General features: G+C 71.4%; 108 protein-coding genes and 6 tRNA genes (2 of these 114 cut by a window edge). 45 read left to right on the top strand and 69 right to left on the bottom strand.

Annotated elements, in window-relative coordinates:
• Nucleotides 1–864 carry the 5' portion of an ABC1 kinase family protein gene (locus SPOPO_RS28885; protein WP_019874710.1) on the bottom strand. It extends 747 nt beyond the left edge of the window, so the window shows 864 of its 1,611 coding nt (coding positions 1–864); it begins with the start codon at nucleotides 862–864; its stop codon lies off the left edge, out of view.
• The gene (locus tag SPOPO_RS34805) at nucleotides 861–1,646 is read right to left on the bottom strand and encodes a TetR family transcriptional regulator (protein WP_019874709.1); all 786 of its coding nucleotides are present in this window, start codon (nucleotides 1,644–1,646) and stop codon (nucleotides 861–863) included. Before SPOPO_RS34805 ends, SPOPO_RS28885 begins: the two co-directional genes overlap by 4 nt.
• Before the next feature lie 358 nt (nucleotides 1,647–2,004).
• Here SPOPO_RS34805 and SPOPO_RS0110390 point away from each other — a divergent pair, with 358 nt between their 5' ends.
• Nucleotides 2,005–2,373, top strand: coding sequence for a hypothetical protein (locus SPOPO_RS0110390; RefSeq protein WP_169577187.1), 369 nt, complete (start codon nucleotides 2,005–2,007; stop codon nucleotides 2,371–2,373).
• 206 nt (nucleotides 2,374–2,579) lie between these two features.
• Nucleotides 2,580–3,329 (top strand): hypothetical protein, encoded by a 750-nt coding sequence (locus SPOPO_RS0110385; protein ID WP_019874707.1) that lies wholly within the window; start codon nucleotides 2,580–2,582, stop codon nucleotides 3,327–3,329.
• A gap of 13 nt (nucleotides 3,330–3,342) precedes the next feature.
• Here the strand turns inward: SPOPO_RS0110385 and SPOPO_RS0110380 are convergent, their stop codons facing one another.
• Entirely contained in the window at nucleotides 3,343–5,178 is a 1,836-nt protein-coding gene (locus SPOPO_RS0110380; RefSeq protein WP_019874706.1) for an AMP-dependent synthetase/ligase, read from the bottom strand.
• Nucleotides 5,179–5,254: 76 nt separating this feature from the next.
• Between SPOPO_RS0110380 and SPOPO_RS0110375 the strand changes: the two genes are divergently transcribed.
• Genes SPOPO_RS0110375 through SPOPO_RS0110365 form a run of 3 tightly spaced genes read left to right on the top strand, consistent with a single transcriptional unit; the run spans nucleotide 5,255 to nucleotide 6,352 of the window.
• Entirely contained in the window at nucleotides 5,255–5,674 is a 420-nt protein-coding gene (locus SPOPO_RS0110375; protein ID WP_019874705.1) for a phage holin family protein, read from the top strand.
• The gene (locus SPOPO_RS28875; RefSeq protein WP_019874704.1) at nucleotides 5,671–6,051 is read left to right on the top strand and encodes a DUF3618 domain-containing protein; all 381 of its coding nucleotides are present in this window, start codon (nucleotides 5,671–5,673) and stop codon (nucleotides 6,049–6,051) included. The genes SPOPO_RS0110375 and SPOPO_RS28875 overlap by 4 nt, the downstream gene beginning before the upstream one ends.
• 10 nt (nucleotides 6,052–6,061) lie before the next feature.
• On the top strand, nucleotides 6,062–6,352 hold the full coding sequence (locus SPOPO_RS0110365) for a DUF4235 domain-containing protein (protein WP_019874703.1): 291 nt from the start codon (nucleotides 6,062–6,064) through the stop codon (nucleotides 6,350–6,352).
• A gap of 112 nt (nucleotides 6,353–6,464) precedes the next feature.
• Here the strand turns inward: SPOPO_RS0110365 and SPOPO_RS0110360 are convergent, their stop codons facing one another.
• From SPOPO_RS0110360 to SPOPO_RS28870, 6 genes are all read right to left on the bottom strand, one after another.
• A complete protein-coding gene (locus tag SPOPO_RS0110360; protein ID WP_019874702.1) occupies nucleotides 6,465–6,917 on the bottom strand; it encodes a PRC-barrel domain-containing protein in 453 nt (150 codons plus the stop codon).
• Nucleotides 6,904–7,395 (bottom strand): PRC-barrel domain-containing protein, encoded by a 492-nt coding sequence (locus SPOPO_RS0110355; RefSeq protein ID WP_019874701.1) that lies wholly within the window; start codon nucleotides 7,393–7,395, stop codon nucleotides 6,904–6,906. The genes SPOPO_RS0110360 and SPOPO_RS0110355 overlap by 14 nt, the downstream gene beginning before the upstream one ends.
• On the bottom strand, nucleotides 7,392–7,550 hold the full coding sequence (locus tag SPOPO_RS34335) for a hypothetical protein (RefSeq protein ID WP_019874700.1): 159 nt from the start codon (nucleotides 7,548–7,550) through the stop codon (nucleotides 7,392–7,394). Before SPOPO_RS34335 ends, SPOPO_RS0110355 begins: the two co-directional genes overlap by 4 nt.
• Before the next feature lie 66 nt (nucleotides 7,551–7,616).
• Complete coding sequence (locus tag SPOPO_RS0110345; RefSeq protein ID WP_019874699.1) at nucleotides 7,617–8,579, bottom strand: aldo/keto reductase; 963 nt, start codon at nucleotides 8,577–8,579, stop codon at nucleotides 7,617–7,619.
• Nucleotides 8,576–9,094 (bottom strand): signal peptidase II, encoded by a 519-nt coding sequence (lspA, locus tag SPOPO_RS0110340; RefSeq protein WP_019874698.1) that lies wholly within the window; start codon nucleotides 9,092–9,094, stop codon nucleotides 8,576–8,578. Before lspA ends, SPOPO_RS0110345 begins: the two co-directional genes overlap by 4 nt.
• 8 nt (nucleotides 9,095–9,102) lie before the next feature.
• Nucleotides 9,103–9,828, bottom strand: coding sequence for an enoyl-CoA hydratase-related protein (locus tag SPOPO_RS28870; RefSeq protein ID WP_019874697.1), 726 nt, complete (start codon nucleotides 9,826–9,828; stop codon nucleotides 9,103–9,105).
• A gap of 70 nt (nucleotides 9,829–9,898) precedes the next feature.
• On the opposite strand from SPOPO_RS28870, the gene SPOPO_RS28865 reads away from it, so the two are divergent.
• Nucleotides 9,899–10,768: an alpha/beta hydrolase-fold protein gene (locus tag SPOPO_RS28865; RefSeq protein ID WP_019874696.1), complete on the top strand. Its 870-nt coding sequence runs from the start codon at nucleotides 9,899–9,901 to the stop codon at nucleotides 10,766–10,768.
• Here SPOPO_RS28865 and SPOPO_RS28860 read toward each other — a convergent pair.
• Together SPOPO_RS28860 and SPOPO_RS0110320 are read right to left on the bottom strand one after the other, a co-directional pair.
• On the bottom strand, nucleotides 10,758–11,339 hold the full coding sequence (locus tag SPOPO_RS28860) for a PIN domain-containing protein (protein ID WP_211210883.1): 582 nt from the start codon (nucleotides 11,337–11,339) through the stop codon (nucleotides 10,758–10,760). The genes SPOPO_RS28865 and SPOPO_RS28860 overlap by 11 nt on opposite strands.
• A 2-nt stretch (nucleotides 11,340–11,341) precedes the next feature.
• Entirely contained in the window at nucleotides 11,342–11,551 is a 210-nt protein-coding gene (locus SPOPO_RS0110320) for a DUF2191 domain-containing protein (RefSeq protein ID WP_019874694.1), read from the bottom strand.
• Nucleotides 11,552–11,666: 115 nt separating this feature from the next.
• Here SPOPO_RS0110320 and SPOPO_RS0110315 point away from each other — a divergent pair, with 115 nt between their 5' ends.
• Nucleotides 11,667–12,464 (top strand): enoyl-CoA hydratase/isomerase family protein, encoded by a 798-nt coding sequence (locus tag SPOPO_RS0110315; protein WP_028984665.1) that lies wholly within the window; start codon nucleotides 11,667–11,669, stop codon nucleotides 12,462–12,464.
• Nucleotides 12,465–12,566: 102 nt separating this feature from the next.
• On the opposite strand, the gene SPOPO_RS0110310 is transcribed toward SPOPO_RS0110315, so the two are convergent.
• Both SPOPO_RS0110310 and SPOPO_RS0110305 read right to left on the bottom strand, forming a co-directional pair.
• Nucleotides 12,567–13,067: a hemerythrin domain-containing protein gene (locus tag SPOPO_RS0110310; RefSeq protein WP_019874692.1), complete on the bottom strand. Its 501-nt coding sequence runs from the start codon at nucleotides 13,065–13,067 to the stop codon at nucleotides 12,567–12,569.
• A gap of 105 nt (nucleotides 13,068–13,172) precedes the next feature.
• The gene (locus SPOPO_RS0110305) at nucleotides 13,173–14,117 is read right to left on the bottom strand and encodes a TIGR03557 family F420-dependent LLM class oxidoreductase (protein WP_019874691.1); all 945 of its coding nucleotides are present in this window, start codon (nucleotides 14,115–14,117) and stop codon (nucleotides 13,173–13,175) included.
• Between the two features lie 30 nt (nucleotides 14,118–14,147).
• Here SPOPO_RS0110305 and SPOPO_RS28855 point away from each other — a divergent pair, with 30 nt between their 5' ends.
• Nucleotides 14,148–14,606, top strand: a complete 459-nt coding sequence (locus SPOPO_RS28855) for a hypothetical protein (protein ID WP_019874690.1) — start codon at nucleotides 14,148–14,150, stop codon at nucleotides 14,604–14,606.
• On the opposite strand, the gene SPOPO_RS0110295 is transcribed toward SPOPO_RS28855, so the two are convergent.
• Together SPOPO_RS0110295 and SPOPO_RS0110290 are read right to left on the bottom strand one after the other, a co-directional pair.
• Nucleotides 14,536–16,959, bottom strand: a complete 2,424-nt coding sequence (locus tag SPOPO_RS0110295; protein ID WP_019874689.1) for a glycoside hydrolase family 65 protein — start codon at nucleotides 16,957–16,959, stop codon at nucleotides 14,536–14,538. The genes SPOPO_RS28855 and SPOPO_RS0110295 overlap by 71 nt on opposite strands.
• Nucleotides 16,956–17,696: a beta-phosphoglucomutase family hydrolase gene (locus SPOPO_RS0110290; RefSeq protein WP_019874688.1), complete on the bottom strand. Its 741-nt coding sequence runs from the start codon at nucleotides 17,694–17,696 to the stop codon at nucleotides 16,956–16,958. Before SPOPO_RS0110290 ends, SPOPO_RS0110295 begins: the two co-directional genes overlap by 4 nt.
• An 81-nt stretch (nucleotides 17,697–17,777) precedes the next feature.
• Between SPOPO_RS0110290 and SPOPO_RS0110285 the strand changes: the two genes are divergently transcribed.
• From SPOPO_RS0110285 to SPOPO_RS0110275, 3 genes are read left to right on the top strand one after another with little or no spacing between them, the layout of a single operon-like run.
• Nucleotides 17,778–18,101 (top strand): hypothetical protein, encoded by a 324-nt coding sequence (locus SPOPO_RS0110285; RefSeq protein WP_019874687.1) that lies wholly within the window; start codon nucleotides 17,778–17,780, stop codon nucleotides 18,099–18,101.
• A gap of 17 nt (nucleotides 18,102–18,118) precedes the next feature.
• Complete coding sequence (locus SPOPO_RS0110280) at nucleotides 18,119–18,634, top strand: hypothetical protein (RefSeq protein WP_019874686.1); 516 nt, start codon at nucleotides 18,119–18,121, stop codon at nucleotides 18,632–18,634.
• Between the two features lie 9 nt (nucleotides 18,635–18,643).
• Complete coding sequence (locus SPOPO_RS0110275) at nucleotides 18,644–19,123, top strand: DUF421 domain-containing protein (RefSeq protein ID WP_019874685.1); 480 nt, start codon at nucleotides 18,644–18,646, stop codon at nucleotides 19,121–19,123.
• Nucleotides 19,124–19,130: 7 nt separating this feature from the next.
• Here SPOPO_RS0110275 and SPOPO_RS0110270 read toward each other — a convergent pair whose 3' ends face one another.
• The 4 genes from SPOPO_RS0110270 to SPOPO_RS28850 all read right to left on the bottom strand — a co-directional run bounded on the left by SPOPO_RS0110270 (nucleotide 19,131) and on the right by SPOPO_RS28850 (nucleotide 23,141).
• The gene (locus SPOPO_RS0110270) at nucleotides 19,131–20,270 is read right to left on the bottom strand and encodes a zinc-binding dehydrogenase (protein WP_019874684.1); all 1,140 of its coding nucleotides are present in this window, start codon (nucleotides 20,268–20,270) and stop codon (nucleotides 19,131–19,133) included.
• Between the two features lie 31 nt (nucleotides 20,271–20,301).
• Nucleotides 20,302–21,978: a glutamine--tRNA ligase/YqeY domain fusion protein gene (locus SPOPO_RS0110265; RefSeq protein WP_019874683.1), complete on the bottom strand. Its 1,677-nt coding sequence runs from the start codon at nucleotides 21,976–21,978 to the stop codon at nucleotides 20,302–20,304.
• Nucleotides 21,979–22,180: 202 nt separating this feature from the next.
• Nucleotides 22,181–22,253: transfer RNA gene (locus SPOPO_RS0110260), tRNA-Lys, on the bottom strand.
• A 174-nt stretch (nucleotides 22,254–22,427) separates the two neighbouring features.
• Complete coding sequence (locus tag SPOPO_RS28850; RefSeq protein WP_169577186.1) at nucleotides 22,428–23,141, bottom strand: L,D-transpeptidase family protein; 714 nt, start codon at nucleotides 23,139–23,141, stop codon at nucleotides 22,428–22,430.
• Between the two features lie 19 nt (nucleotides 23,142–23,160).
• Here SPOPO_RS28850 and SPOPO_RS0110250 point away from each other — a divergent pair, with 19 nt between their 5' ends.
• A complete protein-coding gene (locus SPOPO_RS0110250) occupies nucleotides 23,161–23,841 on the top strand; it encodes an alpha/beta fold hydrolase (RefSeq protein ID WP_169577185.1) in 681 nt (226 codons plus the stop codon).
• Nucleotides 23,842–24,155: 314 nt separating this feature from the next.
• On the opposite strand, the gene SPOPO_RS0110245 is transcribed toward SPOPO_RS0110250, so the two are convergent.
• From SPOPO_RS0110245 to SPOPO_RS0110230, 4 genes are all read right to left on the bottom strand, one after another.
• A complete protein-coding gene (locus tag SPOPO_RS0110245) occupies nucleotides 24,156–25,355 on the bottom strand; it encodes an acyl-CoA dehydrogenase family protein (protein WP_019874680.1) in 1,200 nt (399 codons plus the stop codon).
• 234 nt (nucleotides 25,356–25,589) lie between these two features.
• Nucleotides 25,590–27,869, bottom strand: a complete 2,280-nt coding sequence (locus tag SPOPO_RS0110240; RefSeq protein WP_019874679.1) for a hypothetical protein — start codon at nucleotides 27,867–27,869, stop codon at nucleotides 25,590–25,592.
• A gap of 16 nt (nucleotides 27,870–27,885) precedes the next feature.
• Entirely contained in the window at nucleotides 27,886–28,266 is a 381-nt protein-coding gene (locus tag SPOPO_RS28845; protein ID WP_169577184.1) for an ACT domain-containing protein, read from the bottom strand.
• Between the two features lie 21 nt (nucleotides 28,267–28,287).
• The gene (locus SPOPO_RS0110230; protein WP_169577183.1) at nucleotides 28,288–30,180 is read right to left on the bottom strand and encodes a S9 family peptidase; all 1,893 of its coding nucleotides are present in this window, start codon (nucleotides 30,178–30,180) and stop codon (nucleotides 28,288–28,290) included.
• 116 nt (nucleotides 30,181–30,296) lie between these two features.
• Here SPOPO_RS0110230 and SPOPO_RS28840 point away from each other — a divergent pair, with 116 nt between their 5' ends.
• From SPOPO_RS28840 to SPOPO_RS0110205, 5 genes are all read left to right on the top strand, one after another.
• Nucleotides 30,297–31,580 (top strand): LCP family protein, encoded by a 1,284-nt coding sequence (locus tag SPOPO_RS28840; protein ID WP_084671712.1) that lies wholly within the window; start codon nucleotides 30,297–30,299, stop codon nucleotides 31,578–31,580.
• A gap of 4 nt (nucleotides 31,581–31,584) precedes the next feature.
• Complete coding sequence (locus SPOPO_RS0110220; RefSeq protein WP_019874675.1) at nucleotides 31,585–34,110, top strand: DEAD/DEAH box helicase; 2,526 nt, start codon at nucleotides 31,585–31,587, stop codon at nucleotides 34,108–34,110.
• A gap of 32 nt (nucleotides 34,111–34,142) precedes the next feature.
• Nucleotides 34,143–34,991 (top strand): RDD family protein, encoded by an 849-nt coding sequence (locus tag SPOPO_RS0110215; RefSeq protein ID WP_019874674.1) that lies wholly within the window; start codon nucleotides 34,143–34,145, stop codon nucleotides 34,989–34,991.
• 2 nt (nucleotides 34,992–34,993) lie between these two features.
• On the top strand, nucleotides 34,994–35,419 hold the full coding sequence (locus SPOPO_RS0110210; RefSeq protein ID WP_019874673.1) for a DUF2752 domain-containing protein: 426 nt from the start codon (nucleotides 34,994–34,996) through the stop codon (nucleotides 35,417–35,419).
• A gap of 73 nt (nucleotides 35,420–35,492) precedes the next feature.
• Nucleotides 35,493–36,056, top strand: coding sequence for a DM13 domain-containing protein (locus tag SPOPO_RS0110205; RefSeq protein ID WP_019874672.1), 564 nt, complete (start codon nucleotides 35,493–35,495; stop codon nucleotides 36,054–36,056).
• A gap of 19 nt (nucleotides 36,057–36,075) precedes the next feature.
• Here SPOPO_RS0110205 and SPOPO_RS34800 read toward each other — a convergent pair whose 3' ends face one another.
• Nucleotides 36,076–36,426: a metallopeptidase family protein gene (locus SPOPO_RS34800; RefSeq protein ID WP_019874671.1), complete on the bottom strand. Its 351-nt coding sequence runs from the start codon at nucleotides 36,424–36,426 to the stop codon at nucleotides 36,076–36,078.
• 114 nt (nucleotides 36,427–36,540) lie between these two features.
• Between SPOPO_RS34800 and SPOPO_RS0110195 the strand changes: the two genes are divergently transcribed.
• From SPOPO_RS0110195 to SPOPO_RS0110185, 3 genes are all read left to right on the top strand, one after another.
• A complete protein-coding gene (locus tag SPOPO_RS0110195; RefSeq protein WP_019874670.1) occupies nucleotides 36,541–38,067 on the top strand; it encodes a metallophosphoesterase family protein in 1,527 nt (508 codons plus the stop codon).
• 113 nt (nucleotides 38,068–38,180) lie between these two features.
• Nucleotides 38,181–38,253, top strand: a tRNA-Glu gene (locus tag SPOPO_RS0110190).
• 92 nt (nucleotides 38,254–38,345) lie between these two features.
• Nucleotides 38,346–38,420, top strand: a tRNA-Asp gene (locus tag SPOPO_RS0110185).
• Nucleotides 38,421–38,489: 69 nt separating this feature from the next.
• Here SPOPO_RS0110185 and SPOPO_RS0110180 read toward each other — a convergent pair.
• Nucleotides 38,490–39,200, bottom strand: coding sequence for a hypothetical protein (locus SPOPO_RS0110180; RefSeq protein ID WP_156869773.1), 711 nt, complete (start codon nucleotides 39,198–39,200; stop codon nucleotides 38,490–38,492).
• A 39-nt stretch (nucleotides 39,201–39,239) separates the two neighbouring features.
• Complete coding sequence (locus SPOPO_RS28835) at nucleotides 39,240–40,433, bottom strand: MFS transporter (RefSeq protein WP_211210882.1); 1,194 nt, start codon at nucleotides 40,431–40,433, stop codon at nucleotides 39,240–39,242.
• 86 nt (nucleotides 40,434–40,519) lie between these two features.
• Here SPOPO_RS28835 and SPOPO_RS0110170 point away from each other — a divergent pair.
• A tRNA-Phe gene (locus SPOPO_RS0110170) sits at nucleotides 40,520–40,593 on the top strand.
• Nucleotides 40,594–40,629: 36 nt separating this feature from the next.
• Here the strand turns inward: SPOPO_RS0110170 and SPOPO_RS35875 are convergent.
• Nucleotides 40,630–41,592, bottom strand: a complete 963-nt coding sequence (locus SPOPO_RS35875; protein WP_019874667.1) for a hypothetical protein — start codon at nucleotides 41,590–41,592, stop codon at nucleotides 40,630–40,632.
• A gap of 149 nt (nucleotides 41,593–41,741) precedes the next feature.
• Here SPOPO_RS35875 and SPOPO_RS0110160 point away from each other — a divergent pair, with 149 nt between their 5' ends.
• On the top strand, nucleotides 41,742–42,011 hold the full coding sequence (locus SPOPO_RS0110160) for a hypothetical protein (RefSeq protein ID WP_019874666.1): 270 nt from the start codon (nucleotides 41,742–41,744) through the stop codon (nucleotides 42,009–42,011).
• A 31-nt stretch (nucleotides 42,012–42,042) separates the two neighbouring features.
• On the opposite strand, the gene SPOPO_RS28830 is transcribed toward SPOPO_RS0110160, so the two are convergent.
• The 4 genes from SPOPO_RS28830 to SPOPO_RS31975 form a co-directional block, all read right to left on the bottom strand.
• Nucleotides 42,043–42,774, bottom strand: coding sequence for a tyrosine-protein phosphatase (locus SPOPO_RS28830; RefSeq protein ID WP_019874665.1), 732 nt, complete (start codon nucleotides 42,772–42,774; stop codon nucleotides 42,043–42,045).
• Between the two features lie 114 nt (nucleotides 42,775–42,888).
• Entirely contained in the window at nucleotides 42,889–45,135 is a 2,247-nt protein-coding gene (locus SPOPO_RS32660) for a PAS domain S-box protein (RefSeq protein WP_019874664.1), read from the bottom strand.
• 35 nt (nucleotides 45,136–45,170) lie between these two features.
• Complete coding sequence (locus tag SPOPO_RS0110145; protein WP_019874663.1) at nucleotides 45,171–46,430, bottom strand: cytochrome P450; 1,260 nt, start codon at nucleotides 46,428–46,430, stop codon at nucleotides 45,171–45,173.
• Nucleotides 46,431–46,519: 89 nt separating this feature from the next.
• Nucleotides 46,520–47,137: a DedA family protein gene (locus SPOPO_RS31975; protein ID WP_019874662.1), complete on the bottom strand. Its 618-nt coding sequence runs from the start codon at nucleotides 47,135–47,137 to the stop codon at nucleotides 46,520–46,522.
• A gap of 146 nt (nucleotides 47,138–47,283) precedes the next feature.
• On the opposite strand from SPOPO_RS31975, the gene SPOPO_RS0110135 reads away from it, so the two are divergent.
• Both SPOPO_RS0110135 and SPOPO_RS32655 read left to right on the top strand, forming a co-directional pair.
• The gene (locus SPOPO_RS0110135) at nucleotides 47,284–47,931 is read left to right on the top strand and encodes a hypothetical protein (RefSeq protein WP_019874661.1); all 648 of its coding nucleotides are present in this window, start codon (nucleotides 47,284–47,286) and stop codon (nucleotides 47,929–47,931) included.
• The gene (locus SPOPO_RS32655) at nucleotides 47,928–50,051 is read left to right on the top strand and encodes a lipase family protein (RefSeq protein ID WP_019874660.1); all 2,124 of its coding nucleotides are present in this window, start codon (nucleotides 47,928–47,930) and stop codon (nucleotides 50,049–50,051) included. Before SPOPO_RS0110135 ends, SPOPO_RS32655 begins: the two co-directional genes overlap by 4 nt.
• A gap of 115 nt (nucleotides 50,052–50,166) precedes the next feature.
• On the opposite strand, the gene SPOPO_RS0110125 is transcribed toward SPOPO_RS32655, so the two are convergent.
• Genes SPOPO_RS0110125 through SPOPO_RS32650 form a run of 3 tightly spaced genes read right to left on the bottom strand, consistent with a single transcriptional unit; the run spans nucleotide 50,167 to nucleotide 53,028 of the window.
• Entirely contained in the window at nucleotides 50,167–50,937 is a 771-nt protein-coding gene (locus SPOPO_RS0110125; RefSeq protein WP_019874659.1) for a YaaA family protein, read from the bottom strand.
• A 9-nt stretch (nucleotides 50,938–50,946) separates the two neighbouring features.
• Entirely contained in the window at nucleotides 50,947–52,524 is a 1,578-nt protein-coding gene (locus tag SPOPO_RS0110120; protein WP_019874658.1) for a hypothetical protein, read from the bottom strand.
• Nucleotides 52,525–52,563: 39 nt separating this feature from the next.
• Complete coding sequence (locus tag SPOPO_RS32650; protein ID WP_051098342.1) at nucleotides 52,564–53,028, bottom strand: hypothetical protein; 465 nt, start codon at nucleotides 53,026–53,028, stop codon at nucleotides 52,564–52,566.
• Between the two features lie 283 nt (nucleotides 53,029–53,311).
• On the opposite strand from SPOPO_RS32650, the gene SPOPO_RS0110110 reads away from it, so the two are divergent.
• A complete protein-coding gene (locus tag SPOPO_RS0110110; RefSeq protein ID WP_019874657.1) occupies nucleotides 53,312–54,523 on the top strand; it encodes a pyridoxal phosphate-dependent aminotransferase in 1,212 nt (403 codons plus the stop codon).
• A gap of 96 nt (nucleotides 54,524–54,619) precedes the next feature.
• Here SPOPO_RS0110110 and SPOPO_RS0110105 read toward each other — a convergent pair whose 3' ends face one another.
• The gene (locus SPOPO_RS0110105; RefSeq protein WP_028984661.1) at nucleotides 54,620–55,426 is read right to left on the bottom strand and encodes a flagellar biosynthesis protein FlhF; all 807 of its coding nucleotides are present in this window, start codon (nucleotides 55,424–55,426) and stop codon (nucleotides 54,620–54,622) included.
• 285 nt (nucleotides 55,427–55,711) lie between these two features.
• Nucleotides 55,712–57,634, bottom strand: coding sequence for an LCP family protein (locus SPOPO_RS28805; protein ID WP_156869771.1), 1,923 nt, complete (start codon nucleotides 57,632–57,634; stop codon nucleotides 55,712–55,714).
• A 207-nt stretch (nucleotides 57,635–57,841) separates the two neighbouring features.
• Here SPOPO_RS28805 and SPOPO_RS0110095 point away from each other — a divergent pair, with 207 nt between their 5' ends.
• Nucleotides 57,842–59,500 carry a long-chain fatty acid--CoA ligase gene (locus SPOPO_RS0110095; RefSeq protein ID WP_019874655.1) on the top strand — a complete coding sequence of 553 codons (1,659 nt, stop codon included), beginning with the start codon at nucleotides 57,842–57,844 and terminating at the stop codon, nucleotides 59,498–59,500.
• A 56-nt stretch (nucleotides 59,501–59,556) separates the two neighbouring features.
• On the opposite strand, the gene SPOPO_RS35870 is transcribed toward SPOPO_RS0110095, so the two are convergent.
• Entirely contained in the window at nucleotides 59,557–61,941 is a 2,385-nt protein-coding gene (locus tag SPOPO_RS35870; RefSeq protein ID WP_028984660.1) for a PAS domain-containing protein, read from the bottom strand.
• A gap of 195 nt (nucleotides 61,942–62,136) precedes the next feature.
• Here SPOPO_RS35870 and SPOPO_RS0110085 point away from each other — a divergent pair.
• A tRNA-Ser gene (locus SPOPO_RS0110085) sits at nucleotides 62,137–62,226 on the top strand.
• 25 nt (nucleotides 62,227–62,251) lie between these two features.
• Here the strand turns inward: SPOPO_RS0110085 and SPOPO_RS28800 are convergent.
• The 14 genes from SPOPO_RS28800 to SPOPO_RS32635 form a co-directional block, all read right to left on the bottom strand.
• Entirely contained in the window at nucleotides 62,252–63,520 is a 1,269-nt protein-coding gene (locus tag SPOPO_RS28800) for a S8 family serine peptidase (RefSeq protein WP_019874654.1), read from the bottom strand.
• A gap of 18 nt (nucleotides 63,521–63,538) precedes the next feature.
• Entirely contained in the window at nucleotides 63,539–64,972 is a 1,434-nt protein-coding gene (locus tag SPOPO_RS0110075; RefSeq protein WP_019874653.1) for a type VII secretion protein EccB, read from the bottom strand.
• Nucleotides 64,962–65,429, bottom strand: a complete 468-nt coding sequence (locus SPOPO_RS34790) for a hypothetical protein (protein WP_019874652.1) — start codon at nucleotides 65,427–65,429, stop codon at nucleotides 64,962–64,964. The genes SPOPO_RS0110075 and SPOPO_RS34790 overlap by 11 nt, the downstream gene beginning before the upstream one ends.
• Before the next feature lie 10 nt (nucleotides 65,430–65,439).
• Nucleotides 65,440–66,165, bottom strand: coding sequence for a hypothetical protein (locus SPOPO_RS0110065; RefSeq protein WP_019874651.1), 726 nt, complete (start codon nucleotides 66,163–66,165; stop codon nucleotides 65,440–65,442).
• The gene (locus SPOPO_RS0110060; protein WP_156869767.1) at nucleotides 66,162–67,115 is read right to left on the bottom strand and encodes a hypothetical protein; all 954 of its coding nucleotides are present in this window, start codon (nucleotides 67,113–67,115) and stop codon (nucleotides 66,162–66,164) included. The genes SPOPO_RS0110065 and SPOPO_RS0110060 overlap by 4 nt, the downstream gene beginning before the upstream one ends.
• Before the next feature lie 100 nt (nucleotides 67,116–67,215).
• Nucleotides 67,216–68,073 carry a hypothetical protein gene (locus tag SPOPO_RS0110055; RefSeq protein ID WP_028984659.1) on the bottom strand — a complete coding sequence of 286 codons (858 nt, stop codon included), beginning with the start codon at nucleotides 68,071–68,073 and terminating at the stop codon, nucleotides 67,216–67,218.
• 35 nt (nucleotides 68,074–68,108) lie between these two features.
• Nucleotides 68,109–69,512: a type VII secretion integral membrane protein EccD gene (gene eccD / locus SPOPO_RS0110050; protein WP_019874649.1), complete on the bottom strand. Its 1,404-nt coding sequence runs from the start codon at nucleotides 69,510–69,512 to the stop codon at nucleotides 68,109–68,111.
• A 101-nt stretch (nucleotides 69,513–69,613) separates the two neighbouring features.
• A complete protein-coding gene (locus tag SPOPO_RS34325; protein WP_156869765.1) occupies nucleotides 69,614–71,023 on the bottom strand; it encodes a hypothetical protein in 1,410 nt (469 codons plus the stop codon).
• A complete protein-coding gene (locus SPOPO_RS0110040) occupies nucleotides 71,016–72,200 on the bottom strand; it encodes a S8 family serine peptidase (protein WP_245541705.1) in 1,185 nt (394 codons plus the stop codon). The genes SPOPO_RS34325 and SPOPO_RS0110040 overlap by 8 nt, the downstream gene beginning before the upstream one ends.
• 62 nt (nucleotides 72,201–72,262) lie before the next feature.
• Nucleotides 72,263–72,847: a hypothetical protein gene (locus tag SPOPO_RS0110035; RefSeq protein WP_019874646.1), complete on the bottom strand. Its 585-nt coding sequence runs from the start codon at nucleotides 72,845–72,847 to the stop codon at nucleotides 72,263–72,265.
• Nucleotides 72,848–72,853: 6 nt separating this feature from the next.
• The gene (locus SPOPO_RS0110030; RefSeq protein WP_019874645.1) at nucleotides 72,854–73,141 is read right to left on the bottom strand and encodes a WXG100 family type VII secretion target; all 288 of its coding nucleotides are present in this window, start codon (nucleotides 73,139–73,141) and stop codon (nucleotides 72,854–72,856) included.
• 11 nt (nucleotides 73,142–73,152) lie between these two features.
• Entirely contained in the window at nucleotides 73,153–73,548 is a 396-nt protein-coding gene (locus SPOPO_RS0110025; RefSeq protein WP_211210881.1) for a WXG100 family type VII secretion target, read from the bottom strand.
• A 107-nt stretch (nucleotides 73,549–73,655) separates the two neighbouring features.
• Entirely contained in the window at nucleotides 73,656–73,964 is a 309-nt protein-coding gene (locus SPOPO_RS0110020) for a WXG100 family type VII secretion target (RefSeq protein WP_169577181.1), read from the bottom strand.
• 27 nt (nucleotides 73,965–73,991) lie between these two features.
• Nucleotides 73,992–75,365: a ubiquitin family protein gene (locus SPOPO_RS32635; protein WP_019874642.1), complete on the bottom strand. Its 1,374-nt coding sequence runs from the start codon at nucleotides 75,363–75,365 to the stop codon at nucleotides 73,992–73,994.
• A gap of 165 nt (nucleotides 75,366–75,530) precedes the next feature.
• Between SPOPO_RS32635 and SPOPO_RS0110010 the strand changes: the two genes are divergently transcribed.
• The 6 genes from SPOPO_RS0110010 to SPOPO_RS0109985 all read left to right on the top strand — a co-directional run bounded on the left by SPOPO_RS0110010 (nucleotide 75,531) and on the right by SPOPO_RS0109985 (nucleotide 85,989).
• Nucleotides 75,531–79,493 carry a type VII secretion protein EccC gene (locus tag SPOPO_RS0110010; protein ID WP_019874641.1) on the top strand — a complete coding sequence of 1,321 codons (3,963 nt, stop codon included), beginning with the start codon at nucleotides 75,531–75,533 and terminating at the stop codon, nucleotides 79,491–79,493.
• 36 nt (nucleotides 79,494–79,529) lie between these two features.
• Nucleotides 79,530–80,807, top strand: a complete 1,278-nt coding sequence (locus SPOPO_RS0110005; RefSeq protein ID WP_019874640.1) for a hypothetical protein — start codon at nucleotides 79,530–79,532, stop codon at nucleotides 80,805–80,807.
• 46 nt (nucleotides 80,808–80,853) lie between these two features.
• Complete coding sequence (locus tag SPOPO_RS0110000) at nucleotides 80,854–82,032, top strand: SPFH domain-containing protein (protein ID WP_019874639.1); 1,179 nt, start codon at nucleotides 80,854–80,856, stop codon at nucleotides 82,030–82,032.
• Nucleotides 82,033–82,065: 33 nt separating this feature from the next.
• Nucleotides 82,066–83,769, top strand: a complete 1,704-nt coding sequence (locus tag SPOPO_RS28780; protein ID WP_156869763.1) for a hypothetical protein — start codon at nucleotides 82,066–82,068, stop codon at nucleotides 83,767–83,769.
• The gene (locus tag SPOPO_RS0109990; RefSeq protein ID WP_028984657.1) at nucleotides 83,759–84,949 is read left to right on the top strand and encodes a hypothetical protein; all 1,191 of its coding nucleotides are present in this window, start codon (nucleotides 83,759–83,761) and stop codon (nucleotides 84,947–84,949) included. The genes SPOPO_RS28780 and SPOPO_RS0109990 overlap by 11 nt, the downstream gene beginning before the upstream one ends.
• A gap of 146 nt (nucleotides 84,950–85,095) precedes the next feature.
• Nucleotides 85,096–85,989, top strand: coding sequence for a hypothetical protein (locus tag SPOPO_RS0109985; protein WP_019874636.1), 894 nt, complete (start codon nucleotides 85,096–85,098; stop codon nucleotides 85,987–85,989).
• Here the strand turns inward: SPOPO_RS0109985 and SPOPO_RS0109980 are convergent.
• Nucleotides 85,986–86,405, bottom strand: coding sequence for a hypothetical protein (locus tag SPOPO_RS0109980; RefSeq protein ID WP_019874635.1), 420 nt, complete (start codon nucleotides 86,403–86,405; stop codon nucleotides 85,986–85,988). The genes SPOPO_RS0109985 and SPOPO_RS0109980 overlap by 4 nt on opposite strands.
• A gap of 151 nt (nucleotides 86,406–86,556) precedes the next feature.
• Between SPOPO_RS0109980 and SPOPO_RS0109975 the strand changes: the two genes are divergently transcribed.
• Nucleotides 86,557–86,629 (top strand) — tRNA-Arg (locus SPOPO_RS0109975).
• A 285-nt stretch (nucleotides 86,630–86,914) separates the two neighbouring features.
• Here SPOPO_RS0109975 and SPOPO_RS0109970 read toward each other — a convergent pair.
• Both SPOPO_RS0109970 and SPOPO_RS0109965 read right to left on the bottom strand, forming a co-directional pair.
• Nucleotides 86,915–88,282, bottom strand: a complete 1,368-nt coding sequence (locus SPOPO_RS0109970) for an IS1380 family transposase (protein ID WP_028984655.1) — start codon at nucleotides 88,280–88,282, stop codon at nucleotides 86,915–86,917.
• A gap of 187 nt (nucleotides 88,283–88,469) precedes the next feature.
• On the bottom strand, nucleotides 88,470–88,835 hold the full coding sequence (locus SPOPO_RS0109965; protein WP_019874633.1) for a winged helix-turn-helix transcriptional regulator: 366 nt from the start codon (nucleotides 88,833–88,835) through the stop codon (nucleotides 88,470–88,472).
• 117 nt (nucleotides 88,836–88,952) lie between these two features.
• Here SPOPO_RS0109965 and SPOPO_RS0109960 point away from each other — a divergent pair, with 117 nt between their 5' ends.
• Both SPOPO_RS0109960 and SPOPO_RS0109955 read left to right on the top strand, forming a co-directional pair.
• Complete coding sequence (locus tag SPOPO_RS0109960) at nucleotides 88,953–89,819, top strand: SDR family oxidoreductase (RefSeq protein WP_019874632.1); 867 nt, start codon at nucleotides 88,953–88,955, stop codon at nucleotides 89,817–89,819.
• 57 nt (nucleotides 89,820–89,876) lie between these two features.
• Nucleotides 89,877–90,449 (top strand): DUF6919 domain-containing protein, encoded by a 573-nt coding sequence (locus SPOPO_RS0109955; protein ID WP_019874631.1) that lies wholly within the window; start codon nucleotides 89,877–89,879, stop codon nucleotides 90,447–90,449.
• Between the two features lie 12 nt (nucleotides 90,450–90,461).
• On the opposite strand, the gene SPOPO_RS0109950 is transcribed toward SPOPO_RS0109955, so the two are convergent.
• The 3 genes from SPOPO_RS0109950 to SPOPO_RS0109940 form a co-directional block, all read right to left on the bottom strand.
• On the bottom strand, nucleotides 90,462–91,079 hold the full coding sequence (locus SPOPO_RS0109950) for a trimeric intracellular cation channel family protein (protein WP_019874630.1): 618 nt from the start codon (nucleotides 91,077–91,079) through the stop codon (nucleotides 90,462–90,464).
• A gap of 244 nt (nucleotides 91,080–91,323) precedes the next feature.
• Entirely contained in the window at nucleotides 91,324–91,806 is a 483-nt protein-coding gene (locus SPOPO_RS0109945; protein ID WP_019874629.1) for an SRPBCC family protein, read from the bottom strand.
• 34 nt (nucleotides 91,807–91,840) lie between these two features.
• Complete coding sequence (locus SPOPO_RS0109940) at nucleotides 91,841–92,188, bottom strand: ArsR/SmtB family transcription factor (protein WP_019874628.1); 348 nt, start codon at nucleotides 92,186–92,188, stop codon at nucleotides 91,841–91,843.
• 108 nt (nucleotides 92,189–92,296) lie between these two features.
• Between SPOPO_RS0109940 and SPOPO_RS0109935 the strand changes: the two genes are divergently transcribed.
• Genes SPOPO_RS0109935 through SPOPO_RS0109925 form a run of 3 tightly spaced genes read left to right on the top strand, consistent with a single transcriptional unit; the run spans nucleotide 92,297 to nucleotide 94,462 of the window.
• The gene (locus tag SPOPO_RS0109935) at nucleotides 92,297–92,851 is read left to right on the top strand and encodes a DUF1697 domain-containing protein (RefSeq protein WP_019874627.1); all 555 of its coding nucleotides are present in this window, start codon (nucleotides 92,297–92,299) and stop codon (nucleotides 92,849–92,851) included.
• Between the two features lie 13 nt (nucleotides 92,852–92,864).
• Nucleotides 92,865–93,875, top strand: coding sequence for a TIGR03617 family F420-dependent LLM class oxidoreductase (locus SPOPO_RS0109930; RefSeq protein ID WP_019874626.1), 1,011 nt, complete (start codon nucleotides 92,865–92,867; stop codon nucleotides 93,873–93,875).
• 38 nt (nucleotides 93,876–93,913) lie between these two features.
• On the top strand, nucleotides 93,914–94,462 hold the full coding sequence (locus SPOPO_RS0109925) for an isochorismatase family protein (protein ID WP_019874625.1): 549 nt from the start codon (nucleotides 93,914–93,916) through the stop codon (nucleotides 94,460–94,462).
• A gap of 3 nt (nucleotides 94,463–94,465) precedes the next feature.
• Here the strand turns inward: SPOPO_RS0109925 and SPOPO_RS28775 are convergent, their stop codons facing one another.
• From SPOPO_RS28775 to SPOPO_RS0109910, 3 genes are all read right to left on the bottom strand, one after another.
• Complete coding sequence (locus SPOPO_RS28775; RefSeq protein ID WP_019874624.1) at nucleotides 94,466–95,872, bottom strand: NAD(P)/FAD-dependent oxidoreductase; 1,407 nt, start codon at nucleotides 95,870–95,872, stop codon at nucleotides 94,466–94,468.
• 126 nt (nucleotides 95,873–95,998) lie between these two features.
• Nucleotides 95,999–96,646 carry a hypothetical protein gene (locus SPOPO_RS0109915; protein ID WP_019874623.1) on the bottom strand — a complete coding sequence of 216 codons (648 nt, stop codon included), beginning with the start codon at nucleotides 96,644–96,646 and terminating at the stop codon, nucleotides 95,999–96,001.
• 66 nt (nucleotides 96,647–96,712) lie between these two features.
• Complete coding sequence (locus tag SPOPO_RS0109910) at nucleotides 96,713–96,970, bottom strand: hypothetical protein (protein WP_019874622.1); 258 nt, start codon at nucleotides 96,968–96,970, stop codon at nucleotides 96,713–96,715.
• Between the two features lie 59 nt (nucleotides 96,971–97,029).
• Here SPOPO_RS0109910 and SPOPO_RS0109905 point away from each other — a divergent pair, with 59 nt between their 5' ends.
• Nucleotides 97,030–98,448 carry an aminotransferase-like domain-containing protein gene (locus tag SPOPO_RS0109905; protein WP_019874621.1) on the top strand — a complete coding sequence of 473 codons (1,419 nt, stop codon included), beginning with the start codon at nucleotides 97,030–97,032 and terminating at the stop codon, nucleotides 98,446–98,448.
• Nucleotides 98,449–98,492: 44 nt separating this feature from the next.
• On the top strand, nucleotides 98,493–98,912 hold the full coding sequence (locus tag SPOPO_RS0109900) for a hypothetical protein (protein ID WP_156869761.1): 420 nt from the start codon (nucleotides 98,493–98,495) through the stop codon (nucleotides 98,910–98,912).
• 135 nt (nucleotides 98,913–99,047) lie between these two features.
• Here SPOPO_RS0109900 and SPOPO_RS28770 read toward each other — a convergent pair whose 3' ends face one another.
• Both SPOPO_RS28770 and SPOPO_RS0109890 read right to left on the bottom strand, forming a co-directional pair.
• Nucleotides 99,048–100,403 (bottom strand): citrate synthase, encoded by a 1,356-nt coding sequence (locus SPOPO_RS28770; RefSeq protein WP_019874619.1) that lies wholly within the window; start codon nucleotides 100,401–100,403, stop codon nucleotides 99,048–99,050.
• Between the two features lie 220 nt (nucleotides 100,404–100,623).
• A complete protein-coding gene (locus SPOPO_RS0109890) occupies nucleotides 100,624–100,809 on the bottom strand; it encodes a hypothetical protein (RefSeq protein WP_156869759.1) in 186 nt (61 codons plus the stop codon).
• 308 nt (nucleotides 100,810–101,117) lie between these two features.
• Between SPOPO_RS0109890 and SPOPO_RS0109885 the strand changes: the two genes are divergently transcribed.
• Complete coding sequence (locus SPOPO_RS0109885; protein ID WP_019874617.1) at nucleotides 101,118–101,834, top strand: FliA/WhiG family RNA polymerase sigma factor; 717 nt, start codon at nucleotides 101,118–101,120, stop codon at nucleotides 101,832–101,834.
• A gap of 8 nt (nucleotides 101,835–101,842) precedes the next feature.
• Here SPOPO_RS0109885 and SPOPO_RS28765 read toward each other — a convergent pair whose 3' ends face one another.
• The 7 genes from SPOPO_RS28765 to pilM form a co-directional block, all read right to left on the bottom strand.
• A complete protein-coding gene (locus tag SPOPO_RS28765; RefSeq protein ID WP_019874616.1) occupies nucleotides 101,843–102,544 on the bottom strand; it encodes a DUF4389 domain-containing protein in 702 nt (233 codons plus the stop codon).
• 118 nt (nucleotides 102,545–102,662) lie between these two features.
• Nucleotides 102,663–103,448 (bottom strand): prepilin peptidase, encoded by a 786-nt coding sequence (locus SPOPO_RS0109875; RefSeq protein ID WP_019874615.1) that lies wholly within the window; start codon nucleotides 103,446–103,448, stop codon nucleotides 102,663–102,665.
• Entirely contained in the window at nucleotides 103,445–104,335 is an 891-nt protein-coding gene (locus tag SPOPO_RS0109870; RefSeq protein WP_019874614.1) for a hypothetical protein, read from the bottom strand. The genes SPOPO_RS0109875 and SPOPO_RS0109870 overlap by 4 nt, the downstream gene beginning before the upstream one ends.
• A 38-nt stretch (nucleotides 104,336–104,373) precedes the next feature.
• On the bottom strand, nucleotides 104,374–104,703 hold the full coding sequence (locus SPOPO_RS28760; protein WP_019874613.1) for a hypothetical protein: 330 nt from the start codon (nucleotides 104,701–104,703) through the stop codon (nucleotides 104,374–104,376).
• A 13-nt stretch (nucleotides 104,704–104,716) separates the two neighbouring features.
• Entirely contained in the window at nucleotides 104,717–105,397 is a 681-nt protein-coding gene (gene pilO, locus SPOPO_RS0109860) for a type 4a pilus biogenesis protein PilO (protein WP_019874612.1), read from the bottom strand.
• A gap of 2 nt (nucleotides 105,398–105,399) precedes the next feature.
• Nucleotides 105,400–106,662, bottom strand: a complete 1,263-nt coding sequence (locus SPOPO_RS32630; protein WP_019874611.1) for a PilN domain-containing protein — start codon at nucleotides 106,660–106,662, stop codon at nucleotides 105,400–105,402.
• 1 nt (nucleotide 106,663) lies between these two features.
• Nucleotides 106,664–107,782, bottom strand: a complete 1,119-nt coding sequence (gene pilM, locus SPOPO_RS0109850) for a type IV pilus assembly protein PilM (RefSeq protein ID WP_169577180.1) — start codon at nucleotides 107,780–107,782, stop codon at nucleotides 106,664–106,666.
• Nucleotides 107,783–107,890: 108 nt separating this feature from the next.
• Between pilM and SPOPO_RS0109845 the strand changes: the two genes are divergently transcribed.
• The 3 genes in view from SPOPO_RS0109845 to SPOPO_RS0109835 are tightly spaced (at most 5 nt apart) and all read left to right on the top strand, a layout consistent with a single transcriptional unit that may run on beyond the window.
• A complete protein-coding gene (locus tag SPOPO_RS0109845; RefSeq protein WP_483852917.1) occupies nucleotides 107,891–109,060 on the top strand; it encodes a type IV pilus twitching motility protein PilT in 1,170 nt (389 codons plus the stop codon).
• On the top strand, nucleotides 109,057–109,626 hold the full coding sequence (locus SPOPO_RS0109840) for an RsiG family protein (protein WP_211210880.1): 570 nt from the start codon (nucleotides 109,057–109,059) through the stop codon (nucleotides 109,624–109,626). The genes SPOPO_RS0109845 and SPOPO_RS0109840 overlap by 4 nt, the downstream gene beginning before the upstream one ends.
• 5 nt (nucleotides 109,627–109,631) lie before the next feature.
• A protein-coding gene (locus SPOPO_RS0109835; RefSeq protein WP_019874607.1) for a GspE/PulE family protein crosses the window boundary here: on the top strand, nucleotides 109,632–111,168 show its 5' portion. 149 nt of this gene lie beyond the right edge of the window; the window shows 1,537 of its 1,686 coding nt (coding positions 1–1,537); its start codon is at nucleotides 109,632–109,634; its stop codon lies beyond the right edge, outside the window.

The raw sequence follows: 111,168 nt of genomic DNA, 5'->3' as shown, positions 1-111,168 counted from the left end.
GCCCGTGCCCGCAGCCTCCCCGGCGGCGGCCACGTGGATCATGTTCAGCGCCTCGAGGCGGAAGTCGAGCTCGCCGAGAACCAGCTCCGCCGACAGCGGCAGGATCTCCTTGGCGTTGCTCATCCGCGCGGACTTGCTGACCTTCGTCGTCACCGCGGCGAGGACGGCCATCACCCGGAAGTCGGCGCCGAAGCGGCGGCGCAGGCCCGGCCGCTGCACCTTGACGACGACCTCGGTGCCGTCGAGGAGCACGGCGTCGTGGACCTGGGCGATCGAGGCGGCGGCGCGCGGCTGCGGGCTGAACGAGGCGAACACCTCGCTCAGCGGACGGCCCAGGCTGGCCTCGACCGCCTTCTCGGCCTCGCCCGCCGGCAACGGCGGGACCTCGTCGCGGCACCAGGCGAAGGCGGCGACCCACTCGTCGGGCAGCAGGCCCTGCGCGGTCGCGATGCCCTGTCCGACCTTCACGTACGCGGGCCCGCCGGCGTGGACGAGCTGCTGCGCCCGGCGGACGCCGGCCGACGGCCGCCGGCTCGGCTGCTCTCCCCGCGCCCCGGCCGACGTTCGCAGCACCCGGCGGCGGACCACCGAGCCGGCCTCCCCGAGCGCCCCGAGGAGCGCGAACCAGCAGAACCGCACGAAGGTGACGACGACCGCGACCAGCGTCGCCGGCGTCAGGCGGGGGCCGGCCAGTGACCGAGCCTGCGCGCGGACCCGCGGCGCGACGACGTCCGCGTGCCGACGCAGCAGCGCCAGCTCCCCGACCAGGCCGTCCCGGCCGCGGATCCATGCGGAGTCCGCGGCCAGGACGTCCAGGTCCGGCAGGGGCGGCGGGCCACCGGCCGCCGGGTTTCCGCGGCTCATGCGTCCCGCCCTTCTCCGCCACCTGCCGGTCGTTCTCCCGCAGGCCGTTCGATGCTCTCCATGACCTCCCGGCCGGCGTCGACCATCGCGGGGATCGCCCCGAGGAGCGTCACCATGTCGATCTTCTCGACGCCCGAGGAGGAGAGCCCGCCCCAGACGAATTTGGCCAGGTAGTTCACGAAGTCCTGCCGGCTCATCGAGCGGCGGTTCAGCCACCAGTCGGTCGCGGCGAGGGCGAAGCCGACGGTCCCGAAGGCCCAGGGCTCGGCGCCGCCCGAGTCGACGCCGGCGGCGCGCAGCACGGAGCCGATCAGCTTCGACAGGTGCGCGCCGGCCTCGGTGGCCATCGGCAGCTCGGAGAGCCCACCCGCCGGCAGGTCACCCGCCACGCGGATCACCCAGCCGTAGATCTGGGGCTCACGCTCGACGAAGGAGACGAAGACGTCGAAGACCTTCGCGAGCAGCTCCTCCGGCTCGCCGCCGGACATCACGGCGAGCAGCGCGTCGGCCGCGACGGTCTCGGTCAACTTGCCGACGACGGCGGCGGTCAGGCCGAGCCGGTCGGTGAAGTGGTCGTAGAGGACGGGCTTGCTCATCCCCGCGCCGGCGGCGAGTTCCGCGAGCGTCGCGTCCGGCCCGATCCGGCGGATCGCGCCGATGATGCCCTCGAGGTACTCCTCGCGGCGGACCGAGCGGCCGGCGGTCGAGCCGACCGGGCGGCCGGGGCGGCGACGCGGGGGCGCGGCGGGGTCCGGGGCCTGCGTCGAGTTCCCGGTCGCCACGTTCCCTCCGCTGCACTCGTGTCGGCTGTTTCGGCGGCTTCGCTGGACCCGAAGCCGTCCGTCGCTGCACAATAACCCGATGCTGAGTAGGTTTATAGCCCTGCCGGGCCAGATTTTGCGGGGACAGTGCCAGTTAGCTGCCCTGTTCGTGATGGTCCCGCTCTGGACGGCTGAGCGCGTAATCCGACTCGCCGTAGCGGACGGCCCGTCCGGGCCGGCCGTCCCGCGCCGTAGACCCGGAGGAGAAATGGGCCACGAGTTCCTTTCCGAGGACTGGATCACCGAGGTTAAGGCCGTTCGTGACGAGTATGCGTCGCAACTGCCGGACGTCGGAGTGCCGGCGCTCAAAGTTAATGTGGTGATCACAGGGGCTCCCGAGGCCGTTGCGCCGGACGGGGTGATCCACGCCCACGCCGACACCGGCGGTCCGACCCTGGCCCTGGACACCGGCTCGCTCGCCGACCCGGACCTCACGGTCACCATCGACTACAACACCGCCTACGACCTGCTCGTCGAGCAGAAGCCGAACGCGGCGATCGGCGCCTTCCTCTCCGGCCGCATCCGCCTGACCGGCGACCTCGAGCGCCTCGCCGCCCAGACCGGCTTCGACCCGGCCTCGATCCCGGCCCTGCTCGCGAACCTCGGGATCACCGGCAGCTCCAGCCTGGCCGACGTCGACCCCCTCGCTGCCGAGATCGGCGGCAAGATCCGCGCGCTCACGGCCTGACTCGGTGGCCCGAGCCCGGGCCTGTTCCGCGTCCGTTCGGGTAGTCCTTCCGGTGAGGCGGAAGGAGCGAAATCCCATGGCCGCTCGGACGAGGCGGAAATCAGCCTTTCGGTCGGCATGTCGCTTCCGCCCTGACAAGGGATCCGACCGGGACGTACAAACGTCAGACGGGGGACGGACAGTTCGGGGCTTTTCGGGGGCGAGCGATGGACCAGGCGACTGAGCTGCGGCGTGCCTACGCCACGCTCGGCATCAGCGAGAACGCCACGCTGGAGGAGGCCCGCGCGGCCTACTCGACCTGGTCGATGCTGCTCTCCGATCTCGCCGTCGTCGGCGACAGCTCCGGCGAGGCGGAGGCCGAGAGCGCCGCCCGGTCCCCGGAGCAGAGCCACGCGCAGGCCCACGTGCAGGCGACGTTCGCGCGCCACGAGCTCGACCTCGCCTGGTACGCGATCGAGCAGGCCCACATCGACGGCGCGCTGTTCGTCCGCCGCGCGCGGGGCTGCAGCGAGTGCGGCCGCACGCCGGCGGTTCGCATCACCCTGCACACGGTGGAGAGCGGTTGCTTCCGCGCCCGCCGCACCACCACCTCGAGCCTGGTCTGCCGCGACTGCGGCCTGCAGGCCGTCTCCGATGCCCAGCGCACCAACCGCCGCGACGGCTGGTGGAACACGCTCGGTCCGATCTGGACCGTGCAGGCGATCACCCGCAACGCGGGCGAGCGCCGCTTCCTCCGTCGGGTCGACGCCCCGCCGCGCCGCCCGGCCCCCGCGCCGCGCGTCTCGGAGGAGGACCTCTACGCGCCCCGGCCCCGTCGCCGCAGCGTCCGGATCCTCGGCTGGATCACCGGGCTCGCCGCGATCGGCCTGACGGTGGGCATGGCCGTCCCCGTCGCCACCGGCGACCACGAGCCCCCGCCCCCGGCCACCTCGACCGCGGACCCCGCGGCGAAGTGAGTCGCCTCGATCCTCAGACCGACGAGATCGTCCCCGCGTAGAACGTGTCGAGGACGTCGGCGTACTTGGACTCGACGGTCTTGCGCCGGACCTTCATGCTCGCGGTGAGCTCACCGGTCTCGACGGTGAAGTCGTTCGGGAGGATCGCGAAGTCCTTGATCGTCGAGTAGCTCGGCAGCGACGAGTTCACCTCGTCGATCGCCCTGCGCACCTCGGCCCGGACGGTCTCGTTCGCCGCCCACGCCGCCGCGTCGGCACCGAGCCCGTTCGCCTCGGCCCACGGCTTCGTGACGTCGGGGTCGAGCGTCACCAGCGCGACGCAGAAGTTGCGCCGGTCGCCGTGGACGACGACGTTGCCGACGTACGGGCACGTGGCCTTGATCGAGCTCTCGATCGGCGCCGGGGCGACGTACTTGCCCCCCGAGGTCTTGATCAGTTCCTTCTTGCGGTCCGTGATCCGCAGTCGTCCGACCTCGTCGAGCTCGCCGATGTCGCCGGTCGCGAGCCAGCCGCCGTCGAGCAGCGTGGCCGCGGTCTCCTCGGGCAGGCCGTGGTAGCCGCGCATGATGCCGCGGCTGCGGAAGAGCACCTCGCCGTCCTCGGCGATCTTCACCTCGGTGCCGGGCAGCGGCGGGCCGACCGTGCCGAACTTCGCGGCGCCGGGGCGGTTCACGAAGCTCGCGGCCGAGGACTCGGTGAGGCCGTAGCCCTCGAGAATCGTCATGCCGGCCGCGTCGAAGAACTCCGCGATCTCGGGCGACAGGGGCGCGGACCCGGAGATGAAGTAGCGGATCCGGCCACCGAAGCGTCCCCGGATCTTCGAGAGGACCAGGCGATCCGCGACCTGCAGCTGAATCTGCGTCAGAAGTGACGGGGATTTGCCGGCCTGCCGGGCCTTCGTCGCCGCCAGGCCGACCCCGCGGGCCCACCCGAACAGCTGCGCCTTGACGCCGCCCTCACCGCGAACCGTCGCGGCGATCGTGTTGTGGATCTTCTCGAACACCCGCGGGGCCGCGGCGACGACCGTCGGGCGGAGCTCACCGAGGTTGGCCGCAATCCGGTCCACGCTGCCGTCGATGGCCGTCGGCGCACCGGCCGCGATCATCATGACCACGAGCGCCTTGCCGAACGAGTGCGACATCGGCAGCCAGAGGAAGTGCAGGTCGTCCGGCCGCACGATCGCGACGGCCATGACCGCCTCGGCGACGTAGACCCAGTTGTCGTGGGTGAGTTCGACGCCCTTGGGACGGCCGGTCGTGCCGGAGGTGTACATCAGCGTCGCGAGGCGGTCGCCGGTGATGGCGGCGACGCGCTCGGTGTAGGCCGCCGGTTCCGCCTCGGGACGCTTCGCCCCGCCCTCCTCGAGGTCCGCGAAGGAGTGGACCCAGTCGCCGTCGCCGGCCCCGTCCATCACGACGACCGCGCGCACCGACGGGATCTGGTCCCGCACCGACCGCAGCTTGGCCACCTGCTCGTCGTTCTCGGCGATCACGACCTGAGTGTCGGAGTCGGTGAGAACGAAGGCGCACTCGTCCGCGGTGTTCGACGGGTAGATCGTCGTCGTCGCGCCGCCCGCGGCGAGGATCGCGAGGTCGCCGAGCACCCATTCGACGCGCGTGCTGGAGAGGATCGCGACCCGGGTCTCGGCCCCGACGCCGAGACCGATCAGGCCCGCGGCGAGCGCGCGGACGCGGTCCTGGGCCTGCGCCCAGGTGAGGTCGGCCCAGCCGTTGCCGCTGCGGAAGCTGAAGGCCTTCGCGTTCGGCGTCCGGGCGACGCGGTCGACGAGCAACCCGGGGATCGAGGCGGCGGTGGCGTGGTCGGCAGTGGAACCGGCGGTGGCGGACAAGGCGGGCCCTTCACGCGGGGAGTGTCTTGGTGATCACTCTAGGCGTGCTGCCGGGAGAGAGGGGTAGGCGCAACTCATGACGCAGATGAGCACCCACCGCCGTTCGGACCCGGCGGACATGTCGATGGGCGAGCTGGTCTCGTCCCTGTCCGAGCAGACGTCCCGCCTGGTTCGGGACGAAATCAAGCTGGCGACCAAGGAGCTGCAGGCCAAGGGCAAGCACGCCGGCCTCGGCGCCGGCATGTTCGGTGGCGCGGGGGTGGTGGCGCTCTACGGCGTCGGCGCTCTGGTCACCGCCGCCATCGGAGGCCTCGCGATGGCCATGGACGTGTGGGCGGCAGCCCTGATCGTCGCGGCCGTCCTGTTCGCCGTGGCCGCCGTTCTCGGCCTCACGGGCAAGAAGCAGGTCAAGCAGGCGGTTCCGCCGGCGCCCGAGCAGGCCATGGCCGGCGTGAAGTCCGACATCGAGACCGTGAAGGAGCACGCCCGCCGATGACGACCTCAGAGAACACCCAGGAGTCCGCCCAGCAGGCGGAGGAACCGCAGACCATCGACGAGATCGAGGCTGAGATCGAGGCGACTCGGGAAGAACTCGGGGCGACCGTCGACGAGCTCTCGCACCGGCTCGACGTCAAGGGCCGCGCGCAGGACAAGGTCTCCGACATCAAGGTGGCCGCCTCCGAGAAGGCCGGTGACGTCAAGACCGTCGTCACGGAGAAGACCTCCGTGCTCGGCGAGCAGGTCAAGCACACCGCGACGGACGTGACCGAGAAGGTCAAGCCCCTCGCCCAGCGCCGCGAGGTGCAGGCCGCCGCGGCCGGCGCGCTGCTGCTCGGCGTGGGCGCCGCCGTCGTCTCGCACCGCCGGAAGTGAGGGACCGTCCATGAAGCTGCTCTACAAGCCCCTGGCGATCGTCCTCGGCATCGCCGCCGGCTCGATCGCCGGCAAGATCGTGACGAAGGTCTGGACCAAGGTGGACGACAACGACGTCCCGCCGGACCCGGACCTGAAGGAGGCGTCGTGGGCCCTCGTGCTCGCCGGCGCCGCCCTGCAGGGCGTCGTCTACTCCGTCGTCAAGGCGGCGGTGAAGCGCGGCGGCGCCCAGGGCATGGAGAAGGTGACCGGCACCTGGCCCGGCAAGACCGCGGACGACCTCGAGACCGCCGCCGCCTGACCGTCCCCGCTCGGCCGCCCGGTACGCACCTAACGGGCTTGGACAAGAAAGGGTGACACCCCTTACTACGCAGTAAGGGGTGTCACCCTTTTTTTTCAATGCTGAGGGACGGTCAGGCCGGGGTCATGCCCTGGAGCTCGCCGAAGACGAGGGCGTAGCCGCCGAGCCCGAGGAGCTTGTCCGCGGGGAGTTCGTAGACCTCGGTGAGGACAGCACGGAGGGCGCCGGTCTCGGGGTCGAAATCGACGTCGCTGACGACGCCGAGGCCGTTGCCGGTCTCCTCGATGGCGGGCTTGCCGATCGGGTCGAGGTCGGGGTCCGCCCGGCGTTCCTCGGTGCTGTCGGCGGGGGTGCGCAGGACGTCGGCGTCGGTGACGGTGACGGCGTCGGGGCCGAAGGCCTCGAGACGGTCCCACGGCAGGACGTTGGCGTCGCCGTCGGTCTCCAGGCGGACGCCGACGATGCGCGCCGTCTCGGCCTCGATGAGGAATCCGGCGACGTGGCCGAGCGTGGTGGCGCTGGACGTCGCGACGACGGGCCGGCGCCGGGCCTCAGTGATCCGCATTGCCCCTCCCGGGGACGACGAGGCGCTCGCCGGACACCGCGACGGCGTCGTCGAGCGGGACGGTGACGGTGTGCCCGTCGTCGGACTTGATCTCGTAACCGACGACCTTCGGGGGCCGGTGCGAGGGGTCGAGCAGGACGTCGGTGACCTCGCCGAGATCCGCGCCCTCCTCGGTGAGGACGCGGTCGGCGAGGACGTTGTTGCCCCGGCGCTCGGCGGCGTTGACGACCTCGTCCACGGGCACGAGCACGTGCGCCCCGGCCACGACGACGGCGGCGTCGCCGATGCCGTGGACGGCGGCGATCGGCAGCGCGTCGTCGCGGGTCCGGCCGAAGAACCCGGGGTTGTTGAGCGTGAAGCCCAACAGCTCCCCGGAGGAGCGGTCGAAGACGACGTCCTTGATCTCGGCGAGGCGGTCGCCCCCGAGCGAGACCAGCGGCTGACCGGACAGGTCTCCCGCGTGGAGGTACGCCGTCATCGGGGGCTGCCCGGCGTCCGGCCGCGCGAACTGCTGCCCGAGCGGTCGACCCCGAGGACCCCACCGGCGCGTGAGCGCCGATGGTGGATGCCGTAGGCCGCGGCTCCGACCGCGATCACCAGCAGGATGAGCAGAACCAGGGTCAGCGTGGCCACCGTGACACCTCCGGTGAATGGGACTTTGGCTCGCCCCTACCCGCGCGGATCCCGCTCACGCGCAGGTCAGTAGCGCTCCCCCACGGGCGGCGGCAGGTCGTCCAGCCGCTTGCGGTCGCCGTCGGAGAGCACCAGCGTCGCGGCGGCTGCGTTCTCCTGCACCCGCGCGGGCCGCCGGGTGCCCGGGATCGGCACGATCGCCGGGGACACCGCCAGCGTCCACGCGATCGCCACCTGAGCGGGCGTCGCGCCGAGACCCTCGGCGACCTCGCGGATGCCGTCGACGATCGTCTGGTTCGCGGCCCGCGCCTCCGCGGTGAATCGGGGGTTCCGGGCGCGGAAGTCCTTGTCCTCGAACTGCGTGTTCGCGTCGACGGCCCCGGTCAGGTAGCCGCGTCCCAGCGGCGCGAAGGGGATGAAGCTCGCACCGTTCGCCTCGCACCAGGGGAGGACGTCGGCCTGGCGGTCCCGCGTCCAGAGCGAGAACTCCGACTGGACCGACGCGACGGGGTGGATCGCGTGCGCCCGAGCGCACTCGTCGACGGTCGTCTCGGACAGTCCGAGGTGTCGCACGAGCCCGCGCTGGACGAGCTCGGCCATCGCTCCCCAGGTCTCCTCGATCGGGACCTCGGGGTCGACGCGATGCAGCTGGAACAGGTCGATGTGCTCGACTCCCAGCCGGCGGAGCGAGTCCTCGCAGGAGCTGCGGACCGAGTCCGGCCGGCCGTCCTTGACGAACTCGTAGGTCTGCGGGTCGACCAGCAGGCCGACCTTGGTGGCGAGGACGGTCTCCTCGCGCCGGCCGGCGATCGCGCGGCCGACCAGTTCCTCGTTGGAGAACGGCCCGTACGCCGGGGCGGTGTCGATGAGGGTGACGCCGGCATCCAGCGCGGTGGCGATCGCCGCGATCGCGGTGTCGTCGTCCTTCTGGGTCGGGTCGTAGGCCCACGACATGCTCATGCAGCCGAGGCCCACGGCCCCGACCTCGAGACCGGTGGAGCCGAGCGGTCGGGTCGGAATCTTCGTCATGAGGGGTTCCTGCCCTCGAGGGGGATGTTCCGTAACACCAGCAGGAAGACGATGGCGCCGGCGATGCAGAACGCCGTGTCGGCCAGGTTGAACACCGGCCAGTTCTTGAGGTGCAGGAAGTCGACGACGTGTCCGCGCATGAAGCCCGGCGAGCGGAACAGTCGGTCCGTCAGATTGCCGAGCGCACCGCCGAGTACGAGCCCGAACACGACCGCCCACCCGGTGCTGCCCAGCCGGCCCGCGGTCCGCAGGACGACGCCGACGACGACCAGCGAGAGCAGCGTGAAGACGATCGTCATGCTGACGCCGATACCGAAGGCGGCACCGGGGTTGCGGGTCAGCTCGAGCTGGAACAGGTCGCCGACGATCTCGATGGACTCGTCGGGGTCGCCGAGGCGTTCGACCGCCCAGATCTTCGTGAGCAGGTCGGCGGCGTAGACCAGGACGGCGGTCACGCCCACGATGAGCAGATTGCGTCGCCGGACCTCGACCGGCGGGCGGTAGATCTCCGACATCCGCGCGGTCAGGCCCGCCCGGACTCGAGGTCGATGAGGGCCCGCAACAGGTCCGGCGGCGTCGGCTGCCCGAGCGAACCGAGCGCCTTCGCGTACAGCTGACGCTTCAGCGCGGCCACGGCCTCCCGGCCGTTCCCGGCGTGGGCGCCGGCCAGCGCGACCGCGCGGGCGACCACCTCGTCCTCGGCCACCGCCTCGTCGACGATGCCCACCGCGACGGCGTCCGGGCCGCCGAAGCGCTGGCCGAGCACGATCGCCCGGTGCGCGACCGACGGGTTCAACCGCGCGGTAAGCAGGTCGTTCATGCCCGGGGTGAAGACCGCGCCGAAGGTGACCTCCGGCAGGCAGACGAAGCCGCGGTCGGCACGCATCACGCGCAGGTCGTGCGCGAGTGCGTAGAGCAACCCCGCCGCGAAGCAGTGCCCGCCGATGGCGGCGACGGTCGGGAGCGGGAACGAGAGCATGCGGGCGAGGAGCCGCTCACCGGCGAGGACGGTCTCGGGAGCCAGATCGCGGTTGGCCGCGATCCAGGGGGTATCGAAACCGTTGGACCAGATCTTGCCCTCGGCGGTGGTGACCAGGGCGGTGAAGGAGCCCTGCTCGACCTCGGTGAGCAGGGCGTCGAGTGCCCGGACGGAGTCGAGGTTGAAGCGGTTTTCCCCCGCGCCGAGCGACAGGACGGCGACGGAGCCGTCCTTGTCCAGCCGGGGCGTCGCCGCCAGGCTCTCCGTCATCGTGCGCCCCTTTCGCCCGGCCGCCGTCCGCGGCATTGTGACCCAATCTATGGGGGTCAGCCGGAGGACGGTGCTGGGCTGGGGGCTCGCGGTTGCCGCGGGGGCCGCCGGCTGCGGCAACGACCCCGCTCCCGGGGCCGCGCCGGAGCCGGCCCTGGAGATCCCCGGGGGTTATCTGGAGACCGGCTCGTTCCTGTCCGAGGCGATGGGGGCGGCGGACGTTCGGTACGCGATCTCCTACCCGCCGGGATTCGAGCCGGGCGCGCAGCTGCCGGTGGTCCTGGAACTGTTCGGCCGGGGCGGGAACGAGCTGATCCCGTTCTCCCGGGAGAACCTGGCGCTCGGCCGCATCCAGGCGATGGTGATCAAGCGGGGGATGCCCCCGTTCGCGGTGGCAACCGTCAACGGGGGCCCCACCTCGTACTGGCACCGGCGGGCGTCGGGCATCGACCCGCAGGCGATGATCCTCGACGAGTACCTGCCGCTGCTCGCGTCCAAGGGCCTGCTCGTCGACCGGATCGCCCTGATGGGTGAATCGATGGGCGGCTACGGCTCCCTGCTGCTCGCCCAGCGGCTGGGGGCCGAGCGCGTGGCGGCGGTCGCCGTCTACGCCCCGGCGATCTACCGGACCTCCGGCGTCACCGTCCCGGGCGCGTTCGACGGTCCGGAGGACTTCGCGGCGCACGACGTCATGTCGGGGGCGGCGCTGCTGCGCGGCATTCCGATGCGCATCGTCTGCGGGACGCTCGACCCGTTCTACGGGATGACGCAGACCTTTGCCCGGCTGCCGCACGAGCCGCCCGTCCAGGCCACGTACGCCGAGGAGGGCCACTCCGCGGCCTACTGGCGGCGGGAGACCCCGGCCCAGTTACGGTTCCTCGCCGAGCGGCTCGTTCCGGCAACCCGGGCCGCGGCCACGAGCGACCCCGTCAGGAGCTGATCGGGTCCTCGGTCGGCCGCGGCAGGCGCCCCGCCGAGGCCGGCGCGTTGGCCGGGAGCGGTCTGGCGGCCGGGCCGTCGACCGGAGCCGTGAACGCGTCCGGGGACGAGCCGTTCGAACCGGGAAGCGCGGCCTTCGCGTCCTCCTCGGCCTCCAGGCTCCCGCGCGGGGCGACCCAGAGCTGCGGCTGGCCGGTGATCGAGGCGATCAGCTCGAACGCCGGGTGGTAGTGCAGCACCGCCGCGTCGTGGTGCTCCGCGACGGCGGCCGTGAGCAGGTCGAGGATCCCGACCGAGCGGTGCTGCATCTTCTCCGCGAGCTGGAGCTGCACCTCGCGTGCCCGCTCCGCGACGTCCTCGGTGATCTCGAGGTTGAGGTAGCGGTCCCGGCGCCGCGCGTCGATCGCGGCGAGGTCGGCGGCCGTCCGGCCCGAGTAGCCGGCGGCGAGGTCGACGGTGATGCAGGTGGCCGCGACGCGGTCCGTGATCAGTGTCTGCAGCGTGTACCGCACCTGCGCGAGGTGCGCCTTCGACAGCGCCGAGGTGTCGATGAGGTAGAGCCGTCCCGCCATGCTCACAGCCGACTACCCCGCATCACGTACTCGTCGCTGATGTCCGGGCCCGTGCCGAGCGCGAACGGGTCGTCGAACATGGCCTCGATCCGGGCCCGGCGGCCGGCCACGAGGGCCAGCGCCGCATTCACGGTTTCCTCGTTGGTCGAGGTGCCCAGTTCCTCGGCGGCTTGCGCCAGGTTCTCCTCGTTGAGGTCGACCATGATCACCATGGGCACACCGTAAGGGATCGACGGCGACGGTAGGTCGCGGTTCGCGCAATGCCCTGCTCTCGGAGACGCCAAGCACGCTGGGAGGATGTGCGCGGACCACCGGGAGGAAGCCGCGATGACCAGCCGGACGACGCAGTTCGAGACTCTGACCGTCGAGCGGATCGGGCGCGTCGAGCGCATCACGCTCAATCGGCCCGACGACGCTCACGGCGTCAACCTGACGATGGCTCGGGAGCTGGCCGTGGTCGCGCGGGAGTGCGATCGCGACTCCGAGGTCCGCGCGGTCCTGCTCACCGCCACCGGCCGGTTCTTCTGCGCCGGCGGGGACCTCAAGGAGATGGCCGCCCACGCCGACGACCCGGGGCTGTTCGTCAAGGAGCTCGCGGACACCCTGCATCGCGCGAGCTCGTCGTTCGCCCGGATGGACGCACCGGTCGTGGTCGCCGTCAACGGCGTCGCGGCGGGGGCCGGGTTCAGCCTGGCGATCAGCGGCGAGCTGGTGTTCGCCGCGGAGTCGGCGAAGTTCACCTCCGCGTACACGAAGGCGGGGCTGAGCCCGGACGGCTCGCTCACCTACCTGCTGCCCCGGTTGGTCGGGCTGCGGCGCGCTCAGGAGCTGATGCTGACCAACCGCGTCCTGTCCGCGGCGGAGGCCGAGGCGTGGGGTCTGGTCACTCGCGTCGTGCCCGACGCCAAACTCGCCGACGTCGCTCTGGCGGCGGCGACCGACCTCGCCGCCGGGGCGCTCGGCTCGAACTCCGCCGTGAAGTCCCTGCTGCTGAGCTCCTACGGCAACGACGTCGAGGCCCAGATCGAGCTCGAGGCGCGGAGGATCGCCGCGTGCGCCGCCTCCCCCGACGGTGCCGAGGGCCGCGAGGCCTTTCTCGCCAAGCGGGCGCCGAAGTTCGCCTGACGCCTTCTCCCGAAAGCGCAGTACAGCACGCGCGAAAGCAAAATCGAGGTGCTGGAGTGCGCTTTCGGGGAGAGGAGCGCCTTCGGGGAGAGGAGCGGGGCGTCAGCTGAGGATGGCGTCCAGCGCCTTCTTCAGCGCGCTCGGCTGGGAGGGGCGGCGGGGAGCGGTCGGGCGCATCTCGAGCATCTGCTGCCCGATCTCCTGGAGCGGCTTGCGGCCGAGGGCCTCACGGACCTTCGGGAACCACTCGTCCTCCTCCTCCTCGATGTGGTGCCGGACGTTCTCCATCAGCACCATCATCTTCGGTACGAAGCGCTCGTCCTCGGGCGACATCGTCGCCAGCTCCATGCACAGGACGTCGGCGACGTGGTGCTCCTCGTAGGACTCGAGGATGTCGTCCTCGATGTCCGGCACGAGCTCACGGACGCGCGGGTACATGCACTCGTTCTCGAGGTACGTGTGCACCGTCAGGTTGGCGAGAATCTCGTCCGCCAACTTCTGCTTGGTGGCGAAGGCGTTCTTGCCCGCGTTCTCGAACTCGGTGAACAGTCGCTTGATGTCCTGGTGGTCCTGCTTCAGCAGGACGAGGGCGTCGGTCGACACGATGCATCTCCTCAGGCGGTGGGTCGATGTCCTGCTGAAATCGCTGCCCGCACCGCCCGGGGAGATGCCGCGAACCTGGTCACACACACAGGTCACGGTGCCGCGTCACAACAGCGGCAGGACCTCCTCGGCGAGGAAGCGGATCCCGCCGGCCTGGTCGGTCCCCATCTGGGCGATGTAGACCTCGTCGAAGCCGGCGTCGACGTACGTGCGGATCCGCTCGGCCGCGATCTGCGGGTCCGGGCCGCAGGCGACCTTCTCCGCGAGCTTGTCCGGGGTGTTGTTCTCCCCGATCGACTCGAAGGTGTGCCACATCGGCACGTCCTGCGAGGCCTGGCCACCCATGCCGGAGTGGCTCCAGAGCCGGAACGCCGTCTCCTTGGCCTCGTCCTCGGTGGGGGCCCAGCAGATCTTCAGGCCCGCCTGGGTGACGCCGCTGTTCTTGCTCTTGAACTGCGCGTGTCCGTCGGCGTCCGGGGAGGTCGACATCCAGCCGTCGCCGATGCGGGCGGCGAGCTCGGTGGCCTCCGGACCGAACCCGGAGATCAGGACCGGGATCTCCTCCTCCGGCAGGCTGAAGATCTTCGCGTTGTGCACGGTGTAGTAGCGGCCCTGGTGGGTGACGATGTCCCCGGTCCAGAGCTGCCGCATGAGGTCGATCGCCTCCTCGAGGCGTTCGAGCCGGATCGAGACCGGCGGCCAGGCTTCGCCGAGGATGTGCTCGTTGAGCGCCTCGCCCGAGCCCACGCCGAAGCGGAAGCGGCCGGGCGCGAGGACGGCGGTGGTCGCGGCGGCCTGGGCCATGATCGCCGGGTGGATCCGGAACGTCGGGCACGTCACGGCGGTGGTCATGGTCAGCTGCGTCGTCGTCGCCAGGCCGCCGAGGACGGACCAGACGAACGGGCTCTGGCCCTGACTCTCCTGCCACGGGTGGTAGTGGTCGGACAGCCAGGCGTGGGTGAAACCGGCCTGCTCGGCGAGCTGACCCGCCTCGACCATCGCGCGGGGGTTGAGCTCTTCACCGGAGAGGAAGATTCCGAAGGTCGTCATGCCGCGGACCTACCCGGGAAGAGCCTGGCCATGAGTGCATCCCCACCTGCCGACCACCCGCCGACCGAGACCGCCCCCGACCCGCTGTCCGACGTCGCCGCCGAGGCCGCCGGGAAGCTCGGCGAGGCGCTGGAGTACGTGGAACGGGCCCGTGGCCAGCTGTACGAGTTCCACCACCACATCGGCCACGCCGACCTGATGCTCGACGAGGTCCTGGAGGGCCTGGAGAAGGGCGGCCACGCCGATCTGGTCGCGCTGATCCGCGAGCGGGTCTACGGCCGCGACGTGCTCCAGGGTCGCTGGACCTACCAGGTCGTCGACGAGTTCGACGACGGCTACTACGCGGCCTGGAAGGACGTGACGGCCACAGTGCGGGAGAAGGTCCCGGGCGGCGGCCGCCACGAGCACGAGGCCGCGCTCAAACGGCGCCGTTCTCCGTTATCGGACCCGGACCTGTCAGCCCCGCCGTCGCCGAATCGGACGACGTAGCCGATCCTCGCCGCCGCGCCGGCGCCCGCCCCTTCGGCTGGGTCGGCGCGGGCAGCTGGCGGCGCACGGGCAGCGGCTTCGTCACCGACGCCTTGGGCTCGAGGGTGAACGCCTCGCCGTGGTGCGCCAGCGTCAGGTGCGAGTCGCCGGACTCCAGCGTGTACGTCGCCTCCTGCTCGTTGATCTCGACGCGCAGCCGAGAGCCGCGGAACAGCAGGGCGAACCGCAGACCGGTCAGACCGCGGGGAAGCCGCGGGGCGAAGCACAGCCGCCGGTTGCCGTCCCGCAGGCCGCCGAACCCGGCCACGAGTGCGCTCCACGTCCCGGCCAGCGCCGCGAGGTGCAGGCCGTGGGACGTGTTCGACGCCAGGTCGCGCAGGTCGACCAGTGCCGTCTCCGCGGTGTAGTCGAGCGCGAGGTCGAGGTGGCCCACCTCGGCGGCGAGCACCGCCTGGGTCGCCGCCGACAGCGACGAGTCGCGGACGGTGACCTGCTCGTAGTACTCGAAGTTGCGGCGCTTCTGCTCCGGCGGAAACTCGTCGCCGCAGAGGTGCATCGCGAGCACCAGATCGGCCTGCTTGACGACCTGCTTGCGGTACAGCTGCACGTACGGCACCGACATCATCAGCGGGTACGCCTCGGGCGGCAGCGACTCGAAGTCGAAGACCGCGTGCCGCGTGAAGCCCTCGGCCTGGGGATGCACGCCGAGCTGCTCGTCGAAGGGGACGGTCATGGAGTCGGCAGCCGCGCGCCAGGCGGCGAGCTCCCCGTCGGCGACACTCAACTGCTTCGCCTGCTCGGGCCACTGCTCACACACCCGCACTGCGGCGCGAAGGTTCTGGCGAGCCGTCAGATTGGTGAAGACATTGTTGTCGGCGACGGCGCTGTACTCGTCGGGGCCGGTGACGCCGTCGATCCGGAACGCCCCGTCGGCGTCGTGATGGCCGAGGCTGATCCAGAGCCGGGCGGTCTCGACCAGCAAGGGCAGCGCGATCTCACACTCGAACTTCTCGTCGCCGCTGACCCAGGCGTGCCGGTCCGCGGCCAGCGCGATGTCGGCGTTGATGTGAAAGGCGGCGGTACCGGCCGGCCAGTAGCCGGAGCACTCGGCGCCGGTGATGGTTCGCCACGGGAACGCGGCCCCGCGGAGGCCGAGGACCTGCGCACGCTCCTGCGCGATCGGCAGGATGTTGAGCCGCCAGCGCAGGGCGTCCGCCGCGGCGTGGGGCGCGGTGTACGACAGCAGCGGCAGGACGAAGACCTCGGTGTCCCAGAACGTGTGACCGTCGTACCCCGTGCCGGTCAGTCCCTTGGCCGGGATCGGCCGGTGCTCGGCGCGGGCCGAGGCCTGCAGCACCTGGAACAGCCCGAAGCGGACGGCCTGCTGCAGTTCGTCGTCGCCGTCGACCTCGACGTCGGCGCCGGCCCAGAAGTCATCGAGGATCTTGCGTTGCTGCGCGCAGATCCCGTCCCACCGGTGCTGGCGGGCGGCGGCCAGCGCGGCGGCGACCTGGTCGCGCACCGCCGGGACCGTCCGGCGGGAGGACCAGCCGTACGCCAGGTACTTCGTCAGGCAGACCGACTCCCCGGGCTCCAGCGGCGCCGAGACGGTGAACCGGGCGAGGTCGTCGAAAGCCTCGACCTCGGTGTGGAGCTTCGGCGGGCCCGACACCTCGTGGTCGATCCCACTGCCGACCCGCAGACCGCTGCGTTTCGTGCTGTGCACGAGCGTGACCGCCGAGCCGGACCGCAGGACGTCCTCGGCGACGAACGGCGCCTCGAGGTCTGCCGCCACCCGCGGGTCGTCGGAGGCCGGCGGCATCTGCTCGTTGACGACGAGTTCGGACTGCAGGACCAGTTGCACCGCGGCGTCGATCGGTTCGACCGTCATCCGGAACGCCGCGATCGCGCGCTGGTGCAGCGAGACCAGCCGTTCGGTGCGCAGCCGGATCGCCGCGCCGCTCGGAGAACGCCACTCCGCCTCGCGGGTCAGGATCCCGGTGCGGAGGTCGAGCGTGCGGGTGTGCGAATGAAGGTCGCCGTAGCGGATGTCGAACGGTTCGTCGTCGACGAGGACGCGGATGAGCTTGCCGTTCGGCACGTTGACGACCGTCTGCCCGGCCTCGGGGTAGCCGTACCCCGCCTCGGCGTAGGGCAGCGGGCGCACCTCGTGGACCGAGTTCAGGTACGTCCCGGGCAGGCCGTGCGGCTCGCCCTCGTCGAGGTTGCCGCGCAGGCCGATGTGGCCGTTCGAGAGCGCGAACAGCGACTCGGAGGCGCCCAGCTGGTCGAGGTCCAGCCGGGTCTCGCGCAGCCGCCAGGGGTCGACGGGGTAGTCCTCGGCGCGGATCACGGAAGCAGCTCCGCGAGGTCGGTGACGACGACGTCGGCGCCGGAAGCCCGTAGCTCGTCGGCCTGGCCCACGCGGTCGACGCCGACGACGAGGCTGAAACCACCGGCCCGCCCGGCCGCGACGCCGGCGAGGGCGTCCTCGAAGACCGCGGAGTCGGCCGCGGTCGCGCCCACCGCCTCGGCCCCGGCGAGGAAGGTGTCGGGTGCGGGTTTGCCCTTCATGTGTCTCTCCCGGGCGACCACGCCGTCGATGCGGGCGTCGAACAGGTCGGTGAGGTGGGTGATGTCGAGGACCTGAACGGCGTTGGCGCTGGAGGTGACGACCGCCGTGCGCAGTCCTGCGGCGCGGACAGCTCGAACGTAGTCCACGGACCCGGGGTAGACCTCGACGCCGTGAGTGCGGATCAGTTCCTGAATGAGGTCGTTCTTGCGGTTGCTCAGGCCCCAGAGCGTGGCGGCGTCCGGCGGGTCGGTCTCGTTCCCGGTGGTGAGGACGATCCCGCGAGCGGCGAGGAAGTCGTGGGTGCCGTCCAGACGCGGCTTGCCGTCGACGTACTGCTCGTAGTCGCGGCGGTCGAACTCCGGCTGCTCCGGCGCCGCGACGGCGAGGAAGTCGTCGAACATCTGCTTCCACGCCTGAGCGTGCAGGACAGCTGTGCTGGTCAGCACGCCGTCGAGGTCGAACAGGCACGCGCGGGTGCCGGCGGGCAGGCCGAGGGGAGTCGCGGTATCCGTCACGTCCTCGGCCTACCCCCGTGGGGGCGTGGACGCACCTGCGCGGGGTAGGCGAAGGGCACGCACTTACGGAGGAGAACCACCATGGCCGACGACACGTCTCGCCCCGCCGAGCTTCAGGACGACCAGGTCGACCAGGCGCTGGCCGCGCTGCCCGGCTGGGAGCGCTCCGGCGTCATGCTCGTGCGCCACATCCCCGTGCCGCGGGACAGCCGCGACGCGCTGGAAGAGGGCATCCGCAACGTCGTCAACGACGAGTCCCGCATCCAGATGCAGGTCGTGGACGACGAGGTCTTCACGATCAGCCTCGGCGACGGCCCGAACCGGCTCAAGCCGGAGGACCTCGAGACCGCGGCGCGGATCGACACCGTCCTGAGCGGATCCGGGACGGATCGCGGGACCACCTGAGGCCCGCGGGCCGAGAGGTGGACAACGACTCGACGCTCGCCGACGTCCATCCCCCCGAGATTCGACGACGGGCCCGCGCGGGACGCCGCGCGGTGCTCGTCGTCCTGGCGCTGGTCGTTCTGGCCGGCGCCACGACCTTGTTGGGGGTCCGGACCGGCACGGCGTCCACGACCGACGGCACCTGGTCTCTGCAGGTGCGTTACCCGCAGATCGCCCGCTCGGGGCTCGACGTCGTCTGGCAGGTGCGGGTGACGCACCCGGGCGGGTTCCGCGAGCCGATCCAGATCGCGGTCAACGCCAGCTACTTCGACATCTTCGAGACGCAGGGTTTCCACCCCGAGCCGTCGAAGACCACCCGTGACGGGAAGTTGCTGTACCTCGAGTTCGACCCGCCGCCGGGGGACGAGTTCGTCGTCGACTACGACGCCTACATCCAGGGTTCCTCACAGCTCGGCCGGCGCGGCGAGGTGCATCTGATGGACCGGAACCGGCCACGCCTCACCGTCACCTACCGCACGTGGCTCGCGCCCTGAGGAGGGCCGATGGAGATCGTCATCCGCGCGCTGGTCGCGTTCGTGTTCCTGTGGCTCGTCACCCGGGCGGTGGGGCGCTCGACCCTCGGTGAGTTGAGCGCCTTCGAGCTGCTGCTGTTCGTCACGATGGGCGACCTGATCCAGGGCGGCGTGACCCAGCAGGACTTCAGCTTCACCGGCGCGGTGCTCGCCGTCGGCACGTTCGCGCTGCTGACCGTCGCGTTCTCCTACGCGAACTGGCGGTGGCGCCCGGTCCGGCCGGTGGTCCACGGCGTCCCGGTCGTCGTCGTCGCCGACGGCGAACCGAAGATCGACGCGATGCGCGGCGAACGCCTCTCGATGGACGACCTCATGGCCGCCGCCCGGGAGAACGGCATCGAGCGGTTCAGCGACATCCGCCTCGCCGTCCTCGAGACCGACGGTCGGATCAGCTTCTTCACCGTCGACCCCACCAAGAGCGGCGCCGACCAGGGGGCACAGATCAGCTGACGCCCAGTCAGGGAGCGACGAGAATCTTGGCCTGCTCCTCGGCCTTGCCGAGGGTGTCGAAGGCGGCGGGGACGCCGTCGAGGTCGACGGTGGACGTGATCAACGGGGTCGGGTCGACCTTGCCGTCGGCGAGCAGGTGCAGGGTGTCGTAGAACTCGCCGGGGTCGTAGGCGAAGACGAACTGCATCGCGATCTCCTTGGTGAGCGCGGTGATCGGGACGATCGCGTCGCGCTCCATGCAGACGCCCACCACGACGACGCGGGTGTAGAGGGGCGCGGAGGCGAGGATGTGGTCGAGAATGCCGGGCACCCCGACGCACTCGAAGACGACCGGACCCGTCGGGGTCCTGCCCGTCGCCTCGGCCGCACGCAGCGCCTTCGACCAGGGCAGGAACGGGACGGTCCGCAGCTTCTCGATCGAACCGAGCGCGAAGTGCAGCAGCTTGCCGGCGTCGGTGAAGTACCTGCTGTCGGCGAAGGAGGTCCAGGGCGAGTCGACGGCCGGATCGACGACGACGTGCGCCCCGCAGCGCGCCGCGAGACCGCGCCGGACGGCGGAGTAGTCGCTCGCGATGATGTGCCGCACTCCGCGGGCCTTCAGCATGAGGATGACGGCGAGTCCGATCGGCCCGCAGCCGATGACGACGGCAGTCTCGTTCTTGCCGATCTTCGCCTTGCGCACCGCGTGGTACGCGACCGCGAGAGGCTCGGTCAGGGCGGCGGCCTCCGGGGAGAGTCCGTTCGGCACGGGGAAGGTGAGGGCCTCGTCGACCAGGACCCGCTCGGCGTAAGCGCCCGGGGCGTCCTGCGAGAGGCCGAGGAACTCCGGCCGTCCGTCGATGCGCACGATCGGCAGCGCGACGACCGCGGCGCCCTCGTCGATGCGGCGCTTCGTGCCCGGCCCGAACTCCCGCACCCGGCCGCTGAACTCATGCCCCATCACGACGGCCTGCGAGCGCCGCATCATGTTGGGAAAGCCGATGTTCGCGGCCGCGTCGGCCACCGGGTCCGCGTGGAACCGGGCGTGCAGATCCGACCCGCAGATCCCGGCCCGGACCACGTCGAGGACGAGGTGCCCCTTCGCGGGCTTCGGGTCCGGAATCTCCCCGACCCGGAGCTCGGTGTTCTGACAGACGACAGCACGCATGAATCGACGCTACTGCCGCCGTCCAGAGGTCCTAGCCGTTGCGCTTCTGGATGTTGGCCCACTCGTCGCGGAGGCCGACGGTGCGGTGGAAGGTCCCGGGGGTGTCGACGTCGGCGGCGAAGTACCCGAGCCGCTCGAACTGGACGACCTCGCCGGGCTTGGTGTCGGCGAGAACCGGCTCGGCCTTCGCCCCCGTCAGCGTGCGGCGCGAGGCCGGGTTCACGACCGGGTCGTTGCCGTCGCTGCCGGGGCGGGTCTCCGCGTAGAGCCGTTCGTAGAGGTGCACGGTGATGTCGACGGCGTGCGCGGCGCTGACCCAGTGCATCGTGGCCTTGACCTTGCGGCCGTCGGGGGCGTTCCCGCCCTTGGTCGCCGGGTCGTAGGTGCAGTGCACCTCGGTGACGTTGCCGTCGGCGTCGGTCACGACGTCGGTGGCCGTGACGAAGTAGCCGCCGCGCAGCCGGACCTCACGGCCGGGCGAGAGGCGGAAGTACTTCGGCGGGGGGTCGAGCTTGAAGTCGTCCTGCTCGATCCAGAGCTCGCCGGTGAACGGGACGCTGCGCACGCCGGCCGCCGGGTCCTCCGGGTTCTCCACCAGCTCGACGTGCTCGACCTGACCCTCCGGCCAGTTCGTGATGACGACCTTGAGCGGCTCGAGCACCGCCATGCGCCGCAGCGCGTGCGCGTTGTGGTGGGTGCGGACGAACGACTCGAGGTACTCGATCTCGGTCGTCGTGTTGGTCTTCGCCGCCCCGAGCGTCGAGACGAACTCGCGGATCGCCGCGGCCGGGTACCCGCGCCGGCGCAGGCCACGCAGGGTCGGCATGCGGGCGTCGTCCCAGCCGTCGACGGTGCCGTTCTCGACGAGGGCGCGCAGCAGCCGCTTCGACATGACGGTGTGGGTCAGCGCGAGGCGGGCGAACTCGATCTGGACCGGCCGTTCGCGCGGCAGGTCGAGGTGGTCGAGGCACCAGTCGTAGAGCGGGCGGTGGTCGGCGAACTCGAGCGTGCAGATCGAGTGGGTCACGCCCTCGATCGCGTCCGACTGGCCGTGAGCCCAGTCGTAGGTCGGGTAGATGATCCAGTCCGTCCCGGTGCGGACGTGCGGGACGCGGCGGATTCGGTAGAGCACCGGGTCGCGCAGGGTCATGACGGACGCCTGCATGTCGATCTTCGCCCGCAGGACCTTCGAACCGTCGGGGAACTCCCCGTCCCGCATCCCGCGGAGCAGCGCGAGGTTCTCCGCGGGGGCGCGGTTCCGGAACGGCGACTCGATGCCGGGCTTGCCGAACCCGCCCCGCTGGGCGCGGATCGTGTCGCCGTCCTGGTCGTCGACGTACGCGAGGCCCTTGTTGACCAGCGCCTCGGCCCACTCGTAGATCTGGCCGAAGTAGTCGGAGGCGTAGAAGACGTTGGCCGGGGTGAACCCGAGCCAGGCGATGTCCTCCAGGATCGCCTCGACGTACTCGTGGTCCTCCGCCTCGGGATTCGTGTCGTCGAAGCGCAGGTTGCAGGTCCCGCCGAACTCCGCGGCCAGCCCGAAGTTCAGGCAGATGCTCTTCGCGTGCCCGATGTGCAGGTAGCCGTTCGGCTCCGGTGGGAACCGCGTCTGGACCCGGTCGCCGTACTTCCCCGACGCCAGGTCGGCCCGGATGATCTCGCGGATGAAGTCGCTCGGCGCGGGGCCGGACTCGGGCTCGGCGTTCATCCGCTCATGTTTTCAGGTCGGGCTCGCCGGCGACCGAAGGGGAGGCGAGAGACGGCTGTGCCGGTACGGCGAGAGCGAGCGACGCTGAAGCTGCAGATCGTGACGTCAGGGACAGCTGAGCCGTCTCAACTGCATCCTCCGTCACGAACTGCAGCTTTGCTGTCGGAGCCGCGCGACCGCGCGCAGCAGCCGCCGAACCGGGTGGGCCGTCGGGGGATCGAACCCCGAACCCGCGGATTAAAAGTCCGCTGCTCTGCCAGTTGAGCTAACGGCCCGGTTGCGCGGAAGCGCCCTGGAAGCGTACTGGTTCAGCGGCCGCGGCCCGGGTGCCGTCTTCACCGGCTGAGCTCAGCTTCACTGGCCCGGCCGGGCTGGTGAGGCAGGGGCTCAGCTGGTGAAGGCGGCGGGGTGGCTGGTGAAGCGGGGCCGGTGGGGCGGGGCGCGGCAGGTCAGCGGGTGACGACGACCTTCGTGGGCTGGGCGGCGAAGCGGTAGAGCTTCTTGATCAACGGCAGCGGCATCCGGATGCAGCCGGCGGACTTCGAGAGGTCGGTGCCGGCGTAGTAGTCCGGGTGGATCGGCTGGCCGGTGCGCTTGCTGACGGGAATCTGGTGGAATCCGACGATGCAGTCGTGGAACCGGACGAACCAGTCGATCCGGAGCCCCCCGCTGCGGTCGCTGCGGTACCGGGAGCGGGCGGGCTTCCCGCACTGCGCGCCGGTCCGGTACGTGCGCTGGGGCAGCCAGTCGTTGTCGACGATGCCGCCCTGGGCGAGGACGGTGCCGTCCTCCTTGACGAGCCACAGCCAGTTCTGGCCCTGGCTCATGACGATGCGGCGGCCCTGGCCCGTCCGCGTCGGCACGGGGCGGTCCTTGCAGCTCTTGCCCTTGCCGGAGGTCAGGCGCTTCATCGTCGGACCGCCGAGCTGGCCGGTCTGCTTCAGGCCGTTCGCGGCCTGAAAGCGGATGGTCGCCGCCTTGAGCCGGATGCCCTCGGACGCCGAGGGCCCGATGAAGCACCCGAGCCCCTGGAACCGGGACTCCGCGAGCTTGGACCCGCTCGCCACCACGGTCGCGGACTCGCGCGTCTCCTGCGCCCGCGCCCCGTCGACCGGGCCGAGCGCGGTGACGGCCATCAGCACCGCCAGACTGCCCACGGACACGCGCGTCGAGAATGGTCCCGTGGACCGGATCACTCTTACCTCCGCCGGCATCGAACTCGCCGCGGACTTCTACCCCGGCACCAAGAATCTAGCTTTCGTCGTCACCCACGGGTGGGGAAGTTCGCGACCCGTCGACATCCCGGCCGCGCTGGCCGGCGCCGGCTTCCCCGCCCTCGCCCACGATCTGCGCGGACACGGCGAGAGCGGCGGCGTCCTCGGCGAGGCCTCCCGCGCGGACTGGGTCGCCGACGTCGTCGCGGTGATCGACGAGCTCCGCGGCCGCGTCCCCGGCGCCCGGATCGGGCTCGTCGGCGCGAGCTTCGGCGCCTACCTGTCGCTCGTCGCCGCCGGGGAGCGCGAGGTCGCGGCGCTGTCGTTGCGCGTCCCCGCCAACTACGTCGACGCCGGCTTCGACGTCCCGCACGAGCCTCGCTTCCGCGCGGGCGTCCGCCGCCCCGCGGACCTGTACCCCGCCGACAGCCGGGCCCTGCGCGTCCTGCGGGCGTTCGGCGGCCCCGTCCAGCTCGTCGATGCCGACGGCGACACCGTCATCCCGCGGGAGACGATCGCCGGCTACCGCGACGCCGTCGACCCGGCCCGACTGAGCCGGTACACCCTGTCCGGCCCCCACCATCTCGCGACGCCGGAGCTCCGCGGCGAGTACATCGCCGCCCTCCTCGCCTGGGCCGACACGCTCTGACACCGCCCGCATCTCGGCTTCACTGGCCCCACCGCGCGCTTCACCGGCTGAGCCCTCGCTTCACCCGCCAGGCAGAGCCGGTGAAGGTGGTCACGGCCGGTGAAGGCGGCGCTCCGGGCCAGCGATGGCGCCGCGGGCGAGAGGCCGTCGACGCCGCCCTCACCTGGGCCGGCAGGCGGCCGGCCGCCGCCCCGCGCGCAGCTTCACCAGCCAGAACCACCTTCACTCGCCCGGCCGGACGTGTGAAGCGGGGGTTCAGCAAGTGAAGCCTGGCTGCAGCGAGTGAAGCGGACAGCGCTGGAGCGGGAAGCGGGTCAGCCGCCGAGCTGGTCGCGGACGCGGCTGACGGCGCGCTTGGAGATCGACATCTTGTGGACCTCGGTGGCGCCGTCGTAGATGCGGAAGGCGCGGATCTCGGCGTAGATGCGGCCGATGACGAGGTCGTCGGTGGTCCCCATGCCGCCCGCGAGCTGGACGGAGCGGTCGACGACGCGGCTGGTGGCCTCGGAGATGAAGACCTTCGCCTTGGAGGACGCCTCGGTCGCGGTGGCGGGCTCGGAGTTCTCGACCTCGAGGCAGGTCTGCAGCAGCAGGGCGCGGGCGGCGGTCAGGTCGATCTCGTTCTCGGCGATCATCTGCTGCGCCATGCCGAGGTCGGCGAGGGAGCTGCCCCAGACCTCTCGGTGGACGGCGCGGTGCAGGGCGATCATGTGCGCGCGGCGGGCGGCGCCGAGCCAGCGCATGCAGTGCGTCAGCCGCGCGGGCGCGAGGCGGACCTGCGCGTACGCGAAGCCCCGGCCCGGCTCGCCGAGCACGGCCTCGTCGGTGACGAAGACCTCGTTCAGGCCGACGCGGCAGTGCCCGCCCGGCATGGTCGAGTCGAGCGTCGTCGGGTGGCCCTTGATCTGCCAGCCCGGGTTGTCGGTGTCGACGAGCAGCATCGTCGCGCCGCGGGAACCGTCCTCGCCGCCCCCGCCCTTGGCCATGACGATCGAGAACGCCGCGCCCTCGGCGCCGGTGATCAGGTGCTTCTCGCCGTTGATGACCCAACCGCCGGAGACTTTCTGGACGGTGGTGCGCATCGCGCTCGGGTCCGAGCCGGCGCCGGGCGGGGGCTCGGTCATCGAGAAGCAGGAGCGGACGTCGCCCTGCGCGAGCGGGCGCAGGTACTTCTCGCGCTGCGCCGGCGTCGCGATGACGTTGAGCATGTGGATGTTGCCCTCGTCGGGGGCGTGGCAGTTCAGCGCCAGCGGGCCGAGCAGCGAGGTGCCGGCCTCCTCCAGCAGGATCGCGGACTCCGCGAGGGAGAAACCGCCGCCGCCGAGGTCGGCCGCCGCCTGCGGGGCGAACACCACGGCCTCCTTCGCCGCGGCCTGCAGCTCACGGCGCAGGTCGTCGTCGGCGCCCTTGGCGAAGGCCTCCTGCTCGCGCGGGACCACGACCTCCTCGACGAAGTCGCGGATGCGGTCACGCCATTCGGTCACCCGCTCGGGAAGCGTGAAGTCCAGCGCCATGGGAGGCCCCCTTAGAAGGTCGTCTGCCCCCAGTATCCCGTCAGCGCCGACTGTTCCCCGAATCCGGGGCCTGCGCGCAGCTTCCCCGCCGCATCTTCTCCAGCCCGGCGCGCCCATCCCGCGGGGTCGATACCCGCGGCGCGCCACAGAAGTCGAGCGCTCCCACAACCTCTCCAGCCCGGCGCGCCCATCCCGCGGGGTCGATACCCGCGGCGCGCCACAGAAGATGCGAGTTCAGCGCGGCTGGGGGCCCCGCGCGGTCGGGGCCGGCCAGGACCCGTGGGCGCCGAGCTCCCGGATCCGCGCCCCGAGCGCCTGCAGCTCCGCGTCGGGCTTCGCGCTCGCCGCGATCCGGGCGATCTGATTGGTCGTGAACTGGACGCCGTGACGCTGCGTCAGGAACGCCTTGAGGTTCGTCGCCTCGCGGCCCTCGAACGCGGCCCGCCACTCCGCCAGCAGGTCGTCCCAGGTCGCACCCGGGACGAACTCGTCGGCCGGCAGGTAGCAGATGACGTCGGGGGCAGAGAGCGTCTCCAGCTTGATGCGGTGCGCCCGGCGGGCCCGGATCGCTCGGGTCAGCAGGTTCTGCAGCCACCGCGCCTCGGCGCCGGGCATTTTGCCCAGCGGCACCAGCGCACGGATCGCGGATTCCGTACCCCCGCGGCCGATGGCGGCCTGTGCCTTGTCCCACACCGGCTGGATCGCCGCCCGCGCGATGTTGTCGAGCACCAGCACGATCGCGGCGTCGGTGAAGTCCCAAATCAGTCCGGCCGTCGCGAGCGACTGCATCTGCTTCGCGCCGCCGACGGGGTAGATCACCGACCACGAGTCCAGGTCCGGCGCCAGTAGCGAGCCGAGGACGACCTCGTCGTGCTTGCCCTCGACGATGACGAAGCACCGCACCATCTGCAGCAGGTCCGCCGGGGTGAGCCCGAGGTCCTCGCGCATCGAGTCGCGCTCGAGTTCCTCGCGCAGCGCGAAGTCCATCCCCCGCGCGGCCGCGGCCCCGGAGGCCAGGCGCGTCACGTGCATCAGCGCCACCCGCTGCGGGTCGAGCATCGCCGGCGAGTGGGTCGCGACGGCCATGCGCAGCCCGGACTCGGCGGCGATGCGCACGAGAGCGTCCGGCAGCGCGGACTCCGCGCGCCGGTGCAACCCGGCCTCGGGCTCGTCGCAGAGGAACACCACCGGCAGGGCCTCGGACCCGGCCACGGACACCGCCAGCGCGGCCGACAGCGCGGCCCAGCGGCGCTGCGCCGTCGACAGCGCCGCGAGCGGCAGCGTGGCCGGCGCCGCCGTCCCGGCCTGGGGGAACCGCGCGACCCAGCTCGGCAGCGCGCCGGCCAGCCAGTCGTTCGGGTCGCCGGGAGCGAACACCAGCTCCGGGGCGTCCGGAAAGACCGCGCGCAGGTACTTGGTCGCGAGCTCGGTCAGGCGCGCCAGCAGCGGGTCGACCTTCGGGTGGAACCGCGCCCCGCCGTCCGCGAACGACGCCAGCATCTGGCCCCCGGCGGCGCGGAGCACTTCCTCACGGGTCAGCCGGTCGACGTCGGCGGCGCTCGTCTCGTCCGTCACCAGCTCGACGAGCGGGGCGCTGATCGTCGCCACCTCGACGACCGGCACCGTCGCCCACAGCGGCCACGGCACGGTGCGGACATCGGTCCCGAGCTCGGGCGAGGTCCCCGGCCCGACGAACCCGCGACCGGAGATGAACGCGTCCGAGATGTCGGAGAGCTCGCGCCACGGGAAGCCCGAGTTCGAGAGCACGGTCCCGTCGTCGAGGGCCGCGCGCAGGCGGTCGCCGGCCTCCACGTCGTCGAGCGGCAGAGCGCGGTCCTGCTCCAGCAGTGCGGCGCAGGCGGCGTCCTCCTCCGACGCCGCGGCGTAGACCGACCAGCGCGGCTCCTCGCGGGTCCCGATCGCACGCAGCACGTAGTGCCCGCCCCGGGTGATCTCGCCGATCACGGCCTTGTGGAACCGCATGAAGTCGTTGATGTGCTCGTACTCCGACATCAGCATCTGCTGCGCGGCCAGGTGCGCACCGACGAGCTCGCGCAACGACGTCGGGCTGTGCGCCTCGTCGACGACGGCCTGGGTGAACGAACGGAAGTCGTCGAGGACCTCGGCGTAGTCGTCGCTCGGCCCGACCTCGAACTCCTCGTCGCGACGCCGGGCGAAGTGCGCGACCACGTCCCCCCGCAGCCGGTTCAGGTGCTGACGCATCGCCCGGGCGAGGTTGTCGCGCCACGGGTCGGGTCCGCGGCCGGTGAACTCGGCCTCCGCGTCCGGGACGTGGACGTGCACCAGCCCCCAGCTGTCCGCCTGCTGCTCGCCGCGCAGGGCGGAGATCGTCGCGGTCAGGATGCGCGTCTTCCCGGCGCCGTTGCGGCCGTAGAGGGCGAGCAGCGGCTCGAACAGCGGGACGTGCACCCGCCCGATCGGCGCCGGCCCGCAGACCGTCACCCCGAGCAGCCGCACCGACGCCGCACCGGTGGTGGGGGCCAGGTCGGACATAGGCGCAGGCTAGTGCCTACGGGGCCACGCCGAGGACCTTCTTCAGCCCCTCCAGGTCCGGCGAACCGAACACCACCCGATCCCCGGTCGCGACATAGACGAGGTCGAGGTTCACCCCCGCCTTCGCGATCCGGTGCGTGATGTCGGCGAGCTCGCCGGGCCGGTCGTGAACCTCGACGATCACGACCTCCCGCTCGCGACTGACGCCCAGTCCGACGATCGACAGCGAGTGCCGCGCGGCCTCGGCGTGCTTGACGAGGATGTGCAGCTCGGCGTGGTTGTCGTTGCCGAGGCACGTGGCCGCCGCGATGTTCACCCCCGCGTCGCTGATCGCGGTCGCGACCTTGGCCAGCGCGCCCGGGGTGTTCTCAAGGTCGATGACGAGATCGACCGCCATGCGTCCCATCGCACGATCAGCCTACGGCCGCAGGACCTCTTCAAGGAAGGCCGCGACGCGGGGGTACGCGTCCAGACGGTTCTTCAGTTTCGCGAGGCCGTGGCCCTCGTCCTCATAGATCGCCATCTCGGTGCGGATGCCCTTGCCCTGCAGGGCGGCGTGGATCTGCTGGGCCTCCCCGACCGGGACCCGCGGGTCGTTGACGCCGTGGACGAGGAAGAGCGGGGCCCGCATCGCGTCGAGGCGGTTGATCGGGGACAGCTCCTCCAGGAGATCCCGGTGATGCTCGAGCGAGCCGTACTCGCGCTCCCGGAAGGCGCGGCGCCAGTCGGCGGTGTTCTGCAGGAACGTCACCAGCGAGGACATTCCGACGATGCAGACGCCCGCGGCCCACAGGTCGGGCTGGAACGCGAGCCCGGACAGGACCATGTAGCCGCCGTAGGACCCGCCGTAGAGCGCGCAGCGCTCGGGGTCGAGGTCGTCGGTGGTCGCGATCCAGCGGTGGATCCACTCCATGTCGCGGATCGAGTCGAACCGCTTCTCGACGTCGTCGAGCGCCTGGTAGCGCCGGCCGTACCCGGTGGACCCGCGCACGTTCGGGGCGATCACGACGAACCCGCGGGCGACCAGGTACTGCGTCAGCGCCGCGAACGACGGCCGGTACTGCGACTCCGGCCCGCCGTGGAGAATCATCACGACCGGCCGCTTGCCGCTGGCCGCGCCGCGGGGGCGGAAGACGTACAGCGGGATCGACTCCCCGTCGTGCGCCGGGACCCGGACCAGGTCCGGGGCCACGAGCGTCGACTCGTCGAGCCGGTGCGGCGACCGCGTCAGCCGCGTCGCGGTGCCGGCGACGGTGTCGTAGAGCCACCCGTCGCCCGGCACGAGCGGCGAGGAGTACGAGTACGACAGGTACCGGCCGTCCCGGGAGAACGAGAACCCGCCCGCGACCCCGGTGCCCGGCAGCGGGACGTCCGCGGTCTTCTCCAGCGTCGTCGGGTCGTGAAGCGCGGCCTCGGTGCGCCCGTCGGCGTTGGTGACGACCAGCAGGTGCCGGCCGGTCCAGTCGACGGCGCAGCCCGCGTCCCACTCCGGGGTGAGGACGAACTCCCACGCCCCGTCCGGGGTGCCGCGCGCGATCGCGGACATGTCCCGCCCCACGTCGTGCGAGAAGAAGAACGCGGAGGAGTCCGGCAGCCACGACGGACTCCCGATCTCCGCCGGCTCGGAGTGCGGCGCGAGCTCGACGAGGGAGGCGTCGGCGCGGTCCAGCAGGTGCAGCGTCGAGTCGCCGGGCTGCTGCGTGAGCGCCCCGAGCGCGAGGTAGCGGCCGTCCGGCGAGAAGTTGCCGGCCCAGGTCCAGCCGCCGGGGGCGTGGACGAGCTGCTCGGAGCCGGTGGCCAGGTCGCGGACCCAGACGTCGAAGTCGGTCCCGGTCCGCCGGTTGGTCGCGTAGGCGAACGCGGAACCGTCGCGGGTCACGCCCCCGGAGCGGTGGATGTGCTCCGGGTCAACCACCAGGGGGGACAAAGCGTCCACCTGCGGGACGGGCGCCGCCGGGGCGTCCGCCGTGACCGGGAGCAGGTAGAGCTGGTGCCGTTCGTTACCGCCCGCGTCGATGCCGATCAGCACGGTGTCCGCGGCCGCACCCTCGGGCCCGTGCGGCACCGGCAGGAAGCCGCCGCCGGCGGGCTCCGGCAGGTCCGTGACCTGCCGCAACGCCTCGATCGGCACCCCGTCGGGACGCAGGTCACCGAGTTCCAGCGCATAGAGCTGCGCGCTTCCGGGCACATCAGAGCTGATCAGCAGCCGTTCGCCGGTCGGGGAGAACCCCGACGGGCCTGCGGTGCGTGTTTCGAGGTAGGCCCGGATGTCGGGCTCGCCGGCGGGAACGGACGGGTCTGGAGTGCTCACCGGGACAGCCTGCGGCACCCCCGGGCGAGCTCGCCAACCACCACGCCGCCTCAGCAATCGCGTGTACGTTGCCGGAGAACTTCTCGGGAAATCACTCGGGGATGCAGGAGGGCTCGATGAGCGACCGCGGGGCGGGACCCTGGTTCCGCGACGAAGTCGCGCCGCAGCGCCCCCGCCGGGCGGAGCCACCGGAGGCCCCGACGGTGGTCTCGCGGCCCGCCGCCAACCGGCCGTTCCCGCCGGTCTCGCGGCAGGAACCGCCGCCCGCGCCCCCGCAGCGTCCGGTCGACGCCTACCCGCCGCAGCCGCCGGCCGACCAGCCGGCGGGACGCCGCCGCACCGCGACCGGGGCCGGGGCCGCGCCGCCGCAGAGCCGCCCGCCGATGCGCCGGCCGGTCGGGGAGGCCCCGCCGCCCCCGCCGCAGCCGCCGCAGACCGTCGTCAAACGCAAGCGACGCCGCTTCGGCTGGAAGAAGCCGGTCGCGATCGCGGCCGTGCTGTTCCTCGTGCTGCCCATGTGCCTGTACTTCTGGGCCGACTCCCGGCTCGAGCGGATCGACGCGTTCCCGGCCTCGAACTCCCGGCCGGCGAAGACGCCGGGCAGCGACTGGCTCATCGTCGGCTCCGACAGCCGCGAGGGCCTGTCGGCGAAGGAGCGCGCCAAGCTCAAGACCGGCCGCGCGACCGGCCAGCGCACCGACACGATGATGCTGCTCCACATCCCGGACGGCGGCGGCAAGCCGACGCTGGTCAGCCTCCCGCGCGACTCCTACGTCTCGATCCCCGGACACTCGAAGAACCGGCTCAACGCCGCGTTCGCGTTCGGCGGGCCGAAGCTGCTGATCCAGACCGTCGAGCAGGCCACGAACATCCGCATCGATCACTACGCCGAGATCGGGTTCGGCGGGCTGTTCGACCTCGTCAACGCCGTCGGCGGTGTGAACATGTGCATCGACGAGGCGCGCAAGGACCCCAAGGCGGGCCTGGACATCAAGAAGGGCTGCCAGAACCTCGACGGTGGCGAGGCGCTCGGCATCGCCCGCTCCCGCGCATCGACGCGCGGTGACCTGGACCGCGTGAGCAACCAGCGCGAACTGATCAGCTCGCTGATGGACAAGGTCACCTCGCCGACGACGCTGCTCAACCCGTTCCGCATGTGGTCGGTGGCGACCAAGGGCGCCGGCGCGATGGTCATCGACGACGGCGACCACCTGATCGACCTGGTCCGTCTCGCATGGGCAGCGAAGGGGCTCGGGACGACGACGACGGTTCCGATCGGACGTGAGTACACGGCGTCCGGGGTCGGCTCGGTGATCGAGTGGGACGCCGGCCGCTCCCGTGCCCTGTTCGACGCGCTGCGGCAGGACCGCCCGGTGCCGAAGTCCGCGCAGTTCAACTGATCGGATGACGCGACTGCTCGCGGACCTGCTTTCTGCACCACCGGACCCGGACGCGATCTTCGACGCCTTCACGGAGTGGGCGACGGGGACCGGTCTCGAGCCGTACCCGGCGCAGACCGAGGCGCTGATCGAGCTCGTCTCGGGATCGAACGTCATCCTCACGACGCCGACGGGCTCGGGAAAGAGCCTGGTCGCGACCGGGATGCACTTCGCCGGGCTGGCGCAGGGCCGGCGCACGTTCTACTCGGCCCCGATCAAGGCGCTGGTGAGCGAGAAGTTCTTCGCGCTCTGCGACATCTTCGGCGCCGAGCGGGTCGGCATGCTCACCGGCGACGCGGCGGTCAACCCGACCGCCCCGATCGTCTGCTGCACGGCCGAGGTGCTCGCGAACATCGCGCTGCGGGAGGGCGCCGCCGCGGACATCGGCGGGGTCGTGATGGACGAGTTCCACTTCTACGCCGAGCCCGACCGCGGGTGGGCCTGGCAGGTCCCGCTGCTGGAGCTCCCCCAGGCGCAGTTCCTCCTCATGTCGGCGACGCTCGGTGACGTGACGCGCTTTCAGGAGGATCTGACGGCGCGAACCGGCCGCCCCACGGCCGTGGTCACGTCGGCGACCCGCCCGATCCCGCTGCTGTACTCGTGGGCGCTCACTCCGGTGCACGAGACGATCGAGGATCTGCTGACGGCCCGTCAGGCACCGATCTACGTCGTGCACTTCACGCAGAAGGATGCGCTCGAGCGCGCCCAGTCACTGCTCTCGGTCACGTTGTGCACCCGCGAGCAGAAGGACGAGATCGCCGCCGCCATCGGGGACTTCCGCTTCGCCCGTGGGTTCGGGGCGACGCTGTCGAAGCTGGTCCGCCACGGGGTCGGGGTCCACCACGCCGGCATGCTGCCGAAGTACCGGCGCCTGGTGGAGCAGCTCACCCAGGCCGGGCTGCTCAAGGTCGTGTGCGGGACCGACACCCTCGGCGTCGGGATCAACGTGCCGATCCGCACGGTGCTGCTCACCGGGCTCGCGAAGTACGACGGGCACCGGACCCGGATCCTCAAGGCCCGCGAGTTCCACCAGATCGCCGGGCGGGCCGGGCGCGCCGGCTTCGACACCACCGGCTACTGCGTCGTCCAGGCGCCGGAGCACCTGGTCGAGAACGCGCGGCGGATCGCGAAGGCCGGCGACGACCCGGTGAAGCTCAAACGCGTCCAGAAGGTGAAGCCGCCCGAGGGCCAGGTGTCGTGGAACGAGGACACCTACAACCGGCTGGTGAACGCCGCACCGGAACCGCTGGTCTCGCGCATGCGGGTCACGCACTCGGTGCTGCTCAACGTCATCGCGCGCCCCGGTGACGGGTTCGAGCACATGCGCCACCTGCTGCGGGAGAACCACGAGGACCGCACCCGGCAGAACAAGCTGATCCGCCGCGCGATCCGGATCTACCGCGAGCTCGTCGCCGGCGGCGTCGTCGCGAAGCTGGCCGAGCCGGACGAGACCGGACGCTGGGTCGTCCCCCGCGTCGAACTGCAGACCAACTTCGCGCTGAACCAGCCGCTCTCGCCGTTCGCGCTCGCGACGTTCGAGCTGCTCGACCCGGAGTCCGAGACTTTCGCCCTCGACGTCGTCTCGGTGCTGGAGGCGACGCTGGAGGACCCGCGGCCGGTGCTGATGGCCCAGCAGTACGCCGCGAAGGGCGAAGCGGTGAACGCGATGAAGGCCGAGGGCATCGAGTACGACGAGCGGATGGAACTGCTCGAGGACATCACCTGGCCGAAGCCGCTGGAGGAGTTGCTGGAGGCGGCGTACGAGACCTACCGCGGCGGGCACCCGTGGATCGCGGAGTTCCCGCTCTCGCCGAAGTCCGTGGTCCGCGACATGGTCGAGCGCGCGATGACGTTCGGCGAGTTCGTCTCGCACTACGGCCTCGCACGCAGCGAGGGCATCGTGCTGCGGTACCTCGGCGACGCCTACAAGGCGCTGCGCCAGACCGTGCCCGACGAGCTCAAGAATCCCGAGCTCACCGATCTGATCGAGTGGCTCGGGGAGATGATCCGCCAGACCGACTCGAGCCTGCTCGACGAGTGGGAGGCTCTCGCCGAGGGCGTCGACCGGGCGACGCTCGCTGCCGCGGCGGAGCCCCGCGAGCCGAAGGGCGTCACCGCGAACACGCGCGCGTTCACGGTGCTCGTCCGCAACGCGTTCTTCCGGCGCGTCACGCTCGCGGCGCGGCACCAGTGGGCCGAACTCGGGCAGCTCGACGGCGAGTCCGGCTGGGCGGCCGCGGACTGGGCGAGCGCGATGCAGCCCTACTTCGCCGAGTACGGCCCGATCTCGACCGACCCTGACGCGCGCGGGCCGCACCTGCTCGTCGTCGACAAGGAGCCCGAGGGCCGGAAGCGGATCTGGACGGTCCGTCAGATCTTCGACGACCCGAACGGGGACCACGACTGGGGCTTCTCGGGTGAGGTTGATCTCGCCGCCTCCGACGAACTCGGGACGGCCGTCGTTCGTATCACCGCTGTCGGCCCGCACTAGGGTCGAATCCAGCAGCCGAGATGGGGGTAGGAATGGCCGAGTCGAAGGAACCGTCCGAGGAAGGCCGCGAGCCCGAGGACCCGTTCGCCCCCGGCCAGACCCCGCCCGGCTGGACGCAGCCCGGCCCGGGGCAGTCCTGGGAGTACAACCAGCCCCCGCCGCAGTGGGGTGCGCCGCCGAGCGGCCCGATCGGCCCCCCGCAGGAGCAGATCCCGCCGGAGCAGGTCCCTCCCCACTGGCAGCAGCCCTACGGCCAGCCGCCCGCCGCGGGCCAGCAGCCGCCACCCCCGCCGGGTTACGGCCAGCCCCCGGGATACGGCCAGCCCCCGGGATACGGGCAGCAGCCCCCGCCCTACGGCCAGCAGCCGCCGTACGGGCAGCCGCCGTACGGGCAGCAGCCGGGGTTCGGGCAGCCCGCGTACGGGCAGCCGGCGTACGGGCAGCCCCAGGTCCCGGGGATCCCGCCGGGCATCGAGGTCGGGTCGCTGGGCAAGCGGCTGCTCGCGCGGATCCTGGACTCACTGGTGCTCTCGCCGGTGTGGATCATCGTCGCGATCGTCACCTGGAACACGAATCTGGGCGTGCAGCTGCTCGGGACCGTCGTCCAGACCGCGATCTTCTTCGGCTACGACGCGTACTTCATCTCGGCCCGCGGCGCCACGATCGGCAAGCAGGCGCTCGGCCTGAAGGTCGTGCAGTTGGAGAACGGCGCGATTCCCGACCAGACGGCCGCCGGCAAACGGGCCGCGCTCTACAACTTCTCGTGGATCGCCTGCTACATCGGCTCGATCGTCGTCGCGTTGTCGCCGCTGTTCGACAGCAGCGGCCGCAAGCAGGGTCTGCACGACAAGTTCGGCGGCACCGTCGTCATCAAGGCCTGACCGTGGCCACGGCCCCGCCGCTGCGCGCCTCCGCGAGAACGACCGCCGCGCCGACCGCCCCCCTGGGGGTCGGCGCGGCGGTGGCGGCCGCGACGGCGGCGGTGGCCCTGGTCAGCCCGGAGGAGCCGGGGACCTACCCGCCCTGCCCGTTCCACACGGTGACGGGTTGGTGGTGCCCGGGCTGCGGCGGTCTGCGCGCGGTCCACGCCCTCGCCCACGGCGACCTGAGCACCGCGGTCGCCCGGAACGTTCTCGTCGTGCTCGCCGTCCCGCTCCTGGTCCTCGCCTGGGCGGCGTGGCTACGCCGCGCCGTCACCGGGCGGGCCGTGGTCAGGCTGCCCGTCGCCGCGGGCTGGACGCTCGCGGCCACCGTCGCCGTCTTCTGGGTCGCGCGGAACGTCCCCGCGGGGTCCTGGCTCGCCCCGTAGCAGTTCCGGCCGTATCACTTCCGTAAGGCGCGGAGGGGCTGCGCCGGAGCCCGCCGACGCGTTCACTGCCGGCATGAAGCGTCTGCTGCGTCACCGGGGAGTCCAGGCCGGGCTCGCGCTGTTCTCCGTCCTCGTCGCCGTCGCCCTCGCGGCGTTCGAGCCGTGGAAGCTGTGGATCGACAAGACCGTCGTCGAGGCGTTCCCGGTCGCGCCGGTGGCGGTCGCCGAGGCCCCGGTCGCGCTCCCGACGGCGGCGCCCACCCCGAAGCCCGGCCCGGCCTGGGTGGAGCTCTACCGCGGGGAGCTTCTCTCCCACGAGCACTCGACGACCGGGACGGTCCGGGTGATCCGCCTGGCCGACGGTTCGCGGGTCCTGCGCCTGGAGAACCTCGACACCAGCAACGGGCCCGACCTCAAGGTCGTGCTCTCCGACGCCCCGGTGATCGAGGGCCGCGGCGGCTGGCACGTCTTCGACGACAACGCCCACCGGAAGATCGGGAATCTCAAGGGCAACAAGGGCTCGCAGAACTACCGAATCCCGGCCGACGTCGACCTCGTGCAGTTACGCAGCGTGTCCATCTGGTGCGACCGCTTCAACGTCTCGTTCGGGGCCGCGGCCCTGATGAGCACGACTTAGTAGACCGCGACGGCCCCGCTCAGTCGTAGCCCAGCTCGTGCAGGCGGGCGTCGTCGATGCCGAAATGGTGCGCGATCTCGTGCACCACGGTGATCTCGACCTCGGCCACGACGTCGTCCCGGTGCTCGCAGATCGCGAGCGTCGGGTTGCGGTAGATCGTGATCCGGTCGGGTAGGACGCCGGAGTACCAGCCGTCACGTTCGGTGAGCGGCACGCCGTCGTAGATCCCCAGCAGCTGAGGGTCGTCCGGGGGCGGGTCGTCCTCGACGAAGACGGCGACGTTCGTCATCAGCCCGGTGAGCTCGGGCGGGATGGAATCGAGCGCCTCAGCGACGAGCGCCTCGAAGTCCTCGCGAGGGATGTTCAGCACTTGGTCATTGTCCGCCTGCCGCGACCTGAATTCGCCTACCGTCGAAGATCGAGCCGGTGGGGGATCGGCTCCGTCCACCGGACGCCGCACGCCGGGTCCCGAGGAGCGCGCGCCGTGCTCGACCGCCTACGCAAGCCCAGCACCGTGTGGGTGCTGCGCCGTGGGCTGCGCCGGCTCGTCCCGCGGTGGGTCCCGGCCCGGCGCATCGCCGGCGTGGCGGGGTTCGTCCTGGTCGCCGTCGTCGGGGCGTGGCTCGGGCTGATGGTCGGCGGGCGCGACAGCACGCCGATCGGCCCGGTGAACACCCACATGACCGCGCACTTCTCGTGGTCCGGGGACACCGAGATCCGCGTCGGCCCGCTCGGGACGCTCACCCTCGACACCCACGAGGGCCCGATCGGGGTCACGGTCACCGTCGACGCGCTCAACGTCACCGACGCGCGGACGATCTTCGAGGACCCGGAGGCACTCGAGGGCCTGGAGCAGTGGGTCTCGGCCGACGCCAAGGACGCGATCATCCGGCTGGTGATCCGCTCGGCGGTGTCCGCACTGCTCGGGGCGCTCGTGCTGTCGGTGCTCGTCTACCGCCGCAAGGCGAGGCGGGTGGCGTTCGTGTGCGGGACGGCGGTCGCAATGGTCGGCGCGACGATCGGCACCGCCGCGTGGACCTGGAACCCGCGCTCGGTCTCCCAGCCCCAGTATTCCGGGTTGCTGGTCTCGGCCCCGTCCGTCGTCGGCAACGCGCAGGACATCGTCGCCGGCTTCAGCGACTACAGCCGGAGCCTGGCGAAGCTCGTCGGCAACGTCTCCAAGCTCTACGACGTCACCTCGACGCTGCCGGCGTACGAGCCGGACCCGACGACGATCCGCGTCCTGCACGTCTCGGACATCCACCTGAACCCGGCGTCGTGGGAGGTGATCAGTTCGATCACCCAGCAGTTCGACGTGGCACTGATCGTCGACTCCGGCGACATCTCCGACCATGGCTCGAAGGCCGAGCGGCGGTTCGTCGACGCGATCTCCGACCTGCCCGTCCCGTACGTCTACGTCCGCGGCAACCACGACTCGAAGGCCATCGCCGACGCGGTGGCGGCGCAGCCGAACGCGCTCGTGCTCGACGACGGCGTCACCAAGGAGGTCGCGGGGCTGCGGATCACCGGCGACGCGGACCCCCGCTTCACCCCCGACCGTTCCGTCGAGCGCGCTTCGAACGAGGAGGTCGCGGCACTCGGCAACGCCGTCGCGGCCGGGGTGAGGCTCGCGGGCACGCACCCGGACATCGCGGTCGTCCACGACCCGACGCAGGGCACCGGTTTCGACGGGGTCGTCCCGTTGGTCCTCGCCGGGCACACCCACCAGCGGTCGACGAAGCTGCTGCCCGAGGGCACGCGCATGTTCGTCCAGGGCAGCACCGGCGGCGCCGGCCTGCGCGCCCTGGAGGGCGAGACCCCCGAGCCGATCGAGTGCTCGATCCTCTACTTCGACGCGACGACCAAGCGCCTGCAGGCCTGGGACGACCTCACGATCGGCGGCCTCGGGCTGAGCTCGGCCCAGATCAACCGCACCCTCGCCCCGGAGGAGACCAAGCGCTTCGAGCAGTACTCGCGCAGCCAGCAGGCCGACCCGTGGGAGGGCCCGTGACCTGCGGCGTTCCCGGCGCTGGGGACGGCCGGGGCGGGGCTGTTTTGGCCGCGGCCGAGACCGTCCCCTATGCTGACGCGGTCCTCCACGGCACCCGTGGTCGAACGCCACAGGCCCTCATCGTCTAGAGGCCCAGGACACCGCCCTTTCAAGGCGGCAGCACGGGTTCGAATCCCGTTGGGGGCACGCAGTACCGCCAGGAACCACCGCAAGGAAGAACACAAGAAACACCTGCACGACCGCACGACCTTGTGTGCCACACTTAGGCGCGCAGACCAGGTCCCGTGGAGCAGTTTGGAGTGCTCGTCACCCTGTCAAGGTGAAGGCCGCGGGTTCAAATCCCGTCGGGACCGCACAGTACGACCGCAGCAGACACAAGGCCGACCCTTCCGGGTCGGCCTTCGTCGTTCCCGGGTTTCGCGTCAGCGCAGGAACTGGTCCAGGGCGTCGCTGATCAGCTGGGCGGGCGAGGTGCCGCGCTCCTTCGCGGCCTCGCGGACGCGGACCTCAAGGGCCGTGCTCAGCAGGCGCGGTTCGCTGTCGGTCGACGGCGGCGCGGGCGGGTCGTTGTCGCGGACCCGCGCGAAGACCGCGGTCGCGATGACGACCACCGTCCCGAGCACGTCGAGGATCCCGAGCACGCCCAGGACGCGGGCGTAGCCGCCGCCGGGGTCGGACCCGATCTCCAGGATCGGGCCCAGGATCAGCAGCGCGACGCACGCGGCCACGAACAGCGTGGAGCCCAGCAGCGGACCGATCCCCTCCCGCCCCGCGAGCGCGAGCAGCAGGGACGCCTGCGCGAAGGTGGCGGCGAGCGTCAGCGTCACGAAGAACGCGCGCAGCAGCGGCTCGGAGTCGTCGGCGCCCCAGGTCAGGATCAGCGCGAGGACGGAAGCGACGAGCGAGGTCGCCCCGCCGGCGATCCCGACCCAGCGGTACCGGGCGGAGTCGGCGAGCGAGAGGTAGCAGAGCGCGGCGACCGACTGGACGCCGACGATCAGCGTCGTCAGCAGGATGCGGGCCTCGGTCGAGCCGAAGTCGCCGCCGCCGAGCAGGGCGACGATGCCCAGCAGCGCGGCCAGGGAGAACGAGCCGATGATCGTGTTGACGACGACCCGTCGCATGTCTCGCATCGGCAGATGATGGCACCGCGGCGGGCCGCTGCCGAGAGCTCAGGACCGGCGTGCCGTCGCCGGGTGGGCGCGGACGTGCTCGTCGAGCCAGACCAGGCAGCCGACCAGAGCGAGCCCGCCGCCGACCAAGCAGACGGCGTCCCAGCCGCCCGCGCTCCAGGCGACGCCGGCGAACGCCGACGCGACGGCCCCGGCCGCGAAGTTGCCCGTCATGTACAGCGTGGTCAGTCGGCTGCGGGCCTCGGGCCGGAGCGCGTAGAGGATCGACTGGTTGGTGATGTGTTGGCCCTGCATGCCGAGGTCGACGAGGACCAGCCCGGCGACGAGCGCGGCGATCGACTCCCCGCCGGCCCAGAGCAGCGCCCACCCGAGGGCGACGCAGAGCAGGAAGCTGCCGGTCGACCGGTGGGCCCAGCCGCGGTCGGCGAGCCGTCCGGCGCCGAGTGCGGCGACCGCGCCGAAGAGCCCGGCGAGGCCGAGCAGGCCGGTCTCCGCCTCGCCCTTGCCGTAGTCCTCGGCCATGAGGAACGCGAGCGAGGTCCACACGACGGTGAATCCGGCCATGCCGAGCGCGCCGTAGACCATGCGGCGTCGCACCACCGGCTCGTCGCGGACCAGCGGCCACAGCGAGCGGACCAGGCCCCGGTAGGTCAGCGCGGGGTCGGCAACGGGCAGACGCGGGAGCATCCGGTGCAGGACGATCCCGAGCAGCGCGCAGAGTCCCGCGGCGGCGACGTAGACGGTCCGCCACCCCGCAACGGCGGCGAGCAGTCCGGAGATCGTGCGGGCGGCGAGGATGCCGATCAGCAGGCCGCTCATCACGGTGCCGACGACCGTTCCGCGCTCGTGGTCCGCCGCCAGCGCCCCGGCGAGTGGGACGAGAACCTGCGCCACGACCGCCGTGACCCCGACCCCGAGGACCGCGAGCAGCAGCACCGGCAGGTTCGGCGCCGCCGCGGCCCCGAGCAGCGCGAGCGTGCACAGCGCCATCAGCGGCGCCACCAGCCGGTGCCGGGCGATCAGGTCCCCGAGCGGGACGATCGTCACCAGCCCGAGCGCGTACCCGATCTGCGACGCCGTCACGAGCAGCCCCGCGGCCCCCGGCGAGACGTCCAGGTCGTCGGCGATCCGGTCAAGCAGCGGCTGCGCGTAGTACAGGTTCGCCACGCTCGCGCCGCACGCGACCGCGAAGAGGAGCACGAGCCGGCGATCCATCGTCGGGCTCGTGGTCACCGGCGAACGGTACGTCACCCGGCCCCCGGGACCGAGCGGTCGTCGGAGCGACCCGACGGGTCGGCTAAACTTCCTCAGTCCCACCCGGCCAGGTAGCTCAGTTGGTACGAGCGACCGCCTGAAAAGCGGTAGGTCGGCGGTTCGACCCCGCCCCTGGCCACCCCGTTCTTCCCGGCAACGTCAGCGAAACCGCGCGCTATAGCGCTCGATCTCGCTGACGTCCCGGCGAGACCACTTCCACGGACGCTACGGCGGGTTTCGTGGGGGTGCCGGGGCCGAGGCGGAGCGCGCCGAAGCCGGAGCGGGTGTCGGTCGGGTTCGGGTTCTCCCACGGGACGTCGGTGAGCTCGGCGGCGCCGCGGACGACGGTGGAGCCCCCGCCGCCGCCGGTGCGGGCGACGCCGTTGGTGGAGCCGTCGTCCTGGGGGTCGCCGGACTCCTCGGCGTCGGTCAGGCCACCACCGCCGCCGAAGTACCCGCCGCCGCCACCGCCGCCGTCGAGGGGGACGCCGCTGCCGCCGCTGCCCCCGGTCTCGCCGGTGAACGCGGGCTGCGCCGCACCGTCGGGGCCGACCGGGCACTCGGGGCACTCCGCGTCCGCGCGCCAACCGGGCTCGGTGGTGGAGGCGTCGATCGGGAGCGGGGAGGTCCGCCCGCGCTCGACCGCGGCGTAGCCGTAGTCGCCCTCGGCGGCACCGCCCCCGCCGCCGGCGACGGCGAGCCCCACGACCTGACCGGCGCGGACGACCTGCACGCCCGTCCAGCCTCCGCCGCCGGCCCCGTGGGCCCCGCCGGGCGCGCCGCCGTTGGCACCGCCCGCGGCAGTGCCGCCGACCTTGGTGCGGTCGGCGCCGGCGCCCCCGACGCGGATCGTCACGACGTCCCCGGCGCGCACCGCGAAGGTCGCGCCGAAGCCGGCGCCCTCACCGCCGGCGAAGTCAGGGCCGAAGCTCCCGCCGTCCGCGCCCTGCACGAAGATCTCGAGCGGGCCGGGGTTCGCAGGGACCGTGAACGAATGGGACTCACCGCCCCCGAGCAAGCACGTGAGGACCGCCGACTCGGTGGTGCATCCCGCGGACGCGGCGTGCCCGGCGGGGGCGAGGGCGACGAGAGCGGGCGCCGTCAGACTCATCGCCACGACGAGATGTGCCCGGCGCATCGCGACCTCCGATCGCGGCCCGAATCCCCGCGAACCGCGCTGATCGGACAGCGTAGGCACACTGTCCCCGCGCCGCCGGGCGCTGTCACCCGGTTGGCGGGTCGGCCGATCCGGGGGATTCGCACAGGGGGACGGCATAGCCTGAGGTCATGGACGACGTCTGGGACAACGTCGAGCAGTACTCCGAGCAGAGCGCGCAGGAGATCGTGGCCGCGGCGATCCAGCTCATCGAGACGATCCGCGCCTACACCGACGACGTCGTGAGCATGCACGGCGAGACCACCGAGCTTCCGGTCCTGACCGAGCGCAACCAGCAGCTCGCCGAAGCCGTCGCGGCCTTCAACGACCGCGCCTTTCTCCACACCGGCACCCGTCCGCTGCTGCTGGACGTGCTCGACGAGAATCCCGTCGACGCCTGACGTAGCGTCAGGAAACCCTGTGACGGCGCCGTCAGGAAGCCGGCTCGACCATCCGCTCCCGCAACGCGGCCAGCGACTCCGGCCGGAGACCACCGGCGACGAGGTAGCCCTCGGTGCTGCCGTGGGCGGTGCGCAGGTCGGCGAGGACGGTGTGCATCAGCTCCGGCGGGCAGCTCATGAGCTCCTCCATGCGGTCCTCCTTCGCACCGAGGGCGATGCCCTTGCGCATCGTCCGCTCGCGGAGCTCACCGACGTACGCCTCCTCGGACCGCGCGTAGTCCTCGGCCACCACGTCGTCCGGAACCCCGAGCGCCGAGAGCAGCAGACCGACGATCAGACCGGTGCGGTCCTTGCCGGCGCTGCAGTGCACGAGCGCGGGTAGCGCGTCCTCGCCCGCGAGCACCTCGATCGCGGCGACGACCTGGTCCGCGCAGCGCTCGAGGATCTGCGTGTACAGGTCGGCGAGCTCGTCGATCTCGCCGAGGCGAATGCGGCCGCCGTAGAGCGGATTGCGGTGCAGCGCGAGCCCGTCCGGGAGCACGGAGTCGGGCAGGCCGACCAGTTCCCTGTCCTCGCGCAGGTCGACGACCATGCGAATGCCGAGGTCGGCCAACAGCGGCCCGGACGCCGTGAGGTCGCCCAGGGCCCCACCGCGCAGCAGCAGCCCGCCGCGGATCGTGCCGCCGTCGACCGTCGGGTAACCCCCGACGTCCCGGAGGTTGTGCAGTCCTTCCACGGCCAGGAATCCGGTGTCTGCGCTCATGCCTCCAGCATGCGGGTCGCCGATGAACGCCGGGCGAACGCGTCCTGTGGCACCGGTCACTCCGACCCCACCCGTTGCCGTGGGGGTGACACCTCCACGGTGCCGACTGGGGCGTCAAGGAATGGGGACCGCCCACACCAGACGGGTCCCGCCGGGCTCGGGTGAGGTCACCTCGAACGTCCCGCCCCGGCCCTCGGCCCGTTTGCGGAGATTGGCCAGACCGCTGCGCCGGGTCGAGTCGCCGAGGCCGACGCCGTCGTCGGCGATCTCGACGGTGAGAGTGCGGGTCTCGATGACCGCACCGACCATCACCCGCACCTTGCCGGCCTGCGCGTGGCGCGCGACGTTGGTGAGCGCCTCGCGCAGGACCGCGACCAGGTCGTCGACGAGGTCGTCGGGCGGCATGACGTCGAGCGGTCCCGCGAACTGCACGACGGGCGGGGCGGGCAGCAGCGGCGTGACGTCGGAGAGGACGCCGAGGATCCGCTCGCGGGTCGTGCTCACGGCCGGGCTCAGGGGCGTCCGCAGGCCGTAGATCGCCGAGCGGATCTGGGTGATCGTCTCGTCGATGTCCTCGATGCACCGGCCGATGCGCTCGGCCCGGTCCTCGTCCAGGCCGGCCGCCATCGCCTGCAGCGTGAGACCGGCGGCGAACAGACGCTGGATGACGTGGTCGTGGAGGTCGCGGGCGATGCGGTCGCGGTCCTCGAGCAGCTCGAGGTGCTGGCCGAGCTCGCGGGCGTCGGCGAGCTCGAGCGCGACGGCCGCCTGCTGCGCGAACGCTTTCGCGAGCTCGACCTCGACGTCGGTGAACGGCGGGCGCCCCGGGTTCCGGCCGACCGCGAGCACACCACGGGAGCCGCGCTCCCCGAGCAGCGGAATCACCATGCTCGGCCCGAGCCCGCCGTCCGGGGCGAAGTGCACCTCGCTCGCGGCGGCGGCGGTCGCCTCGCTCTCGGTCAGGACGCGGGGCGCCCCGGTCCGGGCGACCTCGCCGCTGATCGTGTCCGCCAACGGCACGAAGGTGCCGGGCAGGTCCTGTACGTCGGCGCCGACCGCGACGGCAACCCGCAGGTGGTCGGGGTCCCGCGTCGGCAGCAGGGCGAGGACGCGGTCGGCGCGGGCGATCGCGGCGGCCTCGGCCGCGATGTGCTGCAGCGAATCCTCACTGACGTCGGAGAGCAGGTCCCGAGCGATGCGGATCGACGCTTCCAGTTGCTGCTCCAGACGTGCGTGCTCGGTGAGGTCGACGATCTGGCAGACGAAGTGCACCGGGCGGCCCTCCCCGTCCCGGACCAGCGCGACCGAGAGCCGGGCATCGATCACCTCACCGCCCGGGCGGAGGTACCGCTTCTCGATCTCGTAGCCGGCCCGGAGGCCGTCCATCGTTTCCTGAATGAGCGTCAGATCATGGTCGAGGTCGTCCGGGTGCGTGGACTCCTGGAACGTCAGGGCGAGCAACTCGTCCTCGCTGCGACCGGCCAGCCGGCAGAGCGCCTCGTTGACCCGGAGGAACTGCCCCTCCAGACCGATCAGGCACATGCCGATCGGTGCCTTGTCGAACGCGGTGGAGAACATCGCGACGGCCTGTCGCTCCGAGGCTTCGCGCATCTTACGTTCCGTCAGATCATCGACGTAAGCGACGCGGTAGAGGAGCCGCCCGTCCTCCGCGCGCGCCGCGACGACCTCGGTCTCGACGGGGAACACCGACCCGTCGAGCCGCATGTGTTCGGTCTCGTAACGTAGGTACCCCTCGCGGTTGACGAAGTCGGCGAGCTCGGAGATCCGGCCTCGGGCGGCGGGACTGAAGACCTCGGCCAGCGGCCTCCCCGCGAAGTCCTCGGGGCGGCCGCCGTGGTCCGCCGCGAAGGCGGCATTGACCCGCGCGATGACGTTGGTGTGGGGATCGGTGAACATGATCCCGCGCTTGGTCACCTCGAAGCTGAGCTGCCACTGGCGACGCAGCTCCTCGTCCTTCGCGCGCCCGGCCTGGACGCTGCGGAGCTCGGAGACCTCGCGGGCCACGACCGAGCCGCCGACGATCTGTCCGTCGAGCTCGACCGGCCCGATCGTCACCTCGTAGACCGCGATGTCGTCCTGGGCGATCCGGTCAACCGTGAACCGCTCGCCCTGCAACGACCGGCGGATCCGGCCCGCCAGCGGATCCCACACCGCGGGCGCCAGGGCCTCGGCCAACGACCGGCCGATCATCGCGACCGGGTCGTACCCGTGGCGGGCGAGGGCGCCGCCGTAGGTGTCGAGCACCCGGAGCTCGCGGTCGTAGACGAGCACGGCGAGACCGTCGAGCGCGTCCCTCGACGCGCGCAGGGCGCGCTGGCGCAGCTCGCCGTCGTCGCTCATGGGCTCAGTGTGGCGGGCGCCGGGCACGAGGGGCGTCAGTACCGGACCGGCAGGCGCTTGATGCCGTGAATGAAGTTGCCGCGGAGGAACACGGGTTCCCCGATCACCTCGAGGTTCGGCAGCCGGTGGAGCACCTGGGAAAAGATCGCGCGCAGCTGCACGCGGGCCAGGCTCGCGCCGAGACAGAAGTGCGGGCCACCACCCCCGAAGGCGACGTGCGGGTTGGGGTCGCGCGTGAGGTCGAAGCGGTAGGGGTCGGGGAAGACCGACTCGTCGCGGTTCGCCGAGTGGTAGAAGAGCACCGCCTTCTCCCCCGCCGCGATGTGCTGTCCGCGGATCTCGGTGTCCTTGCGCGCCGTCCGCTTGAACGTCAGGACGGGCGTGGCCCACCGAAGGAGCTCGTCGATCGCCCGGTCGATGCGCCCCTCGAAGTCCGCCATCAGGTACTCGCGCTGGTCCGGGTGGCGGTGCAGGGCGAGGAGCCCGTGCGTGGTCGTCTGGCGAGTGGTGTCGTTGCCCGCGACCGAGAGGAGGACGAAGAACGCGGCGATCTCCTCGGGCGTCAGCTTCTGCCCGTCGACCTCGGCCTGGACGAGGGCGGTGATCAGGTCGTCGCGCGGGTCCTCGGCGCGTTCCTCGGCCATCCGGTACGCGCCGCCGTGCAGCGTCATCAGCGAGTCGAACAGCAGCTGGAGGCCGTCACGGCCGGCGAGGTACTCCTCGTCGTTCCAGCCGACCATCGCGTTCGCGGCGTCGGTGAAGGTCTGCCGGTCCTCGGGCGGGACGCCGATCATCTCCGAGATCGTCCACATCGGCAGCCGCGCGGAGACGGCGGAGACGAAGTTGACCTCGCCCGACGAGCCGAGGTCGTCGACGATCGCGGCGGCCTGCGCCGCGATCTGATCCTCGATCAGCCTCACCCGCCGGGGCGTGAAGACCGAGGAAATGATCTTGCGCAGCCGGCCGTGGCGTGGGTCGTCCATCGAGAGGATCGAGTGCGCCATCTCGATGATGTCCTCGGGGACGTTCTCCATCATCACGCCGCCGAACTCCATGCCCGAGCCCCACGTCTCGGCGTCCCGGCTGACGGCGGTGACGTCGGCGTGGGTGACCAGGGCCCAGAAGCCGGGGTCGTCCTCGTCCGGGATCAGCTCGGTCTCGACCGGGCGGTGCCAGGACAGCGGACGCTCGCGCCGCAGTTCGTCGAAGGCCGGCTCGCGCTCGGACGGGCTCTTCGCCCAGAACGCGAGGCTGGAGATGTCGAGCGGGTCGTGCGGGCGCAGCGTCGTGGTCACCGGGTCTCCCGCCGGGAATCGGGAACGATGGCGTGTCAGAATCCAGAACGCTGTTCTACAACGTCCGGTGGGGTGTGAGCAAGCCCACGCTATGCCGTGCGGCGGCGCCGGGCGAGGAGCTTGTGGCGCACGTACTCGATCCCGAGCGCCAGGACCACCGACGCCACGATCCCGACCGTGACCGCCAGCAGGTAGTTGTCGTGGATCAGGTTTCCGGCGAAGAACCCGAGCAGGCTGGCCTGCAGCGCCCACAGCACCCCGCCCGCGCAGACGTACGGGGTGAACTTGCGCAGCGGGAAGTGCAGGATCCCGCACAGCGCCGTGCTGATCGTCCGGCCGCCGGGGACGAACCGGAGCACGATCAGCGCCGGCCCGCCGCGTTTGTCCAGCTGGGCCTGGGCGTTGTCCCGCAGTTTGGCGATGCGCGGCCTCCGGCACATCCGGTCGACGAACGGCCGCCCGACCGTGCGCCCGATGAAGTAGGAGATGTGGTCGCCGGTGATCGCCCCGACCAGGGCGACGGCCATGACGCCGGTCAGCGGCAACTCGTCCTGCGCCGCGAGCACGCCGCCGGAGATCACCAGCGTCTCGCTCGGGACCACCGGGAAGAAGCCGTCGACGATGCAGACGGCCAGGATGACGAGCAGCCCCCACGGCGAACCCAGCGCCGACTCGAGCCGGGAGACGACGTCGTCGAGGCTGTCCATCGCGTGCAGTCTTGCCCATCGCGGCCGCATTCGCGCGCTCGGCGCCTGTCGACGAAGCAGTCGCCGAGGTCTCAATTGGTGCACGGGCGCGGACCGGACCCGAACCCCTGTGGAGAATGGGGGCTTCGTCCGCGAGCAGGAGTTCGGTGTTGAAGCAGCTGAGCAGGCCGCAGTTGATCACCGCGGGAGTGGTCGCAGCGGTCGTCCTGGGGGCGGGGGTCACCCTCGCCGTCTCGGGCGGCGGCGGCAACGGATCGGACAATTCGGGCAACAAGCCCGGCCTGGAGGAGGCCGCCGCGGTGGCGGAGGCCCTCGGCAAGCTGGCGGACGACCCGACGAGCCTCGTCGCCTCGGACGTCCGCTCCGCGGTCGGGGGGCGGGCGCGCGAGGCGGTCCCGGCCGGGTCCACGGTCTCGGCCAACCCCGCGAGCTGGCAGCCGGACGGTCTCGGTGGCGGCACGATGACGGTCACCGTCACCAGCCCCGGCCAACCGGCGGTCACGTACTCGGCGGTCATGGTCAAGGAGGAGGCCGGCTGGAAGGTCGTCGGCACCGTGCCGATGAACCCGGCCAACGCCGGCTCCACCCCGGCTGACCCCGGCCAGGCACCGGCCGCGAACCCGCCGGGGGTTGCCCAGGTCCCGCCGGGCGGCGCGACGATCCCGTCCTCCGGCGCCGGCGTCATCCCGCCGGGCGCCCCCGCGCAGTCCGGGACCCCGCAGGGGACCCAGCCGCAGGGGACCCAGCCCGCACCCGCCCAGCAGCAGCCCGCCGCACCCGGAGGCGGACAGTGACGCTCTTCCGCAGGAACACCTCCTCCCGCCGGTGGCGCCGCCCCCTCGGGGTCGCGGTCGCCGCGACGCTGGCGATGCCGCTGGTCACGATCGCCGCCCCGGAGACCGCGACGGCCGCGCCGCCGCGGCAGGTCCCGTGCGGCCAGGTCGAGCTGGCGCCGGTGCTCAAGACCGACGTCACCGACACGGGCCAGCAGATCCAGCAGAAGGCGGACCGGCGCGGGGTCTACGTGCCGATCATCATGGTCCCGGACTACCACGGCCGCGCGAAGCACGACGACTCGCGCACCGGCGACTTCTCCCGCCCGATCGACATGGGCGCCGGTGGCCCGGCCCCGGCCGCGCCGCGCGCGTCACTGATCGGGCAGCTGCAGCAGATCCCCGGCGCGGCGGTCTACACGTTCGACTACCGCACCAGCGCCGGGAACTGGGTCGACGACCCGGGCATCGGCCCCGCGCTCGGCGACGCGATCGACTGCGTCACCAGCGCGCTCGGGCAGAAGGCCATCCTGATCACGCACGGCGTCGGCGGTCTCGCCGCACGCTGGGCGGTCGGCGGGCAGGTCGAGGGCCGCGACCGCGGGTCGCAGGTCACGACCGTCATCGGCTACGGGTCCCCGCAGACCGGCTCGCAGCTCGCCGAACTGCTGAACACCGGCGTCGGCTCCACCGCGTCCGAGCCGCGCACCGTCCTGCGGCTGCTGGTCAGTGCGTGCCGTGCGCTCAAGCCGGCCGTGTTCACCGAGCAGGCCCCGTGCGGCTTCCTGCCCGTCCAGGCCGGTGCGTTCGCCCGCGCCGGCGGCGACGCGTTCCGCGGTCAGTCGCCCCAGCACCTCGCGCTGCGGCCGTACCCGAACACCGTCCGGGTCCACGCGTTCGCCGGCGACGTCGTCGTCAATGCGACGAACCTCGGGTGGTTCGGGCTCAAGCCGTTCCGCGCCAACGACATTCCGCTCGGCGACCTGGTCTCCTCGACGGCGTCGACGACGATCCAGGCCCTGTCGCAGCTGCGCGCGTCGTGCCGCTTCACGCTCGACGCGTTCGGGACGCCGGCCCAGAGCGCGGGCATCCGGCTCGCGGAGATCGGGGCCCAGGGCGCCGCGTGGCCGTTCCCGTCGACGATTCGGCCGTGCTTCGCGCCGAGCCTGCCGCGCGTCTCGCAGTTCGCCGACCGCATCCGCGAGCTGCTCACCAACGAGATCCGCAACCGGCAGCCGCTGGACCTGCGTGAGCTCGAGTCGCTCGCCGTCCCGTCGGTCTGCGGACACCCGGCCGGGACGCTCGTCGGCGGCCGCCTGCCGGGCATCGCGCCGGGCAACGGCGAGGTCGCGCTGGCCTCGACGCTGGACCCGAACCGCTTCAACGACTTCACCTCGTTCGGTGACCTCACCGGCGACGGCGTCGCCGACACCGTCGCGGTCCTGAAGTGCTCGACCGCCGCCGGCCCGGGCGCGGACGTCGTCGTCGCCTACGACAGCGGTGCGCGCCTGCTCGGCTCGATCAACCTCGCCGACGTGACCGGGCGTCCGGTCAACGAGATCTACAACGTCCAGGTCAGCCGCGGCCAGGCGATCATGCGCTGGCGGACGACCGAGGAGCCGACGACGATCGAGACCGTCGTCGACGCCGAGGCCAGCTTCACCTTCGACCCGAACACGGGCCTGCGCGCCGGCGCGCTGAAGAGCTTCAACGTGACCGGCCCGGTCGGGAAGCTGCTCGAGAAGATCCGGGCCGGCCGCTCCGGCGCCGAGGTCCGCAAGCTCGCGCCGCCGGAGATCATCACCGCGATGATCACGGCCCACCGGCAGACCCCGTTCGGCGAGGCCACCTGCTACGGCCCGTCCGCCGCGCCGAACTCCAACTGGCCCGAGCAGGCCCTCGACGACTACGACGACTGGCCGCCCCAGGACGGCCTCGCCCACGGCGACCGGTTCTGCCTCATCGCCCTGCCCGACGGGCACTACGCCCTGCTCGGCATGGTCCACACCGGGTTCAGCACCTGGCGCGCGGTGGAGTTCCGCCTCCCCGAGCGCAGCAGCACCCCCGGCGGCGGTGGCCTGTTCCCCGGCGACGACGACGATGACGACGACGGCCCCGGCGGCATCGGCCCGCTCTTCTAGGCCCCGCGTTTCCGCCCTGACGATGTCAAGAAAGTGTGATGTCAAGAAAGGGTGACACCCCTTACTGCGCAGTAAGGGGTGTCACCCTTTTTTGACGGAGGCGGCCGTACCGGAGTCAGACCTGGTCGATGCTCAGCTGCCAGGTGCCGCCGGCGCGGGGCGGGGCGGTGAGGAGGCCGGGGAAGCCGACGGCGGCGCAGGCCTCGGCGAGGGCGGCCGGGGTTCGGGGGTCGGCGTCGGAGCAGAGCAGCGCGCGGGCGAGCCGGCCCTTCGTCGCCTTGTTGTGGTGGCTGACGACCTTGCCCTGGTGCGTGACCTGGACGGTGACCGTCCGCTCCGCGACGGGGCCGGACGGACGCCAGGCCGCGGCGTAGGCCCCGGAGCGCAGGTCGAGCAGGACCTTGCGGCCGACCCAGCCCGGCAGGACCTCGCCGAGCGGGCCGCGCCAGGTCCCGGCGACCGTGCCGAGCGCCGGCAGCGTCGCGCCGCCGGAGAGCCGGTAGGGCGGGACGCGGTCGTTCGGGCGCAGGACGCCCCACAGCCCGCTGGAGATCAGGACGTTCCGGTTGGCCCGGCGCTTGGCGTCGGACGGGAGGTCCAACAGGCCGAGGTGGTCGAACAGGACTCCGCTGTAGAGCTGAGCCGCGGTCAGCGTGGGGGCCGTCTCCAGCCGGAGGTTGCGGACCAGGTCAGCGGCCTGACCAGCCGTCAGATCCAAGACCTCGCGGGCCTTCTCGGCGTCCCCGGCGCACAGGTCGGCCAGCGCGGACATCACGGTGCGACGCGTCTCGGTGAGCGCGTCCGCGAACACCAGCGTCGACAGGTCGAGCGGCTTCCCCCGGCGCGCTTCGGTCTTGCCCTCCGAGGGCGGGAGCAGGATGAGCACCGAGGGAGGCTATCCCGAAGCCGGCGGCACCGAACGCCAGACCTCGACCAGTCCGCGCTCGGTCGTGCCCACCTTCTCGAAGCGCCGCTCCAGCACCAGACGCGTCTCCTCCAGGACGTGCGCGGCCGGGCCGACCGCCTCCGGTGCACCCACGACGAGGACGTAGAAGGGTCCGGAGGGCGAGACCGCCGGCAGCTGCGCGAGCGCGATCTGGGGCGGCACCTGACCGAGCCCGGTGAACTCCGGGTCGAGGACGGTGCGCGGGTTCGCGCCGGCCCGGAACCGGGCGGGGAAGTAGTCCAGGACCGCCTCGTAGTGCCCGACGTCGACGGCGTGCCGACGGGCCGCGAGCTCGCTACCCAGGTGCCGGGTCGGGTCCCACGCACGGTTGCGGCCGGCGTCGGGGCCGTAATTCGCGAACCGGAGCGCGACCAGCGTCGAGCCGGGCTCGACGAACTGCGCGGCGGCGAGGTACTCGTCGGCGAGGTCGGCGTAGTCGGCGAGCTTGGGCAGACGGACCAGGGCGAGGGCGGCGGTCGCGACGACGAGCGCGGCCGCGGCGGCGAGCGCGACCCGGGGCTCCGGGGGCCGGGCGGCCAGCCAGAGGAGCGCGAACAGCACCGGGAACACCGCGAGCCGCTCGTCGATCAGGCCGAAGTCGAGGCCGAAGCTCGTCGGGGTGACGAGGACCAGCAACGCCGCGGCAACGGCCGCCAGCCCCGCCGCCGCGCTCGCGGCGCGGGCGCCGGCGGCGGGGACCGCCCGCCGGGCCACGAACGCCAGCGCCAGCAGCACGAGGGCCACCGCCGCGGCGACGACGTCCTCCCACCGGGAGTACGTCGTGACCGTGGTGTGCAGCGAGACCAGTCCGGCCGCCCGGCCGAGCGGGTTGGTCCAGGTCGGGCCGTCGCCGGAGTCGGTGTGCAGCAGGTACGCCAGGCTCAGCCCCGCACCCGGGAGGACCGTCGCGACCGGTGCCCACCACGCGCGGCGCTCCCGCGGGCCGGTCACCACCGTCGCCGCGAGGAACAGCACCGCCGCGGCGAACGGGACCAGGTGCGTCAGCCAGGTCAGGGTCAGCAGCGCGGCGAGGGCGAGGGTGGGGCCGGCACGCCAGTCCGGGGCGGCACGGAGGGTCAGCCCGATGCACACCAGCGCGAGCGCGATCCCGAGGCAGTAGTTCCAGAACCCGTAGAAGTACAGGTAGCCGAACGACAGCGGCAGGGCGGCGATCGCGAGCCACGTCGACTCCGGCCGGACCGCCCGGAGGGCGTACCGCAGCGCCAGCGGGGTCCCGAGCGCGGCGAGCAGCAGCATCACCGTCGCGGCGAAGCGCAACCCTCCGAGGTCGACCAGCGCCGCGAGCAAGCGCGTCCCGGCGAGGTTCGGCGTCGGGAACCAGTCGAGTTCGTAGTAGCCGGCGTAGATCGGCTCGTCGTGGTCGGCGATCGCGCGGGCCCCGAGCAGGTGCGCCGGACCGTCGACGGAGTGCGGCGGCGACGCGACGATCCAGAGCGTGGCGAGGACGATCGGCGCCCAGAACAGGGCGGCCAGGATCGCGGGTTCGCGTCCGGCCGTCGACCTCATCGCCGCGACTCTAGGGCCCGGCCGGCCGGGCCGGTCGCGTCAGGCGGAGATGGGGCACGTGGCCGTGATGACCTCGTCGCCGGCCGGGGACGGCGCGGGGACGGCGGGGGCAATCGTCGGGAGAACCTCGCCGCGACGGTGGGTGCCGGTGCCGGCGAAGGTCTCGGCGGCGACGCCGTTGCGGACCAGCAGGCGGGACAGGCGGAGCCCGCCGCGGGCGGAGCCGTCACCGGGAGCCTTGCGCTGGACCACCCAGATACGGCGGTCGGCCAGGTGCGCGGCGTTGCGCTCGAGGAACCGGGACATCTCGCGCTGTGCGGCCCGGGACTGGCTCGACCACCCCAGGTACACCGCGACGTACGGCTCGATGGACGCGACGTACGTGATCGGCTTGACGTCGACCTCGAGACCGCCGACCTCGGCGATCTCGCCCGCGACGTCGGCAGCGTGCCGAGCCGTGAAGCCCGCGCTCGCGGCGTAGGCGACAAGCACCCGAGCCGACATGTGTCCCCTCCGGATGGGTTCAGCCCCACTGCCGCCGATGGTAGGTGCGGCGGCGAGCGAAGCAGCGAATCTATCGGTGGCGGCACGGAAACTCGAGAGGCTTCGGAGGGGAAGATCCCGCCCGAATCCGGACGAATTCCGTGATCCCGCATCAGGAACGCACAGCAGGAACGTCCGGAACTTCGGCACCGCGAGCGGCCGCCTTGACCCCCGGTCCGCACCCGGCTCCCGGACGGCGCAAATCTCCGCGCGGCCGCGGTAGGCGCAGCCCTACACTCGGTAGGTGGAGATCATTCAGTCCAGCAAGCTCGCGAATGTCGCGTACGACGTGCGTGGCCCGGTGCTCGAAGAGGCGATGCGCCTCGAGCAGACCGGCCACCGAATCCTCAAGCTGAACATCGGCAACCCGGCCCCGTTCGGCTTCGAGGCCCCTGACGACATCCTCCAGGCGATCGTGCGGAACCTCCCCGCCGCCGCCGGGTACAGCGACTCGAAGGGCATCTTCTCCGCACGCACCGCCGTCGCCCAGTACTACGCGAATCAGGGCATTGCGGACATCGACGTCGACCAGATCTATCTGGGCAACGGTGTCTCCGAGCTGATCGCGATGTGCCTGCAGGCGCTGCTGAACACCGGCGACGAGGTGCTGATCCCGGCGCCGGACTACCCGCTGTGGACGGCGATCACGTCCCTGTGCGGCGGCCGCCCGGTGCACTACCTCTGCGACGAGGGCGCCGACTGGATGCCCGACCTCGCCGACGTCGAGGCCAAGATCACCGCCAAGACCAAGGCGCTCGTGATCATCAACCCGAACAACCCCACCGGCGCGGTGTACTCGCGCGACCTGCTCGAGGACCTGCTCGCGATCGCGCGCCGGCACAACCTCATCGTGTTCGCCGACGAGATCTACGACCGGATCCTCTACGACGACGCGGTCCACGTCCCCGCGGCACTGCTCGCCGACGACGTCCTCACGATCACCTTCGGCGGCCTGAGCAAGGTCTACCGGATGGCCGGCTTCCGCTCCGGCTGGGCCCTCGTCACCGGTCCGCGCCAGCACGCGCGCAGCTACCTCGAAGGCCTGCAGGTCCTCGCGAACATGCGCCTGTGCGCGAACGTCCCGTCGCAGTGGGCGATCCAGACCGCGCTGTCCGCGGCTCACGGCGTCGACGACCTCGTCCTGCCCGGCGGCCGGCTGATCGAGCAGCGCGACGTCTGCTACGAGATGCTCAACGACATCCCCGGCGTCTCCTGCGTGAAGCCGAAGGGCGCGCTGTACTGCTTCCCGCGCCTGGACCCGAAGGTCCACCCGATCGTCGACGACGAGCGCCTCTGCCTCGACCTGCTCCGCAGCGAGCGGATCCTGCTCGTCCAGGGCCGCGGCTTCAACTGGCCCCGTCCGGACCACCTCCGGATCGTCACGCTCCCCCATGTCGACGACCTCAAGGAAGCGATCACCCGCATCGGCCGCTTCCTGGAGACCTACAAGCAGTAGCGCCGGTTTCACGTCGAAAAAGGGTGACACCCCTTACTGCGCAGTAAGGGGTGTCACCCTTTCTTGACAAGGACCCGGAGCGACGGCCCGGGCGACTCAGGCGGAGCGGCGCTCGCGGACCAGTTCCCGGCGGGCGAGGTCGGAGACCGCCATCGCGAGCTCGGTGGCGAGGTCGAGGGCGCGGCCGGTGCTCGGCTTCTCGCGGAGGTACCAGCAGGCGAGCTGGACGATCGGGCCGGCCTTGTCCGGGTGGGCGAGGATCGCCTCGCCCACCGTCACCTCACGGGCGCTGCTGCCCGCGAGGGCGTACCACTGACCCTTGGTGAACCCGAACTCCGGGTCGCCGAGCGGCCCGACGAGCGTGACGTCGAACTGCGGCGCCGGCTCGGCCTCGACCCGGGACTCGACGCGGGGCTCCGGTCGGGGCTCGGGCCGCGACTCGACGCGGGGCTCCGGCCGCGACTCGGCGCGGAGGGCGTCCAGGGCCGCGGGCGACTCGGGGACCCCGCCCAGGGGCGGCCACGTGCCGGCGCGGGGCAGCGGGCCGGAGGGGTGCTCGCCGAGGTCCAGCTCGACGGGCTGGGTCTCGATGGCGAGCTGCGCCTCGCGGCGGGGATCCCGCGGGGGGACGACGATCTCCGGCGCCGGCACCGGGGCCGACTGGGCGACGCGGACCTCGAGGGCCGCGAGCTCGGTGAGGGAGTCGCGCAGGTTCGTCGACTCGGAGGCGAAGGACCAGTTCGGCAGGGAGGCGAGACCCAACGGATCGACCTCGTCACGCACCGTGCGCTCGAGCGGCGTCGCCTGCGGAACCGCAGTGGATGCGGGCCACGGGTCGACCAGCGGATCCCAATCCGCGGGAAGGTCGGCGTCGAACGACTCGGAACCTGCGTGGCGGGCCATGGACAGTACGCCTCCTCACCGGTAGCGGTGCCGGCTCGGGTCTCGAGCGAGCGGTCCGCCCCAGCGCTGGTGTCGTGGTGGGGATCGGGGTGGTCCTAAGCAGAGTCGGCCCGTGGGACATAGCCGTCAAGCCGGACAGCCCCGGCTTTCAAAGGGCTTGACCCTCGGGGGTCGGATTGGGCGAATAGCCCTGATTTTCCAGCAGATTCGGGCTCTCATGCCCGGACCGACACGGCTGCGCTCCGCAACGACTCGGTCGCGATCAGGCACCGGATCGGTCGAAGATCAGTAGCCGCAGACCTTGTCGAGCGACGCCGCCGCCGAGGTCGGGGTCGGCGTCGGGGTCGGGGTGGCGCCACCCGTCACCGCCGTCGTGGTCCCGGTCTTGGTCCCGGCCTTCGTCCCGGTCTTGGTGCCCGCCTTGGTCCCCGTCGCCGGCGTCCCGGTCGCGGCGCCCGGGGCCGACGGAGTCGCCGCCGGGCCCGAGCCGAGGGCGTGGCGGGTCCGGGTCGCCTCGGCGATCGCGAGGCGGACCTGCTCCTGGATGTAGGCGAAGTCCGGGTTCCCCGGGTCGAAGGCCGAGGAGCGGACGAACGTCAGGCTGGTGACGCGGGCGCTCTTGGCCTTGCCGGCGAGCTCCAGCAGGTCGGGCAGTGCCTGGCGCGGGATGTCGGTGAGGATGATCCGCTTCGCGGCCCCGGCGAGCTCGGAGAAGTTCGTGAGCACGTTCATCGGGCTGGCCTGGCGGGCGATCGCCCCGAGCAGGCAGCGCTGGCGGTTCATCCGGGAGTAGTCGTCGGAGTCGAACCGGGAGCGGCCGTACCAGAGCGCCTCGTAGCCGTTGAGCTTGCGCCGGCCCGGCTCCAGGTAGTTGTGGGGCTGCTCCAGGACCCGCCCGTTCGCGTCGTGGCTGCCACCGATCGGCAGACGCCGCTCGACGTTGATCGTCACGCCGCCGAACGCGTCGACGATGTCCCGGAACCCGTCGAGGTTGACGAGGATGAAGTAGTCGACGGGCTGCCCGACGGTCCAGGAGAAGGTCTGCTTGATCAGCTCGCCGCCCGGGTACTTCGTCCCCGGCATGACCGACTTGTCGTTGGACGCGTAGAGGTAGACGGCGTTCATCATGTCGTTGAAGCCGTTGGGGAACCGGCGCGCCATCTCGGTGCCGGGCGGGAACTGAACCTTCATCAGGTTGCGCGGCAGCGACGTCAGGACCGTGCGCCCGGTCTGGGTGTCGATGCTCGCCAGGATCATCGTGTCGGTGCGGACGCCGATGCGGTTGTCCCCGCCGTCCCCGCCGAGCAGCAGGACGTTGACGCGCGGCTTGTTCGCGAAGAACCCGGTGGCCGGGCCGAAGCCCGGCGGGGTCTGCGGCTGCTTGACCGGCAGGGCGGGCATCGCGAGCTGCATCGTCGGGGTCGTCGGGTTGTCGAAGATCGTGTTGAGCAGGTCCAGTTGGACGTAGGCCGTGCGCGCGCCCATGGCGAAGGGCGCGGCGACGCCGATGGAGAGCGCGGCCACCACCCCGGTCGCGAAGGCGCGCTGGCCGGCGCGCAACTGCTCAGGTCGGTGCACCGACCAGGAGCTGAGCACGACCAGGACCCAGATCAGGCCGAGCGCGGAGAACAGCGCGATCATCAGCTCGAGCTCGGTCGGCTGGACCGAGAGCTCGACGAGCCGCGTCCGCGGGACGGCGAGGAGCACGAAGGCGACGGCCACCAGCAGCGTCGCGAACGACCCGGCCATGACCAGGCCGACCCGGCGGCGCCCGGCGGCGATGTGCGCGAGACCCGGGATCAGCGTCCCGGCGATCGTCCAGCGCAGCGCCCGGGCGACGGTCTGGACCGGCTTCCGCCGGCGGCTGACCCGCGGCGGCAGGTCGATGACGTCGTCGAGGACGGGGGCCGGGACCTCAGCCGGGACCTCAGCCGGGACCTCAGCCGGGACCTCAGCCGGGACCGCAGCCGCGACGTCGGGTGCCTCACTCAGCAGAGCGTCGACGAGGGAGTTCTGCTCGGCGACGGCCTCGGCGGCCAGGGACTCGACGGTCGCGGCGAGGGACTCGACAACGGGGGTCTCAGCGACGGGGTCGACCGGGGCGGCTGCCGCGTGCCGACCCCGCCGTGGAGAACTTTCGGGTGCCGGGCCTTCCCGGTGCACACCGGAGCGGCGTCGACCGCCACCCGAAGCACTGTGCGCACCCATCGCGAAAGCCCCACAGAAAAGTCCAGGCTCCACGCTGAGCCGACCGACACCTTTGACTAAGTCGATTGAAACGGACTCGCGTCGGAGCGCAATACCCGGGGTGATCAAGATTCAGTCATCGGAGTTCGCGATGACAACGTGGCAGGTCAATGCAAGGATTCGGCCACCTGAGGAGGTCCCTGGTCCCCCAGCCCGAAAGGCCGGCTCATGCGCAGCACCATGCAGCAGTACCCGCTCAATATCTCCCAGATTGTCCGTTATGCGTCGACTTTCCACTCGTCGTCGGAAACCGTCACGTGGACCGGCGAGACGACGCGACGACGGACCTACGGCGAGGTCGGGGCGCGGTCAGCGCAGCTGGCCAACGGCCTTCGGTCGCTCGGCATCACCGGTGACGCCCGCGTCGGCACGTTCATGTGGAACAACAACGAGCACCTGGAGGCCTACGCGGCCATCCCGTCGATGGGTGCCGTGCTCCACACGCTGAACATCCGGCTGTTCCCCGAGCAGCTCGTCTACATCGCGAACCACGCCGAGGACCAGGCCGTCATTCTCGACGGCTCGCTGATCCCGCTGTTCGCGCCGCAGCTGCCGCAGATGAAGACGGTCAAGCACGTCATCGTCAACGGCGAGGGCGACCGCTCACTGCTCACCGGCCACGCGGCGGTCCACGACTACGACGAGCTGCTGGCCGCCCAGTCGGCGGACTTCGACTTCGAAGCCGCGAGCGCCGGCGTCGACGAGACCGACGCCGCGGCGATCTGTTACACCTCGGGCACGACCGGTAACCCCAAGGGCGTCGCGTACTCGCACCGCTCCATCTACATGCACTCCATGTACGTGCTGACGCCGATGGCGTTCGGGATCAACGCGAGCGACAAGATCCTCGCCGTCGTCCCGATGTTCCACGCGATGGCGTGGGGCCTGCCGTACGCGGCGCTGTTCTCCGGCGCGAGCATGCACATGCCGGACCGCTTCCTGCAGCCCGAACCGCTCGCGGCGTTCATCGAGCGCGAGAAGCCGACGGTCGGCGGCGCGGTCCCGACGGTCTGGAACGCGATGCTCGCCTACCTCGACTCGCAGAACCCGCCGCCCAAGGTCGACTCGCTCCGCGACGTCGCCATCGGCGGCTCGGCCTGCCCGCCGGCGCTGATGACCGGCCTGGAGGAGCGGCACGGCATCCGCGTCCTGCACGCGTGGGGCATGACCGAGACCTCGCCGCTCGGCTCGGTCGCGCGGCCGCCGGCCGGGCTCGGCCCGGAGGAGACGCTGGCCTACCGGCTCACGCAGGGTCTGCTGCCGTGCGCGGTCGAGGGCCGGATCGTCGACGACAGCGGGACGGTGCTCCCGAACGACGGCAAGGCCGTCGGCGAGCTCGAGGTCCGCGGTCCGTGGATCGCCGGCGCGTACATCGAGAATCCGAACATGCCCGACCCGGACGCCCAGCAGGACAAGTTCCGCGACGGCTGGCTCCGCACCGGCGACGTGGCGATGATCAGCCCCGACGGCTACATCACCCTCACCGACCGGGCGAAGGACGTCATCAAGTCCGGCGGCGAGTGGATCTCCTCCGTCGACCTGGAGAACGCGATCATGGGCCACCCGAAGGTGGCCGAGGCCGCGGTCATCGGCATCCCGGACCCGAAGTGGGACGAGCGTCCGCTCGCGGCCGTCGTCCCCGTCGCGGGCGAGGAGGTCACCTTCGAGGAGCTGCGCGACTACCTCGCCGACAAGGTCGCGAAGTGGCAGCTCCCGGAGAACTGGGCGATCGTCCCGGAGGTCCCCAAGACCAGCGTCGGCAAGTTCGACAAGAAGGTCCTCCGCCAGAAGCACGCCGACGGCGAGCTCTCGGTCACGACCTTCTGAGGCCCTGACGTCCGAAGAAGTGGCTGCTATTGCGGCCACTTCTTCGGACGTTGTGCTCAACGCCGGGGCGCGAGGCTCCCGATGTGGACGAGCAGGTCCGCGAGGCGGTCGTCGGTCCGGGGTGTCTCGCCGCGGGCGCCGATCCCGACGAGGGAGGCACCGCGCTCGAGGCGGGAGACGTAACCCGGAGGCATCCCGTCGAGGGTGTAGACGAGCACCGGGGTGCCGACGAGCAGCTTCGCGCTGACGAGCCAGTCGAGGATGCCGGGGTTGCCCTCGGCCTCGGTGTCGAGGCCGAGCAGCACCATCTCGGGCGGGCCGACGGCGGCGCGCAGAACGGCCTCGTCGGAGTTCTTCGCGTAGACGGCCTGCATGCCCTTCTTCAGCAGACCCGCGCCGAGGGCGGTCGCGAGGGCCGGGTCCTGCTCGACGACGAGGACGCGCGCGGCGCCGGAGCGGCCCGGGGCTCGCAGGGCGCTGAGCAGGGACGGCGGTTCGAGCACGACGCCGGAGTCCTCGAGCGCGGCCTCGGTCAGGCCGGCGACGACGACGAGCGGCAGCGAGGCGCGGTTCGCGGCGGCGCGGAGCTCGCCGAGGGTTTTGCGGCTGACCGGACCCGCGAGCGGGTCGACCAGGAGCACGCTCGCGTCCGGGTTGTTCAGCTCGCCCACCTGCGCGACGCGGGAGACGCCGGCGGCGGGGGCGCCGCGGTCGGACAGGGCGCCGGAGAGCCCGGCGGCGGCGTCCGGCCAGACGAGCACGGCCGGGTCCGCACCGAGCGGGGCGGCCGGGGGCTCGGGCTCGGCCGGCGTTTCGGCGGAGGCGCTGACCGATCGCAGCGAGCGCGTCGGCATCGGAATGACGGAGCCGACCGGTCCGGCCTCGCGGGTGGGGCCGTTGGTCTGGGCCCGGAGCTGGAGAATCTCCGCGCTGGGGGCGGGGATGTCGGCCGGTGTCTCGAGCGCGAGAGCCTCGACGACGGGGACCTCGACCGACGAGACCTCGACCGGGGGCTCCTCGAGGGGAGCCGGGGCCGCGGGGACCGTGACCGAGGGCAGCTCGACGACGTAGCCGCGGGCACCGGTCGTGGACGGCTCGAGCAGGAAGCGACCGCCGTGGCGCTCGACGACGACCTGGACGAACGCGAGGTCCGGGTCGGGCCCGGTCTGCCGGCCGCGGTGCGGGCGGAGCCAGCGCAGCAGCGGGTTCTCCTGGGTGGCGTCGGCGACCTTGCTCTCGCGGACGCCGATGCGGACCTTCTCCCCGACCGCGGCCACGGTGAGCGCGACGGAGGCACCCGGCGCGCTGGACTCGACGGCGGCGCGGAGCAGCTCGCCGACGGCGAGGCTGAGGCGGTGCGGGTCGCTGGCCACGGCCGCAGGCTCGGTGGCGAGGTTGACGGTCACCTGGCGCTCGGCGGCGAGGGCGGAGATCGACTCGACGGCGGTCTCGAGCACCGGGGCGACGTCGCCGGGCCGGGTGGCCACGGTCACCTGATTGGCCATCAGGTTCTCGTAGTCCACGGCATCCGCGGCGATCTGCCGGATTCGCTCGAGTTCGCCCGCGACCGTCTTGGGGTCGGTGAGGTCGGACTCGGCGAGGGTGGTCAGGGCCGTGAGGATCTCGTCGTCGAGGATCGCGAGCAGCCGGTTGCGGCGGCGCTCCTCCTCGACGGAGCGGGTGACGTCGGTGATCGCCGCGACGGCGCCGACGGTCGTCTCCCCGTCCTTGATCGGGACCGCGGAGACCTCGACGGGAACCGGGCCGCCGTCCGAACGCCAGAAGACCTCGCGCTGGCGGGAGATCCGCTTGCCGGTGCTGAGCACCTGGCCGATGGGGGTCTCCGCGGCCGGGTACGGCGTCCCGTCGAGCTTGGTGTGCCAGGCGAGGGCGGGGAGCTCCTTGCCGGCGACGTCCCCGAGTCGGGTGGCGAGCAGTCGCCCGGCGGCGGGGTTGGCGAGAACGACCTTGCCGTTGAGGTCGACGCCGCAGATCGCCTCCTCGGTCGCACGGAGGATCGCCTGGGCCTGCTGGCTGGTGCGGACGAGCTCGGACTCCAGCGGCGCGCTGGTCGCCTCGTGGAGAACCAGAAGGAGGTGATCGGGCGACCCGGCCCACGGGACCAGGGCGCGGAAGACGTCCACCGGGAACGTGGAGCCGTCGAGGGCGCGGGCGGTCATCCGCTGCGTGTCGCGGGCCCCGGACGGCGCGGCGTGCCGGCTCTTGCCGGCTCGCTCCGCGGCGGGGCCGAAGTTGGGGAGGACGTCCACCACGAGGCGCCCGATCAGCGGCCGCGTCGCCCCCGGCGCCTTGAAGACCTCCAGCGCCCGGGCGTTGGCGTTGACCACCGCGCCCGCCGGGTCGATGAGGAGCAGGGCATCGGGAAGGTGGTCCAGGATCGTTGCGAGCAGAGCGGTGTTCCGACTCGGCCGGCCTGCCACGAAAATGCCACCTCCGCGTCCGCGCGTGTCCCCACGGGACATCCACCGGGGCCCTGGACGTGACCTCGGGGAGGATCCTCATCCTTCCACGCCGACCTTGATCCATGACGCCAGCCCGCGCGGACAGGCCGGACCTTTGCCGGTTACTTCCAGCGACCGGTAACCTTGCGACGTTCTCCAGCCGGGGAACAGTCGGGAGGCTTCGCCTAGTCCGGTCTATGGCGCCGCACTGCTAATGCGGTTTGGGTCTCAAGCCCATCCCGGGTTCAAATCCCGGAGCCTCCGCCCCACGACGAACGGGTTGGCCCTGTCAGGGCCGACCCGTTCGGCTCAACGGGCTCCCGCGGACAAGCAGGCCGAGGACGAGGAACAGGCCGACTCCGGCCGCGCCGGCGAGCAGCCACAGGACCGCCGCGTCCCGGGCGTCCTGGCGGGGGTCCGCGGCACCGACCTCCGCGGTCACCAGCGAGACCCCCTGCACCTCGGTGACCGAGACGAGTTCCGCGGCCGGGGCCGCCGTTGGCTGCGGCTCGCTGCGCACCAGGGCGAGCGCCGCCGTCGGCCGGATCAGACCCCAGCCCGCCGCGTCGGTGCGGGCGCCGGTCACGGCCAGCGTGGCCGTCTCGGTCAGGCGCTGGGCCAGCTCGTCGGGCGACTCGTCAGGGAAACGCTCGCTGAGCAAGGCGGCCGCGGCGCTGACGAAGCCGGTGGCGAAGCTCGTCGACGGGACGTCGGCAGCGAGCACGCAGTCACCGCCGAAGAAAGGGGCGAGCACGCTGGAGCCGGGACCCACCACGTCGATGTGGCGGCCGTGCACGGAGTCCGTCCCGATCTCCCCGCGGCCGTCGGCGGCCGTGACGCCCAGGACGCCGGGCAGGGCGGCCGGGTAGCGCGGGCCGTCCGGTAGCCGCTCCGTGGTGGTCGTCGCGCCCTGGTCGACCCGGTTCCCGCCGCTCGCCACGACGAGGGACCCACGTTGCCGCGCGTACGCGACGGCCGAGGTGAGGCCGGCGTCCGCCTTCGGAGCGCTGATCGACACGTTGATGACGTCGGCGCCCTGCTGCGCGGCCCACCGGATCCCGGCGGCGATGCGATCGAGGCGCGGCAGGTCCTCCGCCGTCACCTGTGGCCCCGGTTGGGTCGCGACGAACACCCGGACGGGAAGGATCTTCGCCTCCGGCGCCAGTCCGACCAGAGCTGAGTTCGGAACCTGGCGGCCGGCGACGACGCCCGCGATCGCCGTGCCGTGGCCGTAGCCGTCGGTCCAGCCGCGCGGGTCCTTGTCCCCCTCGATGAACGAGCGGCCCGGCAGCACGGCGTCGCGCAGGTGCGGATTGCCCTGGTCCACCCCGGAGTCGACCACCGCCACGACGACGCCTTTGCCGGTGGCGCGGGTGTTCGCCGCCGCCCCGTCGACCTGTGCCAACGCGGCGGACGGCACGTCGATCAGGACCGGGGCCGCCGGGTCGCAGCCTCCGCTGGTCGCAGCGACCGCGGACGGCGCCGCCGCGGCGGGCAGCAGCAGGGCGGGCGTGAGCAGAAGACCGAGCGCGAGGCCCGCCGCCGTCCTTTGTCCCACAGATCGCACAACCACGCCTCAGCGCCGCCGGCCGGCACGGCGACCCGCGGGTGTCGTTGCCGTTCGCGTGGTGGCGGCGGACTTCGCGGGGTCGGCCGGTGCCGCCGCCTGCTTCTCGATCACGCCGACGTCGAGCACGACGCCATCGGCGAGCGCGTCGATCCAGCCCGGGAGAACGAAGGTCGGACGGACCCCGCCGTAACCGAGCCGCGTCTGCTCGCCGCGGTTGCCCAGGGGGTACGCCTTGCCGACCGAGTCGACGAGGACGACCGGGCTGTCCGTCCCGCTGCGGACCAGCGCACCGTGGGCGGCGTCGACCTCGATGACGCCGTTGGGTTGCGGCGTGAGGTAGACGTTCGGGATCGGCTCAGCGAGCTGCGTGACGGGACCGCCACGCGGGGTCGCACTCATGATCACGCAGGCCGCGGTGTTGTCGAGGGCGTACGGGGCCGGGAGGTCACGCGGCCAGTCGGCGGTCGACGCCAGGACGGTCGGGAGGTTCTCGGCGAGCTTGGCCGGCGCAACCGGCAGCACCACCGGCTTCGCCGGGTTCGCGAGTTGGTAGAGCCGGTACTGCACCTCGGTGAGCGGGAAGGCACCCTCCGCCGTCGCGAGGTACCGCTCGGGACGGTCCTTCACCAGGAGCAGGTCACCGTCCACGGTGCCCGCCGGCAGCTTCGCCGACGCCGGCAGTGCGGCACGACCGGCCGGCCCCGGGAGCGCCTTCAGGTCCGAGCCAACGTTGAAGAGGTTCAGCCACTGCGCCGGCATGTCCAGCGGCGCCGCCGTCAGACCGAGCGCGGCGCGTGCCTGCTGCGACACCGGAAAGCGCCGGTGCCCGGCCGCACTGCCGGCGATGAGGAACTGCTTGCCGTCGGCGATCGAGCGCACGACGAGAGCGTCGCCGGGGACGGCGGTCGCCGCCGGGGTCTCGCTGATCTGCAGCGACCAGCCCGCCGGCGTGACGCCTCCGTCCGCCTTGGTGGTGCGGGCGATGGCGCACCCGGTCCACCCGGACTGGATGAGGTCCTCGGCCCGCGGGACGGCGTCCGGTGCGCCCTCGATGCCAATGGTCGGGCCCGCGCGGAGTTCGGCGATCTTGTCCTCGGGCGCGAAGACGACCTCGAAGTCCTCCGGCGGGATGACCAGCCGCGCCGAGGCGGTGTTGCGGACGGGATACGCGACGCCGTTCTGCGCGAGATAGCGCGCGCCGGTGTCACGGGCCACCACGACCTTGTTGTCGTCCCAACCGTCCTCGACCGTCGGCTTCACGGCGCCGGTGAGGGCACCGGCGCCGATGACGAGCGCACCGACCACGACGCCCGCGACAATCGGCCCACCCGGACGGTTGGGCTCCACCTCGCGACCACCCGGCGCGCCGGAGACGAACGCCGTGACGAGTCGGCGCCGGTTGTAGGCGTAGGCCTCGACGAGGTCCTTCTTACTGGCCACGGCGCATCTCCTGGTCCTCGGCAGCGATCTGGGCCACGGCCGCGCGCAACTGCGCGAACGTCTCGAGGATCTCGGCCCGCGGGTCGGGGCGGCCCGCCAGCTGGTCGTTGTCCAACGACTCCGCCAGCGCGTTCGTGAATGCCTCGGCGCCCTGGTCGATCTGGGTCCGCGTCTCCGCCGCCTCCGGCGAGGTGTCCGCACCCGAGACGACCGCCTCCCAACTGGTCTGCCCGGCGTCGATCCGCTCCTGCAGCCGTTGCTGTTCGGGCCCCAGCTCCCCCGACCGGGCCTTCTCGGCACGCTCCTGCTCGGCTTCGTCTCGTTCGCGCCGAGCGGCCTCTTGCTCCTGGACGAATTCCACCTGGAACTGCCGCATCTCGGCCGACGCCTCGCTCACCGCTTCCCTGACCTGGGTCAGCAGTTCCTGCAAGCTTGGGTCGTTCTGAGGGGTCGTCATCTGATGCTCCTCAGCCAACGCCGAACTTCACACGCGACGTGTCGTCCATGTACGTCCCGGCTACGGTCGAGCCGAGGATGCCGATCTTGCCGACCATCTTCTGGACGGCGGCGATGGCCCTCTGCACCAGTTGGATCACCTGCATCACCCGTTGGATGCTTCTCATGATCCGATTGAGTTGGTTACAGAACCGCACTGCGTCTTGGACAGCGGTCAACGCTGCGACGCCCCACCCGATGCCGACGAAAGCAGCCTGGGCAAACTTCCTCATCACGATGTCGTTGAGGACACTCAGACCAATCATGAGCGTGTCGCTCGCCAGCCGGGACACCTCGACGACATGCCGCAGCTGTTCGGCGAGGATCGTGCAGCCCTGAGCCTGCGTGCGGTGGTGCTCTTCGAAGTCGAGGAGCATCTCTCGTGCGTTCGTCGCCGCCTCGCCGGTCCACACGGTGAAGAGCTGTTCCGCGCCGTCGTGCAAATTGATCGCGGTGGCTTCGAGTGCGAGCGCCAGGCGGTCGTATCCCCGTGCCGCGAACTCCAACTGCGTCCAATCACCGGCCAGTGGTTTGACGGCCTGTTCCAGCACACTGACGCCGAAGAACTTCTGGCATCCCCAATCGAACTTTCCGATGACGAAACCGGCGGCCTTCTGCAGGTTGGCCACGTACTCGCCGTTGTCGACCGGAGCCGGCGGGGTAAGCACCGAGACCGGGTCGTACGTCTCCGTGATCACCGTGACTCCCTCAGCTCGCGAGCAACTGAGTCGTCGACCTCGTCGTTGGCGATGCCGGCGTACCGGCCGACGTCCTGGATGGCGTCGAAGGCTTCGTGCGCTTCGTCGAGAAGTCCGCGCGCACCGAGGGTCGGGTCTTCCGCGATCGACTTCGCGGTGGAGTACGTGTCCACCGCGTTGTTCGTCCACGCCATGCCCTCCGCCAGGCGGTGCTGCGTGGCGGCGTTGTCGATGTAGTTGCCGCCCAGTTCGAGCCGTTCCGAGGCCTTGTCGACGAGGTCCTTCTTCAGCGCCTTGGTCGGGTCGACGAACTTCTCCGCGGCCTTCAACCGCTCATCCTGCGCGCCGTGCCATTTGTCGAACCCGACCGGCTCGTCGGGCACGAAGCGGGTGCCGTCAGGGCCCTCCAACCGGTTGTGCATCCGCTCCAAGCGGTCGGCGAGCACAGGCTCCCCGTTCCATTCGACCGTCTTGGCGCTGACCTTGCCCCACGCGTCCGTCGTCGGTTTCACCCAGGACTCGTACGCGTCGACCACTGAGTCCGCCGGGCCGGTCACCGGAGTTATGGCGCCGGTCATCGTCTCGCTGAGCTTGTCGACCTTCTCCCACAGGCCGCCGCCGGGAGCGCTCTTCTCCGGCGGGGCGAACGGACCGCCCGGCGGAACCTTGTCGAGGCCGCTCCCGGCGGTTCGGTAAGGGCTGACCGTCATCTGGTAGGCACTGGCCAGCCGCGCGAACGCGATGTAGTTGTCGTTGTCAGCCTTTTCGTAGTTCTCAGCGGTCTTCTCGCAACGCTCGGCCAGCATCTGGTTGGCGTCCCGGCTGACTTCCAGCCCTTCGGTCGCGTAACCGAACGCTTTGGAATAGGTGGGACGAAGCAGCAGGAGCACACCGTCGAAGGCACCGGCCGCGGAGCAATGTTCCTGCAGGAAATTCGCCATCGCGGCCACGTGTTGGGACTGCCGGTGCAACAGGTCGCCCAGCTGGCGGATGCCGTCCAGGTCGGCAGTGACCTCACTCATCAGTCGCCTCCCGAGACCTTACGGACCGTCAGATTCCGAGCGTGTTGGTCTGTGCGCGGGACTCGGACATCCGCCGATGACGACCGGTACCGGCGATGAGCAGACCGCCGAGTCCGATCAGTCCGAGCCCGGTCTGGAGCAGCCCGATCGCGGCCGCCCCGGCCTTCGGCATGGGACCGGTCGGCAGGACTCCACCGATCGTGGAGCCCGCGAGGGCCATGGCGCTCGACCGCTCCGCCGCTTCACCGGTGACCGCGGTCCGGGTGGGATCGACCGCCGTCGTCTCCACCGCACGGGGGGCTGCGGCGGCGTCGTTCCGCGCCGAGTCCGCGGTGGCCTGAGCCCGCTCGTCCCGATTCCGTGACGCCTGCGTCTCGTCGAGGTCGCCGGTCGGCGCGCCCTGGGTCGCGTCCTGTTCGCCCGGCACCTCGCCCTGCGTCGGACCGTCCGAGGTGGGGGCGTCCTCGCCGGTGTCCTCGCCGGTGTCCTCGCCCGCGCGGTCCCCGGTCGCGTCCCCCGCTTCAGGGGCGCGTTCCCGCGAGAGATCCAAGGTCCGCTGGGGGTCGGTCAGAGGGTCGCCGATCTGGTTGACCGTCGACTCGACCACGAGGCCCGGACGATCAATGTCCTCCTTGCCCGGCGGGATCTGCGTCTCCGCGAGGTCTGGGAGAGTTTGCTCCTCCTCCTGCGCATCGAACAGTTCGAGCGTGGCGAGCGCGGGCCGCTCGGCTCCCTCGGGCGTCCCGTCGGCCGGAGGCGGGTCGTCCAGCAGCTGGCCGGCGTCCTGGACCGCGGCGGCGCCGGCCGCGGTGGCCACCGGCATGCCGACCAGCAGGGCAGCCGAGAGCGCGCCGGCCACGGCGACTCGGGATCGGTTGAGGTTCACAGCAGGTCCCCTTGTGAGCCAGTCCTGACGTACTGTCAGAACACTTCGGGCTGAACGGCCGCGGCCAGACCGGACGCAAGAACGAGGAGCGGCACGAGCGCCATGACTGTGCCGCTCTCCGCGAGATCCGCGGCCTGGCGGGCGCGCAGTGGCACGCCGCCCGGGCGGAGGGCCGCGAGCAGCACGAGGATGCCGACACCGGCGCCGATGCCGGCGAGGGCCGGCCGCCAGTCCGGATGCAGGACCATCGCGCTGATCACGAGAGCGATGGCGGTGCCGACGCCACCGGCGACACCGATCGCGACCTCGCCGTAGGTCCGGAACGAGCGCGTGCGGAGCAACAGCGCCGCTGCGGCCGCGCCGGCCAGAGCCGCACCCGCCACTCCGAGGTCGACGACCATCGGCGTACTCGCGACCACGAGCAGCGCGACGGTGGCGGACAGCGCGAGCAACATCTCCCGACCGATCGCGACGCGGTGGCCGACCTCGTCCATCTCCAGGGGCTCCGGATCCTCCAGGAGCTCGGCGGTGGTCTGCGGGTTCGGCGGGTGCAGGCCGGTCGCGGCGGAGGCGAAGCTCGGCAGGACGAGACCGACCAGCATCGCGACCACCAGAACGACCGCGGCCGCGGCGCCGGGCTCGGCGTCGTCGGCGCCGGCGAGCACTCCGCCGCAGGCGGCCGCCGCGGCGCCCACCGCCAGCGGGGGCAGGAACGCGAAGCGGGTGCGGCCGAGCGCGGCCATCCCGATCACTCCGACGGCCAGGACCATGCCGCCGGCAATGGCCATCGGGAGACGCAGGACGGGCTCGTCCTCCGCCGCGGCCAGGCCGGCCGCCGCGGCGTAGGGCGCCGCCAGCCAGGCCACCACGGTGCCGACGAGCTGTTCGTCCCGAGCGCGCGCCAGAGCCGTGCCGGCAGCGAGAAGGAGCACCGCGGCAATTGAGCCACCGACCAGGACCGGGACGCCTTCGTCGCGCGCCAGACCGAGAGCGACCGCGCCCACCGCCAGCAACGACACCGCGGCGATCAGCCCGGTCCAGCGTGCCGCGGCGGCGTCCCACGGCCGCCAGGCGCGTTCGACGGTGTCGGCGACGGCTTCGACGACATCGTCGTAGACCCGGGGCGGCTCGTCGTCCGCTCCGACCGCGACCAGCAGGATGTCGCCGTCCAGGACGCCCTGGTCCGCGAGTCCGTAGCCGGGGTGAAGCGCGTCGCCGTCCGCCCGGACGAGGCGATACCCGGCGTGCGCGGTGGTGGCGTCGAGGACGCCGACCTCGGCGGCGAGTTCGGGCAGGAGCTCCGCGACCGGAAGCAGGCCGGGAACGGCGAGGTCCACGCGTGTGGTGCCGGCCCGGAGGCTGATCCGGACCAGACCGGCCGGGTCCGCGGCGCGCGCTCCGGACGACTCGACAGCGGGATCGATGATCGTGTCCGTCATCCCGTACCCCGTTCTCCTGGTGCCTGGCTGATCTTGTCGCCGCGGCGATCGCGCTGTCCACCATCTGATGGTTTGTCCACATCCGGCCGAGGCCGGACCCGTCAGCCCCCGTCGAGGAACGGGTCGTCAGATTCAGGCTCGATCGTTTCCCCGCCGCCGTTGCCGCCGCCGCGCGAGCCCGCCCCGAGGACGGCGTGCTTGACACCGCGGCGGCGATCACGGGGACCGAGCTCGGGCCCGTCGCCGTAGCGCTTGCCCCCGCCCTTCTTGTCCCCGCCGCCGCCGGCGCCGCCGCCCATGCCCTGGCCGAGCATGCTCATGGCGTTGCCCTTGGCCCCAGCGGCACCCGCCGCGGAACCACCGAGGACGCCAGGTGCGGCACCGAGTCCACCCGCCGCGGCCGCCTTCGCTCCTCCGAGTGCACCGGCCAGCCCGCCGCCGACCCCAGCCAACGACGCCCCCGCTCCCGCCGCCGCCGCACCTCCGCCGCTGAGCCCGCCACCCCCGGAACCGCCGCCGGGGCCACCGGACCCCCCTCCGCCTCCGGGGGCGTGCGGCGCGCTCCCGTCGGGATTCCGGTCGACGCCGGGTGGTGCCTGGAATCCTCGGACGGCACCGTCCGCCGTAATTCGTTCATCGAGCGAGGGCATGCTCTCGCCGATGCTGCCGTGGGAGTGGCCCGAGGATGCGAACGGTCCAAGCCGGGGGTCGCCGCTCATCGATGCCGCGCGATAGCCCCGGGATCCCAACGGCGAGCCGGACTGGGGTTCGATCGGACCGTCCGACTCGGCGCCGTCGCCGAACCGCATCCCACCGCCGTAGTCCTGAGACCAGCGACCTGGCGTGTCCGTACAGGCTCCTTCCACGGCCTCGCCGTGAAGAGATGCCGCGCTGTCGAAGTCTCTCCACGTGCTTTCGATCAGACGAAACTGATCTTCGCGCGAGAGTTCTCGTCGCTCAGCGTTGTCGCCGGCGACTGCCAGAGCCGCGAGCGGTGCAACAGGGCCACCGAGTAGCGCGCCCTTGTTGATGATCGCGGTCGGATTCTTGGCGACGGCGCCGACCCCGTCGGCGACGTCATCGACGAATTCGACCACGTCGGGCCCCAAAGAGGGTCCGATGCCGGTCCCGAAGAGGCCACCTTTCGGCTTCGGCTTCAGCGTGGTGCCGATCTGAGTAGACACGACATCGGTGACTCTCTGGACGTCTTCAAGTCCACCCGCGAGCGCGAGCGAAAGATCCTGCATCGCCCGCCCGTGGCGGGTGAACTCTTGCGCTAGCGCGTCGAACGCTGCGGTCGCAGCGTCTGAGGCCGTCCCGACCCAGGCCGCCTTCCGGTTCGACGAGGGATTCGATGCACCGGAGAGTTGCTCGGCGATTTCGATCAGTTCTTCCCCGGCGTCCCACCAGCCCTTACGCGCTTTCTCAATGTCCCCGAGTGCGAGACGCGTCGTGACCACCAGGTCGTCAAGCCACTGCTGGGCTTGTTCCTCGGGGTACGGGTCAGCCATGGCCTCCCCCAACTGCGCTTCGACGACGGCTCAGAATGAAGGCGGCGGCCGCTCCGACGACGATCAACAGACCGAGCCCGCTGGCAAGGAGCCCCATCGAGCTGCCACCCTCGTCGGCCTCTCCGGCGGCGGATACCGGAGTCCCGTTCACCTGGCCGGCAGTCGCTGAACCATCTGGAGTAGCAGCAGCTTCCCCTGCCACAAGCGGATTGACGTCCGGCCACCGTGTCGGGTCCGACGCCAGCAGCTTGGGCACCGAGATAACTCCGTAGCCGGTTTCCAAGTCCTTGCCGAAGGTGCGAGTACCGCCGGGGTTGTGGATCAGGTGTTGGATCAACTGGTTGGCCGAGGCATCTGGGTACTTGGCTCGCACCAACGCCAGACCGCCGGCAACCAACGGCGCGGCCCCGGAGGTTCCGTCGGCTCTTGCGTCGCTACGCCAGCGGTTCCCGTCGAAACCACCCGTCTGAAGGTCCACACCAGCAGCCGAGATGACAAATGCTTCGCGGTTGCCCTCGACGTTGTTTTTCCAGGGCTGGGCGTGCCGGTCCACGGCCGCGACGGCGACCACACCCGGGTACGCCGCCGGATAGTTGACTGCCTTGTCCTCAGGACCATTGCCGGCTGCAGCCACCACCACGACGTCACGCTGAAGCGCTTGCAGTAGCGCTTCATCCAGCTGTTTCGTGGAGGTCGGTCCGCCCACCGACAGATTGATGATCTGGGCACCGTCGTTCACGGCGGCGTCGATGGCCTCCCCAAGCCGATCACCAGGGTCTGCTGTGCATTGCAGGCCCTCGCGAGCCGAATCATCGACGCTGTACGTCCGGACCGTGGCATCCGGGGCGACACCGGCCACGCCGACTCCGCCCGCGGTGGTGCCTTTCCCATTACCGATGATGTTCACCACCACGCTGGTGGCGTGATTCGCTATCGCGCCCGTGCCCGTTGGCTTGTTCGAGCAGAAACTCTTCACGGCCTTGACGTCTTGGCCTTTCAGCTCAGGAACTGAGAGGTCGATCGGGCCGTCAATGACGGCGATCGTGACGCCCTTGCCGGTTGAGATCTTGTGCGCCTCGGCGAGACCCATGGCCTGGTACCACCACGAGTCCTTCCCGTAGCCGTCGTCAGCGAGGGGTCGCCCCGCTGCCGGGCTGGCGATCGCCTGCGCGCCCACGAGGCCGAGGGCGGCTGCGGCGAGGGCCAGACGCCCCCGAGAACCAAGACGCACGTTCACTCCTAACTCAACGCATCCGTGCCGGACGGCTTCGGCTCTGCGGGCTTGGCGGGCACGGCGGCCGGCGGCGGCTCGGCCGACGCGGCCGGTTCCGGGAGGGTGTCCGGCTGGACCGTGGTGGGGGAAGGGGCTCCCGGCGCAGTGGCGAGGGGCGGCGGTGGCAGCGAAGCCGGGGTGCCGCCGTGCTCGGCCCGCTCCCGTTCCCAGGTCGCGGCCGCGGTGTACCCGCCCTCCCCGGAGAGGACGGCGCCGAGCTTGGCCAGGGCCGCCCCGACCTGGTCGTCCTGGTCGCGGTAGGTCTGGATGACCTTGCCGAGCTTGTCGACCAGCGTGTCGACGTCGTTGGCCAGCGCTTCCAACGTCGGGCGGTACACGTCAAATCCCCACTTGTGACGCTCCGCGAGCTGCTTGGCATGCGGGATCGGTCCGAACATGTCCACCGACAGCGGGACCTCGGTGAACTTGTTCGCGACGGAGTGGGCCCGCTCGGAGAGCGGGATCAGCACCTCACGCAGGTAGGCGTCGAGACTCTCGACGTCGACCTGGACCTCACCGGGATTTCCCGGTGAGGTCATCGGCGTGCTCATGGGGAGCTAGCTCCACATCGTGGAGTTGGACTTCTCCATGTCCTGGTAGCTGCCGCCGGACTGGGCCACGGCCTGGCCGATGTCGTTGAGCAGCTGATTCATGTCGTTGATGGCGTTCGTCCACTGGGCCTTGGACTGGGCGTAGGCCTCGCTGGCCGCGCCGGTCCAGTCCGAGCGCAGCGGCGCCAACGACCGGTCCAGTTCGCCCAGCCGGGACTCGAGCGCCTTGCCGGCGCTGGTGATGTCGGCGGCGGCGGTGTCGAGGGCACCGAAATTGACCTTGAACTCGCTCATGACCGTTCTCCTCAGCCCAGTCGTCCGGACAGCCGGGTGAACGCCGCCGACTGGGCGTCGTCCGCCGCCGTGTAGGTCGACTCGGACTTCTTCAGGTTGTCCTCGAAGGTCTCCAGCGACTGGATGATCTTCTGGGCGTCCGCGTTCCAACGCTCCATCACGTTGGTGAACGCGGCCGCACCCGATCCCCGCCACTGCGAGCCGATGCCCTGCAGCTTGCCGCCCAGCTGCTGGAGCTGGCCCCCCAGCTCCTGCCGGGCTTCGGCGACGAGACTCGCCGCCCGGTTGAGCGCCTGATCCTGCTTGCTGATCTCACCGGCCATGCCGGCACCTCCCGTGGGATCAACCCGGCTGCGCTTCGGGTGCGGGCCACCCTCGGTGGGGACGAAGCGTGCGCCTGCGGTCACGATCTGCCGATCGCGGCACGACCCTAGACCCAAATCGGCCAAATGGGATCAGGCCGTTGGGGACAAACTGTGAAGCGATGGTCAAGACCCTCGCACCGCCCGACCGGTCAGCCGAGACGGGCACTGAGCCGCTTGCCCGCGTCGTGCACTTCCTGGTCCACGCGGACGTGGGCCCGATCGGTGGCCCGGAGCTTGGACTCGAAGTCGTCGAGGGCCGCGATCGTCCGGCGGGTCTGGTCCTCCCACTGCTCGAGCAGCTCGGTGAACGCGAGCGCGGCGGCCCCGCGCCAGTTGTCCTTGAGCTGGCTCAGTTGCTCACGAAGGCCATCGCACTGCTTGTCCAGATCCGCTCGCGCAGCCGCCACGAGTTTCGCCGAACTCTCCAGCGCACCGGCCTGCGCGCTGACTTCTGACATGCCGACCATCCCGATCCCTCCCTCCTCTCACGACACCATCTGACGGAAGTGACCAAAGGTGCCGACGGCGAGCAGCGCGACCGGAACGACGGACGCCATTGCCAACGACTCGGCCAGATCGCCCAGTCGGGCCCACCACACCGTCCGCCAGCCGCGCCCGAGCGCCACGGCCGCGAACACGACCGGCAGCGCGAGCACGAAGCACCCGACCGCCACGCCCAACCGGCCGACGTCGGAGGCAGCCGCGAGCGCTCCGCCGGCACCGGCCGCCACGGCCACCAGCCCGCCGAGGCGCTGCGCGAGCCGCGGCAGTCCCCCGGCGTAGGCGCGGGAACCGAGCAGGAGGGCGGTCCCGGCGAGACCACCGGCACCGAAAGCGGCCCAACGCTCCCAGCCGTCGACCGGATCCACCGCGAGCGCGACCGCGACCGCCCCCACGGCCGCGGACGCCACCACCGACGCGGCGTCGAGCAAATGACGGCCACTCAGCACGGTCCGCTCGACCTCGGCGGTACGGACCCGGACCTTGCGGGTGATCAGCCTGCCGCGCAGGGACCAGGTGGTCGACGCCATCTTCTCGGTGTCGATCAGTTGCTCGTCCGGGACGTCCACGGCGAGCCGGGGCAGCAGGCGGGTCGCGCCGACGGCAACCACGGCGAGCAGCGCCCAGACGACTCGCGGGCTGCCGCCCCCGGCCAGCACACCCCCGGCGGTCACCGCGACGGCCCCGCCGGCCCACATCCAGACGACCAGCGCCGGCTGCGCTGCGGGGGTCGCGATCAGTCTCAGCAACGCCGCCGCCTGAGCGGCGACCACGCCGGCGGCAACGATCGCGAGCAGGTCCGCACCGGCCTCGTCCCGAGGAATCACGGCCACCGCCGCCGCGGCCAGGAAGACCGGTCCCAGCGCCTCGGCGCCCGCCACCAACAGGCCCCGACGCGGAGCGAGGGCGACGATCGCCCCGGCGAGCACCAGCCCGGCGCCGATGCCCAGCCGAGCCGCCGTCTCGGCGAAGGTGGCCAGGCCGGCGGCCAGGCCGGCCAGCGCGAGCGCGCCCGGCAACAGCGCCAGCTCCAGCGGAACGGCCACCGGGCCGGCCGGCTTCGCGTGCGCGACCCGACGGGGCGTCACGTGCGACTCGGTCGCGCCCGGGTCGAGCACGGCCAGCAGGTCCCCGTCACGAACACCCTGCGCACCGAGCGGGACGTCCGGATCGAGGACCGCCCCGGTTGCCCGGGTCAGGATCGTCAGCTCCGGATCGACGTCGAACGCCTGCAGCAGTTCGGCGGGAGTAGTCGTCGCTGTGGCAACGACGTCCGCACGGCCGCCCGCGGCGCGGACGGACAGGCGGAAGGTGTCGGTCGCGCGGACGCGTCCGGCCTCCGTCGAGGTCACCGTCATGGGCGCTCCTGGTCCGCCGGCTACGGATCCGTGACCGATCACCCTTGCCACCGAAACGGCCCATCTGGTCCGATACCGACCGGAGCAATGCGGTGATCGCGGGTAATCGCACCACACCGGACACCCGCCGCGCGAGCCCCAACCACCTGCCACGGGGAGGCTGTCGTGCCGACGACCCTTCGTCAGACCGCCCGGATCGAGCCACCGACGGTGCCGCAGGGGAACATCACGCTGCAGTCGCCGCCCGAATTGATTCCTGCCGAGGGCGCAGGCTCGCTGATGATGAACGTCCTCCCGATGCTGGCGAGCGTCGGGTCGATCGTGTTCATCGCGACCTCCCAACCGGGCGCGAAGGGATTCATCACCGCCGGGATGATGCTCGTCGCGTCCCTGGGCTTCGTCGCGGTCAGCGCCATCCGCCAGCGCACCCAGTGGACGTCGAAGGTCAGTGACCAACGCCGGGAGTACCTGCGCTACCTGGCTGGGATCCGTAAGACCGCACGCGAGGCCGCCGACCGGCAGCGGGACGCCCTGACCTGGGTGTACCCGGACCCCGCTCACCTCCCGGCGATCGCCGCCGAGGGTGGCCGCGTCTGGGAACGCGCGCCCTCATCCGAGGACTTTCTGACCATCCGTTACGGCGTGGCACCGCAGCCGCTGTCGGTCAACCTCGTGACGCCGGAGACGGCGCCCCTCGACACGCTCGACCCCGTCACCGCTTCGGCTCTTCACCGACTGCTCGCCACGCACCGGATCCAGCCCGATCTCCCGACCGCCTTCCCCCTCCGCGGCTTCGCCAAGGTCGAGGTCACCGGCGACCAGGTCGATTCCGTCCGTGCGCTCGCACGAGCGATCGTCACCCACGCCGCCACGTTCCACTCTCCGGACCACCTCGTGATCGCCGTCGTTGCCGGCAGCGAGGCCCGCGCGGAGTGGGAGTGGGTCAAGTGGCTGCCGCACGCCGCCAGCCCCCGCGAGCGTGACGGCGCCGGCCCGGCCCGCCAGGTCTCGGACTCCCTCGAGGACCTGATTCCGCTGTTGCCGGCCGATCTGGCCGAACGGCCCCGCTTCGGCGCCCAGACCGGTGGCGCCCCGGCCACCCCGCATGTCCTGATCGTCGTCGACGGCGGGCACATTCCGCCGGTCAACCCGATCGTCACACTCGACGGCGTCAGCGGCGTCACGGTGCTGGACCTGCCCGAGACCTGGACCGAGGTCACGGACCCCCACCTCCTCCGTCTCGGTGTGACGGAGCGTCAGCGGCAAGACGGACGCGTCATCGTCGAAGCGGCCATGCTGCGCAGCGACCCGGTGACGATCTGGGCCGACCAGCTGTCCGCCACCGAGGCCGAGGCCGTCGCCCGGCGGCTCGCCCCCCTCTGGACCACCGCGCCGATCAAGCGCGCCGGCGAGGCCGGAGCGGGCGTCCGCGACCTGTTCGATCTGCTCAACCTCGGCGACGTCCGCGACTTCGACATCGACACCGCCTGGCGGCCGCGGCCCAACCGCGATCGTCTGCGCGTGCCGATCGGTAACACCGAGGACGGCGCCCCCGTCGCGATGGACATCAAGGAATCCGCCCAACAGGGCATGGGTCCCCACGGTCTGGTGATCGGAGCAACGGGTTCCGGAAAGTCGGAGTTCCTGCGGACGCTGGTGCTCGGCTTGGTCGCGACCCACTCACCCGACGCGCTCAACCTGATTCTCGTCGACTTCAAGGGCGGGGCGACGTTCGCCGGGATGTCGGAGCTTCCGCACGTCTCGGCGGTCATCACGAACCTTGCGGACGAGATCACGCTCGTCGACCGGATGCAGGACGCCCTCGCCGGCGAAATGGTGCGCCGTCAGGAACTGCTGCGGGAAGCCGGCAACTTCGCCTCGGTGAAGGACTACGAGAAGGCGCGCCTCGCGGGGGCAGATCTCGCTCCGTTGCCGAGCCTGTTCATCGTCGTCGACGAGTTCACCGAACTCCTCGCGGCCAAGCCCGACTTCGCCGAACTGTTCGTTGCCATCGGTCGGTTGGGTCGGTCCATGTCCATCCACCTGTTGCTCGCGACGCAGCGCTTGGAGGAGGGCAAGCTCCGCGGCCTCGACTCCCACCTGTCCTACCGCGTCGGTCTCCGGACGTTCTCCGCCAACGAGTCTCGCGCCGTCATCGGCGTGGACTGGGCCTACACACTGCCCGCGGTCCCGGGCCTCGGCTATCTCAAGCCCGACCCCGAGACGCTGATCAAGTTCACCGCGTCCTACGTCTCCGGCCCACCGCCGGCGCGCCGCGTCGCGCGCGCGACCAGCGCGACGCAGCAGCAGATCCTGCCGTTCGTCACGACCCCGGTCCTGCTGGCGGAGTCGTTCGAGGCGGCCCCGGAGCCCGAGATCACCGAGACCGAGACCCGCAGCGAGGTCGACATCCTCGTCGAGCGTTTGCGCGACCGCGGGCCCCGGGCGCACCAGGTGTGGCTGCCGCCGCTCGACGTGCCCGACACCCTCGACTCGCTCATGACCGACCTGACCGTCGTCGACGGCGTCGGGCTGGTCAGTCCGTCGTGGCGTGGGCGGGGTTCGCTGGTCGTCCCGCTTGGCATCGTCGACAAGCCGGCCCTGCAGCGCCGTGACACCCTCGTGCTCGACCTGGGTGGCGCCGCCGGGCACGCCGCGATCGTCGGCGGTCCGCGCAGTGGCAAGTCCACGCTGCTGCGTACGTTCGTCGCCTCCCTGGCGTTGACCCGGACGCCGGCCGAGGTCCAGTGCTACGTGCTCGACTTCGGGGGTGGCACCTTCACCTCGCTGACCGACCTGCCGCACGTCGCAGGCGTCGCCACCCGCAGCGAGCCCGACGTCGTGCGCCGCATCGTCGCCGAGGTGCAGGGAATCACCAGCGCCCGCGAGGCGTACTTCCGCGCCAACGCCATCGACTCCATCGAGACCTACCGGGCCCGGAAGGCGGCCGGCACGGCCGACGACGGCTACGGCGACGTTTTCGTTATCGTCGACGGCTGGTCGACGATCCGGGCCGACTTCGAGGCTCTGGAGCTGGAGCTCACCGAACTGGCCTCACGGGGCCTCACCTTCGGTGTGCACCTGATCGTCGGCGCGACCCGCTGGAACGACTTCCGCTCCACCATCCGGGACCTGTTCGGCACCCAGCTCGAACTCCGCCTGGGTGACCCGCAGGACTCGATGATCGACCGCAAGGTCGCCGCGAACGTGCCCACCGCCCGCCCCGGCCGCGGCCTTCTGCCGGGCAAGTTCCACTTCCTCGCGGCGCTTCCGCGACTCGACGGGGACCACGAGCCGGGCACCCTCGGCGCCGGCGTCGCGCACCTCGTGCAGGCCGTCGCCGCGGCGGCACCCACGTCCGGCCCGAAGCTGCGGCTGCTGCCGGAGCAGATCGGGATCGACGAGGTGCGGGCCGCGGTCGCGGCGGACGACCCGCGGTTGCTGCTCGGCGTCAACGAGCGGGACCTCGCCCCGGTCGGACTGGATCCGGTCGCGGAGCCGCTGCTGATGGTCTACGGCGACGGGGGATCCGGGAAGAGCGCCCTGCTGCGCACGTACGCGCATGAGGTGATGCGCCGCTTCGGCTCGGACCAGGCCCAGTTGGCCATCGTCGACTACCGGCGAGCGCTGCTCGGCGAGGTGCCGGCCGACTACCTGTTCGAGTACATGACCGGCGCCGCGGGTGCGGGACCCGCCGTCGGCGAACTCGCGCAATACCTGAAGGGCCGCCTGCCTGGTCCGGACGTGACGCCCACGCAGTTGCGCGAACGCTCGTGGTGGACCGGCAAGGACGTCTACCTGCTGGTCGACGACTACGAGCTCGTGACCGGATCCACGGGTTCACCGCTGGCGCCGCTGGTGGAGCTCCTGCCGCAGGCTCGCGACATCGGACTGCACCTCGTGATCGCCCGCCGGTCCGGCGGCGCGGCCCGCGCGCAGTTCGAGCCGGTGATCCAGTCGATGCGCGACCTCGCCGCCGCGGGCGTCGTCCTCGCCGGCGACCCCGCCGAGGGCCCGCTGGTCGGCAACGCCCGCCCGGCCCCCGGCGTCCCCGGCCGCGGCCAGCTCGTCACCCGCGACCGTGGCACCGAAGTCGTCCAGATCGCCTGGACCCCACCGCACGTGTGAGCTCAACTCCCGACCGATCACGAGCAAGGAGCAGCGGTGACCACGGACGTTCCCAGCGAGCCGCAGACCAGCGAGCCCATTGCGCCTCCGGCCGCGGCCTTCGTGGCGCTGCCGTGCTCGAACTGCGGCGGACCCCTCCGGTACAACCCCGGCCGGGCGACCGGCTGGCAGGACGTCGCAGCGGACAAGTTCTCCGACCGCGACCCGGCCGCCGAGTTCGCGTCGTTGTTCCGGCAGTCGGAACCTCAACTGCGGTGCATCAGCTGCGGACACACCGACCCGATCGCGGTCGAGGAGACGGCGGTCGCGGACCGGGAGCTTCCGCCCGACGAGGAAAGCGACGTCGTCCCGACGCGGATGCCCGAGCTCCGCTGTCCGGCCTGCGCCGCGAATCCGCTCACGACAGCGGAGAACGTTGGCGGGCAGAAGGTGGCGACCGCCTGCGCCTCCTGCGGAGCTTCGCTCGTGCGCGCCGACCTGCCCGGCGCCCAGTGGTGGCGGATCGACGGTGTCCTCCCGCTGCTCGTCGACGAGGACACCGCACGCGAGCGCATGCTGGAACAGTGCTCACTGGTGCGGTGTGCGCCGAAGAACCGCGCCCTGTACCGCAAGGCGGAGTTGACGCTGCACTACTTGCCGGTGATCCAGTTCTCGGCGGACACGATCACCACGTACGCGGGCCGAGTCGGCCGAACTCACAGGGACCGTGACGACCACAGCACGAGCACGACCTGGGAGGACGTCTCCGGCACCCTGGAACTCCCGGTCGAGGTGTCGTTCTTCACCGACCCCAAGGTCGAGGAGGCAATCCCTCGCGGGCAGGTCAGCCGCGTCCCCCTGCCAATCCCGGGGAAGTGGCGGCGCGTCAACACCTTCGAGCCGATCTTCAGCCCGAACGCAGCCGTCGCTTTCGGTCGGGACTACCTCGCGGGTCTGGAGGCCTACCTGCCGCAGGGCTCCTTCTCGGCGTACCGGCGCATGGCGGACCAACGGATCCACGACGAGGTCCGGTCCGCCGTCAAGCTCGAGACGGGGGGCGACCGGCACGAGTTCAGTACCTTCGACGCTCGGGCGACGAACTGGCGGTACCGGTTGGTGCTGGTGCCGGTGTACTTGGCGTCGGTGGAGGTCCGAGGTCAGCAGCGCGAGGTGTGGGTCGACGGAGCGACCGGTGTCGCCATCGTCGAGACCCCGGGGAGCCTGCTCGGCCTGCTGTACGCCCTGGTGCTGGTCGTCCTGATCTTCGCGTCCGTCTTCGTCGCCGCCGGCGCGGTGCTCGGGTTGTTGTGGTTGGTCACGTGGCCTTTGCGCTGATCAAGCAGAATCGGCACCGTACCGACCAGCGAGCAGGGGAGACGACATGGGATTGATCGACAAGCTCAAGGGTGAGCTCGTTGACATCATCGAATGGATCGACGACTCACGAACGACCTTGGCCTGGCGGTTCCCCCGCTACAACAACGAGATCAAGAACGGCGCGGAGCTGATCGTCCGCGAGGGCCAGAAGGCGGTGTTCGTCTACCGCGGCCAGCTCGCCGACAAGTTCGAGCCCGGCCACTACAAGCTGACCACCGAGGCGCTGCCGATCCTCGCGACGCTGCAGGGCTGGAAGTACGGGTTCGAGAGCCCGTTCCGCAGCGAGGTGTACTTCATCAACACCCGCCCGGTCACCGACCTGCGCTGGGGCACGCCGCAGCCGATCACGATCCGGGACCCCGACTTCTCGATGATCCCGATCCGGGCGAACGGGCTGTGCGTCGTCCGGATCGCCGACCCGGAGATCTTCCTCCGTGAGGTCATCGGCACCGACTCCGCCGTCGAGCTCGACGAGCTGACGGAGCTGCTCCGCCGTCTGATCGCGACCGCGTTCGCCGACCTGCTCACCGGCTCCGGCTACGGCGCGCTCGAGCTGCAGGGCAAGAACGCGGAGATCGCCGATCAGCTGCGCGCCCTGGTCGCCGAGCGCGTGGACGACGAGTACGGCCTCGCCATCGAGTCGATCGCCATGAACGTCTCGCTGCCGGAGGAGGTCACCGCGGCCCTCACCGCCGGTGTCGCCCGCGGTGTCGAGACCCGCGGCTACGTGCAGAACGTCGGCGACGTCGGCCGCCTGCAGCAGGTCCGCGCGGCGGACGCGACGCTCGCCGCCGCGGAGAACCCCGGCGGTGCGGCCGGCGCGATGGTCGGTGCCGGCATCGGGCTCGGCCTCGGAGGTCAGCTCGGGCAGACCATCGCCGCCAATCAGGCCCTCGGGGCCACCCCGCCGCCGCTGGTCTCGCCGATGTTCCACGTCGAGATGAACGGCCAGGCGACCGGGCCCTACAACCTGCAGCAACTGCAGCAGGCTGCCCAGGCCGGGCAGATCAACGGGCAGACGCTGGTCTGGTCCGCCGGGATGGCCGGCTGGGCCGCCGCGTCCTCGGTGGCGCAGCTCGCGCCGCTGTTCGCGACGCCCCCGCCGCCGCCTCCGCCCCCGGCGCCGCCCGCTCCCCCGGCGCCGCCGGCGCCCCCGGCACCCCCGGCACCGCCGCAGAACTGAGGGGAAGTCAGGCCACGACCGGAAGGGGCGACTGTGAGCGACACACTCGATCCTGACGTCGCGGCCTCGACTCCCCCGCCGTTGCCGACGGCGACGGCAACTCCGACCGAGACGGCCCCTCCGGAGTCACCGGAGCCGCCGCCCCTCCCCGGGGCGGCGGCCCGGCTGGAGTGCCCGAGCTGCGGCGGGGCGGTGCAGTTCACCCCGCGCACCACCTCGGTCACCTGCCTGTCCTGCTCCGGTCTGTTCCCCATCCCCGACGGCGGGGACGTCGGGGAGGAGCACGACCTCCGGACCGCTCTCGCCGACCCCCGCGCCGCGGAGGGCGGCGACACCAACTCCCCCACCCCGGCCCGCGAGCTGGACCGGGAACTCGTCTGCCCGAACTGCCACGGCGCCGTGGCCTTCGTCGGCACCCTGACCGCCACCCGCTGCCCGTTCTGCGCGCGCCCGGTGACCCGCGAGGACATCCACACTTCGCCCGACCGATTCCCGGTCGACGGCATCGTCCCCTTCGGTCTCGACATCGCCGGCGCCGAGCGGGACGTCCGCGCGTGGATGTCCAAGCGGAAGTGGGCGCCCCGCGCGTTCAAGAAGTACGCCTCCCTCGGATCGTTCGCCGGTGTCTACCTGCCGTTCTTCACCTTCGACGCCTACACCGTCACCAAGTGGACGGGCAGACGCGGGACGAATGAGACGCGGACCGTCTACCGCGACGGAAAACGAGAGACCGAGCACTACATCGACTGGACCTCGGTATCGGGGACGCTGGAACTCCAACTCGACGACGTGCCCGTCGCCGCAGAGAGTTCGGTGAACCGCGACCGGATGCACGACCTGGAGCCGTGGCCGAGCGAGAACGCGATCGGGTTCCGGCCGGAGTACCTCGCCGGCTACACCGCCCGCCGCTACGACCGCAGCCTCCAGGCCTGCCAGGTCGAGGCGCGCGACCGCATGAACGAGCGCATCGACACCGTCATCAAGCGCCAGATCGGCGGGGATCACCAGGAGATCGACAGCAAAGAGACGAAGTGGCGCAACGAGACGTTCCGGCACCTGCTGCTGCCGGTCTACCTCCTCACCGTGACCTACCGGTCGAAGCCCTACCAGGTCGCTGTCAACGGCGTCACCGGCGAGGTTCACGGGAAGCGGCCGTACAGCTGGGCGAAGATCGGGTCCGTCGTGCTGGCGGTCGTCCTTGCCCTCACTGGCGTCGGCGTCTACGCCTGGCAATACGAGTCGAGCACGGTTTCGATTTCGGACACCTCGGATTTGCCGGCGCAGGTGAGTATTCAGGAACGCGAGGCCCTGCTGCGCGCCGACGCGGAGGCCCAGGACGCGACAAGGACTTTCACGCCGGAGGAGTGCCGCGAGGCGGTCGAGGTCTATCGGCTGCGCACCCCGGACACGTTCTTTCCGGACGTGCGCGCATGCGCCGCGCTGAGCCCCGACGAGCGCCGGACCATCGCGCGCGAGATCTTCGCCGACGAGGAGATCACCACCGCCCGGCGAGCGTTGCTCGCGCTGGGCATCGGCAGTCCCGCCCGCCAGTGGTGCCGCGCGAACGTCGCGCTGGCCGGGGCGAAGATCGCCGCCAAGCAGTACACGGCGGCGGACGCGCGGGACCTCACCGAAGCGTGCGCAGGCCTCCCGCAAGCAACGATCGACCGGTTCAGCGACGATTACGCCGACGCCTACCTGGAACGACGAAAGCAGGCCCTGGCCGATGCACCCTGAAACGCCCGCCGACCCGCCGCACAACCCCGGCCCCCCGCCGATCCCCGGCCCGCCCCCGATGCCGACGCCTCCGCGACTGGGGGACGGGACGACACCGGACCTGACCACCGTCCACTTCGCGTGCGTCAACTGCGGCGGTCAGCTGGTCTTCCACCCGCCCACGCGGGGCATGAAGTGCCCGAGCTGCGGTTCCGAGCGACCGATCGAGGCCGCGGAGGAGAAGCCGGCCGAGCGGGACCTGCTCGCCACCCTCGAGGACCAGCGCAAGCCCCCCTCGGCGCAGGCCGTCACCTCCGGCCCGCAGAAGGAACTGGTCTGCCCGAACTGCAACGGGCACATCGGCTTCGTCGGCTCCCTCACCGCAACCCGGTGCCCGTTCTGCGCCTCGCCGGTTCAGCGCAGCGACATCCACGAGGCGCCGAACCGCCTTCCGGTGGACGGTGTCGTCCCGTTCGGCATCGACACCATGGCGGCCGAGGAGAAGGTCAAGGAGTGGATCAACGGCCGCTGGTTCGCCCCGAACGACTTCAAGAAGTACTCGAAGACCGGTTCGTTCTCCGGGGTCTACCTGCCGTTCTTCACCTTCGACGCGCAGACCTACACCGAGTACGAGGGGCAGCGCGGCGACAACTACACCGTCACCGTCGGGTCCGGGCAGAACCAGCGGACCGAGACCAGGATCCGGTGGCGGCACGTCTCGGGTGCGGTCGACGTCCCGTTCGACGACGTCGCGATCGGCGCCGAGCACTCCCTCGACCCCGAGCGCCTCCAGGCCCTGGAGCCGTGGCCGACGCAGGCGGCCGTCGCGTTCCGCCCCGAGTACCTCGCGGGTTCGATGTCGCGCTTCTACGAGAAGGAGCTCGACGTCTGCCACAGCGAGGCCGTGCAGCGGATGAACAACGACATCGCGTACGCGATCCGTCGCGACATCGGCGGCGACCACCAGCGCATCCACCGCACCGACACGACCTGGAGCCGGCAGACCTACCGGCACCTGCTGCTGCCGATCTTCCTGCTCGTCGTGATGTTCCACGCGAAGCCGTATCAGGTCTTCGTCAACGGCGTCACCGGCGAGGTCCAGGGCGAGCGACCCTACAGCTGGATCAAGATCACCCTCGCGGTGATCGCGGCCCTGATCGTCGTCGGGGTCGGGTTGGGCGTCTACTACTCGGGCAAGTAGCCGTGGGCTCGGCGGTTGCTTTCACCTGCCGGAGCTGCGGCGCGCCGACGAGCTATCAGCCGGGCGGCATGGCCTGCGCTTCGTGTGGTCGGTTGACGCCGGTCGAGCCTCGGGAGGGGACGGTCCGGCGCCGAGCCCTCCGCCCGGTGTTCGCCGAGAATCCGAACTGGGCGCCGGAGATCCCCGACGAACTCGACCACCAACTGATGTGCCCGCACTGTGGAGGCGGCGCCGCATACGTGGGCACGTTGCGGGCCAGCCACTGTCCGTTCTGCGCCGCTCCGGTGGCTCTCGCGGATGTGCACGAATCGGGCGGTCGGTTCCCGATCGACGGCGTGATCCCGTTCCGCATCGACAGCGCGGCAGCGCACCGCGCGGTCCGTCATTGGATCGCCCGCGCCTGGTTCGCCCCTCGGGGGATGAGGCTCCACACGAAGGCCACGCATTACGCCCGGGTCTATGTACCGGTGCTGAGTGTCGACGCCCGGCTGGATGTCGACTACACCGCGATTCGCACCACCTTCCTGGTGGCTGAAGCCGGACGCGTCGGAGGATTCGTGCGGGACGTCGTCATCCCGGCCGGAAGCCTCGTCGATCAGAAGTGGCTCGATCGCTCACGACCATGGCCGCTGGACCTGGTGGTGCCGTACCGGCCCGAGTATCTGGCGGGCGCCTTCTGCGAGTCCTACGACCTCGACCTGCCGACGATCCGGAACCTGATCCACGCCGCACTGCGCAAGCGCGGAGAAGAGATGGCGAAGGCAGCGATCGAGAGCGAGTACCGGTACGAGAAGCACACCCCGTACCTGGACTCGCCGGTGTGCCGGTCGAGCGGCGAGACGTACCGGCACCTACTCATTCCGATCTACCTGGTGACGACCCGCCACGGCGACTCGGTCCGGCAACTCCTCGTGAGCGGTATCGACGGCTCCATCGCCGAACAGACGCCGGTCAGCGCCTGGAAGATCGGCGTGCCGCTCGCGGCGCTCGGCATCCTGGGCCTGGCCTGGCCCTGGCTGAAGGATGTCGTCGGGTTCTAGTCCCCGGCGGGTCCCGGCCGCAGCAGCGCGGCCGCGAAGGCGAGGTCGTAGCCGGCGCACAGGGCGGGGTACCAGCGGGGCAGCCCGCCGCCGGAGCCGGAGTCGTGGCGGGCGTCGAAGAGGGCGTGCGCGGCCCACCCGGCGGCGATCAGGGCCCGGGCGGGAGTGCCGCCGCGCTCTCGGGCCTTCATGACCACACCCGTCGCCGCGGCGACCGACCCGATCTCCCGGGCGGCGGCCAGGCTCAACCGGCGGCCCCGCCGCGTGGCGGGGTAGACCGCGGCCGCGGTGACCAGGCCCGCCGCCCCGAGGTCCGCCCGCGCGTTCGGGAACCGCTTGCGGGCGAGCTCCTCGACCGCCCAGCCGCTCGCCGCCCCGACTGCGATCGCCACCACATCCGCCGCCCGCAACGCCATCCCGCCCACCTTCGCCGATCCGCCATCTGCCCAGGTCAGTCGGTACATCGTGGCGAAGGGACCGGCCCCGGCGGAACCCGGGTCCGGGATCTCGTTTCGACCCGCCGCGACCCGGCCGCTACACTTCCCGACGGCCCGCTTTCGGGGGCCTGCGCCCGTAGCTCAACGGATAGAGCATCTGACTACGGATCAGAAGGTTAGGGGTTCGAGTCCCTTCGGGCGCGCAGCAAAGTCCCAGGTCAGCGCAATGCGCGGCCTGGGACTTTTTTCCTGAGGCCCGACCTCGGCCGGATCCACACCGGCGTCCGCCACACCGCGGCGCCGGAACCCGGTTGCCGACCGACCGGGGAACTCCCCGTTGACCAGGCATCCCTAACCTCGATCTTTCGTGACCAGCCGGTTCCCAGCGAGCGGGTAGTCGATGGCGTTGGTCGGAGTCCTGGGCACTGTTGTCCGCCGGCGTTGTGTTCGCCGGTTCTCCGGGGTGTTCGTCGCGACGGGATCTGGGTTCAGGTCAGGGCGGTCAGTCGTTGGTGGCCGCCGGTGATCAGATCGGCCCAGGGCCATCGGGAGTTCAGGCGCAGGGTGCGCCGACGGCCGGTGGTGATCACGCGGGCGGCGACGCTGAGCAGGCGTAGTCGAAGACGTTTGGGTTCCCAGCGGCGGGCCGCGTGGGTGGGCCAGGCCAGCAGCTGGGTCCAGACCAACAGCTCGGTGGCCAGCTGGGCGAGTTCGAGCCAGAGCTCGTTCTTGGTGAACGAGTGCAAGGGCAGGTTGGTGGCGCCGGTGTCTTTCAGCGTCCGGACGCGGTCCTCGGCCCGGGCCCGTAACCGGTGTCGGACTTCGAGATCGGCCAGACGAGAGCCGCGGGTGTTGGTGGCGAACACAGTGATGCGCCAGCCGTCCGCGTCGGTGATCCGCAGCTGCGCACCGACGTGGGGCTCCTCGCGACGGGCGATCACCCGCATGCCGGGCGGCCATCCGGTGAAGGAGGCCGGCAGCCAGCGGGTCAGTTCGGCGACCTGCGCGCCCGGGCGCGGGCACCCGTCAGCATCGAGGGCGGCGCGCCAAGCCTGGCGTGGTAGGACCGCGAGGGCATCGAGCACCGGTTGACGGGCGGCGATCCCGACCGAGAACTCCAGGCCGAGCTCATGCACGTGGTTCAGCAAGTCCTTGACCCCGCCCGCGCTATCGGCGCGCACCAGCACCCCGCCCCGCACCGCTTCGGGCAGTTGGGCGAGTGCGGCATCGAGGACTGCGATCTGATCGGCGGCGTTGTTGGCATTCGCACTGCCGGGGCGCAGCAGCGCGGCCAACGGCTCGCCGGTTCCGGTCGGGCCGTGATCGGCGAAGGCCAGGAGCGGGTGGAACCCGAACCCGCGCTTGAAGGTCGGCGCCGCTCCTTCCTTCTCCGAATGCGCCCCGACCAGCGTGGCGTCCAGATCCAGCACCGGGCGGTCCTGACCAGCCCACGGATCGACCCGTGACCACACCCACGCCCGGGCCTGCGCGCGGGCGGCACGGATCGCGCCGAGTGTGGCTTTGGCCGTGTCCGGATCTGCGGCCAGGGTTTCGATAAGTCGGCTGACCGTCGGGTCCGAAGCCACCGGGCCGAACAGCTCCGGCTGCGCGCGCACCAACGCCAGATCGGCCAGACAGTCCCCACCCAACGCGATCGCGACCACCAGATCGAGCACCGTCTTACCTGGGTCGTGCACCGCCCGGTGCGCCCGCCACGGCGCCAACCCCCGGGACAGGGCACCGGCCAAGCCGCTGACCACCGCGGTCTTCAAAAGCAACGCCCCACCCGCTGAAGAGATCAGCGACTCGCCGCCAGCCTCAACACGGGGCACAGAACGAACCCGGCTACCCTTCACCTACGGAGTGCCTTCCGGCTCGGCGATCTTGGACCTTCGACAAGCCCAGAATCCCGTGCCAGACAGGCACTTCCGTGTTTAACGCGCCGAACTCAACCGCTCACACGCGAAATGTCGAGGCTAATGCAACTGGTGAGGCGCCGTCGCCACCTCGTCCGCCTCTGCTGTTGCATTTGGGATGCCTCGTTCACGCCTCCCGGGCGTCGTAGCGGTCGCGGGCGTCGAGGACCTCCCCCATGTGGTCGACGGCCCAGCGTTCGAGGGCGGCAATCGGTTCGCCGAGGGAGCAACCGAGGTCGGTGAGCTCGTAGTCGACGCGGACGGGGACGGTCGGGGTCACCGTGCGGGTGATCAGGCCGTCGCGTTCCAGGCCGCGGAGGGTCTGGGTGAGCATCTTCTGACTGATGCCCTCGATCTCGCGGGCGAGCTCGGTGAAGCGGCGGGGGCCACCCGCGAGCGAGCGCAGAATCAGGATCGTCCACCGGTCACCGACGCGGTCGAGCACCTGCCGGCTCGGGCACCGGGCGGCGTACGGGTTGGGCGCGAGAGTCACGGTCGCCTCCGGGTGGGTTACGCACTTTCAGGTGCCTACTCTCCAACGGGAAGTGACCCCGCCGCATTCCGGTTCCACCCCAGCGAGACACCACCCCTCTCGTGAAGGAGAACCGCCATGACCCTCGCCGTCACCGCCGCCACCGGCGGCCTCGGCCGCCAGACCCTCGACGCGCTGCTGCGCCGGGTGCCCGCCTCCGAGCTGGTCGCGATCGCGCGCCGACCGGAGGCCCTCGCCGACCTGGCCGCCCTCGGCGTCGAGGTCCGCGGGGCGAGCTACGACGACCCCGACGCCCTGCGCGCCGCGTTCACCGGCGTCGACCGGCTGCTGTTCATCTCCGGCAGCGAGGTAGGCCGTCGCGTGGTCCAGCATGGCAACGTGATCGATGCGGCGAAGGCCGCCGGGGTCGGGTTCGTCGCCTACACGAGCATCCTCCGCGCCGACACGACCTCGCTCCTGCTCGCCGCGGAGCACCGGGCCACCGAGGAGGCGCTCGCCGCCTCCGGCCTGACTTACGCGCTGCTACGCAACGGCTGGTACCACGAGAACTACCTCGCCCACCTGCCCACGTATCTCGCGAACGGGGTCGCCGGCGCCGCCGGCGACGGGCTCATCAGCGGCGCCGCGCGCGCCGACTACGCCGAGGCCGCGGCCGCGGTCCTCACCGGCACCGGCCACGACGGCGCGGTCCACGAGCTCGGCGGCGAGGCGTACACGCTGACCGACCTCGCGGCGACGATCTCCACCGTCACCGGCCAGGACGTCCGCTACACGAACCTGACCGAGGAGGCCTACCGCGACCTGTTGATCAGCGTCGGCCTGCCCGAGCCGGTGGCCACCGTCCTCGCGGACGCGGACCGCGGCATCGCCGCCGGCGAACTCCATGTCCCCGGCTCCGACCTCGCGACGCTGATCGGCCGCGAGCCGGTCTCGCTGCGCGCAGCCGTCGAGGCCGCGGTCGCCGGCGCCGCCGCGACCGTCTGAGCGACGCGCCCCGCCACGCGGCAGCGCCGACCGGAGGACCGCCTACCCTTCCCTGCCATGAGCACGCCGGAGAAGGACGTGGCCCCCTGGTCGGCCTGCCGCACCCTCGCCGACCTCGGCGCGGTCACCGCGCGGTGGCTGCGCGGCGAGGTGCAGTACTTCCCCGGCCACAACGACCCCACCGAGCCGCCGCTGCCGGAGACGAAGGGCCTGATCGACGTCCTCGTCGACCTCAACGGCGCCGGGTACGTCACCACGAACTCCCAGCCCGGCCAGAGCATGACGCGGGACGGCAACGCCCAGCGCGCGTTCGTCCGCGGCTACTGCACCGAGGACACGTTTCAGCGCATCGACGCCGCGCTGTTCGGCACCGAACTGATCGCTCTGCCGCGCCCGCCGGGGATGTACCACTTGTGCCCGGTCCCGGTGACGACCGTGAACGGCAAGAACTTCACCTGGGGCGGCATGTCCTCCGGTGAGCCCGAGGCCATCGCCCGCGAGTTCGGTGGCGCCCTGAACGACACCATGCTCGGGGTGCTGACCACCTGCTGGCTCGTCGACGTCCTCGACCCGGTCTGGGGCCGCACCAACCTGCTGTGGTCGAAGCTGCGCAAGGGTCTCGCCAGCTGAGCTGAAACCGCGTCAGCTCGGCTTCTCGCGCGGGCCGGGCATGGGGGCCATCCAGCCCCGGTGGATCGCGAGCATCCGCCAGACGATCGCGACGACGGCCGCGGGCGGGCCGATCGCCTCGTGCTCGAGGCCGGCCTCGGTCCCGACGACCGCGACGGTGGCACCGGCCAGCGCGGGTGTCGCGTAGAGCTCACCGCGGCGCAGGATCGCCGGGACCTCCCGCACCAGCACGTCGCGCAGTACGCCACCGCCGACGGCGGTCACCAACCCGAGCATCGCGGACGGCAGCGGGTTGAGCCCGTAGTCGGACGCCTTCAGCGCGCCGGCGACGCAGAACAGGCCAAGACCGCCGGCGTCCGCGTAGTTGACCGGCCGCTCCAGCCGGTTGAGCGCCGGATGGAAGAAGAACACGAACAGCCCGGCCGCGATCGGCGTGATCAGGTAGCGCCAGTCCGCGAGGCCCGGCGGCGGGACCGCGCCGATGAGGACGTCGCGCATCAGCCCGCCGCCCAGCGCGGTCACGGTCGCCAGCACGAGGACGCCGACGACGTCGAGCTCCTTGCGCACAGCCACCAGCCCGCCGGCGAGGGCGAAGACGAAGATGCCGAGCAGGTCGAGGGTGAGGAGCACGGCCCCAGCTTCTCGCGACGGTCAGGCGCGGGGCGAGTCCACTCCGGATCACGGCCGATGAACCCGATCAGGCGCGTCTGGACGTCGGCCCCGACGGGGACCAGCACCGCGGTGCCGAACTGCCCGGACGAGCGCAGCACGTCCTCCATCGCCTCCATGCCGGCGAGCAGTTCCCCGGTCGCTGAACGCGCCGGCGTACCGGCGGTGCCGCGCGGCGGCGTTGTCCAGCAAATCTGACGTCATGTCAGAGTGTGCCTTCCGCCAGCAACGCGTCGAGCTTGGCGTACCCGTCGTTGACGCCGGTCTCCATGCCCGAGTTCAGCCAGCCCTCGCGGGCCTCGAAGCTGTCGCAGAGCGAGACCACGTGCAGTTCGGTGCGCCCGTTGCCCAGGTCGGTGAGCGTCATCGTCTCGAGGCAGACACCGTCGGGCTCACCCTCGTAGGTGAAGGTCTGGACGATCTTGTTCTCGCGGATCTCGTGGAAACAGCCGCGGAAGGCGTACTCGAAGCCCTCGTGGCTCCCGGTGTAGCGCCAGCTGCCGCCGGTGCGGGCGTCCCAGTAGTCGATCTGCATGGAGGTGCCGTAGGGGCCGACCCAACGCAAGAAGAGGTCCGGGTCGGTGTGCGCGCGCAGCAACTGCGCCGGCGTCGCGGTGAACTCGCGGTAGATGTGGATGGCAGGGACGGTCGGGTCGGCCTCGATGCGGGCCCCGGTCGCGGTGTTCATGTCTGGATCTCCTCGGATCGTGTGGGTTCGGTGTTCAGGACTGCTCTGCGGTGCCGGACTCCTCGCTCGCGAGTTCGGCGAGCACCGCGTCGAGCCGGGAGCAGCGCTCCTCCGCGATGCGGGCGTAGCGGTCGATCCACTCCGTCGCGCGCCCGAGGACCTCGGCCTCGAGGTGGACCGGCCGCCGCTGCGCCTCCCGGCGCCGACTGACGAGCCCGGCGTCCTCCAACACCCTCAGGTGCTTGGAGACCGCTTGCAGGCTCACGTCGTACGGCGCCGCGAGGTCGCTCACCGTGGCGTCCCCGATCGCGAGGCGCGCCACGATGTCCCGCCGGGTCGGATCGGCCAGCGCCGCGAAGAGCCGGGAAAGCTCATCCGTCACGCCGCTCGCCTCCTCAACCAGTTGGTTGAATAAACCGTACGGTTGCCGGGCGTCGTTGTCAACCAGTTGGTTGAGTAGGCCCGCTGACCTGCGCGATAACGTCGCGTCATGGCTTCGACCCGCTACCTCGCACTGCTCCGCGGCATCAACGTCGGCGGCAAGAACCCGGTCCCGATGGCGGCGCTGCGGGAGGTCTTCGAGACCGCCGGTCACACCGAGGTCAGCACCTACATCCAGTCCGGGAACGTGCTGTTCCGGTCCCCGCAGACCGGTCCGGCGCTGGAGCAGGAGATCGAGGCGAGCCTGGAGGAACGATTCGGCGTCCCGCTCGTCGTGGTCGTCCGCTCGTTGCGCCAACTGCGCACGGTCGTCGAGAAGGCACCGCCGGGCTTCGGCAGCCGGGCGGACGTCTTCCACAGCGACGTCATCTTCCTGCGCTCCCCGCTGACCACCGCGCAGGCGATGACAGTCGTCCGCACACGCGACGGCGTCGACGAGGCCTGGGCCGCGAACGGGGTGCTCTACTTCCAGCGTCTCTCCGCCGAGCGGACCAAGAGCAGGATGGGTCAGATCATCGGCACGCCGGAGTACAAGCTGATGACGATCCGCAGCTGGAAGACGACGACGAAGCTGCTCGAGCTGCTGCAGGGCGGCGCGACGTGACAGGAGCGAACACGTGAAGGTCGACACCGGACTGGGCATCACCTTCGACGCGGACGTGGACGGCGTCGAGGCCGCGGAGGCGTCCGGGTACGACGCCGCCTGGCTGCCCGAGACCAATCACGACCCGCTACTGATGGCCGCCGCCGCGGGCCGGACCACCGAGCGGATCCAGATCGGGACGTCGATCCTCGTCGCGTTCGCGCGCTCCCCGATGACGACCGCCGTCGCGGCGAACGACCTGCAGCTCTACACGCGAGGGCGCTTCCTTCTCGGCCTCGGTTCGCAGATCTCCGCGCACATCACGCGCCGGTTCTCGATGCCGTGGTCGGACCCCGCCAAGCGGATGAGGGAGTACATCGCCGCCGTCCGCGCGATCTGGCGCACCTGGGAGACCGGCGAGCCGCTGGACTTCCAGGGCGACTACTACAGCCACACGCTCATGACGCCGATGTTCGACCCCGGCCCCAACCGCCACGGCAACCCGCCGATCCTGCTCGCCGGCGTCGGGCCGCAGATGACCCGCGTCGCCGGCGAGATCGCGGACGGCTTCCTCGCCCACGCCTTCACCACCCCGCGGTACTTCCGCGAGGTCACCGTCACCGGGCTCGCCGAGGGCCGGAAGGTGGCCGGCCAGACCCTCGACGGGTTCGAGATCAGCGGCTTCCCCTTCGTCGTCACCGGCGCGACCGAGGAGGCGATGGCGCGGACCGCGAAGGCGTGCCGCAAGCAGCTCGCCTTCTACGCCTCCACCCCCGCTTACCGCGGCGTGCTCGAGCTCCACGGCTGGGGCGACCTCGGCGTCGAGCTCACTGCGCTCTCGAAGCAGGGCGAGTGGGACACGATGGGCACCCTCATCGACGACGAGGTCCTGGGCGAGTTCGCGATCGTCGCCGAACCCGACCGCGTCGCCGACGTCCTGCTCGAGCGCTACGGCGACCTGTTCACCCGGCTCACGCCGTACCCGCTCGGCCCGTCCGCCCCCGAGGTCTGGGAGCCGATCATCCGCAAGCTTCAGTCGGCCTGACCCCCTGAGTGTCGGCGGGGCGGAGTAGAAACGGGGCCATGACGACACTCCCGGACCGTCCGCAGACCGCGCTACTCGTCATCGACGTCCAGAACGGGGTGGTGGCCGACGCGGTCGACCGGGACGGGGTGATCACCCGGATCCGCAGCCTGGTCGAGAACGCCCGCGCCGCCGGGACGCCCGTGGTGTGGGTGCAGCACACGGACGACGACCTGCCCGTGGGCACGGCACCGTGGGAACTCGTCCCCGAGTTGCAGGTCGGCGAGGGCGAACCCGTCGTGAGCAAGAGTTACGGCGACTCGTTCGAGGCCACCGACCTCGAGGACGTCCTGGCGTCGCTCCGGGCCGGTCGACTGGTCGTCACCGGCGCGCAGACCGACGCCTGCATCCGGTCGACCATCCACGGGGCGTTCGTCCGCGGCTACGACGTCACGCTGGTCGGGGACGCCCACACCACGGAGGACCACAGCCGGTGGGGTGCGCCCCCGCCGGAGCAGGTCATCGCGCACACCAACCTGTACTGGCAGTTCCAGGACGGCCCCGGCCGCACGGCCGCCGTCGCGACCGCGGCCGAGGTGTCGTTCTAGACCTCAGGCCGGGCGACCGCTCGACGCCGAGCTCCGGACGCCGTCCGTCGTCGGCGCCGGGACGCCCTCGAGCGGGCCGAGACCGGCCCAGTGGCCCGGGTCGTCGGCGCGCATCTTCTCCATCGCCCGACGGCCCATCACCTGCTGGAGCGTCGCGGTGCGCTCGGAGCGTCCGCGACCGATGAAGCTGACCGCCCAGTGCAGCAGTGCCGTCACCCGGTTCTTGAACCCGATCAGGTACACGAGGTGGATGACGAGCCAGATCAGCCACGCGAGGAAGCCGGACAGGCGCAGCGGACCGATCGAGGCCACAGCGTGGAACCGCGACACCGTCGCCATGCTGCCCTTGTCGCGGTAGTGGAACGGCGCCCCGTCGGGCTTGCCCTCCAGCCGCGCGGTGATCTGCTTCGCCGCGTGCTTGGCGCCCTGCATCGCGACCTGCGCGACACCCGGGTAGTCGTTGAGCGTCGCCATGTCACCGAGCACGAACACCTCGGGGTGCCCGGGCAGGGTGAGGTCGGGCTGTACCTTGACCCGACCCGCGCGGTCGAGCTCGGCACCGGACTGTTCGGCGAGCTGCTTCCCGAGCGGCGACGCGGCCACCCCGGCGGCCCACACCTTGCAGTAGGAGTCGATGCGCGTCCGCGCACCGTCCTTGCCCTCGACGACCACGCCCTCGGCGTCGACGTCGACGACCTTGAGGTCCATCGCGACCTCGACGCCCATCTTCTCCAGGCGACGGCGCGCGGCCTTGGACAGCTTGTCGCCGAAGGTCCCCAGGACGGCCGGGGCCGCGTCGAGCAGGACGATGCGCGCCTGGCTCGGGTCGATGTTGCGGAAGTCGCGCTGCAGCGTGCGCCGGGAGAGCTCGGCGATCTGACCCGCCATCTCGACACCGGTCGGGCCGGCGCCGACGACCACGAACGTCAGCAGCTTGCGCGCCATCTCGGGGTCCTTGGTGAGCTCGGCGAGCTCGAACACCCCGAAGATGCGGCCGCGCAGCTCGAGCGCGTCGTCGATCGACTTCATGCCCGGCGCGTAGTCGGCAAACCGGTCGTTGCCGAAGTAGGACTGGCCCGCACCCGCGGCGACGATCAGCGTGTCGTACTCGGTGACCGTGGTGCCCAGCGGCGAGGTCGACGTGACGGTCTTGTTCGCGAGATCGATGTCGGTGACGTCACCCAGCAGGACGCGCGCGTTCTTCTGCCGGCGCAGGATCTCCCGCGTCGCCGGCGCGATCTCGCCCTCGGAGAGCACACCCGTCGCCACCTGGTAGAGCAGCGGCTGGAACAGGTGGTGCGCGGTGCGCGCGATCACCGTGACCTCGACCGGCGCCCGGCGCAGGTGCTTGGCCGCGAACAGCCCGCCGAAGCCGGACCCGATGATCACCACACGGTGCGGCGTGCCCATGGGTGTCCTCTCTCCCTGCTGGCTACCGGAATGTCTGATCCAACCGGCAATTCCTCGGGAAGCTTCCTACCCTTGCGCCGAATCACATGCCTGGGGGCGTGAGAAAGCTTTCACCCCCCGGCGGGTTCACCCCTGCGGCGCCGGCGACGCGACCGCCGGGTCCTCGGGGATGTGCACGACGTAGATGCGGTCGAGCAGGTCCGTCAGCACCGCCTCGGCGCCGGCGACGTTGTCGCGCACCGCGACCTCGACGGTGCCGTTCTCCCGGATCCGGAGCACGGCGAAGGGCGCCCCGGCCTCGTCGAGGCGGGCGAACTGGCTCAGCACGGACTTCCGCGTGGCCTGGGCGTCCCGGTACGAGAACAGCGCCTCGGCGAAGGTCACCTCGACGTTGCGGTCGCGCCCGATCCGCTCCACGGCGCGCATCAGCGCCGAACCGCCCTCGGGGAGCTTGTAGACGACGACGCGGCCGGCGGGGACGCACGGCACGACGCCCGCGTAGACCTTCCGGTACCGCTTCTCCCCGATCTGGGCGATCTCCGCGGCCGCCTTGGTGACGTCGCTGTCGGTGCGCACCCGGCGCGGCGTGGGACAGGTGGGCTCCACGAACGGCTTCACCCCGGCCTGACCGATCGCGACCACCGGGCTCTCGCCGTCGAGCGTCGCGAGCGGCGTCGGAGCGGCCACCTCGTCCCCGTCCCCGCCGCAGGCCGCCAGCCCGCCGACGAGCACAGCGACCAGCACCACCGGTGCCAGCGCACGTGCGCGCGCCATCCGCCACCTCCCCGCCTCGATCTCCGCGTCGGATCCTGCCCGACGGGAGGGTAGCGAGGAGAGGTTTCAGCAGGCGGCAGCGGCAGTCGCCGGGAGCGGGGACCGAGGATCGGACACCGCGTGGCCGGGGGTCGGATGCGGCGGGGCCGGGTTCACGACCGGCTGCGGCGGGTTCGCGTCGGCGGCCACCTCGGTGCCGCAGTAGCAGCGCAGCACGACGTCGATGAGGCCGGCTCCGGCGGGCTCTTCCGCGGAAAACCGGACGATGCGGCGGGTCGACAGCAGGACCCGACTCTCGCAGGTGGAGCAGTAGGGAGCGAACATGCTCAGAATCGTTCCAGAACGGCACTTGATTGCACGAGCCAATATGCGATCATTGGCACATGGATCTGCATACCAATCCGGCCGAGCTGGCCCGCCTGCTGTCCGGCTGGACGGACGGCGGCCACGGGACGCTGCCGCAGCGCCTCGCGTACGGCCTGCGCTGTGCCATCAACTCCGGGCTGATCCCGGACGGCGTGAAGCTTCCGCCCGAGCGTGACCTCGCCCGCGGGCTCGCGGTCAGCCGCTCCACCGTGACCACCGCGCTGGACCTGCTCCGCGAGGACGGTCTCGTCACCTCCCGCCAGGGAAGTGGCACGGTGGTGCGCGGGCCAAGTCAGCGGCACCTCGGGTCCGCGCGCATCGCCGGCACGATCGGCGGGGCCTCCGGGATCGACCTCGCAATGGCTTCACCCCCGGACCCGTCCCATCTGCCCCCGGTCACGGTCGACGTCGGTGAGCTGATCTGCTCCCGCATCGGCACCGGCCTGGTCCCGCTCGGGCTCCCAGTGCTGCGGGAGGCCCTGGCGGAGCGGCACATGCAGACCGGCCTGATCACCGACCCGTCCCAGATCCACGTCACCGCCGGCGCCCACCAGGCGATCGCGCTCACGTTCGCCGCCGCGGCCGGTCCCGGCGACCTGGCGGCCGTCGAGGAGCCCAACTACTCGGGCATCTTCGACATCCTCGACGGCGTCGGTGCCCGCCCGCTCACGCTGGATTCCGACGAGGACGGCGTGCGCCCGGCATCCCTGGACCGCGCGCTGCGCGCCGGGGCGGTCGCCGTCTACCTACAGACCGGCCCGCAGAACCCCACCGGCCACCTCCCCTCCCCCGAGCGGATGCAGTCCCTCGCCGCGGTCGCGGACAATCACCGCGCGTTCGTGATCGAGGACGTCACGCTCGCCGACCTCGCCTACGGCGGCCGGGTCCGCCCCGAGCTCGCCGAACTCTGCCGCCGGGCGACCGTGGTCACGACCGGTTCGTTCTCCAAGGTCGGCTGGGCCGGCCTGCGGATCGGGTGGCTGCGCGCACCCGCCCCGATCGTCGACCGGACGCTGCACCTGAAGCTCGCGCGGGACCTCGGCGCCTCGGCCCCCTCACAGCTCATGGCGGCCGCCCTCGTGCCGTCGCTCGACGACATCGCGGCGCACCGGCAGGCCACGCTCCAGGAGGCGACGAGCGCGGCGCTGGCCCAGCTCGCGACCGAGCTCCCGAGCTGGGAGATCACACCCCCGCGCGGCGGTTCGGTGCTCTGGGCGAAGCTTCCGGTCACCGACTCGAACCCGTTCGTGGCCCTCGCGGGCCGGCACGGCGTGCACGTGGCCCCCGGGTCCGCCGCGATGGCCGGCAACGGTCAAAGTCCATACATCCGGATCTGCGTCGACCGCCCCCGCCCGATGGTGGAGGCCGGTCTCCAACGCCTTCTGCAGGCGTGGAACGAGGTCGAGGCGCCCCGCTCACGCTCGATCCTGACGTGATTTCGGGATATACGGGGCACTGCACCCCGGCCTAGGATCCGCCCATGACTACGTCCCTGGCATCATCCCCGGTGCTCCCGATCGTGATGGCCGGCGCCGCCGGCCTCCTGGTCGTGGGCACGTTCTCCAGCTCGGCGACTCCCAACTCCCAGGCCCAGGAGGCCGGCCCGCCGGCGGCCGAGGCGCCCCCGGCCGCAGCGCCGGCCCTCCCGACCGGCGCGAACGTCCCGGCCACCTGCAAGGGCAAGGCGTGCACGATCGCCTTCCCCAAGGTGGGCGACTACTCCTCGGCGTTCGGGCAGACCGTCACGCTCGAGCAGATCTACACCGACGGCGCCGCGGTCACGGTCGGGGCCACCCGCATCGTGTCCAGCCTCAAGGTCTCCAACAAGGGCGGCGGCTACGCGCTCAAGATCGTCAAGGTCGCGCCGACCGGCGTGACCGTCCGGGTCACCCAGAACTGACAACTGGCCGGACGCACCACATTTGACAGCACGAACTTCCGTCCCGACAACCGAAACGGCCGGCCCCCTTCCCAGGGGCCGGCCGTTTCGTCTGCTCTGACGCTCAATCAGGTGACGCGACAAATGACGGTTTCGTCAGTCACCTTCGATGGGCATGTCCGGCGGCTCGAACAGGTCGTTGCCGGCGCGGGGGCGACCGTCCAGCGACGGGTACGGCCGCTCCTGGTGGCCGGTGTAGAGCTGACGCGGGCGGGCGATCTTCTGCTCGGCGTCGAGCAGACCCTCCTCCCACTGCGCAAGCCAACCCGGCATGCGCCCGATCGCGAACAGGACGGTGAACATCTCGGCGGGGAAGCCCATCGCCTCGTAGATGATGCCCGTGTAGAAGTCGACGTTCGGGTACAGCTTCTTCTTGATGAAGTACTCGTCCTCGAGCGCGATCCGCTCGAGCTCGACGGCGACCTCGAGGAGCGGGTTCAGACCCGTCACCTTGAAGACGTCCTCGGCGATCTGCCGGACGACGCGGGCCCGCGGGTCGTAGTTCTTGTAGACCCGGTGACCGAAGCCCATCAGGCGGAACTCGCCCTTCTTGACCCGGTCCACGTAGTCGGGGATCTGCTTGACGTCCCCGATCTCGCGCAGCATCTTCAGCACCTGCTCGTTGGCGCCGCCGTGCAGCGGGCCGTAGAGCGCCGCGGTGGCCGCCGCGGCGGCCGAGTACGGGTCGACGTGCGAGGAGCCGACCGCGCGCATCGCGTTCGTCGAGCAGTTCTGCTCGTGGTCCGCGTGCAGGATGAAGAGGACGTCGAGGGCCTTCTCCAGGATCGGGTCCGGGTCGTACTTCGGCTCGGACATCTTCCACATCATCGAGAGGAAGTTGCCGGCGTAGGACAGGTCGTTGTCCGGGTAGACGTACGGCAGGCCGCGCGCGTGGCGCGAGGCGTAGGCCGCCAGCGTCGGAATCTTGGCGATCAGGCGGGCCATCTGGAGCCGGCGGTTCAGCGGCTCACGGAAGTTCTTGGCCTCCGGGTAGAACGTCGACAGCGCGCCGAGGGTGCCGACGAGCATGCCCATGGGGTGGGCGTCGTGGTGGAAGCCCTCCATGAACTTCTTGACGTTCTGGTGCACGAACGTGTGGTGCGTGATCGTGTGCTCGAACTCCGAGAGCTGATCCGCGTTCGGCAGATCGCCGTTCATCAGCAGGTAGGCGACCTCCAGGAAGCCGGAGTTCTCGGCGAGCGTGTCGATCGGGTAGCCGCGGTAGCGCAGGATGCCCGCGTCCCCGTCGATGTAGGTGATGGCGGAGCGACAACTCGCGGTGGCGGTGAACGCCGGGTCGAACGAGAGCAGCCCCGGATCACTGGCGTCGTCGGTCTTGATCTGACGCAACGCAGCGGCGCGGACGGCACCGTCCTCGATCGGGATCTCGTACGTCTTGCCGGTGCGGTTGTCGGTCACAGACAGGGTGTTCGTCCCCGCGGACTCGGTCATGGTGTCCTTTCCGGGCGCGGCGGGGGTGTGCCGCAGGCCAAAGTGCAGTCTCCCAAACCGGTCCGAACCGTCACAACAGAGGTACTGGGTGGTACAGGACACCCTGGGCGCACCCACGGACCGAAGGACGACTTCCCCGCCGACCAGCGGTTTAACGCACAAACGCCCCTGACACCAGTGAGGTGTCTCGGGGCGTTGTGCAGAACTCCTCAGCACATCGTCAGCGGGCGGCCTTGCGACCCGCGGCGGCGACAGCCTTGCGCGGGCTCGCCGGCGCAGGCACCGAGGCCGTCGGGTTGAGCGCCATCGCGACGAGCGTCGGGTACGAGCGGTCGATCGCCGGGACCGGAACCGGGTCGCCCAGGGTCGCGATCAGAGCGTCGAAGATCGGGGTGTCTTCGTTCATGGTGTTCACGGTAAGCCTCGTTCCTTCGACGGCCAGTAGTTGTCGTTCGAACGGGCGAAGCTGGAGTCCCTCCGACACCGCTTTTGCCCGTTTCGTAGCGGTGAGACGCATCGACACCTGACCCGGTTTCATCCTCCGGCCCGGGTTTCCGGCGCGGCGGCCGATCCGAGACCCTCGGTTGATGCCCTCCTCAGCCGTTCGGATGAGCCTGCGAAGGATCCACGGAGTGTCGCTGGACAAACGCGTAATGTGATTCAGGTCGATCCGTCAGGGCAGACTCCAGGAGACCCAGGGGAGGGGGCGGTTCCGTGGACATCAGCGACGTCTGGGCAGAGTTCAAGGCCACAGGGTCGCCCGAACTGCGCAACCGTCTCGTGCTGCAGTACGCGCCCCTCGTCAAGTACGTCGCCGGCCGACTCCGGTCCGGATTGCCCCAGAACGTGGACACCAACGACCTGGTCTCCGAGGGCGTCTTCGGCCTGATCGACGCGATCGAGAAGTTCGACACCAGCCGCGGCCTGGAGTTCCAGACCTACGCCGTCCCGCGCATCAAGGGCGCGATGATCGACGCCCTCCGCTCCCAGGACTGGGTCCCGCGCTCCGTGCGCGAGAAGCTGCGCGCGATCGAGCGCGCCCATGCGGTCCTCGTCGAGCGCCTCGGCCGCACGCCCACCGAGGACGAGATCGCCGCGGAGATGGGCATCACCGCGAAGGCCCTGAACGGCCTCTACTCCAAGGTCGCCTACACCTCGATCGCGGCGATGGAGGACCTCGTCATCGTCGACGACGCGCCCGCCCCGGGGGCCGCCCTCGAGGACGACGCGGTCAAGGAGGCGCTGCTGCGCCACGTCCGCGACCTGCGGGAACGCGACCAGATCATCGTCGCGCTCTACTACTACGAGGGCTTCACCCTCGCCGAGATCGGCCAGGTCCTCGGGGTCACCGAGTCCCGCGTCAGCCAGCTCCACACCCGGGCCATGCTCGCCCTCCGCGGTCTGGTCCAGGCCGCCGCCGGCGCGCACTGACCCCCCGGTCAGGCCGGCGGCGCCTCGCCGTAAGGCTGCTGCCCGTACCCCGGCGGGGGGCCGTACCCCGGCGGGGGTCCGTACCCCGGCGGAGGGCCGTACCCCGGGGGCAGGGCCACGCCGGGGTCGCGGGCGGCGTCGTCGTTGAACACCGGGTACCGGTCGGTCAGCAGGAACAGCGCGTAGCCGGTGACGCGGACGGCGAAGCCGTGCAGGAACGTCATGACGTCGAACAGGCCGCGGGGCATCCGGCCGGTGACGACGGCGACGACCCACATCACGAACGCCACGGCCATCATCACGTAGCTGAAGACCTGCATGACGATGTAGACGGGGATCGCGAGGATCATCCGGAAGAACACCTTGACCCGGCTGTAGCGCTCCTGCGGCGGGTCGAGAACCACGCGGACCGGGTACTCGGGGTGCTCCCCGGTGTCGAACGGCGGGTACGGGTCGGACTGCAGGTACGTGTACGCGCCGAGGCGCGCCCAGTAGCGCAGGAAGCCGGTGTTGAACCGCCAGAGCGCGTCCGGGTAGCGCCCGGTGAACAGCAGGGCGAACCAGGCACCGAGAATCGTGAAGAGCGCCGCGATGCCGTAGAAGAACCCGACGATCATCAGCGGGATGACGAGCAGGAACCGGAAGAACACCGTGAGGCGATTCCGCTGCTCGACGTACTCGGGGCGGTAACTGACGGGGTACGTGGCCACTGCTCGACCTCCCTCGCGCCCACGGCGCGGGCGTCGGGACGACCGTAGAGGCGTCCCGCCGGGTCAGGTCAATGATCTTGGGGCGAAAATCTGACCCCGGATCAATCGAGGGCCGGCGTCAGCCGATCGAGCCGAGGTACGCGCCCCAGATCGCCGAGCCGGCGAAGACGCCGACCAGGGCGCCCGCGAGCATCGACGGCCCGAACGGGATCTGGCTGCGGCGGCCGGCCCGGCCGATCGCCATCAGCGTCACGCCGACGACCGAGCCGATCGCGAACCCGCCGAGCAGACCCACCAGGCTCGGGCCCCAGCCCAGCCACCCCAGCGCGAGGCCGAGGGTCGGGGCGAGGACGACGTCGCCGAGGCCCATGCCCCGGCCGCCGGTGCCGAACCACAGCGACCAGTACAGGCCGAACCAGGCGAGGGCCGACAGCAGCGCGACCGCCACCGGCGACCAGCCGTCGGCGAGTCCGGCCAACGCCAGCAGCACCGCGGTGACCCCGAGACCGGGCACGGAGATCTCGAACGGCAGGCGACTGACGTCGAGGTCGATCATCGCGAGCGCCAGGCCGATCGCGGCCAGGAACAGCAGCGCCGGCAGGATCGGGCTGAGTCCGAAGCGCAGCGTCAGGGCACCGAACAGCGCCGCGCACCCGAGTTCCACGAGCGGGTAACGGGCGGAGATCGGGTGGGCGCAGTCGCGGCAGCGGCCGCGCAGCAGCAGCCACGAGACGACGGGGATGTTGTCCCGCGCCCGGACCGGGCTCCCGCACTCCGGGCAGCTCGACCCCGGCCGCACCACCGACTGCCCCGCGGGCACGCGATGGACCACGACGTTCAGGAACGAGCCGATCACCAGGCCGAGCAACGCCAGGGCGCCGGCGGCCATCAACTCGGGGCTCATGCCGCCGTCCTCGTACGGCCGAGCCGGGGTGCGAGCCGCTCCACCTCGGCCGGCGGCAGCGCCGCTCGGACGGCGGCCCACACCCCGGCCCGGGCGGCGGCGACGTCCACCGGACGCTCCGCAGCCTCGGAGAGCAGGAAGACCAGGGCACCGCGTCGCACGTCGGCGAGCAGCAGCGCGTCGTCACCGACGGCGACGGAGGCCTCGACCAGGTAGGCCTCGACCTCGGCGACGTCGGCCAGGCACATCTGCCGGGCGGCGTCACGGCGGTAACCGGCGGCCAGCAGCGCCGCGGCGATGAGACGACCGTCGGACGCGGCGACGTGCAGCGCCTCGATCAGGCCGGCGGGGCCGATCTCGCGCGCCCGCCACTGCAAGGCGTCGCCGGGGCTCGGCAGCGCCTTGCCGACGGCCGGCGGCAGCTCGGCGAGGTGCTCCAGGTCGGTCAGGCGCTCGGCGATGAGTGCCGCCGCCGACGCGTCGAAGACGCCGAGCATCCGGCGCCGGGCCGCGACAACGACCTCCCGGGCGTCCCGGGCCTTCGCCGGCTCCGCCTCGTTCGCACCCGCCACCGCCGCCCCGACGGCCGTCGCTACGGCGAGGAACCGTTGGTGGGCGGCGTCCGACTCGGCCGGCGCGCGCTCGGCGAGCAACTGCTGGACCGTCAGGACGTCCGTCGCCCAGGCCGCGCCGACCGCGACCCGCGGGTCCCGCTCGGCCGCGGCGATCCGGGAGACCCGGGCGTACAGCGCAATCTTCGCGGTGGTGTCCGCGATCTCGGCGGCCCGGTCGGCGGCCCGGTCGGCGGCCCGGTTCGCAGTCGCCTCGGGCTCGGGTGTGGCTGCCGGCGCGGGGATCGCGTCCGCTCCAGCGACGGGCGCGGTCATGGGGGCTCCTGAGGGACGTACGTGGGCGGGGTGGGAGGTCAGGCCAGCGAGGGCGGCGGTTCGGGCTCGAGGCGGCGGACGGCCGACTCGAACCGCTGCGCGCACGATCGGGCCTCGGGGGTCGAGCTCGGGTCGTCGACGACCGCGGTCGTCAAGGCCCGGACCGCGACCAGCAGCCGGCGGTGCTCGTCGGCCTGGGCGGCGGCGCGCTCACGCACGATCCGGCCGTCCTGCTGACGGAGCATCCGGTTCTGGCGGTACACCTGGGCCTTCAGCTCGTCGAGCTCGGCGAACAGGTCGACGATCGGGTCGTCCGTGCCCTCGACGGCGAGGGCCTCGACGTTCTCCCGACGGCGCAGCCGCAGCATGCCCCGTCGCCCCTCAGCCCGCACTGCCGGCCTTCGTCGGGTCGTTCTTCGTCGGGTCGGTGACCTTCGGCAGCAGGTACATGTCGCCGGTGATCGTGACGGTCTGCGCGTCGGCGGCCGTCGAGGTGTTCTCGCTCGGCTCCTGGCTCGCGGACTGCTGCGCCAGGCTGATCGTGGAGACAGCGAACGCTCGCGGGAGCTTCTCCAGGTTGGCCACGAAGGCGCGGATCTGGGTGGGCGAGCCGGAGACGTTGATCGTCAGCTTCTGGCCGGCGATCGACGCAATCGGCGCCGCGACACCCGGCAGCTGCGCGGACGACCCGGTGCCGACCGCGGCCGGCGGGTCCATCTGCATGCTCGTCAGGTGCTGCGGGGCGATCCCGGCCTCGGCCGCAGCCGCCGTGATCATCTTGAACAGCTTCGCCTGCTCGGCGGTCGGCGGGAACCGGCGGTCGAGCGCCTTGGAGGTCTCGCGCAGCGCCGGCAGCTGCTCCTCGCGGAGCTTCAGCGTCTGAATCTGGTTGCGCAGCGACTGGTTCCGCTGCTCGGCGACCGCGACCTCCTCGTTGGTGGCGGCGATCGCGTCACTACGCGGGCTGAGGACGAACATCCAGGCCGCGAGCAGGGCGACGAGCAGGATCACCGATCCCGCGATGGCGTTCTTGTGCACCGCCGTGAGAGCCGACGTCTTCATGCTCACTCACCCCCGTTCTGCTGCTGCTGTTGCTGCTGCGCGGCGGCAGCCGCAGCGGCGGCCGCGGCGGCCTGCAGCTGGGCGGCGAGTTCCTTCTCCGCCTTGAGCTGCGCCTTGCGCTCGGCCTTCTCCTTCGCCGCAGCCTCGGCGTCGGCCTTGGCCTTCGCGGCGATCGCGGCGGCCTTCGCCCGCTCGGCGAGCCGGTGGCTGGCGGTGTTGCCGGACTTGATCATGCGCTCGGCCTCGTCGAGGACCTTCGGGTCCGAGAGCCAGCTCAGGTCGGCGTAACGACCGCTGACCGCCTTGCCGGTCAGACCGACGCTGCCCGCGAACGCGACGACCTCGCTGCCGTCGCCGGCGTTCATCGTCGTCGTGGTGATGAACGGGTCGGCGTAGAGGTCCGCGGCCCGCAGGTTCTGGACGAGCTGGCCGACCTGGGCCCGGTTCTGCGCGGTTCCGCTCAGCGTCACACAGCCGATGATCGGGGCCGGGTTGAACGGGTCGGGGCGGGCACAGCTGACCGGCGGCACGACCGTCTTCGGAGCCGTCGTCGCGGCGGACGCGTCACTGTCGTCGGCGGTCAGGGACGTGTCGTCCGCGGCCGAGAGAGCAGCGCGCACCGCGCTGTTCTGGGTCACGGTCTGGGACCCGCTCCGGATCCCCGCCGGGTTCTGGGCGCCCGACGAATTCTTCGTCAGGTCGTTGCCCTCGGCGTCGATCCCCGCCTCGGTGAGCGGGGAGACCGGCGGCGCGACCGCGCTGACCGTCTCGGCCGTCAGCGAGACCGACATCGCGTTGATCTCGATGCCCGCCGGCGTGCGGCCGGCGAGGTCGGTGAGCGCGTCGGAGAACAGGACCTCGTGCGCCATGGCGGCCGAGGCGGTGCCCTTGCGCGCCTGAAGGAGGTCGAAGAACTGCGCGACCGGGGCGAGCGCGGCGACCTGGGCGTTCAGCGCGGGCGTGAGCGCCTGCTCCGCCGCGAGGCGGTCCTCGGCGCTGTGGAGGCGCTGGGTCTGGACCATCCAACCGCCGCCGACGAGGACCGCGCCGACGAGACCGGCGGCGACCAGGCGGTGGCGGACGCGCCGGACGGCGAGCGCCTCCAGCGTCGAGGAGGGCAGCAGGTTGACCGACGGCAGGATCCGCGACGGCTGACCGGTGCGGGGCTGCGGCGTCTTGGTGGAGCCGGAACGGAAGCTGGCCGCGTTCAACTGACGGGGCAGCTTGACCTTGTCGAGCGTCTTGCCCGAGCTCAGGAACGACACGTCACATCACTCCCAGGGCGAGGCCCGACAGCAGGGCGACCGCACCGAGGTCGTCCTCGGCAGCGGCGGAGATGCGGCTCTTCACCTCGCGCGGGGTGGAGAGCAGGACCACCTCGGTGTCCATCGCCTCCGCGATCCGCTCGGGCAGCCCGGACAGGCGCGAGCCACCGCCGGTGAGCAGGATGCGTGGGAGGCTGCGCACGCCGGTACCGGCGGACAGGAAGAAGTTCAGGGTGGTGCGGACCTCGGCGACCACGCCGGCGACCCGCTCCTCGATGGCCTGCTGGGCGGGGTGCTCGAGGTTGACCTTCTCCTCGTCACCGCTGCGCTGACGGGGCAGACCGAACTGCGCCTTCGCCGACTCGGCCTCCTCGAACGACCAGCCGAACTTCTGCTGGAGCTCGCCGGTGATGGCCCGGCCACCGAGCTGGTTGACGGTACGCACGAAGCGCGGCTGTCCGCCGGTGTGGACGACGACGGTCAGGGTGTCGGAGCCGATGTCGACGATCGCCTCGGCGTCCTCGGTCTCGGTGTCGGGCTCCGGGTTCGGCACGGCGGCGCGGATCAGCGCGAACGGCGCGAGCTCCGCCTTCACCGGCACCAGGTCCGCCTCGGACAGCGCGGTGAGGAAGGTGTCGACCATCTCGCTGGCTGCGGCCACGAGCAGGATGCGGAGCATGTGCTCGGACTCGGGGTCGGGACCGGCCGGCAGGTCCTCGAGCACGTGGTAGTCGAGGTTCGCCTCGTCCACGGACATCGGGATCTGGTCGGCGACCGAGTACGGCAGCGCCTTGCGGAAGTCCGCCGGCTCCATCCAGTCCAGGTCGAGCTGACGGACGAGCACGCGGTCGTTGGCGAGACCGAACACGACCTTCTTCGTCGAGAAGCGGCCCGCGGACCACAGCGCGCGCAGCGCCTTCGCCACTGCGGCCGGATCGGTCACGACTCCGCCGGCGACCGCGCCCTCGGGCAGCGGGACCGCCGCGAAGCGGTCGAGCCGGCACACCGTGCCGCTCATCGGGGTCGAGCGGACGCTGAACTGCGCCGCTCGCAGACCGGAACTGCCCACGTCCAGGCAGACGACCTTGCGGGCGCCCCATCGGGCATCTGTTCGCTTCACCGTGCTTGTCTCCTGGAGGTCGGGGCGGCCACGCTCCCTGCGCCGACAGCTGTATCGGAGCCGGGTCGGCACGGCTTGAGGGCATACGAACGCCGCGTTCGCCGACGAATCCGGACAGACCGGGACGACACGACGGGACTTCAGTCCGGATCTGGAAAAGCCGACACAGGTGTTATGGAGCCGGAGATTGCGCCGCTGCTGCGCGCCGTCGTGCAGAACAGCGCCTCAGACCTTCACCTGAAGTCCAGCGCCCCGCCGAAGATCCGGATCTCCGGATCCCTGGTCGCCCTGGACTCCCCCGTCCTCTCGCCGGCGGACGTCGAGGATCTGATCCTCCCGACGATGTCGCCGGACGTCGCCGAGCACTTCGCCAAGAACAACGAGGCGGACTACGCCCTCGCCGTCCCGGGTGTCGGGCGGTTCCGGGTCAACGTGTTCCGCGCGCGCGGCGAGGTCGGCTCGGTGATGCGACTGATCACCGACGAGCCGATGTCCCTCGAGGAGCTCGGCATGCCGCCGGTCCTGGGCAAGCTCGCCCTCGAGCCCCGCGGCCTGGTCCTCGTGACCGGGCCGACCGGCTCCGGCAAGACCACGACGCTCGCGGCGATGGTCGACCAGATCAACGCCAACCGCGCCGTCCACATCCTCACGATCGAGGACCCGATCGAGGTCACCCACCGCGACAAGGTCGCGTCGGTCAACCAGCGCGAGATCGGCATGGACACCCGCAACTGGTCGACCGCCCTGCGTGCGGCCATGCGGCAGGACCCCGACGTCATCCTGATCGGCGAGATGCGGGACGTGGACACCGTCAAGGCCGCGCTCGCCGCCGCGGAGACCGGACACTTCGTCATGTCCACGCTGCACACCACGGACGCCCGCGAGACCGTGAACCGCATCGTCGACTTCTTCCCCGAGCACGAGCAGAAGCAGGTTCGGCTTTCGCTCGCCGCCGCGCTCAAGGGGATCGTCTGCCAGCGCCTGGTGCCGAAGGCCGACGGTGCGGGTAGGACCTGCGTCATGGAGATCGCTGTGAACGACGCCCGCGTGGCTGAGGCCATCGCGGATCCGGACAAGACGGACACGATTCCGGATCTGGTGGCGGCGGGTGACTATTCCGGGATGCAATCCTTCGACCAGCACCTGCTCCGTCTGGTCCTGGACGGCACGGTCTCGCTCGCAGATGCGAAGCTGGTGGCCAGCCGTCCGCACGACCTGTCGGTCATGCTGCGACGTGCCGGGGTGACCGCGACGATGGCGGAGACCCTGACGCGATGAAGAACGGAAACGAACGGCCGGGACTTCCGAGGGCCCGGGCGGCGTCCCGGAACGGGGTGGGGATGGACGAGGGCCGGCGGACGAAGCGCGGCACCGGCGAGCTGGTGGCCGCACCGCATCTGGCGGACCTGGACCTGGCGGCGCTGCGGGTGTACCGGCGCGACCTCCAGGACGAGGAGGACCGCGTCTCCTACTGGCGGCGTCTGGTGCACGCCCGCCTCGACATGCTCGAAGCCGGCTCGCACACCGAGGGCACCCTCTCGGTCGACCAGCTGATCCGCGTGCTCGGCGACACCGGCAGCGGCGCCAGCCGCACGGCGCTGTCCGCCGTCCACCCGTCCGCCCCGCTGCCGGACCTGCCGGAGACCGCGGACATGTGGGTCACCGAGGTCGACCCGCACGACCCGGCCGCGCTCGCGGAGGCGCAGGAGAAACTCCGCGCCGCCGAGCACAAGTTGACCGCCTACCGGAAGGCGCTGTTCGAGCGCATCGACGAGGCCACGGCCGAACTCATCCTGCGATACCGCGAGAACCCGGCCGCTGCGCTCTCCGCGCTGCCACACTGAGGATCATGATCGGCGTGCCAGGCGGCGACGCCGTCGCGGCGCTCCTGGACGCCGGCTTGGTGACTGAGGATCAGGTCGCCGAAGCGGTACAGCAGAGCGAGCACGACGGACGGGCTCCCCTCCAGATCCTGGTCGACACCAAAGTGGTCTCGACCAGCGATGTGGTGCGCACTGCCGCGGCCGCCGTCGGCCTGCCGTACGTGGAACTGGCGAACTACTCCGTCGACCCGACCGCCGCCGCGCGCCTGCCCGCCGACTACGCCCGCCGCTACGGCGTCCTGCCGCTCGGCTGGGAGAACGGCGAGCTGCTCGTCGCCGTCGGCGTGAAGCAGGCCGGCAACATCGAGCTCAAGGACGACCTGGTCCGGCTCACGCGCAGCCTCGTCCGGTTCGCGCTCGCACCGAACGCCGACATCGTCGCGAAGATCGACCAGCTCTACCGGGCCGAGGACGAGCTCACCGACCTCACCTCGAACATCGAGACCGAGGAACAGGCCGAAGACCTCTCCAACTTCACCACGGTCGCCGAGGACGCTCCGATCGTGCGGTTCGTCAATCTGCTGATCTCCCAGGCGATCAGCGACCGGGCCTCGGACATCCACATCGAGCCCACCGAGAGCGACCTGCGGGTGCGGTACCGCATCGACGGTGTCCTCCACGAGCAGCACCGGTCGACGAAGTCGATCCAGGCCGGCGTGATCTCGCGCATCAAGATCATGTCCGACATCAACATCGCGGAACGCCGCGTGCCGCAGGACGGCCGGCTCTCGGTCAACCACCAGGGCCGCAAGATCGACCTTCGGGTGGCGACGCTGCCGACGGTGTGGGGCGAGAAGATCGTCGCCCGCATCCTGGACAACTCGACGGCGCAGCTGAGCCTGGACGAGCTCGGGTTCTCCGACCACAACTTCCGCCGCTACCGCAGCGCGTACACCAAGCCGTACGGGATGATCCTGGTGACCGGGCCGACCGGGTCCGGCAAGTCGACGACGCTCTACGCGACGCTGAACATCCTCAACGACCCGGCGGTCAACATCATCACCGTCGAGGACCCGGTGGAATATCGGCTGCCCGGCGTGAACCAGGTGCAGACGAACCCCAAGGCGGGCCTGACGTTCGCCCGGGCGCTGCGCTCGATCCTGCGGTCGGACCCCGACGTCATCCTCATCGGTGAGATCCGCGACCACGAGACCGCCCAGATCGCCGTCGAGTCCGCCCTCACCGGCCACATGGTCCTCAGCACCCTGCACACCAACGACGCCCCGTCCGCGATCGGCCGGCTGATCGAGATGGGCATCGAACCGTTCCTCGTCGCCTCGGCGCTCGACTCCGTCCTCGCCCAGCGCCTCTGCCGCACCCTGTGCAAGGAGTGCAAGGAGCCGTACACGCCGACCGAGCAGGAGCTCGCGGACGTGCACTTCGGCCACGACCCCTCCGAGCCCCTCCCGGTGCTCTACCGGGCCGTCGGGTGCACCGCGTGTGCCCGCACCGGCTACCACGGCCGCATGGCGCTTCACGAGGTCATGACGGTCACCGAGGAGA

Source organism: Sporichthya polymorpha DSM 43042 (genome assembly GCF_000384115.1).
Taxonomy (GTDB): Bacteria; Actinomycetota; Actinomycetes; order Sporichthyales; family Sporichthyaceae; genus Sporichthya; species Sporichthya polymorpha.
The sequence above is the reverse complement of the archived record's forward strand: the minus strand, read 5'-3'. Positions and strand labels throughout refer to the sequence as shown.

What these genes read in the sequence shown, in the direction of transcription:
- SPOPO_RS28840 (WP_084671712.1), top strand. Translation starts at nt 30,297, where the DNA reads ATGAGCGACCGCGGGGCGGGACCCTGGTTCCGCGACGAAGTCGCGCCG.
- SPOPO_RS0109905 (WP_019874621.1), top strand. Translation starts at nt 97,030, where the DNA reads ATGGATCTGCATACCAATCCGGCCGAGCTGGCCCGCCTGCTGTCCGGC.
- SPOPO_RS28860 (WP_211210883.1), bottom strand. Translation starts at nt 11,339, where the DNA reads ATGGCGGGACGGCTCTACCTCATCGACACCTCGGCGCTGTCGAAGGCG.
- SPOPO_RS0110020 (WP_169577181.1), bottom strand. Translation starts at nt 73,964, where the DNA reads ATGTCAGAAGTCAGCGCGCAGGCCGGTGCGCTGGAGAGTTCGGCGAAA.
- eccD (WP_019874649.1), bottom strand. Translation starts at nt 69,512, where the DNA reads ATGACGGACACGATCATCGATCCCGCTGTCGAGTCGTCCGGAGCGCGC.
- SPOPO_RS0109935 (WP_019874627.1), top strand. Translation starts at nt 92,297, where the DNA reads ATGGCTTCGACCCGCTACCTCGCACTGCTCCGCGGCATCAACGTCGGC.
- SPOPO_RS0110375 (WP_019874705.1), top strand. Translation starts at nt 5,255, where the DNA reads ATGACGCAGATGAGCACCCACCGCCGTTCGGACCCGGCGGACATGTCG.
- SPOPO_RS0110285 (WP_019874687.1), top strand. Translation starts at nt 17,778, where the DNA reads ATGGCCGACGACACGTCTCGCCCCGCCGAGCTTCAGGACGACCAGGTC.
- SPOPO_RS0110105 (WP_028984661.1), bottom strand. Translation starts at nt 55,426, where the DNA reads ATGGCCCGCCACGCAGGTTCCGAGTCGTTCGACGCCGACCTTCCCGCG.
- SPOPO_RS0109890 (WP_156869759.1), bottom strand. Translation starts at nt 100,809, where the DNA reads ATGAACGAAGACACCCCGATCTTCGACGCTCTGATCGCGACCCTGGGC.
- SPOPO_RS31975 (WP_019874662.1), bottom strand. Translation starts at nt 47,137, where the DNA reads ATGGACAGCCTCGACGACGTCGTCTCCCGGCTCGAGTCGGCGCTGGGT.
- SPOPO_RS0110240 (WP_019874679.1), bottom strand. Translation starts at nt 27,869, where the DNA reads ATGTCCGACCTGGCCCCCACCACCGGTGCGGCGTCGGTGCGGCTGCTC.
- SPOPO_RS28770 (WP_019874619.1), bottom strand. Translation starts at nt 100,403, where the DNA reads ATGACCGAGTCCGCGGGGACGAACACCCTGTCTGTGACCGACAACCGC.
- SPOPO_RS0110385 (WP_019874707.1), top strand. Translation starts at nt 2,580, where the DNA reads ATGGACCAGGCGACTGAGCTGCGGCGTGCCTACGCCACGCTCGGCATC.
- SPOPO_RS0110180 (WP_156869773.1), bottom strand. Translation starts at nt 39,200, where the DNA reads ATGCGAGACATGCGACGGGTCGTCGTCAACACGATCATCGGCTCGTTC.
- SPOPO_RS32635 (WP_019874642.1), bottom strand. Translation starts at nt 75,365, where the DNA reads ATGACGGTGACCTCGACGGAGGCCGGACGCGTCCGCGCGACCGACACC.
- SPOPO_RS0110345 (WP_019874699.1), bottom strand. Translation starts at nt 8,579, where the DNA reads ATGACGAAGATTCCGACCCGACCGCTCGGCTCCACCGGTCTCGAGGTC.
- SPOPO_RS0109875 (WP_019874615.1), bottom strand. Translation starts at nt 103,448, where the DNA reads ATGAGCCCCGAGTTGATGGCCGCCGGCGCCCTGGCGTTGCTCGGCCTG.
- SPOPO_RS35875 (WP_019874667.1), bottom strand. Translation starts at nt 41,592, where the DNA reads ATGCGCCGGGCACATCTCGTCGTGGCGATGAGTCTGACGGCGCCCGCT.
- SPOPO_RS0110220 (WP_019874675.1), top strand. Translation starts at nt 31,585, where the DNA reads ATGACGCGACTGCTCGCGGACCTGCTTTCTGCACCACCGGACCCGGAC.
- SPOPO_RS0109910 (WP_019874622.1), bottom strand. Translation starts at nt 96,970, where the DNA reads ATGTTCGCTCCCTACTGCTCCACCTGCGAGAGTCGGGTCCTGCTGTCG.
- SPOPO_RS28760 (WP_019874613.1), bottom strand. Translation starts at nt 104,703, where the DNA reads ATGCTGCGGCTGCGCCGTCGGGAGAACGTCGAGGCCCTCGCCGTCGAG.
- SPOPO_RS0110095 (WP_019874655.1), top strand. Translation starts at nt 57,842, where the DNA reads ATGCGCAGCACCATGCAGCAGTACCCGCTCAATATCTCCCAGATTGTC.
- SPOPO_RS0109990 (WP_028984657.1), top strand. Translation starts at nt 83,759, where the DNA reads ATGCACCCTGAAACGCCCGCCGACCCGCCGCACAACCCCGGCCCCCCG.
- SPOPO_RS0110160 (WP_019874666.1), top strand. Translation starts at nt 41,742, where the DNA reads ATGGACGACGTCTGGGACAACGTCGAGCAGTACTCCGAGCAGAGCGCG.
- SPOPO_RS28830 (WP_019874665.1), bottom strand. Translation starts at nt 42,774, where the DNA reads ATGAGCGCAGACACCGGATTCCTGGCCGTGGAAGGACTGCACAACCTC.
- SPOPO_RS0109870 (WP_019874614.1), bottom strand. Translation starts at nt 104,335, where the DNA reads ATGACCGCGCCCGTCGCTGGAGCGGACGCGATCCCCGCGCCGGCAGCC.
- SPOPO_RS28845 (WP_169577184.1), bottom strand. Translation starts at nt 28,266, where the DNA reads ATGGCGGTCGATCTCGTCATCGACCTTGAGAACACCCCGGGCGCGCTG.
- SPOPO_RS0110265 (WP_019874683.1), bottom strand. Translation starts at nt 21,978, where the DNA reads ATGAACGCCGAGCCCGAGTCCGGCCCCGCGCCGAGCGACTTCATCCGC.
- SPOPO_RS32650 (WP_051098342.1), bottom strand. Translation starts at nt 53,028, where the DNA reads ATGTCGGCTCGGGTGCTTGTCGCCTACGCCGCGAGCGCGGGCTTCACG.
- SPOPO_RS28775 (WP_019874624.1), bottom strand. Translation starts at nt 95,872, where the DNA reads ATGGGCACGCCGCACCGTGTGGTGATCATCGGGTCCGGCTTCGGCGGG.
- lspA (WP_019874698.1), bottom strand. Translation starts at nt 9,094, where the DNA reads ATGTCGGAGATCTACCGCCCGCCGGTCGAGGTCCGGCGACGCAATCTG.
- SPOPO_RS0109840 (WP_211210880.1), top strand. Translation starts at nt 109,057, where the DNA reads ATGAAGAACGGAAACGAACGGCCGGGACTTCCGAGGGCCCGGGCGGCG.
- SPOPO_RS0110245 (WP_019874680.1), bottom strand. Translation starts at nt 25,355, where the DNA reads ATGGCGCTGGACTTCACGCTTCCCGAGCGGGTGACCGAATGGCGTGAC.
- SPOPO_RS0109955 (WP_019874631.1), top strand. Translation starts at nt 89,877, where the DNA reads ATGAGCACGCCGGAGAAGGACGTGGCCCCCTGGTCGGCCTGCCGCACC.
- SPOPO_RS0109900 (WP_156869761.1), top strand. Translation starts at nt 98,493, where the DNA reads ATGACTACGTCCCTGGCATCATCCCCGGTGCTCCCGATCGTGATGGCC.
- SPOPO_RS0110305 (WP_019874691.1), bottom strand. Translation starts at nt 14,117, where the DNA reads ATGACGACCTTCGGAATCTTCCTCTCCGGTGAAGAGCTCAACCCCCGC.
- SPOPO_RS0110275 (WP_019874685.1), top strand. Translation starts at nt 18,644, where the DNA reads ATGGAGATCGTCATCCGCGCGCTGGTCGCGTTCGTGTTCCTGTGGCTC.
- SPOPO_RS28870 (WP_019874697.1), bottom strand. Translation starts at nt 9,828, where the DNA reads ATGACGGAGAGCCTGGCGGCGACGCCCCGGCTGGACAAGGACGGCTCC.
- SPOPO_RS0110315 (WP_028984665.1), top strand. Translation starts at nt 11,667, where the DNA reads ATGACCAGCCGGACGACGCAGTTCGAGACTCTGACCGTCGAGCGGATC.
- SPOPO_RS0110035 (WP_019874646.1), bottom strand. Translation starts at nt 72,847, where the DNA reads ATGAGCACGCCGATGACCTCACCGGGAAATCCCGGTGAGGTCCAGGTC.
- SPOPO_RS0110320 (WP_019874694.1), bottom strand. Translation starts at nt 11,551, where the DNA reads ATGGTGATCATGGTCGACCTCAACGAGGAGAACCTGGCGCAAGCCGCC.
- SPOPO_RS0110205 (WP_019874672.1), top strand. Translation starts at nt 35,493, where the DNA reads ATGAAGCGTCTGCTGCGTCACCGGGGAGTCCAGGCCGGGCTCGCGCTG.
- SPOPO_RS0110215 (WP_019874674.1), top strand. Translation starts at nt 34,143, where the DNA reads ATGGCCGAGTCGAAGGAACCGTCCGAGGAAGGCCGCGAGCCCGAGGAC.
- SPOPO_RS28855 (WP_019874690.1), top strand. Translation starts at nt 14,148, where the DNA reads ATGAGTGCATCCCCACCTGCCGACCACCCGCCGACCGAGACCGCCCCC.
- SPOPO_RS32660 (WP_019874664.1), bottom strand. Translation starts at nt 45,135, where the DNA reads ATGAGCGACGACGGCGAGCTGCGCCAGCGCGCCCTGCGCGCGTCGAGG.
- pilO (WP_019874612.1), bottom strand. Translation starts at nt 105,397, where the DNA reads ATGAAGACGTCGGCTCTCACGGCGGTGCACAAGAACGCCATCGCGGGA.
- SPOPO_RS0110270 (WP_019874684.1), bottom strand. Translation starts at nt 20,270, where the DNA reads ATGCGTGCTGTCGTCTGTCAGAACACCGAGCTCCGGGTCGGGGAGATT.
- SPOPO_RS34325 (WP_156869765.1), bottom strand. Translation starts at nt 71,023, where the DNA reads ATGGCTGACCCGTACCCCGAGGAACAAGCCCAGCAGTGGCTTGACGAC.
- SPOPO_RS0110360 (WP_019874702.1), bottom strand. Translation starts at nt 6,917, where the DNA reads ATGCGGATCACTGAGGCCCGGCGCCGGCCCGTCGTCGCGACGTCCAGC.
- SPOPO_RS0110030 (WP_019874645.1), bottom strand. Translation starts at nt 73,141, where the DNA reads ATGAGCGAGTTCAAGGTCAATTTCGGTGCCCTCGACACCGCCGCCGCC.
- SPOPO_RS0110120 (WP_019874658.1), bottom strand. Translation starts at nt 52,524, where the DNA reads ATGAGGTCGACGGCCGGACGCGAACCCGCGATCCTGGCCGCCCTGTTC.
- SPOPO_RS0109980 (WP_019874635.1), bottom strand. Translation starts at nt 86,405, where the DNA reads ATGGCGTTGCGGGCGGCGGATGTGGTGGCGATCGCAGTCGGGGCGGCG.
- SPOPO_RS0110355 (WP_019874701.1), bottom strand. Translation starts at nt 7,395, where the DNA reads ATGACGGCGTACCTCCACGCGGGAGACCTGTCCGGTCAGCCGCTGGTC.
- SPOPO_RS0109945 (WP_019874629.1), bottom strand. Translation starts at nt 91,806, where the DNA reads ATGAACACCGCGACCGGGGCCCGCATCGAGGCCGACCCGACCGTCCCT.
- SPOPO_RS28875 (WP_019874704.1), top strand. Translation starts at nt 5,671, where the DNA reads ATGACGACCTCAGAGAACACCCAGGAGTCCGCCCAGCAGGCGGAGGAA.
- SPOPO_RS0109915 (WP_019874623.1), bottom strand. Translation starts at nt 96,646, where the DNA reads ATGGCGCGCGCACGTGCGCTGGCACCGGTGGTGCTGGTCGCTGTGCTC.
- SPOPO_RS0109960 (WP_019874632.1), top strand. Translation starts at nt 88,953, where the DNA reads ATGACCCTCGCCGTCACCGCCGCCACCGGCGGCCTCGGCCGCCAGACC.
- SPOPO_RS28805 (WP_156869771.1), bottom strand. Translation starts at nt 57,634, where the DNA reads ATGGGTGCGCACAGTGCTTCGGGTGGCGGTCGACGCCGCTCCGGTGTG.
- SPOPO_RS0110000 (WP_019874639.1), top strand. Translation starts at nt 80,854, where the DNA reads ATGGGATTGATCGACAAGCTCAAGGGTGAGCTCGTTGACATCATCGAA.
- SPOPO_RS0109925 (WP_019874625.1), top strand. Translation starts at nt 93,914, where the DNA reads ATGACGACACTCCCGGACCGTCCGCAGACCGCGCTACTCGTCATCGAC.
- SPOPO_RS0110365 (WP_019874703.1), top strand. Translation starts at nt 6,062, where the DNA reads ATGAAGCTGCTCTACAAGCCCCTGGCGATCGTCCTCGGCATCGCCGCC.
- SPOPO_RS34790 (WP_019874652.1), bottom strand. Translation starts at nt 65,429, where the DNA reads ATGACGACCCCTCAGAACGACCCAAGCTTGCAGGAACTGCTGACCCAG.